The organism is Variovorax sp. 278MFTsu5.1, assembly GCF_048305045.1.
Taxonomy (GTDB): domain Bacteria; phylum Pseudomonadota; class Gammaproteobacteria; order Burkholderiales; family Burkholderiaceae_C; genus Variovorax; species Variovorax guangxiensis.
In genome coordinates this window covers 5,822,700-5,936,719 of sequence record NZ_CP157622.1, presented here as the reverse complement: position 1 = coordinate 5,936,719, position 114,020 = coordinate 5,822,700, and the positions used below count along the sequence as shown (strand labels likewise).

General features: G+C 67.9%; 100 protein-coding genes and 1 tRNA gene (1 of these 101 only partly in view). 63 read left to right on the top strand and 38 right to left on the bottom strand.

Translation table 11 applies throughout. The features are described from left to right. Window positions 1-276, top strand: the 3' portion of a protein-coding gene (locus ABL844_RS27615) for an Hpt domain-containing protein (protein WP_418129660.1). 5,964 nt of this gene lie to the left of the window's left edge; 276 of the gene's 6,240 nt are visible here — the last part of the coding sequence; its start codon lies off the left edge, out of view; the stop codon is at window positions 274-276. 74 nt (window positions 277-350) lie between these two features. Here the strand turns inward: ABL844_RS27615 and ABL844_RS27610 are convergent, their stop codons facing one another. Then, window positions 351-1,850, bottom strand: coding sequence for a cryptochrome/photolyase family protein (locus ABL844_RS27610; protein WP_418129659.1), 1,500 nt, complete (start codon window positions 1,848-1,850; stop codon window positions 351-353). Between ABL844_RS27610 and ABL844_RS27605 the strand changes: the two genes are divergently transcribed. The 6 genes from ABL844_RS27605 (at window position 1,851) to ABL844_RS27580 (ending at window position 6,799) form a co-directional block, all read left to right on the top strand. Next, window positions 1,851-2,450, top strand: coding sequence for a YqgE/AlgH family protein (locus ABL844_RS27605; RefSeq protein WP_301506141.1), 600 nt, complete (start codon window positions 1,851-1,853; stop codon window positions 2,448-2,450). It begins immediately after the preceding gene. Between the two features lie 124 nt (window positions 2,451-2,574). Next, on the top strand, window positions 2,575-3,006 hold the full coding sequence (gene ruvX / locus ABL844_RS27600) for a Holliday junction resolvase RuvX (RefSeq protein WP_418117947.1): 432 nt from the start codon (window positions 2,575-2,577) through the stop codon (window positions 3,004-3,006). Window positions 3,007-3,145: 139 nt separating this feature from the next. Beyond that, entirely contained in the window at window positions 3,146-3,646 is a 501-nt protein-coding gene (gene pyrR / locus ABL844_RS27595) for a bifunctional pyr operon transcriptional regulator/uracil phosphoribosyltransferase PyrR (protein ID WP_126023621.1), read from the top strand. Continuing rightward, window positions 3,647-4,609, top strand: coding sequence for an aspartate carbamoyltransferase catalytic subunit (locus ABL844_RS27590; protein WP_019656265.1), 963 nt, complete (start codon window positions 3,647-3,649; stop codon window positions 4,607-4,609). Window positions 4,610-4,748: 139 nt separating this feature from the next. Continuing rightward, a complete protein-coding gene (locus ABL844_RS27585) occupies window positions 4,749-6,035 on the top strand; it encodes a dihydroorotase (protein WP_418129658.1) in 1,287 nt (428 codons plus the stop codon). A 17-nt stretch (window positions 6,036-6,052) separates the two neighbouring features. Further along, window positions 6,053-6,799 carry a lysophospholipid acyltransferase family protein gene (locus ABL844_RS27580; protein WP_126023619.1) on the top strand — a complete coding sequence of 249 codons (747 nt, stop codon included), beginning with the start codon at window positions 6,053-6,055 and terminating at the stop codon, window positions 6,797-6,799. A gap of 77 nt (window positions 6,800-6,876) precedes the next feature. Here ABL844_RS27580 and ABL844_RS27575 read toward each other — a convergent pair whose 3' ends face one another. After that, on the bottom strand, window positions 6,877-7,674 hold the full coding sequence (locus ABL844_RS27575) for an IclR family transcriptional regulator (RefSeq protein ID WP_126023618.1): 798 nt from the start codon (window positions 7,672-7,674) through the stop codon (window positions 6,877-6,879). A 186-nt stretch (window positions 7,675-7,860) separates the two neighbouring features. On the opposite strand from ABL844_RS27575, the gene ABL844_RS27570 reads away from it, so the two are divergent. The 11 genes from ABL844_RS27570 (at window position 7,861) to ABL844_RS27520 (ending at window position 19,656) form a co-directional block, all read left to right on the top strand. After that, window positions 7,861-9,621 (top strand): FAD-dependent oxidoreductase, encoded by a 1,761-nt coding sequence (locus tag ABL844_RS27570; RefSeq protein ID WP_418129657.1) that lies wholly within the window; start codon window positions 7,861-7,863, stop codon window positions 9,619-9,621. 41 nt (window positions 9,622-9,662) lie between these two features. After that, entirely contained in the window at window positions 9,663-10,439 is a 777-nt protein-coding gene (locus ABL844_RS27565) for an SDR family NAD(P)-dependent oxidoreductase (protein ID WP_126023616.1), read from the top strand. 53 nt (window positions 10,440-10,492) lie between these two features. Continuing rightward, window positions 10,493-11,701, top strand: coding sequence for an ABC transporter substrate-binding protein (locus ABL844_RS27560; protein ID WP_369660790.1), 1,209 nt, complete (start codon window positions 10,493-10,495; stop codon window positions 11,699-11,701). A gap of 79 nt (window positions 11,702-11,780) precedes the next feature. Then, window positions 11,781-12,704, top strand: coding sequence for a branched-chain amino acid ABC transporter permease (locus ABL844_RS27555; RefSeq protein WP_418129656.1), 924 nt, complete (start codon window positions 11,781-11,783; stop codon window positions 12,702-12,704). Next, window positions 12,701-14,491, top strand: a complete 1,791-nt coding sequence (locus tag ABL844_RS27550) for an ABC transporter permease subunit (RefSeq protein WP_418129655.1) — start codon at window positions 12,701-12,703, stop codon at window positions 14,489-14,491. The genes ABL844_RS27555 and ABL844_RS27550 overlap by 4 nt, the downstream gene beginning before the upstream one ends. 20 nt (window positions 14,492-14,511) lie before the next feature. Next, window positions 14,512-15,222 carry an ABC transporter ATP-binding protein gene (locus tag ABL844_RS27545; protein WP_126023612.1) on the top strand — a complete coding sequence of 237 codons (711 nt, stop codon included), beginning with the start codon at window positions 14,512-14,514 and terminating at the stop codon, window positions 15,220-15,222. Window positions 15,223-15,251: 29 nt separating this feature from the next. Next, window positions 15,252-16,220, top strand: a complete 969-nt coding sequence (locus tag ABL844_RS27540) for an MBL fold metallo-hydrolase (RefSeq protein ID WP_019656255.1) — start codon at window positions 15,252-15,254, stop codon at window positions 16,218-16,220. Window positions 16,221-16,388: 168 nt separating this feature from the next. Beyond that, a complete protein-coding gene (locus ABL844_RS27535) occupies window positions 16,389-17,342 on the top strand; it encodes a DMT family transporter (RefSeq protein WP_418129654.1) in 954 nt (317 codons plus the stop codon). Window positions 17,343-17,354: 12 nt separating this feature from the next. After that, complete coding sequence (locus tag ABL844_RS27530) at window positions 17,355-18,545, top strand: NADH:flavin oxidoreductase/NADH oxidase (protein WP_418129653.1); 1,191 nt, start codon at window positions 17,355-17,357, stop codon at window positions 18,543-18,545. After that, window positions 18,542-19,243, top strand: a complete 702-nt coding sequence (locus ABL844_RS27525; protein ID WP_418117939.1) for an EthD domain-containing protein — start codon at window positions 18,542-18,544, stop codon at window positions 19,241-19,243. Before ABL844_RS27530 ends, ABL844_RS27525 begins: the two co-directional genes overlap by 4 nt. A gap of 89 nt (window positions 19,244-19,332) precedes the next feature. Next, entirely contained in the window at window positions 19,333-19,656 is a 324-nt protein-coding gene (locus tag ABL844_RS27520; protein WP_418129652.1) for a hypothetical protein, read from the top strand. Between the two features lie 216 nt (window positions 19,657-19,872). Here the strand turns inward: ABL844_RS27520 and ABL844_RS27515 are convergent, their stop codons facing one another. The 3 genes from ABL844_RS27515 to ABL844_RS27505 form a co-directional block, all read right to left on the bottom strand. After that, entirely contained in the window at window positions 19,873-22,692 is a 2,820-nt protein-coding gene (locus ABL844_RS27515) for a hypothetical protein (protein ID WP_418129651.1), read from the bottom strand. 234 nt (window positions 22,693-22,926) lie between these two features. Then, complete coding sequence (locus tag ABL844_RS27510) at window positions 22,927-24,591, bottom strand: methyl-accepting chemotaxis protein (RefSeq protein ID WP_418122748.1); 1,665 nt, start codon at window positions 24,589-24,591, stop codon at window positions 22,927-22,929. Between the two features lie 122 nt (window positions 24,592-24,713). Continuing rightward, window positions 24,714-24,788 (bottom strand) — tRNA-Arg (locus ABL844_RS27505). 253 nt (window positions 24,789-25,041) lie between these two features. Between ABL844_RS27505 and ABL844_RS27500 the strand changes: the two genes are divergently transcribed. The 4 genes from ABL844_RS27500 to ABL844_RS27485 all read left to right on the top strand — a co-directional run bounded on the left by ABL844_RS27500 (window position 25,042) and on the right by ABL844_RS27485 (window position 29,112). Continuing rightward, window positions 25,042-26,073: a Bug family tripartite tricarboxylate transporter substrate binding protein gene (locus ABL844_RS27500; protein ID WP_126023605.1), complete on the top strand. Its 1,032-nt coding sequence runs from the start codon at window positions 25,042-25,044 to the stop codon at window positions 26,071-26,073. A gap of 106 nt (window positions 26,074-26,179) precedes the next feature. Beyond that, a complete protein-coding gene (locus tag ABL844_RS27495) occupies window positions 26,180-26,701 on the top strand; it encodes a tripartite tricarboxylate transporter TctB family protein (RefSeq protein ID WP_126023604.1) in 522 nt (173 codons plus the stop codon). Between the two features lie 25 nt (window positions 26,702-26,726). Beyond that, window positions 26,727-28,259 (top strand): tripartite tricarboxylate transporter permease, encoded by a 1,533-nt coding sequence (locus ABL844_RS27490; RefSeq protein ID WP_126023603.1) that lies wholly within the window; start codon window positions 26,727-26,729, stop codon window positions 28,257-28,259. Window positions 28,260-28,275: 16 nt separating this feature from the next. Then, window positions 28,276-29,112 carry a cytidylate kinase family protein gene (locus ABL844_RS27485; RefSeq protein WP_126023602.1) on the top strand — a complete coding sequence of 279 codons (837 nt, stop codon included), beginning with the start codon at window positions 28,276-28,278 and terminating at the stop codon, window positions 29,110-29,112. 169 nt (window positions 29,113-29,281) lie between these two features. Here the strand turns inward: ABL844_RS27485 and ABL844_RS27480 are convergent, their stop codons facing one another. Next, on the bottom strand, window positions 29,282-29,890 hold the full coding sequence (locus ABL844_RS27480) for a Crp/Fnr family transcriptional regulator (protein ID WP_126023601.1): 609 nt from the start codon (window positions 29,888-29,890) through the stop codon (window positions 29,282-29,284). 151 nt (window positions 29,891-30,041) lie between these two features. Between ABL844_RS27480 and oxc the strand changes: the two genes are divergently transcribed. The 11 genes from oxc to ABL844_RS27425 all read left to right on the top strand — a co-directional run bounded on the left by oxc (window position 30,042) and on the right by ABL844_RS27425 (window position 42,213). Then, window positions 30,042-31,871, top strand: a complete 1,830-nt coding sequence (gene oxc / locus ABL844_RS27475; RefSeq protein ID WP_418122747.1) for an oxalyl-CoA decarboxylase — start codon at window positions 30,042-30,044, stop codon at window positions 31,869-31,871. Window positions 31,872-31,904: 33 nt separating this feature from the next. After that, window positions 31,905-33,176 carry a formyl-CoA transferase gene (frc, locus tag ABL844_RS27470; RefSeq protein WP_184640800.1) on the top strand — a complete coding sequence of 424 codons (1,272 nt, stop codon included), beginning with the start codon at window positions 31,905-31,907 and terminating at the stop codon, window positions 33,174-33,176. A 158-nt stretch (window positions 33,177-33,334) separates the two neighbouring features. Next, window positions 33,335-33,781, top strand: coding sequence for a PAS domain-containing protein (locus ABL844_RS27465; RefSeq protein WP_126023598.1), 447 nt, complete (start codon window positions 33,335-33,337; stop codon window positions 33,779-33,781). Next, window positions 33,778-35,025, top strand: a complete 1,248-nt coding sequence (gene frc / locus ABL844_RS27460) for a formyl-CoA transferase (protein ID WP_126023597.1) — start codon at window positions 33,778-33,780, stop codon at window positions 35,023-35,025. Before ABL844_RS27465 ends, frc (ABL844_RS27460) begins: the two co-directional genes overlap by 4 nt. 275 nt (window positions 35,026-35,300) lie before the next feature. Then, the gene (locus ABL844_RS27455; protein WP_369660798.1) at window positions 35,301-35,618 is read left to right on the top strand and encodes a hypothetical protein; all 318 of its coding nucleotides are present in this window, start codon (window positions 35,301-35,303) and stop codon (window positions 35,616-35,618) included. Between the two features lie 32 nt (window positions 35,619-35,650). After that, the gene (gene sucC, locus ABL844_RS27450; protein WP_418129650.1) at window positions 35,651-36,829 is read left to right on the top strand and encodes an ADP-forming succinate--CoA ligase subunit beta; all 1,179 of its coding nucleotides are present in this window, start codon (window positions 35,651-35,653) and stop codon (window positions 36,827-36,829) included. 40 nt (window positions 36,830-36,869) lie between these two features. Further along, on the top strand, window positions 36,870-37,769 hold the full coding sequence (gene sucD, locus ABL844_RS27445; protein WP_126023594.1) for a succinate--CoA ligase subunit alpha: 900 nt from the start codon (window positions 36,870-36,872) through the stop codon (window positions 37,767-37,769). Window positions 37,770-37,823: 54 nt separating this feature from the next. Beyond that, complete coding sequence (locus tag ABL844_RS27440) at window positions 37,824-38,603, top strand: fumarylacetoacetate hydrolase family protein (protein ID WP_369660801.1); 780 nt, start codon at window positions 37,824-37,826, stop codon at window positions 38,601-38,603. Between the two features lie 49 nt (window positions 38,604-38,652). Continuing rightward, window positions 38,653-39,666: a 2-dehydropantoate 2-reductase gene (locus ABL844_RS27435; protein WP_418129649.1), complete on the top strand. Its 1,014-nt coding sequence runs from the start codon at window positions 38,653-38,655 to the stop codon at window positions 39,664-39,666. 154 nt (window positions 39,667-39,820) lie between these two features. Continuing rightward, on the top strand, window positions 39,821-41,239 hold the full coding sequence (pyk, locus tag ABL844_RS27430; protein ID WP_418129648.1) for a pyruvate kinase: 1,419 nt from the start codon (window positions 39,821-39,823) through the stop codon (window positions 41,237-41,239). A gap of 26 nt (window positions 41,240-41,265) precedes the next feature. After that, on the top strand, window positions 41,266-42,213 hold the full coding sequence (locus ABL844_RS27425; RefSeq protein WP_126023590.1) for a LysR family transcriptional regulator: 948 nt from the start codon (window positions 41,266-41,268) through the stop codon (window positions 42,211-42,213). Between the two features lie 48 nt (window positions 42,214-42,261). Here the strand turns inward: ABL844_RS27425 and ABL844_RS27420 are convergent, their stop codons facing one another. Further along, the gene (locus tag ABL844_RS27420; RefSeq protein WP_165909669.1) at window positions 42,262-42,426 is read right to left on the bottom strand and encodes a hypothetical protein; all 165 of its coding nucleotides are present in this window, start codon (window positions 42,424-42,426) and stop codon (window positions 42,262-42,264) included. 689 nt (window positions 42,427-43,115) lie between these two features. Here ABL844_RS27420 and oxlT point away from each other — a divergent pair. From oxlT to ABL844_RS27385, 7 genes are all read left to right on the top strand, one after another. After that, window positions 43,116-44,396 carry an oxalate/formate MFS antiporter gene (gene oxlT, locus ABL844_RS27415; protein WP_418120524.1) on the top strand — a complete coding sequence of 427 codons (1,281 nt, stop codon included), beginning with the start codon at window positions 43,116-43,118 and terminating at the stop codon, window positions 44,394-44,396. 126 nt (window positions 44,397-44,522) lie between these two features. After that, window positions 44,523-45,011, top strand: a complete 489-nt coding sequence (locus ABL844_RS27410) for a gamma carbonic anhydrase family protein (RefSeq protein ID WP_418129647.1) — start codon at window positions 44,523-44,525, stop codon at window positions 45,009-45,011. Window positions 45,012-45,271: 260 nt separating this feature from the next. Beyond that, on the top strand, window positions 45,272-45,772 hold the full coding sequence (locus ABL844_RS27405) for a formate dehydrogenase subunit gamma (protein WP_418129646.1): 501 nt from the start codon (window positions 45,272-45,274) through the stop codon (window positions 45,770-45,772). Beyond that, window positions 45,769-47,328, top strand: a complete 1,560-nt coding sequence (locus ABL844_RS27400; protein ID WP_184640790.1) for a formate dehydrogenase beta subunit — start codon at window positions 45,769-45,771, stop codon at window positions 47,326-47,328. Before ABL844_RS27405 ends, ABL844_RS27400 begins: the two co-directional genes overlap by 4 nt. Window positions 47,329-47,508: 180 nt before the next feature. Beyond that, window positions 47,509-50,379: a formate dehydrogenase subunit alpha gene (gene fdhF, locus ABL844_RS27395; protein WP_418129645.1), complete on the top strand. Its 2,871-nt coding sequence runs from the start codon at window positions 47,509-47,511 to the stop codon at window positions 50,377-50,379. Window positions 50,380-50,398: 19 nt separating this feature from the next. Further along, window positions 50,399-51,223 (top strand): formate dehydrogenase accessory sulfurtransferase FdhD, encoded by an 825-nt coding sequence (fdhD, locus tag ABL844_RS27390; protein ID WP_418131963.1) that lies wholly within the window; start codon window positions 50,399-50,401, stop codon window positions 51,221-51,223. Between the two features lie 40 nt (window positions 51,224-51,263). Continuing rightward, on the top strand, window positions 51,264-51,512 hold the full coding sequence (locus ABL844_RS27385; protein WP_126023583.1) for a formate dehydrogenase subunit delta: 249 nt from the start codon (window positions 51,264-51,266) through the stop codon (window positions 51,510-51,512). On the opposite strand, the gene ABL844_RS27380 is transcribed toward ABL844_RS27385, so the two are convergent. From ABL844_RS27380 to ABL844_RS27350, 7 genes are all read right to left on the bottom strand, one after another. Continuing rightward, window positions 51,457-51,771: a hypothetical protein gene (locus ABL844_RS27380; RefSeq protein WP_418129644.1), complete on the bottom strand. Its 315-nt coding sequence runs from the start codon at window positions 51,769-51,771 to the stop codon at window positions 51,457-51,459. The two genes, ABL844_RS27385 and ABL844_RS27380, sit on opposite strands and share 56 nt — an antisense overlap. A 235-nt stretch (window positions 51,772-52,006) precedes the next feature. Next, window positions 52,007-56,041, bottom strand: coding sequence for a translocation/assembly module TamB domain-containing protein (locus ABL844_RS27375; RefSeq protein ID WP_418129643.1), 4,035 nt, complete (start codon window positions 56,039-56,041; stop codon window positions 52,007-52,009). A 42-nt stretch (window positions 56,042-56,083) separates the two neighbouring features. Then, window positions 56,084-58,033, bottom strand: coding sequence for an autotransporter assembly complex protein TamA (locus ABL844_RS27370; protein ID WP_418129642.1), 1,950 nt, complete (start codon window positions 58,031-58,033; stop codon window positions 56,084-56,086). A gap of 63 nt (window positions 58,034-58,096) precedes the next feature. Next, window positions 58,097-59,284 (bottom strand): vWA domain-containing protein, encoded by a 1,188-nt coding sequence (locus ABL844_RS27365; protein WP_418129641.1) that lies wholly within the window; start codon window positions 59,282-59,284, stop codon window positions 58,097-58,099. Between the two features lie 21 nt (window positions 59,285-59,305). After that, a complete protein-coding gene (locus ABL844_RS27360) occupies window positions 59,306-59,893 on the bottom strand; it encodes a GNAT family N-acetyltransferase (RefSeq protein WP_184640785.1) in 588 nt (195 codons plus the stop codon). A gap of 34 nt (window positions 59,894-59,927) precedes the next feature. Continuing rightward, on the bottom strand, window positions 59,928-60,173 hold the full coding sequence (locus ABL844_RS27355) for a hypothetical protein (RefSeq protein ID WP_369660812.1): 246 nt from the start codon (window positions 60,171-60,173) through the stop codon (window positions 59,928-59,930). Window positions 60,174-60,177: 4 nt separating this feature from the next. Then, window positions 60,178-61,032 carry an AAA family ATPase gene (locus ABL844_RS27350; RefSeq protein ID WP_126023576.1) on the bottom strand — a complete coding sequence of 285 codons (855 nt, stop codon included), beginning with the start codon at window positions 61,030-61,032 and terminating at the stop codon, window positions 60,178-60,180. A gap of 160 nt (window positions 61,033-61,192) precedes the next feature. Here ABL844_RS27350 and ABL844_RS27345 point away from each other — a divergent pair, with 160 nt between their 5' ends. Further along, the gene (locus ABL844_RS27345) at window positions 61,193-61,885 is read left to right on the top strand and encodes a c-type cytochrome (protein WP_126023575.1); all 693 of its coding nucleotides are present in this window, start codon (window positions 61,193-61,195) and stop codon (window positions 61,883-61,885) included. Window positions 61,886-61,967: 82 nt separating this feature from the next. Here ABL844_RS27345 and pcaG read toward each other — a convergent pair whose 3' ends face one another. Together pcaG and pcaH are read right to left on the bottom strand one after the other, a co-directional pair. Continuing rightward, window positions 61,968-62,570 (bottom strand): protocatechuate 3,4-dioxygenase subunit alpha, encoded by a 603-nt coding sequence (gene pcaG / locus ABL844_RS27340; RefSeq protein WP_206169539.1) that lies wholly within the window; start codon window positions 62,568-62,570, stop codon window positions 61,968-61,970. Between the two features lie 21 nt (window positions 62,571-62,591). After that, a complete protein-coding gene (gene pcaH / locus ABL844_RS27335; protein WP_184640953.1) occupies window positions 62,592-63,305 on the bottom strand; it encodes a protocatechuate 3,4-dioxygenase subunit beta in 714 nt (237 codons plus the stop codon). A gap of 110 nt (window positions 63,306-63,415) precedes the next feature. On the opposite strand from pcaH, the gene ABL844_RS27330 reads away from it, so the two are divergent. Continuing rightward, entirely contained in the window at window positions 63,416-64,408 is a 993-nt protein-coding gene (locus ABL844_RS27330; RefSeq protein ID WP_418129640.1) for a LysR substrate-binding domain-containing protein, read from the top strand. Here the strand turns inward: ABL844_RS27330 and ABL844_RS27325 are convergent. Beyond that, window positions 64,405-64,839, bottom strand: coding sequence for a DUF1841 family protein (locus ABL844_RS27325; RefSeq protein WP_019656213.1), 435 nt, complete (start codon window positions 64,837-64,839; stop codon window positions 64,405-64,407). The two genes, ABL844_RS27330 and ABL844_RS27325, sit on opposite strands and share 4 nt — an antisense overlap. A gap of 304 nt (window positions 64,840-65,143) precedes the next feature. Here ABL844_RS27325 and ABL844_RS27320 point away from each other — a divergent pair, with 304 nt between their 5' ends. The 7 genes from ABL844_RS27320 to ABL844_RS27290 all read left to right on the top strand — a co-directional run bounded on the left by ABL844_RS27320 (window position 65,144) and on the right by ABL844_RS27290 (window position 78,388). Next, a complete protein-coding gene (locus tag ABL844_RS27320) occupies window positions 65,144-69,397 on the top strand; it encodes a hypothetical protein (protein WP_418129639.1) in 4,254 nt (1,417 codons plus the stop codon). Between the two features lie 104 nt (window positions 69,398-69,501). Continuing rightward, window positions 69,502-70,005 carry a peptidoglycan-associated lipoprotein Pal gene (gene pal, locus ABL844_RS27315; RefSeq protein ID WP_126023572.1) on the top strand — a complete coding sequence of 168 codons (504 nt, stop codon included), beginning with the start codon at window positions 69,502-69,504 and terminating at the stop codon, window positions 70,003-70,005. 112 nt (window positions 70,006-70,117) lie between these two features. Then, window positions 70,118-73,204 carry a glutamate ligase domain-containing protein gene (locus ABL844_RS27310; RefSeq protein ID WP_418129638.1) on the top strand — a complete coding sequence of 1,029 codons (3,087 nt, stop codon included), beginning with the start codon at window positions 70,118-70,120 and terminating at the stop codon, window positions 73,202-73,204. Next, window positions 73,201-73,497 (top strand): hypothetical protein, encoded by a 297-nt coding sequence (locus ABL844_RS27305; protein ID WP_418129637.1) that lies wholly within the window; start codon window positions 73,201-73,203, stop codon window positions 73,495-73,497. The genes ABL844_RS27310 and ABL844_RS27305 overlap by 4 nt, the downstream gene beginning before the upstream one ends. A gap of 102 nt (window positions 73,498-73,599) precedes the next feature. Continuing rightward, window positions 73,600-75,423 (top strand): peptidase domain-containing ABC transporter, encoded by a 1,824-nt coding sequence (locus tag ABL844_RS27300; RefSeq protein ID WP_418129636.1) that lies wholly within the window; start codon window positions 73,600-73,602, stop codon window positions 75,421-75,423. 50 nt (window positions 75,424-75,473) lie between these two features. Next, window positions 75,474-76,790: an HlyD family type I secretion periplasmic adaptor subunit gene (locus tag ABL844_RS27295; RefSeq protein ID WP_126023568.1), complete on the top strand. Its 1,317-nt coding sequence runs from the start codon at window positions 75,474-75,476 to the stop codon at window positions 76,788-76,790. After that, a complete protein-coding gene (locus tag ABL844_RS27290) occupies window positions 76,787-78,388 on the top strand; it encodes a TolC family protein (protein WP_184640779.1) in 1,602 nt (533 codons plus the stop codon). Before ABL844_RS27295 ends, ABL844_RS27290 begins: the two co-directional genes overlap by 4 nt. Before the next feature lie 127 nt (window positions 78,389-78,515). On the opposite strand, the gene ABL844_RS27285 is transcribed toward ABL844_RS27290, so the two are convergent. The 16 genes from ABL844_RS27285 to ABL844_RS27210 all read right to left on the bottom strand — a co-directional run bounded on the left by ABL844_RS27285 (window position 78,516) and on the right by ABL844_RS27210 (window position 95,454). Continuing rightward, the gene (locus ABL844_RS27285; protein WP_418122730.1) at window positions 78,516-79,943 is read right to left on the bottom strand and encodes a sigma 54-interacting transcriptional regulator; all 1,428 of its coding nucleotides are present in this window, start codon (window positions 79,941-79,943) and stop codon (window positions 78,516-78,518) included. Window positions 79,944-79,988: 45 nt separating this feature from the next. Continuing rightward, entirely contained in the window at window positions 79,989-82,145 is a 2,157-nt protein-coding gene (locus ABL844_RS27280; RefSeq protein WP_418129635.1) for a TadG family pilus assembly protein, read from the bottom strand. Next, complete coding sequence (locus ABL844_RS27275) at window positions 82,142-82,588, bottom strand: TadE/TadG family type IV pilus assembly protein (RefSeq protein ID WP_418122727.1); 447 nt, start codon at window positions 82,586-82,588, stop codon at window positions 82,142-82,144. The genes ABL844_RS27280 and ABL844_RS27275 overlap by 4 nt, the downstream gene beginning before the upstream one ends. A 59-nt stretch (window positions 82,589-82,647) precedes the next feature. Beyond that, window positions 82,648-83,127: a TadE/TadG family type IV pilus assembly protein gene (locus ABL844_RS27270; protein WP_418122725.1), complete on the bottom strand. Its 480-nt coding sequence runs from the start codon at window positions 83,125-83,127 to the stop codon at window positions 82,648-82,650. 37 nt (window positions 83,128-83,164) lie between these two features. Beyond that, window positions 83,165-83,635: a DUF3613 domain-containing protein gene (locus ABL844_RS27265; protein ID WP_418129634.1), complete on the bottom strand. Its 471-nt coding sequence runs from the start codon at window positions 83,633-83,635 to the stop codon at window positions 83,165-83,167. Continuing rightward, window positions 83,632-84,615, bottom strand: coding sequence for a tetratricopeptide repeat protein (locus ABL844_RS27260; RefSeq protein ID WP_418129633.1), 984 nt, complete (start codon window positions 84,613-84,615; stop codon window positions 83,632-83,634). Before ABL844_RS27260 ends, ABL844_RS27265 begins: the two co-directional genes overlap by 4 nt. Beyond that, window positions 84,612-85,583 carry a type II secretion system F family protein gene (locus ABL844_RS27255; RefSeq protein WP_418122720.1) on the bottom strand — a complete coding sequence of 324 codons (972 nt, stop codon included), beginning with the start codon at window positions 85,581-85,583 and terminating at the stop codon, window positions 84,612-84,614. Before ABL844_RS27255 ends, ABL844_RS27260 begins: the two co-directional genes overlap by 4 nt. Next, entirely contained in the window at window positions 85,580-86,584 is a 1,005-nt protein-coding gene (locus ABL844_RS27250) for a type II secretion system F family protein (RefSeq protein ID WP_418129632.1), read from the bottom strand. Before ABL844_RS27250 ends, ABL844_RS27255 begins: the two co-directional genes overlap by 4 nt. Then, the gene (locus ABL844_RS27245; protein ID WP_418129631.1) at window positions 86,577-87,899 is read right to left on the bottom strand and encodes a CpaF family protein; all 1,323 of its coding nucleotides are present in this window, start codon (window positions 87,897-87,899) and stop codon (window positions 86,577-86,579) included. The genes ABL844_RS27250 and ABL844_RS27245 overlap by 8 nt, the downstream gene beginning before the upstream one ends. A 4-nt stretch (window positions 87,900-87,903) precedes the next feature. Next, window positions 87,904-89,187 carry an AAA family ATPase gene (locus ABL844_RS27240; RefSeq protein WP_418129630.1) on the bottom strand — a complete coding sequence of 428 codons (1,284 nt, stop codon included), beginning with the start codon at window positions 89,185-89,187 and terminating at the stop codon, window positions 87,904-87,906. Window positions 89,188-89,233: 46 nt separating this feature from the next. Next, window positions 89,234-90,622 (bottom strand): type II and III secretion system protein family protein, encoded by a 1,389-nt coding sequence (locus tag ABL844_RS27235; RefSeq protein WP_418129629.1) that lies wholly within the window; start codon window positions 90,620-90,622, stop codon window positions 89,234-89,236. Between the two features lie 41 nt (window positions 90,623-90,663). Next, complete coding sequence (gene cpaB, locus ABL844_RS27230; protein ID WP_418129628.1) at window positions 90,664-91,662, bottom strand: Flp pilus assembly protein CpaB; 999 nt, start codon at window positions 91,660-91,662, stop codon at window positions 90,664-90,666. A gap of 81 nt (window positions 91,663-91,743) precedes the next feature. Continuing rightward, window positions 91,744-92,226: an A24 family peptidase gene (locus tag ABL844_RS27225; RefSeq protein WP_418129627.1), complete on the bottom strand. Its 483-nt coding sequence runs from the start codon at window positions 92,224-92,226 to the stop codon at window positions 91,744-91,746. A gap of 24 nt (window positions 92,227-92,250) precedes the next feature. Next, complete coding sequence (locus ABL844_RS27220; protein ID WP_418122714.1) at window positions 92,251-92,436, bottom strand: Flp family type IVb pilin; 186 nt, start codon at window positions 92,434-92,436, stop codon at window positions 92,251-92,253. A gap of 424 nt (window positions 92,437-92,860) precedes the next feature. Continuing rightward, complete coding sequence (locus ABL844_RS27215; protein ID WP_418129626.1) at window positions 92,861-94,390, bottom strand: L,D-transpeptidase family protein; 1,530 nt, start codon at window positions 94,388-94,390, stop codon at window positions 92,861-92,863. Beyond that, window positions 94,357-95,454: a tetratricopeptide repeat protein gene (locus tag ABL844_RS27210; RefSeq protein WP_418129625.1), complete on the bottom strand. Its 1,098-nt coding sequence runs from the start codon at window positions 95,452-95,454 to the stop codon at window positions 94,357-94,359. Before ABL844_RS27210 ends, ABL844_RS27215 begins: the two co-directional genes overlap by 34 nt. 159 nt (window positions 95,455-95,613) lie before the next feature. On the opposite strand from ABL844_RS27210, the gene ABL844_RS27205 reads away from it, so the two are divergent. The 10 genes from ABL844_RS27205 (at window position 95,614) to ABL844_RS27160 (ending at window position 105,884) form a co-directional block, all read left to right on the top strand. Beyond that, entirely contained in the window at window positions 95,614-96,576 is a 963-nt protein-coding gene (locus ABL844_RS27205; RefSeq protein WP_418129624.1) for a LysR family transcriptional regulator, read from the top strand. Between the two features lie 254 nt (window positions 96,577-96,830). After that, entirely contained in the window at window positions 96,831-97,355 is a 525-nt protein-coding gene (locus ABL844_RS27200; protein WP_369660832.1) for a hydroxyquinol 1,2-dioxygenase, read from the top strand. Window positions 97,356-97,493: 138 nt separating this feature from the next. Further along, window positions 97,494-98,501: a hydroxyquinol 1,2-dioxygenase gene (locus ABL844_RS27195; protein ID WP_418129623.1), complete on the top strand. Its 1,008-nt coding sequence runs from the start codon at window positions 97,494-97,496 to the stop codon at window positions 98,499-98,501. Between the two features lie 157 nt (window positions 98,502-98,658). After that, window positions 98,659-100,122, top strand: coding sequence for an aldehyde dehydrogenase family protein (locus tag ABL844_RS27190; RefSeq protein WP_418131962.1), 1,464 nt, complete (start codon window positions 98,659-98,661; stop codon window positions 100,120-100,122). Between the two features lie 50 nt (window positions 100,123-100,172). Continuing rightward, window positions 100,173-101,426 (top strand): ABC transporter substrate-binding protein, encoded by a 1,254-nt coding sequence (locus ABL844_RS27185; protein ID WP_418129622.1) that lies wholly within the window; start codon window positions 100,173-100,175, stop codon window positions 101,424-101,426. A gap of 13 nt (window positions 101,427-101,439) precedes the next feature. Further along, entirely contained in the window at window positions 101,440-102,159 is a 720-nt protein-coding gene (locus ABL844_RS27180) for an ABC transporter ATP-binding protein (RefSeq protein ID WP_184640762.1), read from the top strand. Continuing rightward, entirely contained in the window at window positions 102,156-102,875 is a 720-nt protein-coding gene (locus ABL844_RS27175; RefSeq protein ID WP_184640761.1) for an ABC transporter ATP-binding protein, read from the top strand. The genes ABL844_RS27180 and ABL844_RS27175 overlap by 4 nt, the downstream gene beginning before the upstream one ends. Further along, the gene (locus ABL844_RS27170; protein WP_418129621.1) at window positions 102,868-103,731 is read left to right on the top strand and encodes a branched-chain amino acid ABC transporter permease; all 864 of its coding nucleotides are present in this window, start codon (window positions 102,868-102,870) and stop codon (window positions 103,729-103,731) included. Before ABL844_RS27175 ends, ABL844_RS27170 begins: the two co-directional genes overlap by 8 nt. After that, window positions 103,728-104,744: a branched-chain amino acid ABC transporter permease gene (locus tag ABL844_RS27165; protein WP_418129620.1), complete on the top strand. Its 1,017-nt coding sequence runs from the start codon at window positions 103,728-103,730 to the stop codon at window positions 104,742-104,744. The genes ABL844_RS27170 and ABL844_RS27165 overlap by 4 nt, the downstream gene beginning before the upstream one ends. 126 nt (window positions 104,745-104,870) lie before the next feature. Then, a complete protein-coding gene (locus ABL844_RS27160; RefSeq protein WP_126025630.1) occupies window positions 104,871-105,884 on the top strand; it encodes a Bug family tripartite tricarboxylate transporter substrate binding protein in 1,014 nt (337 codons plus the stop codon). A 30-nt stretch (window positions 105,885-105,914) separates the two neighbouring features. Here the strand turns inward: ABL844_RS27160 and ABL844_RS27155 are convergent, their stop codons facing one another. Further along, a complete protein-coding gene (locus tag ABL844_RS27155) occupies window positions 105,915-107,387 on the bottom strand; it encodes an esterase-like activity of phytase family protein (protein ID WP_418129619.1) in 1,473 nt (490 codons plus the stop codon). Between the two features lie 152 nt (window positions 107,388-107,539). Next, complete coding sequence (locus tag ABL844_RS27150; RefSeq protein WP_126025628.1) at window positions 107,540-108,325, bottom strand: IclR family transcriptional regulator domain-containing protein; 786 nt, start codon at window positions 108,323-108,325, stop codon at window positions 107,540-107,542. 138 nt (window positions 108,326-108,463) lie between these two features. Between ABL844_RS27150 and ABL844_RS27145 the strand changes: the two genes are divergently transcribed. The 4 genes from ABL844_RS27145 (at window position 108,464) to ABL844_RS27130 (ending at window position 112,325) form a co-directional block, all read left to right on the top strand. Beyond that, a complete protein-coding gene (locus ABL844_RS27145) occupies window positions 108,464-109,165 on the top strand; it encodes a 3-oxoacid CoA-transferase subunit A (protein ID WP_418129618.1) in 702 nt (233 codons plus the stop codon). Beyond that, window positions 109,162-109,815, top strand: coding sequence for a 3-oxoacid CoA-transferase subunit B (locus ABL844_RS27140; RefSeq protein WP_126025627.1), 654 nt, complete (start codon window positions 109,162-109,164; stop codon window positions 109,813-109,815). The genes ABL844_RS27145 and ABL844_RS27140 overlap by 4 nt, the downstream gene beginning before the upstream one ends. Window positions 109,816-109,972: 157 nt before the next feature. Then, a complete protein-coding gene (gene pcaF / locus ABL844_RS27135) occupies window positions 109,973-111,178 on the top strand; it encodes a 3-oxoadipyl-CoA thiolase (RefSeq protein ID WP_418129617.1) in 1,206 nt (401 codons plus the stop codon). A 139-nt stretch (window positions 111,179-111,317) separates the two neighbouring features. Next, window positions 111,318-112,325 carry a Bug family tripartite tricarboxylate transporter substrate binding protein gene (locus tag ABL844_RS27130; RefSeq protein ID WP_418117862.1) on the top strand — a complete coding sequence of 336 codons (1,008 nt, stop codon included), beginning with the start codon at window positions 111,318-111,320 and terminating at the stop codon, window positions 112,323-112,325. Between the two features lie 3 nt (window positions 112,326-112,328). Here the strand turns inward: ABL844_RS27130 and ABL844_RS27125 are convergent, their stop codons facing one another. The 3 genes from ABL844_RS27125 to ABL844_RS27115 all read right to left on the bottom strand — a co-directional run bounded on the left by ABL844_RS27125 (window position 112,329) and on the right by ABL844_RS27115 (window position 113,981). After that, complete coding sequence (locus ABL844_RS27125) at window positions 112,329-112,739, bottom strand: ribbon-helix-helix domain-containing protein (protein ID WP_369660838.1); 411 nt, start codon at window positions 112,737-112,739, stop codon at window positions 112,329-112,331. Between the two features lie 75 nt (window positions 112,740-112,814). Continuing rightward, the gene (locus tag ABL844_RS27120) at window positions 112,815-113,393 is read right to left on the bottom strand and encodes a DJ-1/PfpI family protein (RefSeq protein ID WP_126025623.1); all 579 of its coding nucleotides are present in this window, start codon (window positions 113,391-113,393) and stop codon (window positions 112,815-112,817) included. Between the two features lie 129 nt (window positions 113,394-113,522). Further along, window positions 113,523-113,981, bottom strand: a complete 459-nt coding sequence (locus tag ABL844_RS27115) for a hypothetical protein (RefSeq protein WP_418129616.1) — start codon at window positions 113,979-113,981, stop codon at window positions 113,523-113,525. Window positions 113,982-114,020 lie beyond the last annotated feature (39 nt).

The window sequence follows — 114,020 nt, the reverse complement described above, 5'->3', positions numbered from 1 at the left end:
CTCGAACGGTTGCAGCAGGAACGCCCGGCGGTGGTGCTGTCGGACATCGAGATGCCGCGCATGGACGGCTTCGACCTGGCCCGCAACATCCGCGCCGACGCGGCCCTGGCCGAGCTGCCGATCATCATGATCACCTCGCGCATCGCCGAGAAGCACCGCGACTACGCGCGCACGCTGGGCGTGAACCACTACCTCGGCAAGCCGTACTCGGAAGAGGAGCTGCTGCGCCTGGTGCGGGCGTACACGAGCGAACCGGCGCTGGCGGCTGCCGCCTGACGCGCCGCGCTCCATCAAAGAAAAGGGCCTTCTCGAAGGCCCTTTTCTTTTTCCGGTTCTTTCTATTTCTATTTCTACTTCTGCAGCGCCTTCGCCCGCGCCACCCCGTAGCGCTGCAGCGTCTTCTCGCGCGCCTCGGCGTGGTCGACCACCGGCTTCGGGTAGGTCTCGCCGAGCTTGATGCCGGCGGCCTCCAGCTCCACCGGCGAGGCCAGCCACGGCGCATGGATCGCCGTGTTCGACAGCCCCGCCAGCTGCGGCAGGTAGCGGCGGATGAACTTGCCCTCGGGGTCGAAGCGCTCGCTCTGCGTGACCGGGTTGAAGATGCGGAAGTAGGGCTGGGCGTCGCAGCCGCTGGAGCTGGCCCACTGCCAGCCGCCGTTGTTCGAGGCCAGCTCGAAGTCGTTCAGGTGCAGCGCGAAGTAGGCCTCGCCGCGGCGCCAGTCCAGCCCCAGGTCCTTGCACAGGAAGCTCGCGGCCACCATGCGCAGGCGGTTGTGCATGTAGCCGCTCTGGTTGATCTGCAGCATGGCGGCGTCCACCAGCGGATAGCCGGTGCGGCCGTTGCACCAGGCGTCGAAGAGCTGGTCGGCGTGCTTGCCGTGGTGCCACTGAATCTTGTCGTACTCGGGGCGGAAGCTCTTCGACTCGCCGCCCTGGTGCACGTGCGGGAAGTGCGCCAGGATCTGGAAGTAGAAGTCGCGCCAGATGAGCTCGCTCAGCCAGGTCGCCGCACCCGTGTTGCCCTGCAGCGAGAGCTGGTGCGACACGCTGGCCAGCTGCCGGATCGACACCGTGCCGAAGCGCAGGTGGATGCCCATGTAGCTGGGGCCGCGCACTGCGGGGAAGTTGCGCGCCTCGTCGTAGCGGTCGATGCGCTCGAAGAAGTCCTCGAAGAGCTTGCCGGCGCCGCTGGTGCCGGTGGGGATCTCCAGCGCCGACAGGTTGGTCTTCTCGAAGCCGATCTCGTGCAGCGTGGGCACCGGATCGCCCCAGCCCTGGGGCGAGGGGGCGAGCGCATCGGCGTGGTTGCGCACCGGGTACGACTTCAGGAAGAAGGCGTCGAGCTTGGCCAGCCAGGCCCGCTTGTAGGGCGTGAACACCGTGTAGGGCTGGCCGGTCTTGGTCATGACCTCGTCGCGGTCGAAGACGGTCGAGTCCTTGTAGGTGTGGAAGGTCACGCCGGCATTGGCCAGCGCGCCGAAGACCTTGGCGTCGCGCTCCAGCGCGTCGGGCTCGTCGTCGCGGTTGGCGAAGACCGCCTGCACCTCCAGCTCGCGGGCCAGTGCCGGGATCTCCTGCGCCGCCACCGCGTGCCGCACGATCAGCCCGCCGCCCAGCGCGCGCAATTCGGCCTCGAGCTCCACCAGCGATTCGCGGATGAATTCGACCCGGCGGTCGGCCGTGGGAAGGGCGTCCAGGATCGCCTTGTCGAACACGAAGACGCACAGCACCTGACGGCAGGCCCGCAGCGCCCGGTAGAGGGCGGCGTTGTCGTCCACGCGGAGGTCGCGGCGGAACCACATGAGCCCTTTGGGATAGGTCTTGTCGACGGCCAGTAAAATCGGAGGCATATGGCCGCCGATTCTGCCCCGATGAACCTCACGCATCACTTTTTGATAGCGATGCCCGGGATGGAAGACAAAACTTTCAACCGCAGCGTCGTGTACCTCTGCGAACACAGCGAGCGCGGCGCGCTCGGCCTGGTGATCAACAAGCCCAGCGACATCAACCTCAAGGTGCTGTTCGAGAAGATCGAGCTGCACCTGGCCCGCCCGGAGCTGGGCGAGGCCCCCGTATTCCAGGGCGGCCCGGTGCAGACCGAGCGCGGCTTCGTGCTGCACGAGCCGGTCTTCGCTCAGGCCGAGAAGCCCGAGGAATCCGTCTACGCCTCGACCATGACCATCCCCGGCGGGCTCGAGATGACCACTTCCAAGGACGTGCTGGAGGCCCTGGCCACCGGCGCGGGTCCGCGCAAGGTGCTGGTTTCCCTGGGCTATGCGGCCTGGGGCGAAGGGCAGCTCGAATCCGAGCTGGCCGAGAACAGCTGGCTCACCGTGGGCGCCGACCCGGCCGTGATCTTCGACACCCCGATCGAGCAGCGCTACGACAAGGCGCTGATGCTGCTGGGCCTGGAGGCCTGGAAGCTCTCTCCCGACGCCGGACACGCATGATGAACTCGGCTCACCCCCAGGCTGCGCGCACTTCGTGTCGCTTCGCCAACCCCCTTCCGGGGGCGGGCCGGCCGCTTCGGGCGGCCGTGCGCGGCGGCCCCCTGTCCCTGTGACTGGACCGGCGATGTCTGACAGTGCCCAGCCCCCGGCACCTGCAGTTGTTCCCGCCCATTTCCAGAGCTTCCTGGCCTTCGATTTCGGCCTGAAGCGCACGGGCGTGGCCAGCGGCAACCGGCTGCTGCGCACCGCCACGCCCCAGCCGACCATCAAGGCCGAGGGCGACGCGCGTTTCGCGCAGGTCGAGGCGCGCATCAAGGAATGGCAGCCCGACGCGCTGGTGATCGGCGTGCCCTGGCACCCCGACGGCGCCGCGCACGAGAACACCCGCCGCGCGCAGAAGTTCGCGCGCCAGCTGCGCGGCCGTTTCAATCTCCAGGTGTTCGAGGTCGACGAGCGCTACAGCACCACCGAGGCCTTGTCGTCAGGCGCCCGCGATGCCGACGCGGCATCGGCCTGCATCATCCTGGAGCAATTCCTCAGGAGTCTCCAGGAATGAGGCTCTCCCCCAGGCTTCGCGCACTTCGTGTCGCTTCGCCAACCCCCTCGCCGGGGGCAGCACCGGTGGCCCGGCAAAGCCGGTTCCACGGTGTTCCCCGAACTTTCCGTTTCCCTTGCCTTGCCGTGGAGCAATCATCGTGAGTTCTGTCGTTCCTGACGCCGAGGCGTTGTATCTCGACCTGCTGGCCGGCGTGAAGCCGCTAATGCGCCCCGAAACGAAGCTGGTCGGCATCACCTCCGGCGGCGCCTGGCTGGTCGAGCGGCTGCAGAAGGACCTGGGCCTGCCCGGCGCGCCCGGCATCATTTCGTCGGCGATGCATCGCGACGACTTCTCGCGCCGCGGCCTCTCGGCCAGCGTGCAGACCGCGCTGCCCTTCGACGTGAACGGCGCCGACGTGCTGCTGCTCGACGACGTGCTCTACACCGGCCGCACCATCCGCGCGGTGCTCAACGAGCTGTTCGACTTCGGCCGTCCGGCCAGCGTGCGCCTCGCGGTGCTGGTGGATCGCGGCGGCCGCGAGCTGCCCGTGGCCGCCGACTTCGCCGCCACTACGCTGGCACTGCCCGACACGCAACTGCTCGCCCTCGCACGCGCCAACGACGGTGCCTTCAGCCTCAAGGTGGAGGAGAACAAGTAAATGCTCTACAAGCGAAATCCCCAGCTCAACAAGAACGGCGAGCTGATCCACCTGCTGTCGATCGAGGGCCTGCCCAAGGACATCGTCACGCACATCCTCGACACGGCCGCCAACTTCACGAGCGTGAGCGACCGCGAGGTGAAGAAGGTGCCGCTCCTGCGCGGCAAGAGCGTGTTCAACCTGTTCTTCGAGAACAGCACCCGCACGCGCACCACCTTCGAGATCGCGGCCAAGCGCCTCTCCGCCGACGTCATCAACCTCGACATCGCGCGCTCCTCGGCCACCAAGGGCGAGTCGCTGCTGGACACCATCGCCAACCTGAGCGCCATGGCGGCCGACCTGTTCGTCGTGCGCCACAGCGAGTCGGGCGCGCCCTACCTGATCGCGCAGCACGTCGCGCCGCACGTGCACGTGGTGAATGCCGGCGACGGCCGCCACGCGCACCCGACGCAGGGGCTGCTCGACATGTACACGATCCGCCACTACAAGAAAGACTTCTCGAACCTCACGGTCGCCATCGTCGGCGACGTGCTGCATTCGCGCGTGGCGCGCTCCGACATCCACGCGCTCACCACGCTGGGCTGCGCCGAAGTGCGCGTGGTCGGCCCCAAGACGCTGGTGCCCGGCGACATGGCCGGCATGGGCGTGCGCGTGTGCCACACGCTCGAAGAGGGCATCAAGGACTGCGACGTGGTCATCATGCTGCGCCTGCAGAACGAACGCATGAGCGGCGCGCTGCTGCCCTCGTCGCAGGAGTTCTTCAAGACCTTCGGCCTCACGCAGGAAAAGCTGCAGCTGGCCAAGCCCGACGCCATCGTGATGCATCCGGGCCCCATCAACCGCGGCGTGGAGATCGACTCCGCCGTGGTCGACGGCAAGCAGAGCGTGATCCTTCCGCAGGTCACTTTCGGTATCGCGGTCCGGATGGCGGTAATGAGCATCGTCGCAGGTAACGAAGCATAGAAATGTTGCTCGCCCCCAGTCTTCGCGCACTTCGTGTCGCTTCGCCAACCCCCTGCCGGGGGCAACACCAGTGGCCCGGCGAAGCCGGTTCCACGGTGTTTCCCGAAAAGGCCATGACTGTCACTGGAAGTACAGACGCATGAACATCCACATCGCCAACGGCCGCGTCGTCGACCCCGCGTCGGGCATCGACAAGCAGGCCGACATCGCCATCGCCGACGGAAAGATCGCCGGCATCGGCGGCAGCATTCCGGCAGGCTTCAAGGCCGAACGCACCATCGACGCCACAGGCTGCATCGTCGCGCCGGGCCTCGTCGACCTCGCCGCGCGGCTGCGCGAGCCCGGCTATGAGCATGAAGGCATGCTCGAAAGCGAAATGGCCGCGGCCATCGCGGGCGGCGTGACCAGCCTCGTGTGCCCGCCCGACACCGACCCGGTGCTCGACGAGCCGGGCCTGGTCGAGATGCTCAAGTTCCGCGCCGAGAAGCTGCAGGCCGCGCGCCTCTTCCCGCTGGGGGCGCTCACGCGCGGCCTGGCCGGCGGCGTGCTGACCGAGATGGCCGAGCTCACCGAGGCCGGCTGCATCGGCTTCGGCCAGGCCGACGTGCCGCTGGGCGACACGCAGGTGCTGCAGCGCGCGCTCTCCTACGCCAGCACTTTCGGCTACACCGTGTGGCTGCGCCCGCAGGACCGCGACCTCGGCAAGGGCGTCGCCGCCAGCGGCCCGCTGGCCACGCGGCTGGGCCTGGCGGGCGTGCCTGTGTCGGCCGAGACCATCGCCATCTTCACCATCGTCGAGCTGATGAAAGCAACCGGCGCACGCGTGCACCTGTGCCGCATCTCCAGCGCCCGCGGCGTGGAGCTGGTGCGCCAGGCCAAGGCGCAGGGGCTGCCGATCACCTGCGACGTCAGCATCAACTCGCTGCACCTGGCCGACACCGACATCGGCTACTTCGACAGCCGCGCCCGCCTGAACCCGCCGCTGCGCCAGCAGGGCGACCGCGACGCGCTCTCGGCCGCGCTGGCCGACGGCACCATCGACGCGCTGGTGTCCGACCACACGCCGGTGGAGGCCGACGCCAAGACGTTGCCCTTCGCCGAGAGCGAGGCGGGCGCCACCGGGCTCGAGCTGCTGCTGCCGCTGGCGCTGCGCTGGGGCGAGCGCAGCGGCGCGGGCATCGCGCGCGCCATCGAGGTCGTCACCGCTGCGCCCGCGCGCCTGCTGGGCGCCACCGATGCGGGCGCCGGCATCGGCCGCCTGCAGCAAGGCGGCGTGGCCGACCTGTGCATCGCCGATCCCGCGCTCGAATGGCAGGTGGAGCCCGGCGCGCTCAGGAGCCAGGGCAAGCACACGCCCTTTGCCGGCTACCCGCTGCAGGGCCGTGCGCGCCACACGCTGGTGGCCGGCCGCATCGTCCACGGTTGAGAGGGGCCCGGGCGCCGATGCTTCATTCGCTGAAAGCCTGCTGGCGCTTGGCGCGCGCGGTGGCGCACGCGGCCTCGGGCTGGTGGACGATCCGCTTCACCTTCCCGAAGCTCACGCAGGCCGAGCGCAACGCGCGCGTGCAGGCGTGGTCGCGGCGCATGCTGGAGCTCATGGGCATCACGCTGGTGGTGCAGGGCACGCCGCCGCCCACGGGGCCGGTGCTGCTGATCTGCAATCACCTCTCGTGGCTGGACATCACGACCATCCATGCCGCGCGGCACGTGCGCTTCGTGTCGAAGTCGGACGTGAAGGGCTGGCCGCTGATCGGCACGCTGTCCAACGGCTCGGGCACGCTCTACATCGAGCGCGAACGCCGCCGCGACGCGCTGCGCGTGGTGCACCACATGACCGACGCGCTGCGCAACGGCGACCTGATCGGCGTGTTCCCCGAAGGCACGACCAGCGACGGCCGGGGCCTGCTGCCTTTCCACGCGAACCTGCTGCAGGCGTCGATCTCCTCGGGCGCGCCGGTGCTGCCCGCCGCGCTGCGCTTCGCCGACGCCGCCACCGGCGAGACCAGCCAGGCGCCGCGCTATATCGACGACGACAACCTCGTCGTCTCGCTGTGGAACACGCTGCGCGCGCCGCCGCTGCTGGCCATCGTGCGCTTCGGCGAGCCGCAGGACCCGCACGGCCGCGACCGGCGCGAATGGGCGCACTCGCTGCATGAAGACGTGCAGCAGCTGCGCCGCGAGACGCACTGACCGGCCGGAACCAAAAGAAAAAGGCGCTTCGTCGAAGCGCCTTTTTCTTTTGCCGGGAAGCCGGTGAAGACCCGCGATCAGGCCTGCTCGCCCGTAGGCACGAAGCCCAGCCGGCGCGAGATCTCCAGCGCGCAGGCCCTCAGCGGCACGGCCACGCGGCCGTCCCATTCGCGGTCGAAGGTTGCCTCGGGACCCATGGCGGTGATGCCCAGCACCAGGTTGTTGGTCGAGTCGAACACCGGCGCGCAGAAGGCGTCGATGCCCGGGATTGGCTGGCCCAGCGTGCGCGACATGCCGTGCAGGCGCGTCTCGACCAGCAGGGCCTCGATCTCGGCGCGCGACAGCTCGGCGGTGGCGCCGCGGCCGTCCGCGGGGCGGGTGCGCGCCAGGTCCTCCAGCATCATCTTCTCGACCACCTTGGGCGGCAGGTAGGCCGCGAAGAGCCGGCCCGTCGCGGTGTAGGCCAGCGACATGACGGTGCCGGTGCGCAGGTTCACGTGCAGCGGATGGATCGGCTCCTCCAGCCGCACCACCGTCGGCCCGAAGTTGCCCCAGACCGCCACCGCGATGCTCTGCTCGGTCTCCGAGGCGAGCTGCTCGATGAGTGGCGACGCCTCCTTGATCGGATCGAGCCGCTGCAGCTTGGCCAGCCCCAACTGCAGCGCCAGCGGGCCCAGCTCGTAGCGGCCCGCGCTGTCCTGCACCACGAAGCCGACCTTCAAAAAGCTGACGAGATAGGGGTGCGCCTTGCCGACGGGAACGCCCGCGGCCTTGCCCAGGTCGCGCAGCGCCATGGGCGCGACGTGGCGCCCGAGCGCCACCAGCAGTTGCGTTCCGATTTCGACGGACTGAATGCCACGTCTTGGCTTTTCCATGGGGCGCCCGGCGTGGGGAGTGAGAGTGGGGGCGAGTATAGCCATCAGGGTTTCTACTGATATTGTCGTATTCAATCGATGATGATTGAACATCTGATAGTAACGAAGAGACTTGACCATATCAACGTCGCTGCCTAAACTGCGCCGCAACTTAGGTCTTACACAAACACGCGAACAGGCAGAGACATGGAACAGAACACTTTCGAATGCGACGTGCTCGTCGTCGGCAGCGGCGCATCGGGCATGGCCACAGCGGTCACGGCGGCTTCGCAGGGGCTGAAGGTGCTGGTGGTCGAGAAGGAACCGCGCTTCGGCGGCACCACCGCGCGCTCGGGCGGCTGGCTGTGGATTCCGGGCACGCGCCTGGCCACGGAGCAGGGCATCCACGAGCCCGAGGGCGCCGCGCTCGAATACATGAAGCACGAGGCCACCACGCACTTCGACGCCGCGCGCGTCGGCGCCTTCCTGGAGATGGGCCCCAAGGCCATCGACTTCTTCACGCGCAACACCTGCGTGCAGTTCGACATGCCGGCCGTCTTCCCCGACTACCACGCCGAGGCGCCGGGCGGCCAGCAGGGCGGCCGCTCGATGGTCACGCGCCCGTTCGACGGCCGCGAGCTCGGCAAGCGTATCAAGCAGCTGGCGCCGCCGCTGCCCGAACTCACCGTGTTCGGGATGATGTTGGGCTCGGGCCCCGAGATCAAACACTTCATGCGGGCCTTCAAGTCGCCGACCTCGTTCTGGTACGTGACCAAGCGCCTGAGCCGCCACTTCCTCGACGTGCTGCGCCACGGCCGCGGCATGACGCTGACCAACGGCAATGCGCTGGCCGGCCGCCTGGCCAAGGCCGCGATGGACAAGAACATCCCCGTGTGGCTCTCGTCGCCGGTGAAGAAGCTGGTGGTCGAGTACGACGGCGTCTCCGGCGCGGTGGTGCAGCACGAAGGCCAGAACGTGCGCGTGGTCGCGAAGCGCGGCGTGGTGCTGGCCTGCGGCGGCTTCCCCTACGACGTGGAACGCCGCAAGCAACTCTTTCCGCATGCGCCCACCGGCCGCGAGCACTACTCGCCATCGCCTTCCACCAACACCGGCGACGGCCTGCGCCTGGCCGAGGCCGTGGGCGGCCGCGTCGACGGCACCATCCCGCATGCCGCGGCGTGGGTGCCCGCGTCGGTCACCACGCGCCCCGACGGCAGCAAGGGCGTGATGCCGCACTTCATCGACCGCGCCAAGCCCGGCGTGATCGCTGTCACCACCAAGGGCCGCCGCTTCACCAACGAAGGCAACTCGTACCACGACTTCGTGCAGGCGATGGTCAAGGCCTGCGAGGGCGAGCCCGAGGTCACGGCCTGGCTGTTGTGCGACCACAAGGCGCTGCGCGACTACGGCCTGGGCTGCGTCGCGCCCGCGCCGCTGCCCATCGGGCGGCACCTGAAGAGCGGCTACCTCAAGCGTGGCGCCACCGTCGGCGAGCTGGCCAAGGAACTCGGCATCGCGCCCGCCACGCTCGAAGCCACCGTGCAGGAGTTCAACAAGGGCGCGCGCACCGGCGACGACCCCGCCTTCGGCAAGGGCAGCAAGGCCTACAACCGCTACCAGGGTGACGCCAACATCACGCCCAACCCCTGCGTCGCGCCGCTGGAGAACGGTCCCTACTACGCCATCAAGCTGGTGATCGGCGACATCGGCACTTTCGCCGGCCTCGTCACCGACGAGAAGACCCGCGTGCTCGACGCCAACCGCCAGCCGATCAAGGGCCTCTACGCGGTGGGCAACGACGCCGCCAGCGTCATGGGCGGCAACTACCCCGGCGCCGGCATCACCCTCGGCCCGGCGCTGACCTTCGGCTATGTCGCCGGCCTGCAGGTCGCGCAGGCCGAAGCCAAGGCCACGGCGCAGCTGAAGGTGGAGCAGCGCGAGGCCGTGCCGGTCAGCCGCGCCGCCTGAGCGTCATACACCCACACATATATAGAGAGAAGGAGACACCGATGGCCTTTCCATCCACCGTCGCACCCCGCCTGCTCGAAGGCCGCCTGGCCTTCATTACCGGCGCGGGCCAGGGCAACGGCCGCGCGCTCGCGCTGGGCCTGGCGCAAGCCGGCGCGCGCGTGGTCGTCACCGACATGAACGACGCCACCGTGCGCGAGACCGCGCAGCTGGTGCGCGACGCGGGCGGCGAGGCCTGGTCCTTCGTGCTCGACGTGACTGCGCCCGAAGCCTGCCAGGCATTGGCCGAGCGCGTGGGCAAGGAGATCGGCAACGTCGACCTGCTGGTCAACAACGCCGGCATCATCATCCGCGAGAACACCAGCAGCCCCAACGCCGCTGCCAACTGGAAGAAGACCATCGACGTGAACGTGCACGGCACCTTCAACACCACGCTGGCCTTCATCCCGGTGCTCAAGCAGACGAAGGGCTCGATCATCAACATCGCCTCCATTGCCGCGTACGCGGGGCAGGGCGCGAGCCTGGGCTACTCGCCGTCGAAGGGCGCGATCAAGATGCTCACGCAGTCGCTCGCGCAGGAACTCGCGCCCGCTGGCGTGCGCGTCAACGCGCTGGCCCCCGGCGTGATCGAGACACCCATGACCGCCGCCACCCGCGAGAACCCGCAGCGCCTGGAGTCGTTCATGACGCGCATCCCCATGGGCCGCGTCGGCCAGACCGAAGACCTGGTGGGCCCGGTGATCTTCCTGGCCAGCGACATGTCGCGCTACGTCACCGGCATCGTGCTGCCGGTGGACGGCGGCTTCCTCGCCGTCTGAGCCCCCTTTTGTTTTTTTCCGCTTCCCCGTCCGTCAACCTCAGGAGACAAAAAATGAAAACCATCCGTCTGTACAAGACGCTGCTCGCCGCGGCCGCGTTCGCCGCCTTCACGGCCGGCGCTACCGGTGCCATGGCGCAGGACATCAAGGTCGGCTACAACGGCGACCTCTCCGCGTCGCCCTCGGCCCAGAGCGGCCAGGCCGCGGTGCTGGGCATGGAGGCGGCCATCGCCGACATCAACGCCGCAGGCGGCGTGCTCGGCAAGAAGCTGGCGCTGGTCACGCGCGACGACGTCTCGGCGCCGCCGAAGTCGATCCAGAACATGAGCGACCTGATCGACAACGAGAAGGTGGTCGCCGTCTTCGGCCCCACCAACTCGGGCAACGCGATGGCGTGGAAGCACATCGCCAACCAGAAGAAGATCCCCGTGCTGGGCAACGTGGGCTCGGGCACCGACATCACCAAGCCGATGAGCCCCGGCGCCGACAACTACATGTTCCGCGTCTCGATGGTCGACCGCGAGCAGGTCGCCGCGCTGATGGCCTACGTGAAGAAGAACACCGCAGGCTCCAAGGTGGTAGGCCTGATGGCCGAGACCACCGGCTACGGCCAGGGCGGCCTGAAGGACATGGAGGAGATCGCCAAGCTGCAGGACATCAAGATCGCCGCCACCGAGCGCTTCGGCGTCGGCGACACCGACATGACCTCGCAGCTGAGCAAGATGAAGGCCGCCAACGTCGACACCGTGGTGGTGTGGGCGCAGGGCACGCCCATCGCGCAGCTGGTGCGCAGCATGGAGAAGATCAACTACTTCCCGCTGACGCTGACCTCCTGGGCCGCCGACAACATCACCTTCTACGACGCGGCCGGCAAGCAGCTCGCCGAGAAGCCGATCTTCATGCGCACCGTGAGCGAGACCCGCACGCCCGCGCAGCAGAAGCTCTTCGACCGCATCGGTGCCAAGCTGAAGGCGCCGGGCTCGTTCTCCTTCGCGCTGCACGGCTACGACTCCATGCAGCTGCTGGCGCAAGCCATGAAGCAGGCCAACAGCACCGACGGCGCAGCGGTGCGCGCGGCGCTCGAAGACCTGAAGACGCCGGTGCAGGGCGTGCTCAAGACCTACGACAAGCCCTTCAGCAAGACCAATCACGAAGCGCTAACCGCCAAGGACCTGGTCTGGATCCGCTGGAAGGACGGCAAGCTGATGCCCTACACCGACGCGCTGATCCAGGGCCTGAAGCCGGCCGACTTCAAGCAGTAAGCAAGACAGAAAAGAAGAGGCGAAGCGACCGGCGTGCCCGCGCGGCAGCCGGCGCCGTCTCGCAACGGAGATACACACCATGGTTGAAGCGCTCCTGCAGGCGCTCATCAGCGGGCTCGCCGTCGGCGGTGCCTATGCGCTGGTGGCGCTGGGATTCAGCATCACGTTCACGACCACCAAGACGCTGAACTTCTCGCACGGCGAGTTCGTCTCGGCCGGCGCCTTCATCGGCATGAGCGCCCTGTTCCTGGTACTGGGCAAGCCGCTGAGCTCCACCACCTTCGGCGACGCCGTGCCCGGCGCGGGCGCGCAGCTGTTCGCGCTGCTGGCCGCGCTCGGCGTGATGGGCCTGCTGGGCTGGCTGCTCTACGTGCTGGGCGTGCGGCCCTTCGCCGGCCGCCCCGGCATGGCCTGGGTGATGAGCACGCTGGGCTTCGGCGTGATCCTGCAGAGCGTGGGGCTTGCCATCTGGGGCCCGAAGCCGGTGGTGGTGCCCGCGCCGGTGGGCGACACAGTGATCCGCATGTTCGGTGTGGGCGTGCGCCCGCAGGAGTTGCTCACGCTGGGTGTGGCGGTGGTCGTGATGTTCGGCTTCGACCGCGTGATGAACCGCACCATGGTCGGCAAGGCGATGCGCGCGGTGGCGCAGAACGGCAACGTCGCCAGCCTGATGGGCATCAACACCAACGCGATGATGATCGGCGCCTTCGTCGTCAGCTCGGCGCTGGCGGGGCTCTCGGGCTTCCTGCTCGCGCCCATCGCGCAGGCATCGCTCTTCATGGGGCTGACCGTGGGCCTGAAGGGCTTTTCGGGCGCGATGATCGGCGGCCTGAGCAACCCGCGCGGCTGCGTGATCGGCGGCTTCCTGCTCGGCGTGCTCGAGTCGATGGTCAACCTGTGGCAGGCGCAGTGGCGCGAGGTGGCGGTGTTCGCGCTCGTCATCCTGGTGCTGGCCTTCCGCCCCACGGGCCTGTTCGGCCGCTCGACGGTGGAGAAGGTATGAAGCGCCTCGCCCATCCTCTCGCCGTGGTGCTGGTCGCGGCGGTGCTCTGCGGCATCGTCTCGATGTCGGGCAACGACTACTACCTGCGCATCGCCTTCATGATGTGCGTCTACTACCTCTGCGCCGCCGGCATGAACGTGCTGGTGGGCTACGCGGGGCAGAAATCGCTCGGCCAGGCCGGGCTGTTCGCGGCCGGCGCCTACGGCGTGGCGCTGCTGACCTCGCGCACAGACATGGACCCGTGGCTCGCGCTCGCGCTGGCCGCCGTCATCTCGGGCCTGTGCGGCGTGCTGATCGCGCTGCCCTCGCTGCGCGTGAAGGGGCCGTACCTCGCCATGGTCACGCTGGCCTTCGGCATCGTGGTGGAGAAGCTCGTGGGCGAATGGACCGACGTGTTCGGCGGCGCCCAGGGCATCTACGGCATCCGCCCGCTCACCTGGAAGGGCGCGCCGCTGGATACCACGCAGTGGGTCATCCTGGGCATCGTGCTGTGCGCGGCGCTGCACCTGCTGCTGCGCAACCTGCTCAACGGCCGCTTCGGCCGCGCGCTGCTGTCGCTGCAGGCGGACGAGATCGCCTCGTCTTCCGTGGGCGTGCGCGTGTACCGCGCCAAGGTCATGGCCTTCGTGGTCGCGGCCGTCACCTGCGGCATCGCGGGCGCGCTGGTGGCGCAGCAGAACCAGTACATCAACTCCGACTTCATCACCTTCCACCTGTCGATCTTCATCCTGCTGCTGGTGCTGTTCGGCGGCGCGGGCTCGATGTACGGGCCGCTGGTGGGCGCGGTGCTGCTCACGCTGACCGACGCGCTGCTGGCGCGCTGGCCCTCGGCGCAGCACTTCGTCTACGGCTTCCTGCTGCTGTTCGCGCTGTACGTGATGCCCGGCGGCGTGGTGGGCCTGTTCAACAAGTGGTTCATGAAATCGCGCCATCGCGGCGAGGGCGCTGGCGGCAACGGCGTTCCGGGGCAGATCGGCCCCGGCGGCGAAGGCGAGCTGCTGGTGGTGCAGGGCGTGACCAAGTCGTACGGCGGCGTGAAGCCGGCGCAGGACGTGTCCTTCCGCCTGCAGCGCGGCCACATCCATGCGCTGATCGGGCCGAACGGCGCGGGCAAGAGCACCATGATCAACATGCTCACCGGCGTGATCGAACCCGACGCGGGCTCGATCCGCTTCCTGGGCCGCAACATCGTGGGCGAGCCGGCTCATGCCATCTGCTGCATGGGCATGGGCCGCACCTTCCAGAACCTGCGCCTGTTCGCGGATCTCTCGGTGCTCGACAACGTCATGCTCGGCCGCCACAGCCGCATGAGCAACGGCTTCCTGTCGTCGCTGGTGGCCTGGCCCACCGCGAACCGGCAGGAGAAGGCGACGCGCGAGCGCGCGCTGCAGCTGCTCGACCTGGTCGACCTCGGCCACCTCGCGCACTGGCCCGCCGGCAGCCTGCCCTACGGCCTGCAGCGCCGCGTGGAGCTGGCGCGCGCGCTGGCCACCGAGCCGCAGCTGCTGCTGCTCGACGAACCGGCCGCCGGCCTCAACCCGCAGGAGACCGCCGAGCTCGGCGAGCTGCTGCTGCGCATCGGCAAGTGCGGCGTGTCGATCCTGATGGTGGAGCACCACATGGACCTGGTGATGTCCATCTCGGACCACGTGATCGTGCTCGACTACGGCATCAAGATCGCCGAGGGCAGGCCCGCCGAGGTTCAGGCCAACCCGCGCGTGGTCGAGGCCTACCTGGGCGTGGACGACGAAGAAGAAGAGGCACTGGCCACGGCCATGCCCGCCTGAGCAGAAAGACCGAAACCATCATGCTGAAAATCGAATCGGTGAAGGTCTCGTACGGCGCCATCGAGGCCGTCAAGGGCGTGAGCCTGGAAGTGCGCGCGGGCGAGGTCGTCACCATCATCGGCGCCAATGGCGCCGGCAAGAGCACGCTGCTCAAGAGCATCGTCGGCCTGGAGCCCGTGGCCGAGGGCCGCGTGCTCATCGACGGCAACGACTGCACCCACGTGCCCTCGCACAGGCGCGTGGGCCTGGGCGTGGCGCTGTCGCCCGAGGGGCGCGGCGTGTTCCCCGACCAGACGGTGCGCGAGAACCTGATGCTCGGCGCCTACTCGCGCCGCGGCGACAAGGCCTTCGTGGAGCGCGGCATCGAGCGCGAGTTCGCGCGCTTCCCGCGCCTGAAGGAGCGACAGCACCAGCCCTCAGGCACGCTCTCGGGCGGCGAGCAGCAGATGCTGGCCATCGCCCGCGCGCTCATGAGCGAGCCGCGCCTGCTGCTGCTCGACGAGCCCTCGCTGGGCCTGGCGCCGCTCATCATCAAGGACATCTTCGATGCCATCCGCCAGCTGCGCAGCTCGGGCCTGACGATCCTGCTGGTCGAGCAGATGGCCAAGCAGGCGCTGGGCGTGGCCGACCGCGCCTACGTGCTCGAAACCGGCTGCATCACGCTCGAAGGCTCCGGCCGCGAGCTGCTCGACAACCCCAAGGTGAAGTCCGCGTACCTCGGCACGCATTGACTCGCATCGCTCATTTCAAAGGAACTCCCATGACCACCAAGAAATTCGCCAGCCACGCCGACCTCGAGGAAAAGAAGGTCTCGTTCACCCGGCTTTCGGAGAACGCCTATGCCTACACCGCCGAGGGCGACCCGAACACCGGCATCTTCATCGGCGACGAGGCCGTGATGGTGGTCGACACCCAGGCCACGCCCGCGATGGCGCAGGACGTGATCCGCCGCATCCGCGAAGTGACGCCGCTGCCCATCAAGTACGTGCTGCTGTCGCACTACCACGCGGTGCGCGTGCTGGGTGCCTCGGCCTACTTCAAGGAGGGCGCCGAGCAGATCATCGCCAGCCGCGACACCTACGACCTGATCGTGGAGCGCGGCGAGCAGGACAAGGCCAGCGAGATCGGCCGCTTCCCGCGCCTGTTCCGCAATGTCGAGTCGGTGCCGCCGGGCCTGACCTGGCCCACCATGACCTTCGACGGCACCATGAGCGTGTGGCTGGGCAAGAAGCTCGAAGTCAAGATCGCGCAGGTGGGCCGCGGCCACACCAAGGGCGACACCATCGCCTACCTCGAAGACCAGAAGATCTGCTTCGCGGGCGACCTCGTCGAGTACCAGAGCACCGCCTACGCCGGCGACTGCTACTTCCGCGACTGGCCCGCCACGCTCGACCGCCTCGCGGGCTTCGGCTTCGAGAAGCTGGTGCCCGGCCGCGGCGCCGCGCTGGAGAACGCCGCCGACGTGCGCAAGGCCATCGCCTCCACGCGCGCCTTCATCTCCGACGTGTACACGCTGGTCAACAACGGCGTGGCGCAGGGCAAGACGCTGAACGCGATCTACAAGGAAACCGTAGCGGCGCTGCGCCCCACGTACGGCCACTGGGTGATCTTCGACCACTGCATGCCGTTCGACGTGACGCGCGCCTACGACGAGGCCACCGGTCACGTCCACCCGCGCATCTGGACCGCCGAGCGCGACATCGAAATGTGGAACGAGCTGGAAGGTTGACCACCCCAGGACTGTTGATCACCCCCAGCCTCGCCCACTTCGTGTGGCTCGGACACCCCCTCGCGGGGGCGCACCCTGCGGCCCGGCAGAGCCGGTTCCGCGGGAGCCCGCGAAGGGGCCTCGCTGCTCGGGCCGTGGCGTACGGTCGTCTCTTGCCGAACGATTGAAATGAACCAGCCTGCGCCGTCGTCATCTTCATCGACCTCTCCGGGCGCTACACCCCCCGCCGTGCAGGCCTGGCTGCTGCTGGGGATGCTCGTGTGGGGCGTGAACGTGTCGGCGGTGAAGGTGCTGACGGGCTTCTTCGAGGCGCTGCCGCTGGCGGCCTTGCGCATGGCGGTGGCGTGCGTGGCGCTGAGCGCGATCTTGCTGTGGCGGCGCGGCGGGGTGCCGGTGTTCGGCATGCGGCGTCTTGCGGCACTTGCCGGCTGCGGCTTCCTGATGGTGTACGCCAACCAGATCCTGTTCGCGCTGGGGTTGCAGCGTTCGACGGCCACCAACGGGGCGCTGATCATGGCGCTGAGTCCGCTGGTGTCGGCGCTGATGGCGGCGCTGGTGTTCCGCGAGGCGCTGACGGCGCGGCGGCTCTTCGGCGTGGCGCTGGGCTTCGCGGGCGTGGCCGCGGTCGTGCTCAGCCATCCGGGCGCGAGCCTGTCGCACGCGGGGTTGGGCGATTTGCTGCTGGCGCTGTCGGTGGTGAGCTTCGCGGTCGGCGGCGTAGGCGTGCAGCGCCTGGCGCGGCAGATCGATCCGCTCTCGATGAGCTGGGGCATCTACGTCATGGGCACCGCGATGCTGGTGCTGCACACGCTGCTGGGGCCCTCGCCGCTGGGCGCGGCGCAGCTGTTCCCGGGTGCGTGGCCGTGGGTGCTGGTGCTGTTCTCGGGCGTGGCCGCCACCGCCGCCGGCAACCTGATCTGGAACCGCGCCATCTCCGTCATCGGCGTGGCGCGCACCGCTGTCTTTCTCTATTGGGTGCCGGTGTTCGGCGTCGCGGTCGCGGCGCTGCTGCTGGGCGAGGTGCTGAGCTGGTGGCACCTGTTCGGCTTCGCCGCGGTGATGAGCGGCACGTGGCTGGGCACGCGGCCGGCAGCCGCCGCCGTGCCCAAGCCTGCACCCTGATTTCTTCCATCCATGTCCACCGACTCTCTCCCCCTGCTGTTCCAGCCCCTGCAACTGCGCGGCCTCGCATTGGCCAACCGCGTCGTGATTTCGCCGATGTGCCAGCACGCCGCCGAGCGCGGCCATGCCACGCCGTGGCACATGGTTCACCTCGGCAAGTTCGCGCTCGGCGGAGCGGGGCTGATCCTCACCGAGAGCACCGCGGTCGATCCGCGCGGTCGCATCGGCACCGCCGACCTCGGCCTGTGGAACGACAGCCAGATCGCGCCGCTGAAGGCAGTGGTCGATTTCGTGCATGCGCAGGGCAGCGCCATCGGCGTGCAGCTCGCGCATGCAGGCCGCAAGGCGGGCAGCGAGCCGCTGTGGGAGGGTGGCGCAGCACTCGGCGATGCGCGCATGGCCGCCGACGAGGAGCCGTGGGAGCGCCTGGGCCCGAGCGCGATCGCGGCGGGGCCGGGCTGGTCGGTGCCGCGCGCGCTCGATGCCGATGGCATCGCGGCGGTGGTGCAGCGCTTCGTCGATGCCACGGTGCGCGCAGACAAGGCGGGCTTCGACGTGGTCGAGCTGCATTTCGGGCACGGCTACCTCGTCGCCAGCTTCCTTTCACCCAACGCCAACCATCGCGACGATGCACTCGGCGGCAGCCGCGACAACCGCATGTGGCTCGCGCTGGAGATCGCGCAGCGCGTGCGTGCCGCGTGGCCGGCGGAGAAGCCGCTGTTCTGCCGCCTCTCGGCGGTCGACGGCACGCCCGATGGCTGGAACCTGGACGACTCGGTGGTGCTCGCGCGCGAGCTCAAGCGCTGCGGCGTCGACGTGATCGACTGTTCCTCGGGCGGCCTCACCGAGGAGACGCGCGCGCTGCCGGTGCCGCGCGGACTGGGCTTCCAGGTGCCGTTCTCCGCGCGCATCCGGCAGGAGGCGCAGGTGCCCACGCAGGCGGTCGGGATGATCGTCGACGCGCATCAGGCCGAGGCAGTGGTCGCCGCCGGGCAGGCCGATCTCGTCGCCCTGGGCCGCGAGGCCTTGCTCGACCCCTACTGGGCGCACCACGCGGCCGCGACGCTCGGTGCGGACCCCGGCTTCCAGCGCTGGCCGGTGCGCCACGGCGTGTGGCTGGCCAAGCGCGCGCCCGGCCTCGCGCGAGCGCGCGCCGAGGCCGAAGCCGCCTTGCAAATCAACGATAAGGAGACAAGCAGATGACCGAACCGACGCCCCTGCGCATGGGCCTGATCCGCAAGAAACCCGAATGGACCGACGAGGCCTTCCGCAGCCACTGGCGCGACAGGCACGGCCCGCTGGTGGCGCAGCTGCCCACGCTGCGCGGCTACCGGCAGAACCTCGTGCTCGACCGGCTGCAGCGCGGCATCGACTTCGCGCGCGGGCCGTGGGACTTCGACGGCTTCTCGCAGCTGGGCTTCGACGAGGCGAAGCAGGCCGACGCTGCCTTCAACCGCGGCGAGCTCGCCGCCGCCATCCGCGCCGACGAGGAACGCTTTCTGGGCGGCCTGCACATCGTGACCGTCGCGCAGACCGAGGTGATCGCGCCGCCGCCCAAGCCCGAGGGGCTGCTCAAGCGCATCTCGCTGCTGCGCCGGCCCGTCGAGCAGTCGGAAGAAGACTTCCGCCGCGAATGGAAGGTGCACGCCGACCACGTGCGCCGCATGCCCGGCGTGAGCGGCTACCGCCAGAACGTGGTGACCGCGCGCGAGTTCGTGAAGGGCACGCCCTGCGGCTACGCGGAGCTGCCGATCGACGGCATCGTCGAGCTGTGGTTCGAGAACCCCGGCACGCTCGATGCGGCCTTCGCATCGCCGCAAGGGCAGGTGACGATGGCGCATGCGCTCACCTTTCTTGCGGAGATCACGGCCTTCGTGGTGGAGGAGCACCGCGTGGTGTGAGGCCAATGAGGGCGGGCCGGGCATGGATGCGCTCGCCGCGCGGTGTCGCCGGCCATAACATCGGCGTTCGTCAAACCGGAGCGGCACGCATGGGGCGCACTCGCATCTTCTTCCTGGGCATCGCCATGGCCACGGCCGCATGCGCGGCGTCCGCCCAGACGCGCAAGCCGCTTCCGCCCGGCGTGGCGGGCGTGCTGCGCATCGACGCCGGCACCGACTACGTGTTTCTCGACCGCCCCACCACCGTCGGCGGCGTCTGCAAGGGATGGAAGGCGGTATCGATACAGGCGCCGGGACCGGCGGGCTCGGGCACCACCAACCTCATGTGCTGGAAGGAATCGAACGGCCAGCTGCTGACGGCGACCGAGCAGAAGGTGACGCCGCAGGTCGCGCCGATGAGCCTGATCCGCTGAGGAGCGGCGGCGTTCACGCACGCCCCCCAAAAAAAAGCGCCCCTCGAGGGAGCGCTTAACGACGCACGGATGCGTCGTGAGGAGGAACCGGGATCCACGGAACCTCCACATTGACCCTGCGCAGCGCCCGCCCATGCGGGACATTGCAAGGCAAGTGCGTGAGCGCCTGCCTACATCGGCACCCCGGGGCCGGCAGCGGGCGAGCGGGTGGCAGGCTCAGCCCAGCAGGCCGTGCAGGATGTTGGTGACCGGGTTCACCACGTGACTCACCGTCTGCTCGACCTGGCTGGTGATCGGCGCGACGACTTCGCCCACGCCGGAGGCCACTGCACCGGCCGCGCCTTCGGCCACGTGGGCCACTGTCTCGACCACCGGCGCCACGGTGCCGGAAGTGCCGGCCAGGATGTCGGTCGCCGGCGCCGCCGCGCTGGAGGCCGCATTCGCCGCCGGAGCAGCCGCTTCGCTGGTCGCCGACTGCAGCACGTTGGCCACCGGGCCGTCGTCGCCGCCGAGCGAGCCGAGCAGGCGGCCGACCAGGCCGTCTGCGCCCAGCACGCTGCCGACCAGGCCTTCGTCGCCGAGCAGGTTGTTCACGATGCCGTCTTCGCCGAGCACGCCACCCAGCAGGCCGCCGGTGTTGCCGCCGCCGGTCACTCCGCCGAGCAGGCCGCCGACGAGGCCGTCTTCACCGAGGAGACCACCGACCAAGCCACCGGCATCGCCGTTGGTGATGCCGCCGAGCAGGCCGCCGACGAGGCCGTCTTCACCGAGGAGGCCACCGACCAGGCCACCGGCATCGCCGTTGGTGACGCCGCCCAGCAGGCCGCCGACGAGACCGTCTTCGCTGAGCACGCCGCCCAGCAGGCCGCCGTCGCCCAGCACGCCGCCGAGGAGGCCGCCATCGCCACCGAGTACGCCGCCCAGCAGGCCGTCGTCACCCAGCACGCCACCGAGCAGGCCGCCATCGCCGCCGAGTACGCCGCCCAGCAGGCCGTCGTCGCCCAGCACGCCGCCCAGCAGGCCGCCATCACCCAGCACGCCGCCGAGCAGGCCACCATCGCCACCGAGCAGACCGCCCAGCGGGCCATCGGCACCGAGGAGGCCGTCGTCGCCAAGAACCCCGCCCAGCAGGCCGTCTCCTCCGAGGAGGCCGCCGATCAGGCCGTTGTCGCCCAGCACGCCGCTGAGCAGGCCGTCTTCGCCGCCGAGCAAGCCGCCGAGGGGTGTTGCGCCAAGCAGTCCGCCGGCCACGCCGTCGGGACCGAGCAGGCTGTCGACCAGCCCGTCGCCGCCCAGCAAGCCGCCGGTGAGGCCCTCGCTGCCGAGCAGGCCGGCGAGCGAGCCGTCGCCGCCGAGTACGCCTCCGAGCAGGCCGTCGTCGCCGCTCAGCAGGCCACCCAGAAGGCCGTCGTCACCCAGCACGCCGCCGAGCAGGCCGTCGTCGCCGCTCAGCAGGCCACCCAGAAGGCCGTCGTCACCCAGCACGCCGCCGAGGAGGCCGCCATCGCCACCCAGCACACCGCCGAGCAGGCCGTCGTCGCCGCTCAGCAGGCCACCCAGAAGGCCGTCGTCGCCCAGCACGCCGCCGAGGAGGCCGCCATCGCCGCCGAGTACGCCGCCCAGCAGCCCGCCAAGCAAGCCGCCGTCGCCAAGCAGTTGCCCGACCAATCCGTCTTCGCCGAGCACGCTGCCCACGAGGCTGCCTTCGCCGAGCAGGCCGTCGAGCACCTGGCTGACCACGCCTTCGTCGCCGACGATCTGGTCGACGAGGCCGTCGATGCCCAGGCCGGTGGTTACGCCGCCGAGCAGTCCGTCGCCACCGAGCAGGTTGTCGAGGATGTTGCCGAGCGCGTCGGTCAGGTAGTCGACCTGGCCGTTCAGCGAGCCGATGAGCGCGCCGGTGAGGCCGGCGCCCAGCAGGCCGTCGACCACGGGTGTGAGCACCCCGCCGAGGTCGGCGGTGATGCCGTCGACAGTGTCGTCCAGCGGGTCGAAGGCGTTCGGATCGTCGGGCCTGAATTCGTTGCCCGCGATGGGCGAGAGCACGTCGTCCACGAGGTCGGTGAGGCCGTCGACCGTGGGCATCAGCGACGAGAGCGTGGGCGCGGAGCTCGTGACCGCGGCACTGCGCGCGGCGGCGGCCGTACCGCCGCCTCCGCCGAGGCCGAGCAGGTTGTCGAGGGCTCCGACAAGATGGTCGGCGGCGCCGTCGCCTGGGTCGAGCAGGTGGTCGGCGTCCGCGTCGGCGTCGGCATCCGAGTCGGCGTCCGAGTCGGCGTCCGCATCGGAGTCCGCGTCCGAATCGGCATCGGCGTCCGAATCGGCGTCGGCGTCGGCGTCAGCGTCGGCATCCGCATCCGAGTCGCCGTCCGCATCCGCATCCGCGTCGGCATCGGCGTCCGCGTCTGCATCCGCATCGCTTTCGCCGATGCCCGGAACGAAGAAGGGGACCGCGCCGTCGCTGCCCCCGCCGCCGCCCAGTGCCGCCGCGAGCCCGGCGGCGCCCAGCGCGCCGAGCGCGAATTCGCCCAGCCCGATGCCGCTGCCGGCAGCGGTCTTCTTGCTCACCGCGAGCGCGGCGGCTTCGGCGTCGCTGTCGGGCGCGGTCACTTCCAGGTCGCCGGAGGCCACGTCCACGTTCACCTGCTCCAGGCCGCTCGCGAGCTTGGTCGAGCTGATGGTGGCGTCCGTGCCGCCCGTGAACACGCCGGCCAGGGGTGCCTTGTTGGTGGCCGATCCGGGAAATAGAACGTTGGCATGGCCGTCCTGCGGAACGATCACGCGGTCGCCGGCCATCAGCGTCTGGTTGCCGGACACCGGAATCGCCACGCCGTCGCGCATGACGACCGTGCCGGGCGTCGCATTCGACAGTGACCCGATGCCGGCCGGCGCCGCAGCCGGTGTTGCCGAGGCGGCGGTGGCCGCCCCCATGGGAGCGACCGGCCGGACCGTCGCCTGCGCGAGGATCACCGGCGTGGCGGCACTGCTGTCGGCGCCTCCGGCGATCGAAGAAATCGTTGTGTTGGCATCCGCCATGGCAGCCTCCTCGGTAGTGGGAGTGGCTGACGGGGCAACTTGTGTGCCGCTTTTTTGCGCAGGCGCCGGCGTGGGGCAAGGTGCGCGCAAACTGTTGATTTACATGGAGATTTTTGCCGGAGCCACGTCGCGATGAAAGCGCCGGGCGGACGCACTTCGGCACTTGTTACGTAGCGCTGTTACCTTGTCAGTACGTAACGAAGGCCGGGGCGCAAGCAGCCGCCGGGCCGCGGATCAGGCCGCGGGCCGCAGCCGCGGCGACACCGGGATGTCGCGGGAGAAGTCGCGGCGCGGTGCCGAGGGCAGTGCGTCGCGCGTTACGTCGCAGGGCAGCACGAACTGGCTGATGAGCGTGCCCAGGTTGCGGGCCTGGTCGCGCAGGCTTTCCGATACGGCGGCCGATTCCTCGACCATGGCCGCGTTCTTCTGCGTCATTTCGTCCAGCCGGGCGACGGCGGCGTCGATCTGGGCGATGTCCTGCACCTGCGACTGCGTCGCCATCGTGATGGCGCCGACCGTGTCGGCGACCTGGCCGATGGAAGCGACGATGCGCCCCATGGTGCGGCCAGCGTCGTCGGCGAGCGCGGTGCCCGACTCGATGCGCTGCACCGAGTTCTCGATCAGGCCCTTGATCTCGCGGGCAGCCGCGGCCGATCGCGTGGCCAGCTGCCGCACCTCAGACGCGACCACCGCGAAGCCGCGTCCCGCGTCGCCGGCCCGCGCAGCCTCGACCGCGGCATTGAGCGCCAGGATGTTCGTCTGGAAGGCGATGGCGTCGATCACGCCGGTTATGTCGGCCACCCTGTGCGATTCGCGCCGGATGTCCTGCATGGTGCTCACCACCTGGGACACCGCCTCGCCGCCCTGCGCTGCGACCGTGGCGGCGGCCCCGGCCATGCGTTCGGCCTCGCCGGCGGCCGTGCTCGATTGCTGCGCGTTGTGCATGACCTGCCCGAGCGCCGCCGCCGTCTGCTGCAGGCTGGCCGCGGCGCCTTCGGTGCGTGCCGAGAGTTCCGAGTTGCCGTGCGCGATCTCGGCGGCCGCCGTGCGCACGTTCTGCACCGACTCGCGCACGCGCTGCACCAGCTCGCGCAGTGCGCCCTGCATGGCGCCCAGCGCCTGCAGCATCTGGCCCGCCTCGTCGCGGGAGTGGCCCTCGATGTCCTGGCGCAGGTCGAGGGTGGCCACGCGTCCGGCTGTGTCGCTCGCGAGCCTGATCGGCCTGCCAATGCTGCGCATCAGCCCCAGCGCCAGCACACCGCCCAGCAGCAGCGCGGCCACGCTGAACAGCACCAGCGCAATGCGCGCGGAGGCGCTCAGCTCGGCGACGTGCTCGCCTGCCACGTCGATGGCCAGCCGCTGCGATTGCGCGAGCCTGGAAACGGCGGCCAGCAGCGCGGCCGAACTGGGCTGGAAGCGCTGCGCGTACACGTTGCGGATGCGCTCGGTGAGGCCCGAGTCGCGCGCGGCGATCAGTTCCTTGACGGCGCCCGCGAAGTCCCTGGCGGCGGCGTCGGCCTGCGCGAGCAATGCGCGGTCGGCCTCGTCGTGCAGTCGCTGGTCGAGCTGTTTGATCAGTTCGTCGTAACTGGCGGCGGTTGCGCGGATGTCCGCCGCAAGAATCTCGCCGACCTCGGGTTCGGAGCTCAGCGCCATCGCCTTGTAGCGCTCGGCATTGATCGCCTGCAGGCGGTAGGCGTCGGCCACGATGCGCTCCGACACGCCGCGCTGCTGGATGGCTTCGCGCGTGGCCTCGTCGACCTTGGCGAGCGAACGAATGCCGATGCCGGAGCCCGCGAGGGTCAGCAGCAGGACGGCCGAGAAGGTGAACAGGAGGCGGCGACCGAGGATGTTGCGGGAGCCGGAGGAGGGGAGGAGAAGGTGGGCGTCTGATGTCACGCGCGGATTAGACCGAGGGCGTGTGACTGGTCGTTGACCCGGACCCGCGTGTGGGCGGGGCTTGCGCCGGGCCTGCCTGGGGTCTTGAAAAGCCGTTGCGATTCAACGACTTGGCGATCTGGTGGTGCCTTCGACAGGAATCGAACCTGTATCTGAGTCTTAGGAGGACCCCGTTCTATCCATTGAACTACGAAGACCGGATGGGGATGCACGAAGCGGCGAGCTGCGGTGCGCCCGCGATTTTATAGGGTTCGCGATGACAGCCCCGGCCGGGGCCGCGCCCGGCCCCTCGCGCATCGCCAGCGCGGGCTTACCCCGATACGAAATCTGCAAAAAGTTGACCGCGATCAAGCCGCCTCGAATCGCTGGCGCGCACCATCGTGCCCGTTCGCATCTCTGCTCAGATTCAAGAACAAAAAAGAGCGAAATCACTACACAGGAGACAACCTGATGAAGAAGATCGCCTTGAATGTTCTGAGCCGCGCGACTGCCGTTCTTGCCACGACAACCGCCGCGATGGCGCTGGCGACCGGTGCCGCGCCTGCCTTCGCATGGGAACCCACCAAGCCGGTGGAGTTCGTGATTCCCGCCGGCACCGGCGGGGGCGCCGACCAGATGGGGCGGCTGCTGCAGGGCATCGTCATCAAATACAAGCTGATGAAGGAGCCGCTGATCGTCGTCAACAAGTCCGGCGGCGCGGGCGCCGAGGGCTTCCTGGCGGTGAAGGAGGCAAAGGGCGATCCGCACAAGATCGTCATCTCGCTGTCGAACCTGTTCACCACGCCGATGGCCACGGGCGTGCCCTTCAACTGGAAGGACATGACGCCGGTCGCGATGCTGGCGCTCGACCAGTTCGTGCTGTGGACCAACGCCTCCGAGCCCTACAAGAGCGCGGGCGAGTACGTCGCGGCGGTGAAGACCGCGGGGCCGAACAAGTTCAAGATGGCCGGCACCGGCTCGAAGCAGGAAGACCAGATCATCACGGTCGCGCTCGAGAAGGCCACTGGCACCAAATTCATCTACGTGCCGTTCAAGGGCGGCGGCGAGGTGGCGGTGCAGCTGGTGGGCGGGCACGTGCAGTCGACGGTGAACAACCCGATCGAGGCGGTGGCGCAATGGCGCGCGGGCAAGCTGCGCGCGCTGTGCGTGTTCGACGACGAGCGCATGCCCTTCAAGGCCAAGGTCACCGACACACAGTCGTGGAACGACATCCCCACCTGCAAGGAAGCGGGCGTGCCGACCAGGTACACGATGCTGCGCGGCATCTTCATGCCGCCCGGCGTCACGCCCGACCAGCTCGCCTTCTACAAGGACCTGCTGACCAAGGTGGCGGCCACGCCGGAGTGGAAGGAGTACATGGAGAAGGGCGCCTTCAACCCGACCTTCATGACCGGCGACGCCTTCGCGAAGTGGCTCGCCGAGGCCGAGACCACGCACCGCACGCTGATGTCCGACGCGGGCTTCCTCGCGAGCAACAAGTAGGCGGGCAGACCGCCGACGACCGACTGCCGCGCCCCGCGGCAGCGGGCGCGTGCGCCGCGGGCGCACGCCGATTCCTCCTTTTTCAAACAACCACGATGGGGGCTCCATGGAGCACGACGAATCATCCGGGGGCCCGGCGCGCACGGGCATCTCCACCCACCTCGTAGAAGCGGCGGTGGCCGTGGCGCTGCTGGTCATCGGCCTGGTGGTGGTCTTCGAGGCGCGCAAGCTCGGCGCTGGCTGGACCACCGACGGCCCCGGCGCGGGCTACTTCCCGTTCTTCATCGGCGTGATCATCACGATCTCGGGCGCCGGCATCCTCTACCAGTCGCTGCTTGGCAAGAACCGCAACACTGCGGTCTTCGTCGACTCGGTGCAGCTCAGGCGCGTGCTGTCGGTGCTCGTGCCCGCCACGGTCTACGTGCTGGCGATTTCCTTCCTCGGCATCTACGTGGCGTCGGCGATCTACATCGCGCTCTTCATGATGGTGCTGGGCAAGTACGCGTGGTTCAAGAGCGTGTTCGCCGCGCTGGCCGTGAACGCGCTCTTCTTCTGCATGTTCGAGGTCTGGTTCAAGGTGCCGCTGTTCAAGGGCGCGCTCGATCCGCTTCGATTCCTCGGCTACTGAACCCGAACCAAGGAGCACAAGCGAAATGGAAGAAATCAGTGCCCTGATGCAGGGCTTCTACGTGATCCTCTCGCCGATGAACATCGGCCTGATGTTCCTCGGCATCATCCTCGGCGTGCTGATCGGCGTGCTGCCGGGGCTCGGCGGCGCCAATGGCGTGGCGATCCTGCTGCCGCTCACCTTCACGATGTCGCCGACCTCGGCCATCATCATGCTGTCGTGCATCTACTGGGGAGCGCTCTTCGGCGGGGCCATCACCTCGATCCTGTTCAACATACCGGGCGAGCCATGGTCGGTGGCCACCACCTTCGACGGCTACCCGATGGCGCAGAACGGGCAGGCGGGCGCGGCGCTCACCACCGCGTTCACGTCCTCCTTCGTGGGCGCGTTCCTCGCGGTGGTGATGATCACCTTCCTCGCGCCGCTGGTCGCGAAGTTCGCGCTCAAGTTCGGCTCGCCCGAGTTCTTCGCGGTGTACCTGCTGACCTTCTGCAGCTTCGTCGGCATGGGCAAGGGCTCGCCCTTCAAGATCCTCGCGTCGATGGCGCTGGGCTTCGCGCTCGCCAGCGTGGGCATGGACACCGTCACCGGCCAGCTGCGCCTGACCTTCGGCCAGCCCGAGCTGATGCGCGGCTTCGACTTCCTGATCGCGGTGATCGGCCTGTTCGGTATCGGCGAGATCCTGCTGTCGATGGAAGAGGGCCTGAAGTTCTCCGGCAAGAGCGCCAAGATCGATCCGAAGGTGGTGTGGCAGACCTGGAAGCAGCTGCCCAGGTACTGGATGACCTCCATCCGCAGCTCGCTCATCGGCATCTGGATGGGCATCACGCCCGGCGGTGCCACGCCGGCTTCCTTCATGGCCTACGGCCTCGCCAAGAAGATGTCGAAGAAGGGCGCGAAGTTCGGCACCGGCGAGACCGAGGGCGTGGTCGCGCCCGAGACCGCCGCGCACGCCGCCGGCACCAGCGCGCTGCTGCCGATGCTGGCGCTGGGCATTCCCGGCTCGCCCACCGCCGCGGTGCTGCTGGGCGGCCTGCTGATCTGGGGCCTGCAGCCCGGGCCGCTGCTCTTCGTGGAGCAGAAGGACTTCGTCTGGGGCCTCATCGCCAGCATGTACCTAGGCAACATCGTCGGGCTGATCGTGGTGCTGAGCACCGTGCCGCTCTTCGCATCGATCCTGCGCATTCCGTTCTCGATCATCGCGCCGGTGATCATCGTGATCTGCGCCATCGGCGCCTACACCGTGCACAACGCGATGCTTGACATCTGGTTCATGCTCGGCTTCGGCGTGCTGGGCTATCTCTTCAAGAAGCTCGACTTCCCGCTCGCGCCGCTGGTGCTGGCGCTGGTGCTCGGCGACAAGGCGGAAGACTCCTTCCGCCAGGCCATGCTGGTGTCGCAGGGCGACGTGATGGTGATGTTCTCCAACCCGCTGGTGGGCACCATCACCACGCTGGCGCTGGTGCTGCTGTTCTGGCCGCTGATCTCCAAGGCGCTGGCCTTCGTCAGGAAGCCGAAGAAGGCCGACGAGTTCGCCGTCGAACGGCCGGTGGATTGACGAAGGAGGCCAGCACATGCCAGTGATCGCACTGACCCAGGAGATGGGTTCCCTCGCGAAGGATGTTTCGCTGAAACTCGCCGAGACGCTGGGCCTCGCCGTGATGCGCCACGAGGTCATCGAGCACGTCGCGGACCGCATGCAGGTCTCCACCAGCCTCATCGGCCGGCTGCGCAGCGGCAAGGCAGGCCTGGTGGAGCGCCTCACCACCGACCGGCGCAGCGTGGCGCTCTACACCGCCGAAGAACTCTTCGCGCTGGCCGACCGCGGCAACGTGGTGCTGCGCGGCTGGGGCGCCACCTGCCTGCTGCGGCCGGTGCCGCACGTGGCGTGCGTGCGCATCACGCGCTCGATGAAGAAGCGCGTCGAGTGGCTGATGGGCGACCTCGAGACCGACGACGCCGAGTTCGCCGAAGCCGAGATCCGCCGCAGCGACCAGGCGCACGCCGCCCGCATGCACGCGCAGTTCGGCGTGACCTGGGGCGACCCGGTGCTCTACGACCTGGTGCTCAACACCGACCGGCTGTCGGTGGAAAGCTGCGTGGAGCAGATCAGGCTGATGGTGAACCGCCCCGAGTTCGCGGAGACACCGGCCTCGCGTGCGCTGCTTGCCAACATGGCGCTGGAGGCGCGCGTGCGCGCGGCGCTGAAGGAGCACGAGGCGACGCGGGACATCAACGTGACGATCACCGCGAATCATGGCGAACTGCTGCTGCGCGGAATCGTGCTGAATTCCGACGAGCGGGCGCAGGCCGAGGCTGTCGCGGCTGAGGTCTCGGGCGTGAGCGGCGTGCACAACCAGCTGAGGCTGATGGCCAGCACGCGGCGCTTTGCTTCGGCGAAGCAGACCTGAGCGCCGGGCTCTGTATTCGGTCTTGCTCCCTCTCCCGTGTGCGGGAGAGGGCTGGGGTGAGGGAAGGGCGCTGGAACTTACCAATGGTGCTGCGATGGAAGCCGCCGCACCCTCACCTCACCCTGACCCTCTCCCGCAAGCGGGAGAGGGAACCAATGCCAAGACAGACTCAGATCTTCCCGCGCTTGCGCAGCCGGCTAAGGGTTTCCGCCGAGAGATTCAGATACGAAGCCAGTTCCTTGCTCGGAATCCGGTCTTCCAGCTCCGGGTGCTTGCGCATGAAGCGGTGCACGCGCCCGGCCGCGTCGAGCAGGTGCAGCGTGATCGTGTGCGCCATGATCTCGCTCATGCCGCGCATCACGAGGAACTCGAACAGTTCCTTGGTCTCGGGATGCCTGTTCAAGAAGGCGATCCACTCCTTCAGCGGCAGGCTCGCCACCCGCGCCTTGGTCACGCAGACGATGCCGTAGGGCGTGGGCGTGCCCAGCCGCAGCGCGGCGTAGCTCGTCTCCATGTCGTTCTCGTCGGCGAAGCGCAGGATCATTTCCTTGCCCTCCGGGTTGCTCACCACCCGCTTGAGGATGCCGTCGAGGATGAAGTACTGCTCCATCTCCCGCACGCCCTGGTGCAGCAGGAACTCGCCCTTGTTGCCGTCCACGATGACCAGGTGCGCCTCGAGCTCCGCGCGGTCGGCTTCGCTCAGGTCCTTGAGAAGCACGTTCTGCCGCAGCTGGGCGCGAATGATGTTCTTCTCCGGATGGTTTTCCAACGTCGTCATGGTCACCGTCTTGCTCGATTTCGCTGCCGGCGCCGGTCATCGGGGCCGGCGCCGTTTTCGGGAAAGTTGACCGAGGTCAACGGCCGAAAGTTTGGCCCGAATCATAGTCGCGGCTCGGGCCTCGGCCATTCACCCATGCAGAAGGAGAGACATGTCTTCAGTCAGAACAGAGAAAGAGGCGACCACCACGCTGAGCGAAGCCCTCAAGTCCGCGAAAACCCGTGACGCCGACGGCGACGCGGTGGTGCGCGCGCTCAAGAGCGTGACGGAAGACAACGCGCCCGAGGGCGAGACCATCGACGGCTTCCACCTCGTCATCGATGCCCTCAAGCTCAACGGCATCGACACCATCTTCGGCCTGCCCGGCATCCCGATCACCGACCTCACGCGCATGGCCCAGGCCGAAGGGCTGCGCGTGATCTCCTTCCGCCACGAGCAGCACGCCGGCAACGCGGCGGCGGCAGCCGGCTTCCTCACGCAGAAGCCCGGCATCTGCCTGACCGTGTCGGCGCCCGGCTTCCTCAACGGCCTGACCGCGCTTGCCAACGCCACCACCAACTGCTTCCCGATGATCCTCATCAGCGGCTCCAGCGAGCGCGAGATCGTCGACCTGCAGCAGGGCGACTACGAGGAGATGGACCAGCTGGCCATCGCCAAGCCGCTGTGCAAGGCCGCCTTCCGCGTGCTGCACGCGCAGGACATCGGCGTGGGCATCGCGCGCGCCATCCGCGCCGCGCTCTCGGGCCGTCCGGGCGGCGTCTACCTCGACCTGCCGGCCAAGCTCTTCGCGCAGACCATGGAAGCGGCCGCCGGCAAGGCCTCGCTCATCAAGGTGGTGGACGCCGCGCCGCGCCAGATCCCCGCTGCCGACGCGGTGAACCGCGCCCTCGAGCTGCTCAAGGGCGCCAAGCGTCCGCTGATCCTGCTCGGCAAGGGTGCCGCCTACGCGCAGGCCGACGCCGACATCCGCGCGCTGGTCGAGAAGACGGGTATTCCCTACCTGCCGATGTCCATGGCCAAGGGCCTGCTGCCCGACACGCACGCGCAGTCGGCATCGGCCGCGCGCTCCTACGTGCTGCAGGAAGCCGACGTGGTGGTGCTGATCGGCGCGCGCCTGAACTGGCTGCTCTCGCACGGCAAGGGCAAGACTTGGGCTCAAGAGAAGGGCGCCAAGCGCTTCATCCAGATCGACATCGCCCCGACCGAGATCGACAGCAATGTCGCCATCGAGGCGCCGGTGATCGGCGACATCGGCTCCTGCGTGGCCGCGCTGCTGGCTGGCATCGACGCCAAGTGGGCCAAGCCGCCGGCCGAATGGACCGGCGCCATCGCCGAGCGCAAGGACAAGAACCTGTCGAAGATGGCCGCCACGCTGGCCGCGCGGCCCTCGCCGATGAACTTCCACAGCGCGCTGAGCGTGATCCGCGACCAGGTGAAGGCGCGGCCCGACGCCATCGTCGTCAACGAGGGCGCCAACACGCTGGACTTCGCGCGCAGCATCGTCGACATGTACGAGCCGCGCAAGCGCCTGGACGTGGGCACCTGGGGGATCATGGGCATCGGCATGGGCTTCTCCGTGGCCGCGGCCGTGGTCACGGGCAAGCCGGTGATCGCCATCGAGGGCGACAGCGCCTTCGGCTTCAGCGGCATGGAGGTGGAAACCATCTGCCGCTACAACCTGCCGGTCTGCGTGATCGTCTTCAACAACAACGGCGTCTACCGCGGCACCGACGTGAACCCCAGCGGCACGAGCGACGTGGCGCCCACCGTGTTCGTCAAGAACGCGCGCTACGACAAGCTGATGGAAGCCTTCGGCGGCGTGGGCGTGAACGCCACCACCGCCGACGAGCTGCAGAAGGCCCTGGCCGAGGCCGTCGCCTCGGGCCGCCCGACCCTCATCAACGCCGTCATCGACGAGACGGCGGGCACCGAGAGCGGCCGCATCACGAGCCTGAACCCCGCCACGGCGAAGAAGAAGTAACCCGCGTTCCGTTTCATTCAAGGAGATATCCCAATGAGCAACAAGCCCCTCAACGGCATCAAGATCATCGACTTCACGCACGTGCAGGCCGGTCCCGCATGCACGCAGATGCTGGCCTGGTTCGGCGCCGACGTGATCAAGGTGGAGCGTCCCGGCGCGGGCGACGTGACGCGCTCGCAGCTGCGCGACATCCCCGACGTCGACGCGCTCTACTTCACCATGCTCAACAGCAACAAGCGTTCGATCACGCTGGACACGAAGAAGCCCGAGGGCAAGGCCGTGCTGGAGAAGCTGATCCGCGAATCCGACGTGCTGGTGGAAAACTTCGGCCCCGGCGCGCTCGACCGCATGGGCTTCACCTGGGAGCGCATCCAGGAGCTCAACCCCAAGATGATCGTCGCCTCGGTCAAGGGCTTCAGCGAAGGCCACCACTACGAGGACCTGAAGGTGTACGAGAACGTGGCGCAGTGCGCCGGCGGCGCTGCCTCCACCACCGGCTGGTGGAAGGGCGGCAATTCCGTGCCGACCATCTCGGCTGCGGCGCTGGGCGACTCCAACACCGGCATGCACCTGGCCATCGGCATCCTGACGGCCATCATCGGCCGCCAGCAGACCGGCAAGGGCCAGAAGGTGGCCTGCTCGATGCAGGACGCCGTGCTCAACCTGTGCCGCGTGAAGATGCGCGACCAGCAGCGCCTGGACAGCGTGGGCTACCTCGAGGAATACCCGCAGTACCCGCACGAGATGGGTGCGTTCGCCGACAAGGTCGTGCCGCGCGGCGGCAATGCCGGCGGCGGCGGCCAGCCCGGCTGGATCCTGAAGTGCAAGGGCTGGCAGACCGACCCCAACGCGTACATCTACTTCACGGTGCAGGGCCACGCCTGGGAGCCGATCTGCGAGGCGCTGGGCAAGCCCGAGTGGAAGACCGACCCCGACTACATGACGGCCAAGGCCCGCCAGCCGCACATCGAGCAGATCTTCGCCACCATCGAGGACTTCATCAAGGACAAGACCAAGTTCGAGGCGGTGGACATCTTCCGCAAGTACGACATTCCGTGCGCCCCGGTGCTCTCGATGAAGGAACTGCTGCACGACGAGTCGCTGCGCAAGAGCGGCTCGATCGTCGAAGTCCCGCACAAGGAGCGCGGCAGCTACTGGACCATCGGCAGCCCGATCAAGTTCTCTGACCTCAAGCCCGAAGTCACCGCGTCGCCCCTGCTGGGCGAGCACACCGACGAAGTGCTGGCGGAGCTCGGCTACAGCCAGGATCAGATCGCCGGCCTGCACGCCGCCAAGGCGGTGTAGAAGCCCACCCCCAGGCTTGCCCACTTCGTGTGGCAGCGCCAACCCCCTCCAGGGGGCGACACCTGCGGCCCGGCGGAGCCGGTTCCGAGGTGTCCCTGGAACTGGGGGAGGCTGCTGCGGGAGCCTGGCCTGGATTGAACGAAGCGCCGGAGGTTCACATGCAAGCGAATGTCGATTTCAAGCAGCTCGTCGAAGGCGCCGGCGATGCGATCATGGTGTGCGACGCGCAGGGCGCGATCACGCTGTGGAACCGCGCCGCCGAACGCATCTTCGGCTTCAGCGAGGCCGAGGCACTCGGCCAGTCTCTCGACCTGATCATTCCGCAGAGGCAGCGCCAGCGGCACTGGGACGGCTACCACAAGACCATGGAAACCGGCGTCACCAAGTACGGCGCCGACCTGCTGCGCGTTCCCGCGCTGCACAAGGACGGTCGCACCCTTTCGATCGCCTTCACGGTTTCGATGCTGTTCTCCGCCGATCACCAAGTCACGGGCATCGTCGCCATCGTGCGCGACGAGACAGCCCGCTTCGCCGAGGAGCGCAAACTCCGCGCCCGTCTGGTAGAAGTCGAAGCCACGATGATCAGAGAAGGAGACAGTCAATGAGCCAAGCACTCGAGGGCGTGCGCATCCTCGACTTCACCCACGTGCAGTCGGGCCCCACCTGCACCCAGCTTCTGGCCTGGTTCGGCGCCGACGTGATCAAGGTCGAGCGCGCCGGCGAAGGCGACGCCACGCGCGGCCAGCTGCGCGACATTCCCGGCGCGGACAGCCTCTACTTCACGATGCTGAACCACAACAAGCGCTCGATCACGCTGGATACCAAGAACCCCAAGGGCAAGGAGGTTCTCGACAGCCTCATCAAGACCTGCGACGTGCTGGTCGAGAACTTCGCGCCCGGCGCGCTCGACCGCATGGGCATCACATGGGCCCACATCCAGAAGCTCAACCCGCGCATGATCGTCGCCTCGGTCAAGGGCTTCGGCCCCGGCAAGTACGAGCACTGCAAGGTCTACGAGAACGTGGCCCAGTGCGCGGGCGGCGCGGCCTCCACCACCGGCTTCGAGGACGGCCCGCCGCTCGTGACCGGCGCGCAGATCGGCGACAGCGGCACCGGCCTGCACCTGGCGCTGGGCATTCTCGCGGCGCTCTTCCAGCGCAACAGCACCGGGCGTGGCCAGCAGGTGCTCGCGCCGATGCAGGACGCGGTGCTCAACCTGTGCCGCGTGAAGATGCGCGACCAGCAGCGGCTGGAGCGCACCGGCACCATGCACGAGTACCCGCAGTACCCCGACGGCAAGTTCGGCGACGCAGTGCCGCGCGCGGGCAACGCATCGGGCGGCGGCCAGCCCGGCTCCATCCTCAAGTGCAAGGGCTGGGAGACCGACCCCAACGCCTACATCTACTTCATCACGCAGGCGGCCGTGTGGCCGGCGGTGTGCAAGGTCATCGGCGAGGAAGGCTGGATCACCGACGAGGCCTACGCCACGCCGGCGGCGCGATTGCTGCACCTGAAGCCGATCTTCGCGCGCATCGAGCAGTGGACCATGACCAAGACCAAGTTCGAGGCCATGGACATCCTCAACGAGTACGACATTCCGTGCGGACCGATCCTCTCGATGAAGGAGATCGCCGCGGACGAGTCGCTGCGCGAGACCGGCACCATCGTCGAGGTCGACCACCCGGTGCGCGGCAAATACCTGACGGTGGGCAACCCCATCAAGATGTCCGACAGCCCGACGGTGGTGACGCGCTCGCCGCTGCTCGGCGAACACACCGAGGAAGTGCTCAGGCAACTCGGTTACGACGCGGACGCCCTGGCGACCCTGCGGGCCGAACGCGTGATCTGAGGCCCGGCGGCGCGGGCCGCCGCCTCTTGCCGTTTTCCTTTTTCCTGGCGCGCTGCCTGTTCGCGGGTAACGCGGAGGGCGCCTGCGCGCCCGGATTCGAATCAATTGCCGGTTGTCGATCTGGCTGGAATTTCGGAATTTCCACCCATAACCTGCAATGAATGGTTTTTATAAATTCATTTGATTTTTATTTATCGTCCATCGCTTCTACATTTTGAACTCGCCGGAATTGCCCATCTTATTCATCGATCCGGCATTCATTCAAGGAGAAGATCATGGAAAACCAGTCACCCATCCAATACTGGCGCGACGAGATCGAGCGCAATGCCTACAACGCCGCCTTCTTCGAGCTGGGGCTGCGCTGGCACTGGGACGGCGAGACCTATGACCGCCTGATGGGCCTGGGCGAGGACGCCAATACGCGCATCGGCCATTACCTGAAGACCGAGCAGCCGCACCTGCTGAAGGCCTACGACGCGGAATTCCTCGCCGTGGCCATCGAGCAGAAGAAGGAAATCCACCGCAAGCGCGAAATGGCTTCGTCGAGCTATTTCAATTGGGCTGAAAGCCACGGCGTCGAGCTTGGCGCCTGAATTCCAATTAACGATTCCGTGCAATTGCGGCCATGAACATCCACGAATACCAGGGCAAGGAAGTGCTGCGCCAATACGGCGTGGCAACGCCTCGCGGCTTCGTCTGCCGCTCGCCCGACGAGGCCGCCGAGGCCGCCAGCCGCATCGGCGGGCGCGCCTGGGTGGTCAAGGCGCAAATCCACGCGGGCGGCCGCGGCCAGGGCGGCGGCGTGAAGCCGGCCTGGTCGGTGGACGAGGTGCGGCGCCACGCCGGCCAGATGCTCGGCATGACGCTGCAGACGCCGCAAACCGGCCCCGAGGGCCGCGTGGTGAAGCAACTGCTGGTGGAAGAAAGCGTGGAGATCGACAAGGAGCTCTACCTGGGCTTCGTGGTCGACCGCAATTCGCAGCGCGTGGCGCTGATGGCTTCGAGCGAAGGCGGCATGGACATCGAGGAAGTGGCCGCGCGCACGCCCGAGAAGATCCACCGGCTCTTCATCAACCCCGACACCGGCCTCGGCGTGGCCGAGGCGGACGGCATCGCGCGACGCATCGGCATTGCCGACCGCGCGGTGGTGCAGGCGCGCGTGCTGATGCAGAACCTCTGGCAGGCCTTCGACGGCAGCGACGCCTCGCTGGCCGAGATCAACCCGCTGGTACTCACCCGCGACGGCCGCGTGATCGCACTCGACGCCAAGTTCGACTTCGACGACAACGCGCTCTTCCGCCAGCCCGACATCGTCGCGATGCGCGACCTCGACGAGGAAGACCCGGTGGAGATCGAGGCCTCGGACGCCGGGCTCTCGTACATCGCGCTCTACGGCGACATCGGCTGCCTGGTCAACGGTGCGGGCCTCGCGATGGCGACGATGGACGCCATCAAGCTCTACGGCGGCGAGCCCGCCAACTTCCTCGACGTGGGCGGCGGCGCGACGGCCGACAAGGTGGCCGAGGCCGTGCGGCTGATGCTGCGCAACCCGAGGCTCAAGGCCGTGCTGGTCAACATCTTCGGCGGGATCATGAAGTGCGACGTGATCGCGCACGGCGTGGTCGACGCGGTGCGCGAGACCGGCCTCAAGGTGCCGCTGATCGTGCGCATGAAAGGCACCAACGAGGACCTGGGCCGGACCATCCTCGCGCAGTCGGGCCTGTCGATCATCAACGCCGACGACATGGCCGAGGCCGCGCAGCGCGCCATCGGCGCGGCCAGCAACTGGGAGCGCCCGCGATGAACCGCTCCTGTTTCCAGCAACAGCCGATGGAGATTGCCGCATGTCCATCCTGATCGACAAGCACACCCGCGTCATCACGCAGGGCATCACCGGCAGGACGGGCCAGTTCCACACGCAGGCCTGCCTCGAATACGGCAACGGCAGGCACTGCTTCGTGGCGGGCGTGAATCCGATGAAGGGCGGCCAGTCGATGGCGGGCATCCCGATCTTCGGCACGGTGAAGGAAGCCAAGGCCGAGACCGGCGCGACGGTCTCGGTGATCTACGTGCCGCCGGCCTTCGCGGCCGCCGCCATCGATGAGGCCGTCGATGCCGAACTCGACCTCGTCATCTGCATCACCGAGGGCATTCCGGTGCGCGACATGATCCGCACGCGCCACCGCATGCAGGGCCGCAAGACGCTGCTGCTGGGGCCCAACTGCCCGGGGCTCATCACGCCCGGCGAGATCAAGATCGGCATCATGCCCGGCCACATCCACCAGCGCGGGCGCATCGGCGTCGTCTCGCGCTCCGGCACGCTGACCTACGAGGCCGCGAGCCAGCTGGCGAGCTTCGGCATCGGGCAGTCGACGGTGGTGGGCATCGGCGGCGACCCGGTCGGCGGGCTGCGGCACATCGACGTGCTGAAGATGTTCAACGACGACCCGCGCACCGACGCCGTGATCATGGTCGGCGAGATCGGCGGCGACGCCGAGGAGCAATGCGCGCGCTGGATACGCGACCACATGACCAAGCCCGTGGTCGGCTTCATCGCCGGCGCCAGCGCACCGCCCGGCAAGCGCATGGGCCATGCGGGCGCCATCGTCTCCGGAGGCCGCGGCACGGCGCAGGAAAAGCTCGCGGTGATGAAGGAGTGCGGCATCCACGTCACGCGCAATCCGGCGGACATGGGGAAGCTGCTCGCCTCGCTCGTGGTGCCCGACTACCTCCCGTTCGACTGACCGATCGAACGGCGGCGGACCCGAATCCTCAACATCCAGAAAGACGACAACAACATGGAACAGCAGCAGATGAAGAAATGGGTCCGCTTCGAGCACGCGGGCGGCATCGGCTTCGGCACGCTCGAGGGCGACGCCGTGCACGAGCGGCAGGGCGACATGTTCGGCAGCTCCGAGCCCACGGGCCGCGTGTTCGCGCTCGCGGGGCTGCAGCTGCTCACGCCCACCGAGCCGACCAAGGTGATCGCGCTGTGGAACAACTTCCACGCGCTGGGCGCCAAGCTGAGCCTGCCGGTGCCGGCCGAGCCGCTGTACCTGCTGAAGACGCCCAACTCGTACCTCGCGCCCGGCGCGCCCATCCGCAAGCCGCTGTGCGACGGCAAGGTGGTGTTCGAGGGCGAGCTCGGCATCGTCATCGGCAAGACCGCCACCGCCGTCTCCGAAGCCGACGCGCTCGACCACGTGTTCGGTTACACCTGCGCCAACGACGTCACCGTGGCCGACATCCTCAACCGCGACGCGTCCTTCGCGCAGTGGGTGCGCGCCAAGGGCTTCGACACCTTCTGCCCCATGGGCCCGGTGGTGGCCACCGGCCTCGATCCCGCCACGCTCACCGTGACCACCACGCTCAACGGCGAGCAGCGCCAGAACTACCCGATCAGCGACATGCGCTTTTCGGTGCAGCAGCTCGTGAGCCTCATCTCGCAGGACATGACGCTGCATCGCGGCGACGTGATCCTCTGCGGCACCTCGATCGGCGTCGGCTCCATGAAGCCCGGCAGCCTCGTCGAGATCGAGATCGGCGGCATCGGAAAGCTCAGCAACCGCTTCGGCTGAACGCAGCCGAAGGGTCGCGCAAGGAATTCAACTCTTGGGGATCGACGACATGAAGATTGCAATCATCGGCGCAGGCGCCATCGGCGGACTGGTCGGCGCGAAACTCGCGCTGGCCGGCGAGGACGTCACGTTCATCGTGCGGGGCGCCAACCTCGAAGCCATAGGCCGCAACGGCATCAGGCTGGTCTCGGCCGAAGGCGAGGAACAGGTGGCGCGCAACGTGAAGGCCACCGACCGCTACGACGAGGCGGGCCCGCAGGACATCGTGGTGCTCGCGATGAAGGCCCACCAGGTCGAGGCCGTGGCCAACGACGTGCCGAAGCTCTTCGGGCCGGACACGGTGGTCGTGACCATGCAGAACGGCATCCCGTACTGGTACTTCCACAAGCATGGCGGCACGCTCGAAGGCACGCCGGTGCGCAGCGTCGACCCATCGGGAACGCTCGCGGCGAAGATCCCAGCGCAGCGGGTGATCGGCTGCGTGGTGTATCCGGCCTCGGAGCTCATCGCGCCCGGCGTGGTCAGGCACATCGAGGGCGACCGCTTCCCGGTGGGCGAGCTCGACGGCTCGGCCAGCGAGCGCGTCGCGCGCGTGTCGGCCTGCTTCACCGGCGCGGGTTTCAAGGCGCCGGTGCTCGACAACATCCGCGCCGAGATCTGGCTCAAGCTGTGGGGCAACCTCACCTTCAACCCGATCAGCAGCCTAGCGCATTCCACGCTCGTGGACATCTGCCAGTATCCGCCTTCGCGCGAGCTCGCCGCGGCAATGATGCGCGAGGCCCAGGCCGTCGCGCACAAGCTCGGCATCGAGTTCCGCGTGACGCTGGAAAAGCGCATCGCGGGCGCGGAGAAGGTCGGCAAGCACAAGACCTCGATGCTGCAGGACGTGGAAGCGGGCCGCGCGCCCGAGATTGACGCGCTGGTCGGCGCCGTGGTCGAGCTGGCACGGCTCACCGAAACGCCGACGCCGCACATCGACACCGTCTACAGCCTTGTGAAGCTGCTCGCGCGCACCATGGAAGACCAGCGTGGCCGGGTGAAGCTCGACGAGATCGCGGCATGAGCGGACGGTGTTTCTCCCTCTCCCCTCGGGGAGAGGGCAGGGGTGAGAGTGACGGCCCTCGCACAAGCCCTGCCTCGACCAGCGCCGCCAGCCCTCACCCCAACCCTCTCCCCGAGGGGAGAGGGAGCCATGCCCTCGGTACCGGAGGCGTTCGATGAGACGCACGCGCAGCGCCAAGATCGTCGCAACCCTCGGCCCGGCCACCACCGACGAGCAGGCCATCCGCGCGCTGTTCGGGCGCGGCGTGGACGTGTTCCGGCTGAACCTGAGCCACGGCACGCAGCACGACCATGCGCGCCGCATCGAGACCATCCGCCGGCTCGAGAAGGAGCACGGCCGGCCCATCGGCATCCTGCTCGACCTGCAGGGGCCCAAGCTGAGGCTGGGCACCTTCGAGGGCGGACGCGCGCATCTCGACGCGGGCGCGCGTTTCCGGCTCGACATGAACCAGGCCAGTGGCAATGCACGCCGTGCGCCGCTGCCGCACCCGGAAATCTTCGCCGCGCTGCACAACGGCACCGAGCTGCTGCTCGACGACGGCAAGCTGCGCCTGCGCGTGGACAGCCATGGCCCCGACTTCGCCGAAACCACGGTGCTGGTCGGCGGGGACATCTCCGACCGCAAGGGCGTCAACGTGCCCAGCGTGCTGCTGCCGATCTCTCCGCTCACGCCCAAGGACCGCGACGACCTGGCCTTCGGGCTCTCGATGGGCGTGGACTGGGTCGCGCTCTCCTTCGTGCAGCGGCCCGAGGACATCGAGGAGGCGCGCGCCATCATCGGCTCGCGTGCCTGGATCATGGCCAAGCTGGAGAAGCCCGCTGCCATCGAGCACCTGGATGCCATCGTCGCGCTGTGCGACGGCATCATGGTGGCGCGCGGCGACCTCGGCGTGGAGCTGCCGCCCGAGCAGGTGCCGGAGCTTCAGCGGCTGATCGTGCGTTCATGCCGCAAGCGCGGCAAGCCCGTGGTGGTGGCGACGCAGATGCTCGAATCGATGATCGTCTCGCCGGTACCCACGCGCGCCGAGGTGTCGGACGTGGCGACCGCCGTGTACGACGGCGTCGACGCGGTGATGCTCTCGGCCGAGTCGGCCTCGGGCAAGTACCCTCTGGAGGCGGTCGCGATGATGGACCGCATCATCGCGCGCGTGGAGGCCGATCCGTCGTACCGCACGGGCATCGACGCCACGCACGATGCGGCGCTTTCCACCACGGCCGACGCGGTGTGCGCCTCGATGCGCCAGGTGGCCTCGCTGCTCGCGCCGGCCGCCACCGTGACCTACACGTCGTCGGGCTTCACGAGCCTTCGCGCGGCGCGCGAGCGCCCGGCGGTGCCCATCCTGAGCCTCACGCCCGACGTGGCCGCAGCGCGGCGCATGGCGATGGTCTGGGGCGTGCACGCGGTGCTGGTCGACGACGTGCACGACGTGGCGGAGATGATCGACTGCGCATGCCGCACGGCGCGCACCGAGGGCTTCGCGAAGGAGGGGGACGACGTGGTGGTGGTGGCGGGCCTGCCCTTCGGGCAGTCGGGCACCACCAACCTGCTGCACGTCGCCCGAATACCGCGCTGAGCGCCCCCAGCTTCGAAGGCCCTGCGATGAAACACGCGACCCTGCGCCAGATGAAGGTCTTCGAGGCGGTGGCGCGGCTGCTGAGCTTCTCGCGCGCGGCCGAGGAACTGCACCTCACGCAGCCCGCCGTCTCCACGCAGGTGCGCAAGCTCGAGGAGCATGCGGACAACGCGCTCTTCGAGCAGTTCGGCAAGAAGATCTACCTCACGCCCGCGGGCACCGAGCTGCTGCAGATCAGCCGCGCGATCATCCAGCAGTTCGAGGCGGCCGAGCACGCGATGATGCAGTTCAAGGGCGTCTCGGGCGGCAAGCTCAACGTGGGCGTGATCAGCGCGGGCGACTACTTCTTTCCGCGCCTGCTGGTCGAGTTCGCGAGCCGCCACCAGGGCGTGACGCTGAACTTCACGGTCCACAACCGCGCGGAGCTGCTGACCCACATCGCGGAGAACCTTACGGATCTCGCGATCATGGTGCGCCCGCCCACCGACCTGGACACCGTCAACCAGCCCTTTGCGCCGCACCCTTACGTGATCGTCGCGGCGCCCGGTCATCCGCTGGCGCGAGAGAGAAACATCCCGCGGGCGCGGCTGATGCGCGAGCCCTTCGTGGTACGCGAGAAGGCGTCCGACACCTGGCACTCGATGGAGGACGGCTTCGGCGGCGACCTGAGCGGCATCAACGTCGCGATGGAGATACGCAGCACCGAGACCATCAAGCAGGCGGTGATCGCGGGCATGGGCGTGAGTTTCGTGTCGGCCCACACCGTGAGCCAGGAGCTGCGCGCCGGCAGCCTCTGCGTGCTCGACGTGCAGGGATTTCCGCTGATGCTCAACTGGTACGTGGTGCATCGCCGCAGCAAGCGGCTGCCGCCGGTGGCGCAGGCCTTCAAGGAGTTCCTGCTGAGCGACGGGCCCGCGCTGATCGCGCAGATCGTCCCGTTCGAAGGCCCCAAGGAAAAAGAGCGCGGCGAGTGACTCGCGCGCGCTCCTTGCGGGGATTGCCTGGCTGCTGCGTGCGGCGGATCAGCGTTGCACGAACGACGAGCGACGCTGCATCAGCGCGGCGCGAGCGGCCTTGTAGAAGATCACGATGGGCATCACCGCGAACAGCTCGCGCATGACGTTGCCGGCGGCCGAGGAAGAAGACGGGGCACGCAGCGCGTTGGAATTCAGGGTCGTGTGGCTCATTTGATGGCTCCAAAAAAAGAATCTGAAACTGAATCGGAAAGACCGAAGGGATTACCCTGAATTTTAGGGTTTACCCTAGACGAGGGCAAACGCGATTTTTGCGTTTCTTGACCTGGGTCAATTTTTTCCCTGTCGGACAGGGTCCCGTCATGGGGTGAAAGTTCCCCCTGCCAGAGCCGATCGGAAGAGCATCGGCCGCGCGCGACGCGCATCGCGAAGCCATCGAGGGACATCCCAAGAGCCGATGCGTGCATCGAAAAATGGCGCGCAACCATCACGCGCGAATCATCGAAATTCCTCCATCCATTTCTGTTCCTTGATGCGATGCGCGAGAGGCCGTTCGACACGCATCGCAGCGGCCTCTCGTGCGCATCGCGCGCGGTGCGATTTCCAGAGAGGAATCAGTGCCTCGTGCTAGGGATACCTCGGGGGTTCGCCGAGGGCGCGATTCGTGTGAACTTGACTGAGGTCAAGAGTTTTTGAGTCGCTCGGTCCGACAGTCATTCACGCGCAGAAAACTGGTGATTCCAATGCCGTGTATCGATGTCAACGAAGCCTCGTCGCCCGTCGATGCGCACAGTTCGCTCGACTGATTGCTCTGCTCTGGCAGCCCGTCGGATTTCAACGAAAACACCAAGGACAACTCCATGACTCGGCCCACCTCCACGATCGCAGGTTCCAACGCCGCGATGTACCCCCCGTCCGAAACCTATGGCGCCAACGCGACCCGATCCGAGGCGTACCGATGGGGCCAATTGCTCATAGGCATCGTCTGCATGGCGATGATCGCCAACCTGCAGTACGGCTGGACGCTCTTCGTCAATCCGATCGCCGACAAGCACGGCTGGAGCCGCGCCGCGATCCAGGTCGCCTTCACCATCTTCGTGCTCACCGAAACCTGGCTGGTGCCCATCGAGGGCTACCTCGTCGACCGCTTCGGACCACGTCCCGTGGTGCTGGTGGGCGGCGTGCTCTGCGGCGTGGGCTGGGTGCTCAACTCGTTCGCCGACTCGCTGGCGCTGCTGTACGTGGCGGCGGCCATCGGCGGCATCGGCGCGGGCGCGGTCTACGGCACCTGCGTGGGCAATGCGCTCAAGTGGTTCCCCGACCGGCGCGGCCTCGCGGCGGGCATGACCGCCGCGGGCTTCGGTGCGGGCTCTGCGCTCACGATCATCCCGATCTCCGCGATGATCAAGTCGAGCGGCTATGAGGCAGCCTTTCTCTATTTTGGAATCGGGCAGGGACTCATCGTGTTCCTGCTCGCATGGCTCCTGACCCGCGCGCCCGACCACGCCAAGGCTTCCAACAACCGCGCCGTGCAGCAGTCGCGCCGCGACTACGCGCCCTCCGAGGTGCTGCGCTCGCCGGTGTTCTGGGTGATGTACGCGATGTTCGTGATGGTGGCGGCCGGCGGCCTGATGGCCACCGCGCAGCTCGCGCCCATCGCCAAGGACTTCAAGATCATCGACGTGCCGGTCAACATCATGGGCCTGGTGCTGCCCGCGCTGACCTTCGCACTGGCCATCGACCGCGTGCTCAACGGCCTCACGCGGCCATTCTTCGGATGGGTGTCGGACAAGATCGGCCGCGAGCAGACCATGTTCATCGCCTTCGCGATCGAGTCGGTCGGCATCCTGATGCTCTACCACTACGGCCAGAACCCGCTGCTGTTCGTGATCCTCACGGGCATCGTGTTCTTCGCATGGGGCGAGATCTACAGCCTGTTCCCCTCGACCTGCGCCGACACCTTCGGCTCCAAGTACGCGGCCTCGAACGCCGGCATGCTCTATACCGCCAAGGGCACGGCCTCGCTGCTGGTGCCCCTGTCGAGCGTGCTGGCCGCCTCCACAGGCAGCTGGCAGGCCGTCTTCATCGCGGCCAGCGCGGTCAATGCGCTCGCGGCGCTGATGGCCTGGTTCGTGCTGCGCCCGATGCGCCGCAAGCACATCGAGGCCAGCCGTACCGAATAGCACCGAATAGAACACCTGCACACCACCGAAGGCGGCAGCGCCGGTACCATCCGGGCATCCGCCTTTCCCCCGCGGCCCCGCCATGAAGATGGCGGGGCCTTTTGCCGATGAACAGGAGCCTTTGCAGTGACGATCTACCGACTTGACGCGCATGAACCGGTCATCGACGCCAGCGCCCGAGTGGCCGAGAGCGCCAGCGTGATCGGCCAGGTCGTGCTGGTGGCCGGCTGCAGCATCGGCGCGCACTCGGTGCTGCGCGGCGACAACGAGCCCATCACCGTCGGCCGCGGCAGCCAGGTGGAGGCGGGCGTGATGCTGCACGCCGACCCCGGCTTCCCGCTCACCATCGGCGCCGAGGTGATGGTCGGCCCGCACGTGATGCTGCACGGTTGCACCGTGGGCGACGGCGCCGTCGTCGGCGAGAACACCGTCGCGCTCAACGGCTCGGTGGTGGGCCGCGGATGCATCGTCGAGCCCGGTTCGCTGCTCACCGAAGGCAAGGTTTTTCCCGACCGTTCGCGCATCGCGGGCCGCCCCGCGAAGGTCACCGGCGAGGTGGGCGACGAAGAAGCCGAAGCGCAGCTGCGCAGGGCGCGCGAAGCCTCCGCCCGATAGGGTTTTTCAGGCAGTTCTCCCGGTCCTTGCGAAACCCTGCGCGCCCGCAGGGTTTGTGTGCATTGGCACCGTGCTTGTTTCGGCGGAAATTGACTTGTGTCAAGGCCCCCGACGCCCGATTCATCGACATTGATCCCCAAGCGGACGACCACGGGATTCGCGTCGAATTCGCGACGTCGAACCCGTGACGAACCACGATGAAAACAGCTCCGCCTGCAAGGCCTCGAAGGCTTCACGCAGCGGAGCAGATCGGACGGACCATGAGACAAGAACAGGTTCAGCAGGCGCAGCAGGGGCACGAGGCGAGCGAACTCGCCGCCGTGCAGCGCATCCTGCATGCGCACGAGAACGAACCCGGCGCGCTGCTGCCGATACTGCACGACGTGCAGGACGCGCTCGGCTACATCCCCGCCCACGCGGTGCCGGTGATCGCCGAGGCGCAGAACCTCTCGCGCGCCGAGGTGCACGGCGTCGTCACCTACTACCACCACTTCCGCAGCGCGCCCGCGGGCCGCCATGTGATCCAGATCTGTCGCGCCGAGGCCTGCCAGTCGATGGGCGCCGATGCGCTGCTGGCCCATGCGGAACTTCGTCTGGGCTGCAGCGCGCACGGCACCACGAAGGACGGCGCGTTCACGCTGGAGCCGGCCTTCTGCCTCGGCCTGTGCGCCTCCTCGCCTGCGATGACGCTGGACGACCAGCCGCATGCGCGCATGACGCCCCGCACGTTCGATGCGCTGGTCGCGCAGGTCAACCCATGAGCACCATCACCGTCTACGTTCCGCGCGACTCGGCCGCGCTCGCCGCCGGCGCAGACCGCGTGGCCCGCTGCATCGCGAAGGAGGCAGCGGCGCGCGGCCTGATGCTGGAGATCGTGCGCAACGGCTCGCGCGGCATGTTCTGGCTCGAGCCGCTGGTGGAGGTGAACACGCCCGCCGGCCGCATCGCCTACGGCCCGGTGACGCCCGACGACGTGGCGGGGCTGTTCGACGCGGGCTTCATCACCGGCGGCAGGCATCCGCTGGCGCTCGGCCCGACCGAGGAGATCCCTTACCTGAAGAAGCAGGAGCGCCTGACCTTCTCGCGCATGGGCATCACCGACCCGGTGTCGCTCACCGACTACCAGGCCTACGAGGGTTTCGCCGGCCTGCGCCGCGCGCTGGCGCTCGCGCCCGAGGACATCGTGCAGCAGGTGCTCGACTCCGGCCTGCGCGGACGCGGCGGCGCGGCCTTTCCCGCAGGTATCAAATGGAAGACGGTGCTGGGCACGGCTGCCGCGCAGAAGTACATCGTCTGCAATGCCGACGAAGGCGACTCGGGCACGTACTCCGATCGCATGACCATGGAGGGCGACCCCTTCATGCTCATCGAGGGCATGACCATCGCGGGCCTCGCCACCGGCGCGACGCAGGGCTACATCTACGTGCGCTCGGAGTACCCGCATGCGATCGCCACGCTGAACGAGGCGATCCGCATCGCGGAGGCGGCGGGCTTCCTCGGCGACAACATCCTGCGTTCGGGCAAGCGCTTCTCGCTCGCGGTGCGCAAGGGCGCGGGCTCGTACGTGTGCGGCGAGGAGACGGCGCTGCTCGAAAGCCTGGAAGGCAAGCGCGGCATCGTGCGCGCCAAGCCGCCGCTGCCGGCCATCGAGGGGCTGTTCGGCAAGCCCACGCTCATCAACAACGTCATCACGCTGGCCAGCGTGCCGCTGATCCTGGCGCGCGGCGCGGCCTTCTACCGCGACTACGGCGTGGGCCGCTCGCGTGGCACGCTGCCGATGCAGCTGGCGGGCAACATCAAGTACGGCGGCCTGGTCGAGAAGGCCTTCGGCGTCACGTTGCGCGAGCTGCTGTACGACTACGGCGGCGGCTCGGCCTCGGGCCGGCCCATCAAGGCGGTGCAGGTCGGCGGTCCGCTGGGCGCCTACCTGCCCGAATCGAAGTGGGACCTGCCGCTGGACTACGAGGCCTACGCGGCCGTGGGCGGCACCGTGGGCCATGGCGGCATCGTGGTGCACGACGACACGGCTGACCTCTCGAAGCTCGCGCGCTACGCCATGGAGTTCTGTGCGCTCGAATCCTGCGGCAAGTGCACGCCCTGCCGCATCGGCTCGACCCGCGGCGTGGAGGTCATCGACAAGATCCGCGGCAACCAGAACCGCCCGCAGCAGGTGATGCTGCTGCGCGACCTGTGCGACACGATGGTCCACGGCTCGTTGTGCGCCATGGGCGGCATGACGCCATTCCCGGTGCTCTCGGCGCTCGACCATTTCCCGCAGGACTTCGGCATCGAAGCTCCCGATAGAAAGGCCGCCTGACATGACGCATCCGGATACGGACAGCCGAATGCAGAAGGAATACAAAAACTACGCAGAAATCGCAGAAGAGACAAACACCATTTTGGGTTTTCCTTTTGCGACTTCTGCGAGATCTTCGCGACTTCTGCGTTCGGATATCCGCTCCCGCATTTGCCTCAGGCCTCAGTGAAAGCCCCCAACATGTTGAACCATCTCAAGGACATCGACTACGGCACCCCCAAGCGCGAATCGGAGCGCGAGGTGACGCTGGAGATCGACGGCAACGAAGTCACGGTGCCCGCGGGCACTTCGCTGATGCGCGCGGCGGTGGACGCGGGCATCCAGGTGCCAAAGCTCTGCGCCACCGACAGCCTGGAGCCCTTCGGCTCGTGCCGGTTGTGCCTGGTCGAGATCGAGGGCCGCCGGGGCTTCCCGGCCTCGTGCACCACGCCCGCCGAAGCCGGCATGAAGGTGCGCACGCAGACGCCCAGGCTGCAGGAGCTGCGCAAGGGCGTGATGGAGCTCTACATCTCCGACCATCCGCTCGACTGCCTCACCTGCTCGGCCAACGGCAACTGCGAGCTGCAGGACATGGCGGGCGTGACCGGCCTGCGCAACGTGCGCTACGGCTTCGACGGCGCCAACCACCTCAAGAGCGAGAAGGACGAGTCGAACCCGTACTTCAGCTACGACCCTTCCAAGTGCATCGTGTGCAACCGCTGCGTGCGCGCCTGCGAGGAAACGCAGGGCACCTTCGCGCTGACCATCAGCGGCCGCGGCTTCGAGTCGCGCGTGTCGCCGGGCCAGGACGAGGCCTTCATGGATTCGGAGTGCGTGAGCTGCGGCGCCTGCGTCGAGGCCTGCCCCACCGCCACGCTGCAGGAGAAGTCGGTGATCTGGCTCGGCCAGCCCGAGCACAGCGTGATCACCACCTGCGCCTACTGCGGCGTGGGCTGCTCGTTCAAGGCCGAGATGAAGGGCAACGAGGTGGTGCGCATGGTGCCGTGGAAGGACGGCAAGGCCAACGAGGGCCACTCCTGCGTGAAGGGCCGCTTCGCCTGGGGTTATGCCACGCACCAGGACCGCATGCTCAAGCCGATGATCCGCAAGAACATCAGCGACCCGTGGCAGGAGGTGAGCTGGGAGACCGCGCTCGGCTATGCGGCCAGCGAGTTCAAGCGCCTGCAGGCCAAGTACGGCCGCGACTCCATCGGCGGCATCACTTCCTCGCGCTGCACCAACGAGGAGACCTACCTCGTGCAGAAGCTGGTGCGCGCCGCCTTCGGCAACAACAACGTCGACACCTGCGCGCGCGTGTGCCATTCGCCCACGGGCTACGGCCTGAAGCAGACGCTGGGCGAGTCGGCGGGCACGCAGACCTTCGCCTCTGTGGACAAGGCCGACGTGATCATGGTGATCGGCGCCAACCCGACCGACGGGCATCCGGTGTTCGCCTCGCGCATGAAGAAGCGGCTGCGCCAGGGCGCGAAGCTGATCGTGGTCGACCCGCGCCGCATCGACATCGTGAAGTCGCCGCACATCCAGGCTGCGCATCACCTGCAGCTGCGCCCCGGCACCAACGTGGCGGTGGTCACCGCGCTGGCGCACGTCATCGTGACCGAAGGGCTGATGGCCGAAGAGTTCGTGGCCGAGCGCTGCGACACGGCCTCGTTCAAGGAATGGAAGTCGTACGTCGAGCGCCCCGAGCAGTCGCCCGAGGCCACCGAGGCGGTCACCGGCGTGCCTGCCGCCGAGATGCGCGCGGCCGCGCGGCTCTTCGCGACGGGCGGCAACGCCGCCATCTACTACGGCCTGGGCGTGACCGAGCACAGCCAGGGCTCGACGACCGTGATGGGCATCGCCAACCTCGCGATGGTCACCGGCAACGTCGGCCGCGAGGGCGTGGGCGTGAACCCGCTGCGCGGCCAGAACAACGTGCAGGGCTCCTGCGACATGGGCTCCTTCCCGCACGAGCTGCCGGGCTACCGCCATGTGTCGGACAGCACCACGCGCTCCGCGTTCGAGGCCGCCTGGGGCGTGCCGATCGACCCCGAGCCGGGCCTGCGCATTCCCAACATGTTCGATGCCGCCATCGGCGGCAGCTTCAAGGGCCTCTACTGCGAGGGCGAGGACATCGTGCAGTCCGACCCGAACACCCAGCACGTGGCCGCCGCGATGATGGCCATGGAATGCGTGGTGGTGCAGGACATCTTCCTCAACGAGACCGCCAAGTACGCGCACGTGTTCCTGCCGGGCTCCTCCTTCCTGGAGAAGGACGGCACCTTCACCAACGCCGAGCGCCGGATCTCGCGCGTGCGCAAGGTGATGCCGCCGAAGGCGGGCTATGCCGACTGGGAAGTGACGGTGAAGCTCGCGCAGGCCCTGGGTTATCCGATGGACTACCAGAGCCCGGAAGAGATCATGGACGAGATCGCCGCGCTCACGCCCACCTTCCACGGCGTGAGCTACAAGCGCCTCGACGAGCTCGGCAGCATCCAGTGGCCTTGCAACGAGAACGCGCCCGACGGCACGCCCACCATGCACATCGACCGCTTCGTGCGCGGCAAGGGCAAGTTCATCGTCACGCAGTACGTGGCGACCGACGAGAAGGTCACGCGCAGGTTCCCGCTGCTGCTGACCACCGGGCGCATCCTCTCGCAGTACAACGTGGGCGCGCAGACGCGGCGCACCGAGAACAACCAGTGGCACAGCGAGGACCGGCTGGAGATCCATCCTCACGACGCCGAGGAACGCGGCGTGAAGGAAGGCGACTGGGTCGGCATCCAGAGCCGCGCGGGCGAGACGGTGCTGCGCGCCACGGTGTCGGAGCGCGTGCAGCCGGGCGTTGTCTACACCACCTTCCACTTCCCCGAGTCGGGCGCGAACGTGATCACCACCGACAACTCCGACTGGGCCACCAACTGCCCCGAGTACAAGGTCACGGCGGTGCAGGTGGCGCCGGTGATGCAGCCTTCGGCCTGGCAGCAGGAGTACAGCCGCTTCAACCGGACGCAGCACGACCTGCTCGCCGCTGCCTCGCACCAGAGCAACGAGACGGTGCCGGCCAAGTGAGGATGCATCGCGCATGACCATGCAGGCCGCAGACACGGTCCGCTTCTGCGAAGGCGCGCAGCTGCTGCCCGTGCACGGCGTGCGCGGCGGCCGGCCCTTCGACGTGCAGGACTGGGTGGCCGAGGAGGTGCCCGTCGCGCTCGAATACAACGGCATCTCGCATGCGGTGATGCTCGCTACGCCGCTCGACCTGGAAGACTTCGCGCTCGGCTTCTCGCTGAGCGAGGGCATCCTCGACGAGGCGCACGAGCTCTATTCGGTGGAGGCCGAGCAGTCGGCGCTGGGCTTCACGGTGCACATGCAGGTGTCGAGCGCCGCATTCGCGCGCCTCAGGCAGCGCCGCCGCTCGATGGCCGGGCGCACCGGCTGCGGCCTGTGCGGCACCGAAAGCCTGACGCAAGTGTCGCGCGAGATTCCCGTGCTGCGCGACGATGCCGCCGTGCGCTTCGAGCGCGAGGCCATCGGCCGGGCGATGTCGCAGCTGCCTTCGCAGCAGACCTTGCAGGAAGCCACCGGCGCGGTGCACGCGGCGGCGTGGTGTTCGCCCGAGGGCGAGGTGATGTGGCTGCGCGAGGACGTGGGCCGCCACAACGCGCTCGACAAGCTGGTGGGCGCGCTCGCGGCCAACGACGTCGATGCGTCCGGCGGCTTCATCGCCGTCACCAGCCGCGCGAGCTTCGAGATGGTGCAGAAGGCCGCGATGGCCGGCGCGCCGCTGCTGGCCGCCGTGTCGGCGCCGACCTCGTTCGCGGTGACCACGGCGCAGCGCGCGGGGCTCACGCTGGTGGGCTTCGTGCGGCAGGAAGATCTTGGCGTGTACAGCCACCCTCAGCGGCTGCGCTGAGCCGTTCCCTTTTTCAACGCTACAACTTTCCGGAAACCAAATGGAGCACGATCAATCGGCGCAACTCGTGAAGATGGCCAACCAGATCGGCAGCTTCTTCCAGGCGCAGTCGCCCAGCGACGCGGGCGCGGCCACGCAGGCCATTGCCGCGCACCTGAAGTCGTTCTGGGCACCGAGCATGCGCATCCAGCTGCTGCGCGATTTCGATGCGGGCAAGACGCCGCAGTTGATGCCTATCGTGGCATCGGCGCTTCGCAGCCATCGGGCGACGCTGCTGCCTGCGCCATGAGCAGGGACTCGTAGTAGAGGCACAGCGGCATCGCGATGAACACCATGCCCGCGACGTAGATCACGAGGCTGGTGACGGGAAAGTGCATGCCGTCCCAGTAGGGGACGGACGCCACGAGCGCGAGGCCCGCGATCAGCGCGATCGTGCCGCGCAATGCGCCTCGCGTGAGGGCGATGCGCGAGAGCCCCGGCGGGGCGGATGTCCGAGAGCCATCTGGAAAGTTCCGAAGGCTCTCGCCCTTGTCTCCAACTCTTTTCATCGTGGTCGCTCCTCGGTGAAGGCGAGGGACGGTTCTTATCACGCGCGCAAGACGCGGGTCAAGGCCGAAGTCGGGAGCGGGCCGGGGGAAGGGATCGGACAGCCGAACGCAGAAGAAATACAAAAGCTACGCAGAGGCCGCAGAAGAGACAGAAAACCATTTTCTGGTTTTCCTTTTGCGACTTTCGCGCAACCTTCGCGACCTCTGCGTTCGGCTGCCCGATCCCGATTCCGCTTCAGTCGTACTTGACCGTGTAGATCAGGTCGAGGCCGCTCGTCTGTCCGGCCTGGCCGCGCAGGGTGAGGCGCGTCGTCAGGTCGTAGAAGATGAAGAGGGTGCCGAAGGTGCCGCCGATGCTGCGCTCGTAGGTGATGTAGAAGTCCTTCGACAGGCGCTTGCCCAGCGTCACTGCCGATTCGCGCAGGTCGCCGCCGTCGCCCGGGCCCTTGAAGCCGAGTTCGTCGAGGCCGAAGCGGCTCGCGAGGCTGCCGCCGGTGGAGGCGCCGCCGATCTTGCCGAGCAGCGACAGCGCGGCCTGCTGCAGCAGCGCCGATTCGCCGCCGCTGGTGGCCGAGGCGCGGCCCAGCACGACCCATGAGAGCGTCTCGGCATCGGACAGCGCCGGCTCCGAATACAGCTTCACGCGCGGCGACTGCGCGGTGCCGGTGATCTGCACGCCCGCGCGCTGCGAGAGGTTGGGGCGGATCGCGAGGATGTCGAGCGCCGGGTTGTCGAAGGGGCCGTTGAAGCGCGCGATGCCGGTCTCCACGTCGAGCTGCTGGCCGTAGGCGCGGTACTGGCCCTTCACCGTCTTCACCTCGCCGGTGATGCGCGGCGGCGCATCGAGCCGGGTGCTGCGGATCTCAAGGTTGCCTTCGAGGCGCGTGGTGATGCCGCGGCCCTGCACCGCGAAGTCGTCGCCCAGGTCGAACTCGACGGTGATGTCCGGCGGCTTGGCGGTCTGCGGCTTCGCGGCCTGTGCGTCGGCGCGGGCGGCCTCGCGCTTCGCCGCCTCGGCGGCCTCGCGGTCCTTGGCGGCGGAGCGCACGACGACGTCGCTGCCCAGGCTGGGCGCGGTCTCGTCGGGCAGGATGATGACGGCGCGGTCGGTCCTGAGCTTGCCGCGCACGGTGAACTGGCCGTTGTCCAGCCGCGCCTGCAGGTCGCCCGAAAGCGTGACCTGCCGGTCGGTGCGCACCAGCACGCGCAGTGCGCGCAGCTGGCCCTGCAGCGCCATGCGGATGCCGGAGGCCGAGCCACTGGCCGGGCCCCAGGCGAGCTCGCCGCTGGCTGAGAGCGTGCCGCCGTCGGTGCGGGCCTCGCTGGCGGCGGTGCTGCGGTTGCCGCTCTGGCCGCCGATGCGCGCCGAACTGCCGGCGCCGCCCTTGAGCGTGAATTCGGTGATCTCGATGCGCTCGCCGGTGAGCGTGGCGCGCAGCCGGCCGTCGCGCAGATCCAGCCCTTCCACCGGCGCGCGCAGCGCGAGCTTGTCGGCGCCCAGCGTGCCGTTCCAGCGCGGCGCGGCGCGGTTGCCCGAGAGCGTGGCGTTGGCGTCCAGCGTGCCCGCAATGCGCCAGCCCGGAGGCGCGAGCATGGACCACACGCCCAGGTTCGGCAGCATGGCCTTGATGGTGCCGCCCAGCGGCGCGTCGGGCGCCCACTGCCAGCCGCCGGCGCGCTGCTGCACGCGGGTGTTGATGTCGGCGTCGATCTTGCCGGCGCGTTCGCTGTCCCACGCGAGAACGGCGCGCACCGCGTCGCCGTCGGCATCCAGGCGCAGCTCGGCCTGGCGCAGGCCGGCCGGCGTGCTGGGCGCGTCGCCGCTGGCCGAGGCGGAATTCATCGTGCGCTCGCTCGCGGTGCCCGTGCCGGTGCTGGTGATGCGCGTGACCAGTGCGGCCTCGCCGGCCTGCACGCGGATGTCGCCGCTCTGGCGTGCGAGGCGGGCCTTGGCGTGCAGCGTGTCGCCCGCGTCGATGTCCCAGTCGCCGTTGAACATCAGGTCGCCGCTGATGCCGTATTCGCCGAGCGCGGTATTGGCGCCGAGCGCGCTGGCCCAGGCCATCGGCAGGCCCTGCAGCTGGCCCTTGGACTGCACGCGGAACACTCGGTTGGGCGCCGCGCCGCTCTGGCTGAAGCGCAGCGGCTGCCAGTCGATGCGCACCGTGCCCGGTACGGGGCCTCGCAGCGTGGCCGAGGCGGCGGAGGCTTCCACGTCGAGGCGCGGCGCATTGCCGCTCGCGGTCCGGATGGTCGCGGTGACTTCGCGGCCCAGCTCCAGCACCCATGGCGCGCCGGGGCGGGCGCTGTCCTGCGCCTGCAGCTTCAGGCTGGCCAGCGCCGCGCGCCACTGGCCGGCACCGGCGATGCCGCCGCTCGCGCGGGTGTCGATGTCGAACTTCTGCGTGCCGGTGGCGGCCTCGCCCTTCAGCGCGAGCGTGGCCTGCGCGAGGCTGCCGGCCAGATCGGCCTGCAGGTTGCGCAGCTGGATGTCGGTGTTCGTTGCGCCGGGCTGCTCGGAGGGCAGTGTGAGGTCGAGGCGCGGCACCGAGAGTGCGGCCTTCAGGCTCGGTTCGGCGACGCCGCGCGGAGCGGGTGCGTCGGGGCTCTCGAGCCGGCGCTGGATGGTGCGCCAGCCGCCCTGCCAGCTGGCGTCGAGCTTCGCGGAGCCCTTGGCGCCGGCGTTGCCGAACACGCGGGACATCCCCGGCAGGCCCTGCACCCAGCGCTGCACGGTGTCGGCGTCGTCGATGGCGGCCTTGATCTCGCCACTGCCCGAATCGGGCGCGATGCGGCCTTCGACCTGCGCGCTGCCGCCGGGCAGGGCGAGGGCCAGCTTGCCGCTGGCGGCCTGCTCGGCCACGCGCACCTGCAGGCGGCCGTCGACGCTGGCGCGCTGCGCATCGATGCGCAGCGTGCGCAGGTCGAGCACCTGGTCCTTCCACTGGCCCTGGGCCAGCGCGCGGTCGAGCGCGAAGCCGGGCAGGGCCTTGCTGCCCGCGCCGCCGCCCTCGGCGCGCAGGCTGGCGTCGAAGGCGATGGTGCTGTCCTTCTGCTCGGCCTTGATCTGTCCGCTGACCGGTGCGCCAGAAAGCTCGCTGTGCAGCGCCGCGGGCCTCACGCCGCGCACGGTGGCCTGCGCCTGCCAGGGCGAGGGCGCCGGGCTCCACTTGCCGGCCGCGTCGATGCGCCCGCCGCCCGCGCGCACGGTGGCTTCGGAAATGGTCCAGCTGGTGCCGTCGAAGCCGACCCTGGCCAGCAGCTGTTCGAGCGGCAGCTTCTCCTTGTCCCACGGACCGGGCAGGGCGTTGCGGATGTCGGCCGAGGCCTTCCAGGCTGCGGGGCCGGTGTCGGCATCGGGCTGCAGCTCGACGGTGCCGGTGAGCCGCGTTTCGGGCGCGCCGGGCCACAGGCTCGATGCGTCGAGGTTGCGCAGGTCGGCCTTCGCGTCGATCACCGGCTGGGGCAGCCAGGGCGCGATCTGCGCCTGCAGGCTGGCCTCCATGGGGGCGTCGGCGTTCTCCTCGGCGGGCTTCAGCTCGGCTGCCACCTGCAGCCGCGCGCCGGTGCCGGCGAGCGTGCCCTTGACGGTGGCGGCGGCCAGCACGTCGATGTCGTGGTCCTCGGCCACCGGCGCCTTCACGCGGCCGTCGAGCGCGGCGTCGATGGCCATCGGCGCGGGGCCCTGCAGCTTCACGCGGGCGCTGTAGTGGCCGCCGGCGATGTCCACGCCCTTGACCTCCAGCGCGTGTTCGGCGGCCTTGTAGCTGTAGCTGCCCGACAGATTGAGTGCCTGCAGCACGGGCGGGCCGGCCCAGCGCAGCTCGTCGATGCGGAAGGGCAGATCGACTTCCACAGGCAGCGCGAGCTGCTCGAGCGGCTCGGTGGGCTTGTCGCTGGGCGCACCGCGCTTCTCGATCAGCACCTGCTTCGCGTGCACTTCGCCGAGTTGCACCTTGCGCTGGAACAGCGGCGCGAACTGCCAGCCGATGGTGGCGTCGTTGACCTCCACGGCGATGCTGTCGCTCTGGTACTTGAGCCAGCCGATGTGGCCGCCGGTGCGCAGCGAGCCGCTCACGTCGCGGCTTTCGAGCGTCTGGCCGGCTGGCAGGCGCTGCGCCGCCTGCGCGAGCGCGAAGGCGAGCGAGGTGTCCGAGCCCAGCCACCACCATGCGCCGGCGACCAGCAGCACCACGGCCAGCAACAGGCCGGCGACGGTCCAGGCCAGGGCGCGCATCGCACGCCGCGCGCGCGAGCGGCGAGGGGGCATTCGTGGAGTCTGGACGTCGGTCTGCATCTGGCTCGCGTCGCGTCAGAAGGTGAAGCCGAGCCGGAAGTGCAGGCGGAACTTCTTCGAGTCGACGCCGTAGGCCAGGTCGGCCTGCACCGGCCCGACCGGGCTGCGCCAGCGCGCGCCCACGCCCACGCCCACCTTGGGCTTGAGCTCGCCCGGCTTGTCGGCCACGGCGCCGGCGTCGACGAACACCACGCTCTCCCATTCGGTGAGCTTGTTGTTGTAGACGAAGGGGCGCTGCCACTCCACGCTGGCCACGCCGAGGTAACGGCCGGCGACGGTGGTGCCGTCGGGGCGCACGGTGCCGATCTGCTTGTAGCTGTAGCCGCGCACGGTGGTGTCGCCGCCGGTCAGGAACATCAGCGTGGAGGGGATCTGCGCGCTCTCTTTCGCCGACACCGCGCCGGCCTCCACGCGCAGCTGCAGGCGGCTACGGCGCGCGCGCAGCTCCTTGTCCTCGGCCGAGCCCAGCGGCAGCACGCCGAGCCAGCGCGCGTAGGTGCGCGTGAAGGGCACCTGCTCGCCGGTGAGCGTGTAGCCGGCAGCCACCTCCAGCGCGAGGCCGTAGCCGCGCGAGGGGACGGAGTTGTCGTCGAAGTAGCGCCCGGTCCAGCCCCAGTTGGCCGTCACGGCCGAGGCCGAGGGCGGCGCGTTGGTGCCGCGGTTCTGCGCGTAGTCGTACTGCAGGAAATAGCTGCGGTCGATGTGGTCGCCCGACTTGCTGCGCCCGCCGCGCAGCCGGCCGCTGTCGACCACGTAGCTGCCCGATTGCTCGCTCTTGAGCTCCGCGCCCGCGAACCAGCGCCAGCCGCGGTCGTCGGGAATGGCCTTCAGCTCGGTGGACAGCGACTTGATGTCGTTGTCCACCGACAGCCGCGAGACGGCGCGCCAGCCCAGCAGCGGCACCTGGTTGTGGATGTGGTCGATCGACAGGCGCGGGCCGTTGTCGGTGGTGAAGCCCACGCCCAGCACCACCTTCTGCAGCGGCGCCTCGCGCAGCTGCGCGATGACGGGCGCGGCCAGCGGGTTGCCGCCGTCGGTGTCGAGCGTGAGGAACACAGAGTCGTAGTAGCCGCTGCTGGCCAGGCGCTGCTGGGCGTCGAGCAGCTTCTGCTGGTCGTAGTCCTGGCCGCTGGGCAGGCGCGCGATGCGGCGCGCGCCGTCGGGGTCGTAGCGCTGGATGCCGCGCAGCACCAGCGGCCCGAACTTGTAGGCCGGGCCCGACTGGTAGGTGACGCTCAGGCGGGCCTCGCTGCGGTCGGCATCGACCTCGGCGCGGCTGATCGCGATGCTGCCCGTGGGAAAGCGCTTCGCCGTGAGGCTGCGCAGCGCGGTGGTCTTCGCGTCGTCCCAGGCCTGCTGGGTGAAGGGCTGGCCGGCGCGCAGGGCCCAGGCGGTGCGGATGGTGTCGCGCTGCGACTCGGCGGCCGGGTCGTCGGCGATGGGGCCGGCGTAGCTGATCTGCACGTTGCTCACCTTGGTGAGCTCGCCGGGCGAGACGTTGATGACGATCTCGCGCGGGGCCTTTTCGCCCTGCGGCGTCTCGTTGAGTTCGAGCGTCAGCGTGGGCGTGAAGTAGCCGAGCGTGGCGAGCAGTTCACGGGCGTTGGCCTCTGCGGCCACCATGAGGCGGGAGATCTCGGTGGCGCCGAGGTCGTCGAGCTCGCGGTAGCGCTGGATTTCGAGATGCAGCTTGAGGTAGTCGCGCACGGCTTCGGGGCCGCGCACGTCGACGGTGAAGGCGTCGCGCTTGTCACCGGCCTTCCTGCCGCCGTCTTCCTTCTCGTCCTTGTCGGCACCGGTGGTGCCGGCACCCGCTGCGCCGCTGCGCACGAGGCCGGCCATGGGTTTGTTTTCTTCGGCGGATTCCTTTTTCGGCAGCAGGCTGCAGCCTTGCAAGAGCAGGACGCCGCACAAAAACAAAGCCGGCCACCACGCCGGCGAAGAAACAGGAACCGCCCTGACCATGGGCGGATTCTGACAGCAAGCCCGGCCGGTTCCTGAAGGCCCCGCCGGATCGGCGGCATCGTCCTACTTGGACAGCATGCGCATCGCCTCCTCGAGCCCGCGCAGGGTGAGGGGGTACATGCGGTTGGACATCAGTTGCTGCATCACCGCGATGCTCTGGCGGTACTGCCACACGCCCTGCGGCTCGGGGTTGATCCACGCGAACTTCGGGAAGGCGTGCGTGAGGCGCTGTATCCACTCGGCGCCGGCTTCCTCGTTGTTGTATTCGACGCTGCCGCCGGGCTGCAGGATCTCGTAGGGGCTCATGGTCGCGTCGCCGACGAAGATGAGCTTGTAGTCCTTGTTGTACTTGCGCAGGATGTCCCAGGTGGCGAACTTCTCGGAGAAGCGGCGCTTGTTGTTCTTCCACATGAAGTCGTACACGCAGTTGTGGAAGTAGAAGAACTCCAGGTGCTTGAACTCGGTCTTCACGGCCGAGAACAGCTCCTCCACGCGCTGGATGTGCTCGTCCATCGTGCCGCCCACGTCCATCAGCAGCAGCACCTTGACGTTGTTGTGGCGCTCCGGCCGCATCTTGATGTCGAGGAAACCGGCGTTGGCGGCGGTCGAGTGGATGGTGTCGTCGAGGTCCAGTTCCTCGTCATGGCCCTCGCGCGCGAACTTGCGCAGCCGGCGCAGCGCGACCTTGATGTTGCGCGTGCCCAGTTCCTGCGTGTCGTCGTAGTCCTTGTAGGCGCGCTGGTCCCACACCTTCACGGCGCTGCGGTTCTTGCCCGCCCCGCCGATGCGGATGCCTTGCGGGTTGTAGCCGCTGTTGCCGAAGGGCGAGGTGCCGCCGGTGCCGATCCACTTGCTGCCGCCCTCGTGGCGCTCCTTCTGCTCCTCGAAGCGCTTCTTGAGCGTTTCCATGAGTTCGTCCCAGCCCATCTTCTCGATCTTGGCCTTCTCTTCCGCCGTGAACTCGCGCTCCAGCGTCTTGCGCAGCCAGTCGAGCGGCACTTCCTTGGTGAAGTCGGTCAGCATCTCCACGCCCTTGAAGTAGGCGGCGAAGGCGCGGTCGAACTTGTCGTAGTGCTTCTCGTCCTTCACCAGCGCGGTGCGCGAGAGGTAGTAGAAGTCGTCGATGCCGTAGGCGCCGTCGGAGTTGGGGCCCACCACGTCGGCCTGCAGGGCCTCCAGCAGCGTGAGGTATTCCTTGACCGACACCGGCAGCTTGGCCGAGCGCAGGGTGTAGAAGAAGTCGATGAGCATGGGGTGCTCCTTGTGTTTCTTTCAGCCGCGCGGCTTGTCGAGCAGGTACAGCAGCTGCGCCTTCACCTCGGGCCACTCGCCCGCGCGCAGGCTGTACATGACGGTGTCGCGGATGGTGCCGTCGCGGCGCATCGCGTTGCCGCGGATCACGCCGTCTTTCCTGGCGCCCAGCCGCTCGATGGCACGCTGCGATGCGAAGTTGAAGTTGTCGGTGCGCCAGCCCACCACGTTGCAGCCCAGTGCGTCGAAGGCATGCGCGAGCAGCAGCAGCTTGCAGGTGGTGTTGACGTGCGTGCGCTGGCAGCGCACGGCGTACCACGTGTAGCCGATTTCCACGCGCTTCACCGCGCTCAGGATGTCGTGGTAGCTGGTGGAGCCGAGTACGGTGCCGGTGGCCTCGTCGGTCACGGCGAAGGCGAAGCGGTCGGCGGTCTTGAGCGCGGTCTCGATGTAGGCGCGGGTGTTCTCCGGCTCGGGCACGGAGGTGACGCGCAGCTTCCACAGCTCGCCGTCGGCGGCCGCGGCGCGAAGGCCCTCTTCGTGGTCAAGCGACAGCGGCACCAGCGCGATGCCGCGTGCCTTCAGCGTGACAGGTTCGACGAAAGCCATCTCTTCTTCTCCCACTCTCCGGTCGTGTCCTTCTTCAGCCGCGCGGGTCGCCGTACTTGCCTGTGTACCAGACACGCGCGGCCTGTGCGCCTGCGCCGCCGCCCAGGCCGATCAGCGCGATGCCGATGAGCTCCCGCTTGTTGTATTCGCCGCTGCCGAAAGCGTCGAAACCCAGCAGCAGCCCGAGCCCGCGGCCCAGCATCGCGCCCACCATGAAGAGCACCGCCTGAGCGATGCCCAGCTTCATCAGCTGTCTGGTGGAGTGTTTCTGGCCGCTCATGGGTTCAGCGGTTGTTGCGCTGCATGAAGACGAGCTTCTCGAAGAGCGTCACGTCCTGCTCGTTCTTGAGCAGGGCGCCCACCAGCGGCGGCACGGCGACCTTGTCGTCCTTGCTCTGCAGCGCTTCGAGAGGGATGTCCTCGGCCACCAGCAGCTTGAGCCAGTCGAGCAGCTCGGAGGTGGAGGGCTTCTTCTTCAGGCCGGGCAGGTTGCGCACGTCGTAGAAAGTCTTCATCGCGGCCGCGAGCAGCTCCTGCTTGAGGCCGGGGAAGTGCACGGCGACGATGTGCTTCATCGTCTCGGCGTCGGGGAACTTGATGTAGTGGAAGAAGCAGCGGCGCAGGAAGGCGTCGGGCAGTTCCTTCTCGTTGTTGGAGGTGATGAACACCACCGGCCGGTGCTTGGCGCGGATGAGTTCGCGCGTCTCGTAGCAGTAGAACTCCATGCGGTCGATTTCGCGCAGCAGGTCGTTCGGGAATTCGATGTCGGCCTTGTCGATCTCGTCGATCAGCAGCGCCACCGGCTGGTCGGCGGTGAAGGCCTGCCAGAGCACGCCCTTGACGATGTAGTTGTTGATGTCGCTCACGCGCTCGCCGCCGTCGAGGTCCTTCAGTTGCGAGTCGCGCAGGCGGCTCACGGCGTCGTATTCATAGAGGCCCTGCTGCGCCTTGGTGGTCGATTTGATGTGCCACTGCAGCAGCGGCAGTCCGAGCGATTGGGCCACTTCCTCGGCCAGCATGGTCTTGCCCGTGCCGGGTTCGCCCTTGACGAGCAGCGGGCGCTTGAGCGTGATGGCCGCGTTGACGGCGAGCATCAGGTCCTGAGTGGCGACGTAGTTGTCTGAGCCCTGGAATTTCATGAGTGCGATGGGTGGAGCGAAGGCTGGGGTGGAGAAAAGAACACACCCGATGTGCGTCGTGCAGCCTCAGGGTTGGCCTGCACAGGGTTCCAGGGGACCCCTGCATATAATCGAATGTTGATCCGAAAAACTGTACTCTCCACGAGATTGTGCGCGCAAAATGAACAAGTTGTTGACCACGATGTTTGCCCTTGCTGTCGCTTCCGTGACGGTCTCGGCTGAAGCCCAACAAGTCACTGGCAAGGCCCAGGACGGAGCAAAGAAGGTACAGATGTGCGTGGGCTGCCACGGCATCATCGGCTACCAGGCCAGCTTCCCGGAGATTCACAAGGTGCCGATGATCGCTGGCCAGAGCGCCACGTACATCACGGCAGCGCTCACCGCGTACAAGGGCGGCGACCGCAAGCATCCCACCATGCGCGCCATCGCGGACACGCTCACCGACCAGGACATCGCCGACGTCGCCGCCTACTACAGCCAGCTCGGCCTGAAGGACGGCAGCGCACCTCCCGCCACGCTGGCCAAGCCCACGCCGGCCAACGTGGAGGCCCTCATCACCCGCAACGCCGACAACAGCTGCACCAAGTGCCACGGCGCCAACTTCAACACGCCCAACGACGGCACCGTGCCCAAGCTGGCCGGCCAGCATGCCGACTACCTCTTCGTCGCGCTCAAGTCGTACCGCGTGAAGAACAACTCGCACCTGGGCCGTTCGAACGCTGTGATGGGCCAGCAGGTCGAGGAGAAGAAGTTCACCAACGCCGAACTCAAGACGCTGGCCAGCTACATCAGCTCGCTGCCGGGCGAGCTGAAGACGGTGCCCGAGTCGCGCATCCACCACGGCGCCGAATAAGCAGGCCGAGCGCTTCCAGAAACAAAAAGCCCGCGTCAGCGGGCTTTTTTGTGTCCGGGATTTCCCTGAGAGATCAGGTGGATCAGACGTCGAAGAACGCCGTCTCGTCGGCACCCTGCATGCGGATGTCGAAGCGGTAGGTGACGGCGCCGCCTTGCTCTACGCGCTCGGCGATCAGCGTGTGGCGGCGGTCGGCCGGCACGCTCTGCAGCACCGCGTCCTTCGCGTTGGCTTCGGCCTCGTCGCTGAAGTAGATGCGCGTGAAGGCATGCAGCAGCAGGCCGCGCATCAGCACGATCGCGTTGATGTGCGGTGCCTCGCCGGGCGACTCGGCGCCGGGCTTGACGGTGTGGAACACGAAGCGGTTGCCCTCGTGCGTGCCGGTGCCGACGCGGCCGAAGGCGCGAAAGCCCATGGCGCGCGCCTCTTCGGGCGTCTGCGGATAGCGGCCTTCGCCGTCGGGCTGGCTGATCTCGACCATCGCGTCGTTGATCGGGTTGCCGTCGCCGTCGAGCACGCGGCCTTCGAGGCGGATGCGCTGGCCCTTGGCGCTGTCGAGCGCGAGGACGGCGTCGAAGGGCTGGTCGAAGTCGTAGCCGTATTGCGTGGCGGTGAGGCCGTAGGCGAAGTAGGGGCCCACGGTCTGCGAGGGGGTCTGGCCGAAGTCGGCTTCCAGTGCGGTCATCAGCATGGTGTGTCTCCTGGCTCAGCGGTTCTCGAAAGGCGTCTCGTCGGCGCCGCGCAGCACGATGTCGAACTGGTAGCCCAGTGCGTAGCCGTCCTCGGTGATGTCGAGGCTGAAGTCGGCGATCAGGCGGTTGCGGTAGCGCTCGGGGGTGCCGGTGATCATCGGGTCGTACTGGTGCAGCGGGTCGCCGGGGAAGTACATCTGCGTGACCAGGCGGCTCGCGAAGCTCTGGCCGAACAGCGACAGGTGGATGTGCTGCGGACGCCAGGCATTGGGGTGGTTGCCCCAGGGGTAGGCGCCGGGCTTGATGGTGAGGAAGCGGTAGCGGCCTTCGCTGTCGGTCAGGCAGCGGCCGGCGCCGAGGAAGTTGGGGTCCAGCGGCGCGTCGTGCTGGTCGACCTTGTGCACGTAGCGGCCGGCGGCGTTGGCCTGCCACAGCTCGACCAGCGTGTTGGCCACCGGGCGGCGGCGCTCGTCGAGCACCTGGCCGGTGAGGATCATGCGTTCGCCCAGCGGCTCGCCGTTCTTGCGCGCATTGCGCGTGAGGTCGTGGTCGAACTCGCCGATGCTGTCGTGGCCGTACACCGGCTGCTGCAGTTCGCCGAGCGAGGCCTTCAGCGGAATCAGCGGCTTCTGCGGGCCGCGCTTCACGGTGGACTTGTAGCCGGGGTAGATGTAGCTGGGGTGGGCATCCCAGTCGCGCGGCGTGAGGATGGGCGAGGGGCCCTGGATCTTGGTCAACGTTGTCTCCTGTCGTGGGACGAATCCGGAAGCCGCCACTTTAGAAGCGGCATCCGATGATGTAAATTGAAGATTGCTGCGTTTTCAATAACCATCAGGAATTGAAAGACCCCCTCACCGATCTTCGCCAGGACTTCGTGCGCAACGTGCAGTTGCGGCACTTGCGCTGCCTCGTCACGGTGGCGCAGGAACGCCACCTCGCGCGCGCCGCCGGGCGGCTGGCGTTGAGCCAGCCGGCGGTGTCGAAGACGTTGTCCGAGCTCGAGGCCATTGCCGGCACGCGGCTGGTCGAGCGCAGCAACGCCGGGCGGCGCGGCGTGCAGGGCCTCACGGCTGCCGGCGAACAGCTGCTCGCGCACGCGCTGCGCGTGCTGGAGGCGCTGGACGCCAGTGCGCAGGCCGTGGCGCCGGCGGCGGGAGAGCGCATCGAGCGGCTGCGCATCGGCGCGCTGCCCAGCGTGGCGCCGGCCCTGCTGCCGCAGGCGCTGGCGCGGCTGCGCGACAGCCGCCCCTCGGTGCAGATCGTGGTGAAGAGCGCTGCCAACGCCGCGCTGCTCGACGAGCTGCGCGCCGGCGAGCTCGACCTGGTGGTGGGCCGCATGAGCGATCCGCGCCTGATGGGCGGCCTGAGCTTCGAGCTGCTGCACACCGAGGCGCTGGTCTTCGCGGTGCGCGCGGGCCATCCGCTGGCGCACAAGGCGGTGTCGGTGCAGGCGGTGCTGGCCTATCCGCTCGTGGTGTACGGCGAAGGCACGATCCCGCGCCACAACACCGAGAGCTTTCTTTCGGCGCGCGGTCTCGTGCTGCCGGCCAACACGCTGCAGACGCTCGACGTGGCGGTGGCGCGCGCGCTGGTGGCGGTGTCCGATGCGGTGTGGATCACGCCGCTGGGCGCCGCGCGCGGCGAACTGGACGATGGGCGCCTCGTGCGGCTGCGCATCGAGACGGCCGGCACGGAAGAGCCGGTCGGACTGCTGCAGCGCAGCGATGCCGAGCCCTCGGCCCTGCGAGCCGCCATGGCCGCGCTGCTGCGCGAGGCGGCGAAGCAGCAGGGGAGCGTGCCTCCCGCGGCAAAGCGCAAGCGTGGCGGCTAGTCCTTCGTCGCCCGGCGCTGCACGCAGGCCACATAACCCTCGCCATCCGGCGGCCGGCCGGCGCGCTGGCTCTCCCACATCATCTGCCCAAGGCACTCCATCGCCTCGTGATGCGCATGCAGCAGCGAGCCGCGCCGAGCCGCCAGCAGCTCGACCGCCTGGCGGATGCCGCGCGGCTGGTCGATGGAGCACTGCTCGCTGATCGACAGGTGCATCGACAGATGAAGGAACGGGTTCTCGCGTCCGTTCGAGCCGTCGTACACGCGCGCCACCGCCGCGTCGGCGTCGGCCAGGTCTTCGTGGTACTCGGGGTGCTGGTCGATCCAGCCGGCGGCGATGGTCTCGAGCGCTTCCATCGGCAGGCCCTGGCGGTGCTTGGCGTAGACGTCGCAGAAGAAGCGGCGCACGTCTTCCTGGGAGGGGTTGAACATATATCTATATAGAGGTGGCGAAAAGATGAGAGGGAGGGGCCGGCGCGAACTGCTTTTTCGGCGGCTTCGCGGTGCCTCGGATGTGTCGGACGTTCCGGGTACGCGGCGTTACTTCGTAACGTAACGAATCGCCGATTGACCTCCTTACGAGCTGTTTCCACACCCCGCCGGAGGCCCTGCAAAAAGAAAATTTTCCATACGAATCAACGAGTTGCGGTGTTCGAGGCAGCTTCGGCATGGCGCCTCGCAAAAGCGGCACGCTAGTTGCCCCTGAGTAGGCATCTTTTGTCACAGAGGCTGCCCAATGACCGCTCAACAAGCATCGACCAACTCGACCGAGGGACTTGCCGCCGCTGGCGCTGCCCCTGTGGTTCTCGCCCAGGCCACCGTCACTCCGCTGGGTACTCCCGGCGTGGTGAGCCCGGCCGCTCCTGCCGCAGCTGCCGCCCCGGCCAGCATCGGCACATTATCGAACGCCACGCCCGGCGTCACCGTCATGCGCGACGGTGTCAGCATTCCCGTCGATGGCAATCAGACACTGATGGCCGGCGACCGCGTGCTCGTCCCGCAGGACGGCCACGCCAATGTCCTCTTCCCCGGATCGGCCACCAACAAGGCCCCGCTCGCAGGTGTGTTCACCGGCGGCACCGACGCCACCATCGGCTCGACCAAGCTGCCCGGCGGCCTCGAACAGGTGAACGTGGATGTCGCCTCGGGCGACCTGCAGGTGACCCCGCCCGATAGCGACGCCGACGCCGCTGCACTGGCCGTCACCAAGAAGCTCGCTGCCGGCAGTGGCATCGGGCTGGGCGAATTCGCACTCGGCGCCCTGGGCGCCGCGGCGCTGGGCGCTGCCCTGAGCGGCGGTGGCGGCGGCAGCGACAGCGTCGTTCCGCTGCTCGTCGGCTCGGGCAACCCGAACAACCCCGGTGAATCCGACGCGGACGCCGACTCGGATGCGGACGCCGATGCCGATGCGGATGCGGACGGTGACGCCGATGCGGACGCCGATGCCGATGCCGATGCCGACGCTGACGCTGACGCTGACGCTGACGCTGACGCTGACGCTGACGCTGACGCTGACGCTGACGCTGACGCTGACGCTGACGCTGACGCTGACGCTGACGCCGACGCTGACGCCGACGCTGACGCTGACGCCGACGCCGACGCCGACGCCGACGCTGACGCTGACGCTGACGCCGATGCCGATGCCGATGCCGATGCCGATGCCGATGCCGATGCCGATGCCGATGCCGATGCCGATGCCGATGCCGACGCTGACGCTGATGCGGACGCCGATGCGGATGCGGATGCCGACGCTGATGCGGACGCCGATGCTGATGCTGATGCGGACGCCGATGCGGATGCCGATGCGGATGCCGATGCCGATGCCGACGCAGACGCCCTCCTCAACCCCGGCGACAGCCTCGTCAACCACGTCACCGACAGCCTTGGCGGCGCACTCGGCCTGGGCGACTCGCTCACCCCGGTCACCAACGCGGTCGATGGCGTGACCGACACGCTCGACGACGTGCTGGCTCCGCTGCTGGGCAGCGAGTTCACGCCGAACGACCCCAACCAGTTCGACCCGATCGACAACACCGTGAGCGGCGTCACCGACCTGCTGGGCGACTCGCTGAGCCCCACGCTCGACAACCTGCTGGGCCAGGGTGCGACCGGCGCCATCCTCGGCACGGTGGCGGGCCAGGTCGACTACCTGACCGACGCGCTGGACAACGGCCTGACCAACCTCATCGGCGACCACGGCATCATCAGCGGCCTGACCGACGCGCTCGGCCTCGGCGGCCTCACCGACCAGCTCGTGGGCAACGACGGCCTGCTGGGCGGCACGCTCGACAACGTGCTGGGCGAAGGCAGCCTCGTGAACGGCCTGCTGGCCGAAGACGGCCTGGTCGGTGGCCTGCTCGGCGAGGACGGCGTCGTCGGCGGCCTGCTCGGTGAAGACAGCGCCCTGGGCGGCGTGCTCGGCAACGTGCTGGGCAGCGACGGCGTCGTGGGCGGCCTGCTCGGCGACGGCGCCGTGGGCAGCCTGACCGGCGGCCTGCTGGGCGACGACGGCCTGCTGGGCGGCCTGCTCGGCGACGGCAGCGCGGTGGGCGGCCTGCTCGGCAACGACGGCCTCGTCGGCGGCCTGGTGGGCGGCGAAGGCACCCTGGCCAACGTGCTGGGCAGCGGTGGCCTCACCGGCGAACTGCTGGGCCACGGCGGCCTGGTCGACAGCCTGCTGGGCCAGGACGGCGCCATCTCCGGCATCCTCGCCGACAGCCCGCTGGGCGGCCTGCTCGGTGGCGAAGGCGGCCTGCTTGGTGGCGCGCTCGACGGCGTGCTTGGCGACGATGGCCTGGTCGGCGGCCTGCTGGGTGACGACGGCCTCGTGGGTGGCCTGCTCGGCAACGACGGTCTCCTCGGCGGCGTGGTGGGCAGCGACGGCCTGCTGGGCGGCGTGCTCGGCAATGACGGCCTGCTCGGCGGCGTGCTGGGTGATGACGGCCTCGCCGGTGGCCTGCTCGGTGGCGATGGCCTGCTGGGCGATGACGGCCTGGTCGGCGGCCTGCTGGGCGGCGACGGCCTCGTGGGTGGCCTGCTCGGCGACGACGGTCTTGTCGGCGGCCTGCTCGGTGACGACGGCCTGCTGGGCGGCGTGCTCGGCGACGGCGGCATCGCCGGCGGCCTGTTCGGGCCTGGCGGCCTGGTCGGCGGCGTGCTGGGCGAAGAGGGCCCGGTCGGTGGCCTGCTCGGTGAAGACGGCATCGTCGGCGGCCTGCTCGGCGGTCTGCTGGACGGCGTCGGCGGTGGCGGCACCCCCGGTACCGGCGCGGCGCTGCTCGACCCGGCCGACGGCGTGCTCGGCAACCTGGTCGACGGCCTGGGCCAAGGCGCGCTGGGCGGGCTCGGCCTGACCAATGTTCTCGGACCGGTGGTAGGCGTCGCCGACGGCCTGACCGACACGGTCGACGGCCTGCTGGGCCCGGTGCTCGGCACCAGCTTCTCGGAAAACGATCCCAACGTGCTCGACCCGGTCGACGGCCTCGTCGGCCAGGTGGCGAGCGGTGCCTCCGGCCTGCTGAGCCCGCTGACCGACCAGCTGCTCGGCACGAACACGACGGCCGCGCTGCTGAACGGCGTCACGGCGCAAGTCGACTACCTGACCGACGGCGTGGCCAACGTCCTGTCCGGCGACGGCCTGCTGGGTGGCGTGCTGGGCGGCGACGGTGGCCTGCTCGGCGGTGTGCTGGGTGACGACGGCCTGCTGGGCGGCGTGCTCGGTGGGGACGGCGGTCTGCTCGGTGGCGTCCTCGGCGACGACGGCCTGGTCGGCGGCCTGCTGGGTGGCCTGACCGGCGGCGACGCCGGCGGCCTGCTCGACGGCGTCCTCGGCGACAACGGCGTGGTCGGTGGTCTGCTGGGTGGCCTGACCGGTGGCGACGCTGGTGGCCTGCTCGACGGTGTGCTTGGTGACGACGGCCTTGTCGGCGGTCTGCTGGGTGGTCTGACCGGCGGCGATGCTGGCGGTCTGCTGGATGGCGTGCTCGGCAGCGACGGCCTGGTCGGCGGCCTGCTCGGTTCCGTGACCGGCGGTGACGCTGGCGGCTTGCTGGATGGCGTGCTCGGCAGCGACGGCCTGGTCGGCGGCCTGCTCGGTTCCGTGACCGGCGGCGACGCTGGCGGCCTGCTGGACGGCGTGCTCGGCAGCGACGGCCTGGTCGGCGGCCTGCTCGGTTCCGTGACCGGCGGCGACGCTGGCGGCCTGCTGGACGGCGTGCTCGGCAGCGACGGCCTCGTCGGTGGCCTGCTCGGCACCGTGACCGGTGGCGACGCTGGCGGCCTGCTGGATGGCGTACTCGGCAGCGACGGCCTCGTCGGCGGCCTGCTCGGTTCCGTGACCGGTGGCGACGCTGGCGGCCTGCTGGATGGCGTACTCGGCAGCGACGGCCTCGTCGGCGGCCTGCTCGGTTCCGTGACCGGCGGCGACGCTGGCGGCCTGCTGGATGGCGTACTCGGCAGCGACGGCCTGGTCGGCGGCCTGCTCGGTTCCGTGACCGGCGGCGACGCAGGCGGCCTGCTGGATGGCGTGCTCGGCAGCGACGGCCTGGTCGGCGGCCTGCTCGGTTCCGTGACCGGTGGCGACACGGGCGGCCTGCTGGATGGCGTGCTCGGCAACGACGGCCTCGTCGGCAGCCTCCTGGGCCAGGACGGCCTGGTGGGCAGCCTGCTCGGCGGCCTGACCGGTGGCGACGGCCCGGTGGCGAACATCCTGCAGCCGGTGAGCGAAGTCGCTGGCGGCGTGACCGATGCCGTCTCGCCGATCGTCTCGAATGCGACCAGCGCGGCGCACGACGTGACGGCGCCGGTGACCGACATCCTGTCTGGCGCCACGACGGCGGCTGCCCCGGTGACGGATGCCGTCAGCAACGTGACGAGCGGCGTCGAACATGCCGTCACCCCGCTGGTGACGGAAGTCGTGACGCCGATCACCAGCCTGGTGGAGCACACGGTTTCGCCGGTGACGAACATCCTCCACGGCCTGCTGGGCTGATCGGCGGACACCGGAAGAAAGAACACAAGAAGGAAGAGGGGCGAGGGAGCTTGCCGCAGCACCAGGGACAGGCCGCCACCGGCCTGTCCCGCGAAAGGACCGATATGAAGAAGAATTTCCAGACAGTGGCCATCGTCGCGCTCGGCGCAGTCCTCGTGGGCTGCGCGGCCCCCAAGACCGGCCGTGACGATGCGACCTACTACTACTCGAACAAGGCTGCGACCGCGGTGCCGAAGGTGGAGCCGGCACCGCCGCCACCGGTGCAGAACGGACCGGCCGGCGTGCCGAAGATCGTCTATTTCGACTTCGACAAATACAACATCAGGCCCGCCGACCGGAACGTCGTGGAAGCTCACGCCAGCTTCATGCGCAACCGGCCGCAGAGCAGGGTCGTGATCGAAGGCCACACCGACCAGCGCGGCGGCCGCGAATACAACCTGGCTCTGGGCCAGCGCCGCGCCGACGCGGTGCAGCGCGCGCTCACGCAGCTGGGCGTGCCCGCCGAGCGCATCGAGGCCATCAGCTGGGGCCTGGAGAAACCGGCATCGCTCGAGACCACCGAGGAGGGCTATCAGCTCAATCGCCGAGCCGAATTCAGCTATCGCTGAAGCCGGGTCACCGCGATGACCTCGGTGGTGGCAGTCCCCGGACCACGCACAAGTCACCAGAGCGAAAGCAGATGACGGGCGTGGCCGGTTTCCCGCATCCGAACGGGGCCGAATGATGTCCTTCCCAGACCAGCTCCACGCCTGCCACGAACGCCTCGCGTCGGTGTGCGCGGCGCTGCCTGCGCCTTACCCGGCGTTCACGCTGTTCTTCTCGGTCAGCGACGGCGCGCAGCGCGCGCACGTGGTGCACGCGCGGGCCGCCGACTTCGAGACCGCGTGGCGCGAAGGCGCCGGCCACGTCGAGCGCTGGGTGCGCGAGCGCGGCATCGTCTCGCCGTGGCTGCGCATCGACTGGGTCGAGGGCGCGAGCCCTATGGACTGGGCCCAGTTCAAGACGCAGCTCACGGCCGTCAAGCGCAACTACTTCCGCCTCGGCCTGGCCTTCGACAAGGATTTCACGCTCGCCTTCACCGAGCAGGAACTCAATGCCAACGCCATGCTGTGCGGCGACTCGACCATCGCGCACTCGGTGGTGAACGCGCGCAACTTCGAGGTCTACGGGCAGGCGCGCTTCGAGTGCTCGCCGCCGCTGGACATGCCCTCGGACCAGCCCGTCTACCTGCTGGCGACCGTGGGCGTGTTCTGCCAGCCCGACGGCGTGGTGCACAAGCTCGTGGGCACGGGGCTCGACGCGGGCCGCAGGCAGCTGCCGGCGCTCAATCCGCAGTCGGTGATGGATTTGGTGCGCAGCGGCTCGTCGTACCTGGCGCGCCAGGTGCAGAGCGACGGCCTCTTCGTGTACGGCTACTTCCCGTGCTTCGACCGCCGCATTCCCACCTACGACGCGATGCGCCACGCGAGCGCGGTCTACGCGATGCTCGAGTCGTGGGAGCTCACGCGCGACGAGACGCTGCGCGCGGCCATCGACCGGGCGCTGGACCATCTCACCATCTCGCTGATCCGCGAGTACACGCTGCTCGACGGGCGCGCGGTGGCCTTCCTGGTCGACACCGGCGGCGAGATCAAGCTCGGCGGCAACGCGGCCTGCGTGCTCGCGCTGGTGAAGTACTGCGAGCTGATGGACACGCGTCGCTGGCTGCCGCTGCTGGAGAAGCTCGCGCTGGGCATCGCCTCGATGCAGGATGCGGCCACCGGCCGCTTCAACCACGTGCTGCACGCGGCCGACCTCACGGTCAAGCAGGCCTCGCGCATCATCTACTACGACGGCGAGGCGGCCTTCGCGCTCATGCGCCTTTACTCGCTCACGCGCGAGCCGCAGTGGCTGGCGGTGGTGGAGAAGGCCTTCGACCATTTCATCGCCAGCCAGCACTGGCAGGCGCATGATCACTGGCTCAGCTGCTGCGTGTGCGAACTCACGCACTGGAGCCCGCAGGAGAAGTATTTCCGCTTCGGCCTGCAGAACGTGGCGGGGTATCTCGACTTCGTGCTCGACCGGAAGACCACCTTCCCGACGCTGCTCGAACTCATGCTGGCCGCGCAGCAGATGCTCCAGCGGCTCGAAGGCATGCCCGCGATGCGGCACCTTCTGGACGAACTCGACACCGAGAAGTTCTACCGCGCGCTCGACTACCGCGCGCACTACCTGCTCAACGGCTTCTTCTGGCCCGAGATGGCGATGTACTTCCGCCGGCCCTCGGCGGTGGTGGGCTCGTTCTTCATCCGCCATCACTCGTTCCGCGTGCGCATCGACGACGTGGAGCAGTACCTCTCGGGCTTCGCCGCCTACCACCGCTACCTGGTGGAGCGCCGCGCGGCGCCCGGTGCGGCGGGCACGGGCTCCGGTGGCGGACGCGACGACGGCGCCGTGTGGACCGCCAGCGAGATGGCGCGCGTGACCGGCGGCGAGTGGATCGTCAAGCCCGAGGACGGCTGGCGCGCCGCGGGCGTGGCGCAGCGCTCCTTCATGCGCAAGGGCCGCGTGGTGTTCGACCACCAGACGCGGCCTTCCAGGACGCCGCTGGCCGCCGTCACGCTCAAGGGCGTGCTGCAGCCGGCCGCCGCGGTGCTGTGCTCCGACCCCAAGCCGCACCTCGACAAGCGCGTGCCCGTGCTCAAGGTGCAGAACGTGCTGCAGGCGGTGCTGGAGCTCGGCGACCATGCGCGCGCCGAGTTCACCGGCCGCGTGTGCGGCGTGCTCGGCAGTGGCGCGGGCAGCAGTACCGTGGCCGCGATGCTGGCCGGCGCGCTCACAGTGTGGGGCGAGGTCGGCCAGCCCGAGGGCAACGTGAGCCTGCCTTCGGGCATCGCGTGGAACATGACCTGCATGCCCAGGCACGCCGCCTACTGGGTGCTGGAGATGGGCACCTCGCACATGCCGGCGTCGGCCCAGTTGGTGCGGCCTTCGCTCGTCGTGGTGACGGGGCTTTCCGCCGCGTCGCAGAAGCACCGCGGCCCGAGCGAGGCCGCCGCGCGCATGGACAGCCGGATCTTCCAGGCCATGGCGCCGGGCGATTCGGTGGTGCTCAACCGCGACATGCCCGAGTTCGCCACCTTCGCCGAAGCGGCGATGGCGCAGCAGCTGCAGATCGTGACCTGCGGCGAGCACCGCGACGCCGACGTGCGCCTGCTGGCCTTCGACCACGGCGAGGTGCAGGCGCTGGTGGCGGGCGAGCCCTTCCAGCTGCGGCTGAACGCGCCGGGCCGGCACATGGGCGCGAGCGCCATCGCCGCGCTCGCCGCGCTGCAGGCCATGCGCCTGCCGCTGGCCGCTGCGGTCGAGCCCTTCGCGCATTTCGAGCCGCCGGGCGGACGCGGCGCGCTGCACACCATCCACATCGGCGGCGGCAGCTTCAAGCTGATCGACGAGACCTACGACGCCAACCCGAGCTCGATGCGCGCGGCGCTGGAGCTGCTGTCGCAGGCACCCTGCGAGCCGGCGCGGCGCGTGGCGATCCTCGGCGACATGCAGGAGCTCGGCCCCGCCGCGCAACGCCATCACCTCGACCTCGAGGCCGAGCTCCTCGCATCGCAGCCCGACCGCGTGCTGCTGTGCGGCCCGCTGATGCGCGCGCTGCATGCGCGCATCCGCACCAAGGTCCGCTCGCACTGGTTCGTCGATGTATCCGATCTGTCGACAGCGCTCGGCGGGCTGCTTCAGCCCGGCGACTGGGTGCTGGCGAAGAGTTCCGCGGGCGTGGGCCTTTCGCGCCTCGCCCGGGTTTTGAAAGCACTGCCATGAGATTGAACGCACTTCTGCACTCGGCCTTCGGATACGAGGCTCCGGTCAAGCGACAGCCGGTCGCGCGCCACTGGTGGCTGGGCTGGCTGCAGCTGCTGTGCGCATGGGTGCTTTGCATGCTGCTGTGCGCCAACATCGCGCTGGTGTTCGCGCAGGATCTGTCGTCGGGGCGAAAAGGGGAGGTCAGCGCAGGGAGGCCGGCCGGTTGCGCGGTAACGGGAAGCGCCGCGCAACCGGTGCCGGTTCACGGGATCAGGGCCGATGTGGCGAAGGGGCAGAGGTTGCCGTGCTGATGTGTGTTTGAAGCGCACCGCGAGTGAATATTTGCCTTGTAACAGCTGGGTAACAGTTGATAATGAGGCAGGCGTCACTGCACGACGGACCGGCTCTTTACAATGATCAAGTTCCTCCTGCCCAGCCAACTGGTTGCCGAGACCCCGGACGAGCCCGGCGCCAGTCCCTACGCGGGTGCGTTGAACGCCGCGTTCCGCGCGGCCTACCCGCTGGTGAAAAGCGCGGCATGGCGCTCGCTGCCCATCAGCCTGTTCGGGCTGCTGCCTTCCATCTTCCTGCTGCAGGTTTATGACCGCGTGCTCTCGCGCAGCGGCACTTCCACGCTCGCCGCGCTGGTCAGCGGCATCCTGTTCTTCCTGTGCATCGAATTCTGGCTGCGCACGCGCCGCTCGCGCCTGCTGCGCAACGCGGGCGCCATCGTCGACCACGGCGTCTCGGGCGCGCTGCTGAACTCGATGCTGGGCCGCCCGCTGCGCGCGCTGGAAGCGCGGCCGGCGTCGGTGTGGCACCTGTACTTCCGCGACGTGGCCTCGGTGCGCGGCACCATCACCGGCGGGCTGGCGCAATCCATCTTCGACCTGCCCATGGCCGTCTTCGCGCTGGTGGTCATCGGCATCGTCGCGCTGCCGGTGCTGCCGGTGGTGGTGCTGTTCCTCGGCATCATGTCCTTCCTGGCGTGGTGGTGGGCCGACGAGGTGCGTTCCGGCCGCGTGGAGGAAGTGCAGCGCGGGCGCGGCCTGGAACGCGTGACCGCCGAGATCTGCAACGCGCGCGAGACGCTCAAGGCCCAGGCCAACGACGGCCCCACCATCGAGATGTGGCGCCAGACCTACAACGCCTGGCTCGGCGAGAGCTTCAGCAAGAACGGCCAGATCGAGACCGCGCGCGACGGCACCACCGTGCTGCTCACCGTCTTCTCGGTCGTCGTCGTGACCGTGGGCGCCGTCTCGGTGATGGAGCAGTGGATGACGGTGGGCGGTCTGGTCGCATCGAACATGCTGGCGCTGAAGGCGCTGCAGCCGGTGGCCGGGCTGGTGTCGAACTGGCGCTCGCTGGCCACCGCCAAGGAAGCCGCCAAGCGGCTGGAGACCGTGCTGCGCGAGCCGGTCGAGAAGCCGCCCACGGGCATGACGCTGCCCCAACCGCTGGGCCGCATCACGCTGAAGGACGTGAGCTTCAGCTTCACCGAGACCGCGCAGCAGCCGGTGCTGGAGAACGTCGACCTCGACATCGGCCCAGGCGGCCTGCACGTGATCGTCGGGCGCAACGGCGCGGGCAAGTCCACGCTGGTGAAGCTGCTGTCGGGCCTGTACACGCCCACGCGCGGCATCGTGAGCATCGGCGAGTACGACCTCTCGCAGTTCGGCCGCGAGGAGCTCTCGCGCTGGATCAGCTATCTCTCGCAGGAGGTCTACTGGTTCGGCGGATCGATGATCGACGTGATGCGCCGCAACGCGCCGGGCCAGAGCGACGAGCAGATCGTCGCAGCCTGCAAGCTCTCGGGCGCGCACGACTTCATCTCGCGGCTGCCCGACGGCTACCGCACCATGATCGGCGAAGGCGGCACCGGCGTGTCGGTGGGCGAGCGGCGCAAGCTCGCGCTGGCCATGAGCTTCCTGCGCAAGCCTTCGGTGCTGGTGCTCGACGAGCCCAGCAACGACCTCGATTTCCAGAGCGAGCGCAACCTGCTCGCCACGCTGCTTGCGGTGGCCAAGGTTCGCACCGTGGTGGTGGTCACGCACTCGCTCCGCATCGTCTCGGCCGCCAACGTGGTCTACCACGTCACCGGCATGGGCAACGTGGAACAGGGCACGGCGGCGGTGATGGTGCCGAAGCTGTTCGGCGTGAAGAAGCCGCTGGTGGCGCTGGGCGACGCGGAGGACGGCGCGGCGGGAGCCTCCCCGGCTTCCCGCTCGATGGCGTGATCGACTGGCGATGTGATGAGTGACGAACGAAGAGTGATCGGGGACGCGACTTGAAATCAGACCTGCCGCAGATTCTTCAGGACGAGAACGAGAAGCGCGCGGCCCAGACCTCGCCGCAGGGAAGGCGGCGACAGTGGATCATCGGCGGTGCCATCGCCGTGCTCGCGCTGGTCGGCCTCGGCTTTCCGATGGAGACCGTGGTGGTCGCGCCAGGCCGCGTGATCCCTTCGGACCGCGTGAAATCCATCCAGCATCTGGAAGGCGGCATCGTCAGCAACGTGCTGGTGAAGGAGGGCGAGAAGGTCAAGCAGGGCCAGTCGCTGGTCGAGATCGACCTGGGCGGCAGCGGCCTCAACCTCGAGGAGCTCACCGCCCGCTACGCCGCCACGCAGGCCACGCGCGTACGGCTCATGGCCGAGAGCCGTGGCCAGCCGCTCACGCGGCAGTCTTTCGCGACCGACATCGACGAGGGCGTGTTCGAAGGCGAGACCGGCGCCTACCAGGCGCGCGCGCTCGAGCAGCGCGGCGTGATGGCCGGCGCGGTGTCGGGCCTGGAGCAGGCGCGCAGCAAGAAGCTGGAGCAGGAGGCCAAGGTCAAGGGCCTGAGCGACCGGCTCGCGCTGATGCAGAAGGAGCTGGAAATTTCCGAACAGCTGCTCAGCGAGAAGCTGGTGGGCCAGGTCGAAGTGCTGGAGAAGCGCCGCCAGGCCGAGAGCGTGCGCAGCGAACTCGCGGTGGCGCGCCAGGGCGTGGTTTCCGCCAACGCCTCCATCACCGAGGCGCAGGCCAAGATGGCGGAGGCCGAGGGGCGCTTCCGCCGCCGCGCGTCGGACGAACTGGCCACCGTCGAGCGCCAGTTCGCGAGCCTGAGCGAAGACCTGGCGCGTGCGCGCACGCAGCGCTCGCGCACCGTGGTGAAGGCGCCTTCCGACGGCATCGTGAAGGGGCTGCGCAACTCCAGCCCGGGGTGGGTGGTGAAGCCGGGCGAATCGATTCTCGAAGTGGTGCCCGACGAGGACGAGATCATGGTCGAGGCGCGGCTCAACCCCAACGACCGCGGCTTCATCGAAGTGGGCCAGGAGGCGCGCGTGAAGATCACCGCCTACGACTACCTGCGCTACGGCGCGGTCGACGGCAAGGTCAGGCTGGTGGCGGCCGACGCCGACCGCGACCCCGCCATCTCCAACGGCGCGCCCTACTACCGGCTGCTCATCAGCATGTCGCAGTCGCACGTGGGCCGCGTCGAGAACCGCATCACCGCCGGCATGGAGTCCGAGGTGGACCTGCGCGTGGGCACCGACCCGTTCATCTGGTACATCCTGCGACCTGTTCTCAAGCTTCGCCGCGAAGCTTTCCGCGAACCATGAAGTACCGCAAACCGGTCGATCTGCGCCGCGTTGGCACCGGCGCCGTCTGCGCGGCGCTGTGCGCGGGCTTCGCGCTGCCGCCTGCGTACGCCCAGGAGCAGCAACAGCCGCTGCCGGAGCACCTGCTGCAGCAGCAGGAGATGGAAAGCGCCGCCAGGCTCACGGTCGCGCGCAGGCTGTCGCCGCCTTCGCTCGGCGCCGCCAGCTACGCGCAGCAGGTGAAGCAGGCGCTGATCGCGCTGTCGCAGGACTACCCCGAAGTGCAGACCATGCAGGCGGCCGCCAACACCAGCAGCTACGGCGTGGACGCCGCCAAGCAGGCGCGCTATCCGAAGTTCAAGGTCGGCACCTCATCGGGCAACTACAACAGCGGCGCGGCCAACGCCAAGACGCAGAGCTACACGGTGCTGACAGCCGAAGCCCGCGTGAGCCTGATCGACGGCGGCGCCATGAGCGCCGCCCAGCGCGCCGCCGAAGCCGGCAACCAGGCCGACGACGAGGCCGTCGTCACCACCTCGCAGAAGGTGGTGCTGGACGCGCTCACCGCCTACCTGCAGGTGCAGCGCTTCGACCTCAAGAAGCAGATCGCGCACAAGGCCACCGAGGTGGTGGCCGAACTCTCGAAGGCCGAGGCCCGCCGCGTGGCGCTGGGCGTGAGCGGCGACAACGACCTGAACATGGCGGCCTCGCGCCGCGCGCTGGTGGCCGCGCGCGAGTCCGACTTCGAGGCGCAGCGCGACGAGGCGATGGCCAAGTTCCGCAACTACTTCAAGTTCTCGCCGAACGCCGAATCGCTGCCGGTGCTCGCGGCGCCGGTGCAGTGGCGCATCGGCTCGCAGGAAGAGGCGCTGCGCCGTGCCGAGTCGCGCAGCACCGAGATCGCCGAGGCGCTGGGCCGCATCGAGCGGGCGAGGGCGCTTGCCGACCAGCAGGATGCGAGCCTCTACCCCACGCTCGACGCCGTGCTCGTGAAGAGCCGCGACCCACGCGGCGTTTCTCCGCAGGACCCGACGCGCGCCGCCTTCGAACTCAACTGGAACTTCGGCAACGGCTTCGACCGCCAGTTGCGCATGAAGTCGGCGCTGGCCGAAGTCGCCAACCAGGAGGCCAAGCTCGAGGGCGTGAAGCTCAACCTGTTCGAGCTCACGTCGGCCTCGTGGTCGCGCACCGTCTCGGGCCGCGAGCGCGAGAAGCAGCTGATGGAAGCCGTCAGCACCGCCGGCCAGGCCTTCCGCGGCCGCCGCCGCCTGATGGAGTTCGGCCGCGAGACCCTGCCCAAGGTGCTCGACGCCCAGCTCGACTACTACACGCTGCTGTTCGACTACGTCGACGGCGTCTTCGACCTGCGCATCTCCGAGCTGCGCCTGGCGCGCACCACCGGCGAACTGCGCATCGACCCCAACGGCCCCAACAACTGGATCGACCGCCTCTTCGGCGCGCCTAGCCGCCAGGTGCTGACCGAAGACGGGCTGCTTGCGAAGCTGTGCATCTCGAGCAATACGGCCTGCGCGAGCGAGCCGGTGGTGGCCGAACGCGCGACGGGAGCAGCCGGCGCGCCGCCTGCGCTACGCAGAGCACAACGTCTCTCGATCCCATAAACACGAGGCAAGCGAAGCGAAGCCAATTCGGGAACACCGCGGAACCGGCTCTGCCGGGCCGCAGGTGTTGCCCCCGGAAGGGGGTTGGCGAAGCGGACACGAAGTGCCGCGCAGCCTGGGGGAGAGCCTATTGTTCTTCCGGAATGCCCGGTTCGCCGTCGAGGATCTGGTACTTGCGCATTTTTTCCCACAGCACCTTGCGGCTGATGCCCAGGTGCTGCGCCGTGTCCTGGCGCTTCCAGTCGTTGATCTCCAGCGCCGCGATGATGCGGTTGCGCTCGCTGCTGTTCCAGCCCTTGCGGTCGGCGCTGCCGTCGATCGCGCCGAGGCCGCCGCCATTGCCGTTCATGCCGTTGCCGGCCGATGCAGCCGGTGCCGGCGTTCCGCGCGTGAGCGCGATGGCGCGCTGGATCAGGTTCTGGTCCCAGCCGTGCAGCTGCCGAGCGATCACGCCCACGCGCTCCGCGAGATTGCGCAGCTGCCGCACGTTGCCGGGGAAGTAGGTCTCGGCAACAGCATCGCTGAGCCAGTGCGGTGTCTCGCCGAGCGCTTCGAGTTCGTCGCCGAGCACGTTGCTCAGCAGTGCCTTGAAGATCGCGATCTTGTCGATCTCGCCGCGCTCCTCGAGGCTGGGCACGTGCAGCTCGATCACCGCGAGGCGGTAGAACAGGTCGGCGCGGAACTCGCCGCTGGCCACCATCTCGCGCAGGTTGCGGTTGGTGGCCGCCACCAGCCGGAAGTCCACCCGCACCGGCGCCGTCGCGCCCAGCCGCGTGACCGCGTTGTCTTCCAGCACGCGCAGCAGCTTCACCTGCTGGTAGCGCGGCAGGTCGCCGATCTCGTCGAGGAACAGCGTGCCGCCCGTGGCCTGCTCGAAGTAGCCGCGATGCGCATGCACCGCGCCCGTGAAAGAACCCTTGGTGTGGCCGAAGAAGAGCGACTCGAAAAGACCGTCGGGAATCGCGCCGCAGTTCACCGCCACGAACGCGCCCTTGCCGTAGCGCTGGTGGCCCAGGTGCAGCTGCTGCGCGATGCGCTCCTTGCCCACGCCGGTTTCGCCGCGCACCAGCACGCTGTGGTCGCAGTCGGCGAACGCGCCCACTTCGGCCAGCAGCGCCTTCATCGCATCGGAATGCGCCACCAGCACGTCGGGCGCCTGTGGCGCCACCTCGCGCGCACGCAGCTGGCGCACCAGCTTCGCGACCATCGTGCGCAACTCGGCGCAGGTGAAGTCGTAGGGCAGCACGTGCAGGTACTCGGGCGGATAGGTGCGCGAGTCGCGCTCGCGCGAGCCGGCCGCCACCCAGATCACCGGCATGCCCTGCAGCAGCTCCGTCGCATGCGCCAGCCCTCCGCCGTCGATGACCGTCACGCTGATGATCGCCACCGAAGGCCGCAGCGCAGCCCCCTGCTCCGGATGCGGCGTCGGCATGCCGTCGGCCCGGATGACCTCCACGTCGAAGCTCGCCATGCACCGCGCGATGCGGTCGAGGATGTCTGCCTTGCCTTCCCAGACAAAGAGGTCGAGTTCGTCGAAATTGGCGGGGGAGGTCATGAACGCTTGAATTGGTCGACGCTTAGGTCTGCAGATTGGGGCAACTCAATAGACGAGCGATGGTGCGGCATTGCAATCCAGAGTACGGAGATTGACGTCTACTTGACCCAGGTGAAGTCCGAGGACGTTCTGCAGTAGAGGAGTGAGTATTTGGGTGCCTAGGGCGTCAAGAATCGGCTGCAACAGTTGAAGCAAGAAGCCAACTAGGGAGGTAACTGCATTCGGTGTCGACCCGCTTCCGCTGCTGGACGAATTCTTCAAGCTGTCCGCGATCTTGCTGATGCATCCGGCATCCGAGCCATAGCCGCCGAGTAGGCCTCCTCCTGTGCATGTATTGCCTAGGAGGCCACCAAGGATGCCGTTTAGTACGTCTCCTACATTGTTGAGAAGGCCACCCACCAAATTGAGGATTCCAGAAATAAGACCGGCGACATCCAGTGTCAGCAGCTGGTTCAAGATGCTCACTGTATCTGTGCCCAAGTTGCCGAGAAAACCGCCGAGACCGTTGGCCGCTGTTGTGATCCTGTTGTTGACCGTTGTCAGTCGTGCTTTTCGGCAAGCACTGTCGTTCGCACCGCAAGGAGGTTTTCCCCAAAGATCCGTCGCCATGGCCTGGCGCTGTGCATCGGTCAGGGGCGCTGATTGGCTCAGTGAATTTGCCAAGAGTGATGCCAGCAAGGCATTGGTGATATTCGAAACGGTCGTTCCAATTAGCAGATCGTTGCCCAGCGTGCCGGTCTCGGACTGTGCCAATATCACGGCGGAGTTCGGCGGAAGTGGCAACGCATCGATCTTGAGTTGAGTGTTGAGCGAAACCAAATTGATGCCAAGGAGCCCCACGTTCAGCAACTGCTCGTTCTGAAGATTGGTTTCGCAGCTGGCGCTGGTTGAGAAAATCTCATCTTCCTTCGCGGGATCAGCTCCCGGCTTACCTACGCAGACCTTGAGAATCGATGCTTGCACGTCGATGCGTGCACGATCGACGCCTGCTGGTGTTCTCAACTCGGGCGTGCACATCTGCGTGAGAGTTCCCTTGCCGTTGATTGCGTCAATCATGATCGGCAGTTTCAGCCGTACAAGGCTGCCCACGATGGGGAGATTGCCTGTATCGATCTGGACATAGGTTCTTAGTTGCCCGGTGTACGCAGTCGCTCCGACACCGCCTACGGCGATTGAGGGCGGCTCGATCAGTGCAACCCGGGACTTGATGAGATTTGCTGCGCTCAAGTCGTTGATCGCGATGGCGTGTTTTTGCGTGGCAATACCGATACCGGTAGAAAGAATATCGAGTGCATTGATCCCCACATCCAATGCTGCGCCCGCCGGGCCATCGGGTGCTGTGATTTGTAGCAGGGATCCCAGGGGAACAGTCAATCCTGAGAGGCCCAGCTTGGCCTGGATGGCGTTTAGCAACAGGATGTTGCTTGCCAGCAAGTCGTTGTCAGCACCTGCCGCTTGTACCGTTGCGTCTAATAACTGGGCGAGCGTGACGGTCTTTGCGTTGAGAAGTGCATTCAACTCCCCTACGGTGATGTCTGCATTGACTGGTATTCCCAGTTTTTCCAACAAGCCAGTCGGTGTCACTTTCAGTTGGGCAAGACCGTCATAGCCAACCAATGAGCCGGATAGATTGAGGCCGATGCCTTTGAGCGCCCGTCCCAGCAGTGAATCGCCGCTGATCTCGACGAGCTTGGTGCCGATGGAAAATGAAGCAAGCGGAGCACTCAGTGCAGCCACGGCATTGACGCTGATGATGCGATTGCCGTCGAAGAAAGGCAGAAGTTTCACAGTCTCCTTCTGAAAGCTCACACGTACTGCATTCGGAGTGCCGGAGGTCGCGGGAGACTGGAAGCTGGTGGCCCTGTCCCAATAGCCGCATTGCACTTCACTTGCGACCAGCGAGAAACCAATAGGCATATTGCGTGCCGTATCGCTTGCCGAGGTGCCGTTTGCGTTCGATTGCGCCGCGGTACTCGCTGCGGTGCAGCCGCTGCGGATCTGCTGTGCACCCGCCAGCGCGGCAAGGTCCGCCGCCTTCTGGAATTCCCGCTTCATGAAGTACATGAAGCCGATCTCGGTACCGATCAGAGTGATGACGATCAAGCTCATCGCGATTGCCGTGTTGATGAGGACCGAACCACGGATTCGCTTGTGGCGAGGGTGATTCTGAAATGCAGCGTTCATGTCGAAGATGCCCTTCAAGACGCTTGAAGCGCGGCGGTTGTCCGGCTTTGCAATTGATCGGGCATCCATTGCTCCACCAGTGGAATCGTGGGTAGTAGCTGGTTTGCGCTATAGGGGTACCTTACGGTGACTACATAGCGGATGTAGGCTCCCGGGCTGCTCGGAGTGCTGCGGGCCACGTCCACCGGAACGTTGGCGATGATCCAACTGCGTCGCGCTGCAATGCTGGTGTTGGCCGACGCGGGAACCACTATCGAGTTGGCAAGTGAGTCGTACACAGCATCCTTGACGCGCTGATCGCCTGCAGTTGGTGCTGGCGTAAGCAGGCCCACAGTCCGCGCCCCTTCTTCCGATGCTCGCGTGATCGACTGCTGCACATAAAACACCGCTCCGAAGGTCGCCAGTGCATACAGCACGCTGAACAGGATGACAAAGACCATCGCGAACTCGATGGCAGCCACGCCGCGCTGCATTCCACCGGCAGTCTGGCGCCTCTTGCCATTCGAATATCGACCAGCAGTCAAGGAACTCTCCCATCGAGGAGCATGTTTGCCTTGCCGACAATCTGGTCAGGCATTGCAAAGCTGGGGAAGGGTGGCAGCAATTGCTGCAGATTGTTGGCCGTGACGGTCACGATCATCTGGCATCGTGTATCCCAAGTAGTGCATGCGGGGTTTGCGCAGTTGTTCGTCAGCACCTCGCACACTGTTGCTTCGACGCCTGGAGCCACTTTGCTCGGCATCCAGCTGCTGCTGGACATTGCAGTCGCCGTGGCCTGATCCTTACGCTTATTCAGAGTGGGCTGGTAGCGCAACGCCGCGCGGGCACCATCTTCCGCAGCGTTCTGCAACCCCATGCGGAACGCGAACAGCATGCCGTAGGTGATGACGCCGTACAGCAGGGAAAAGGAGATCAGGAACACCATGGCGAACTCGACGGCGTACGCGCCTCGCTGGCCGTGTGCACGGTTGCGGTTGCGAAGTCGGAGGGAGCTGTCCATGGCGCGCCTACTGCGTCTGTGCTGGTTGCGTGGCCGCCTACTTCGGGATGGAGCTGGAGCCTGAGCCGCTGCCCGTCTGCTTGACGGTCGAGCTCATGCGCTCGGGAATGGGAAATTCGAAGCTCTTCAGGTAGCGTTCGTAGCTGCGCGTCGCGACATTGCCCGCAATAGGACGCGGCGTTGTGGAGGCGATCTCGCCGCCGCGCTGCCATGCGAACAGATCATGCGTGGCGTCGCCCACCTGAAGCGGTTCGTATATGACGTAGTCCTCCTCGTCCATCCCTTCCTGCCCCTGCGCGGGCGTCGGGTCGGGAGTGGCCGGGCCTGCGGTACCAGCGGCGGCCGGGGCCTTCGATTCCTGGACCTTCGCGGGTGTGGGCTGTGCTTGCTGCTGTGCCTTCACCGCGGGTCCGAAAGCCATCAGCACGGCTGCGATGCCGAACGCGGACAGCATGGCCAGACCGTTCGTAGCGACGGCGCGCGCCTGCTTTTTTTCTTCTCTTCTCATTGGGTGCCTCGTGAGGTCGGGGTCGGCGAAATGGCGGCCGCGGCATCTACTGCAACGGGGTTGAGCTGGCTGGCCGTGCGGATGCCACCGTTGCTGGACCAGCGCGAGGCCTTGAGCATCAGCGGCTGTTGCTGCGTTGCCATACTGTCTTCGCGCGCCGGCTCGGTGGCGGCGGGAAGCGGGCGCACGATGGCAACGGAAGGCAGCGCGGCGCGGGCAGCTGCGAGAGGCGTCGTACCGCCCGCGCGCAGCTGCTGCGCTGCGTCGCGCACCGCCGCGCGTGCCGCGGCGGACATGCGGTTGGCTTCCATCAGCCTGTCGGCCTGTTCGCTCTGGCCCGTGACTTCGAGATACAGCGCGAGATTCGACTGTGCCTGGGCGCTGTCGGGGCGCAGCTGCAGCGCCTGCATCAGCGGCAACCGTGCTTCGTCGATCTGTCCGGCGCGCAGGTTGGCATAGCCCAGGTCGCTGAGCAGGGCTGCGTCGGTGGGCGTCAGTCGCTGGGCCTGCTTCAGCAGTTGCACGGCTTCGGCGAAGCTGCCGCGGGTGCCGGCCAGGAGGCCGAGGCCGCGGTAGCCGGCGCTTTCGAGCGGCGTGCCGACCAGGCGCTTGTAGGCCTGTTCGCTCGCGGCGGCCTGTCCGGTCTGGCGCAGGGCATCGGCGCGCATGCGGGTCGACTCGGGCGACACGCCCCATCGCTGTTCCAGTGCATCGATGTGCGCCAGCGAGGCGAACCACAGGCCTTCCTTCTGCATCTGCTCGACGAGCTTGAGATAGGTGGCTTTGGTGTCGACGGAGGCTCCTGCCTTGGTTTCGGCGGCCGCTTCGGCGGAGGCGCGCTGCTGCGCATCGGCAGCAGCGGCGTACTGGTCCTTGAGCGCGCCACATCCGGTGATTGCGACGGCGGCCACCACCGCGACGCCGCAGGCTAGCAGACGGCCGGCGCGGCCCGTGCGCCCGGGGAGATCGAGGGGTGTCATTTGCTGATGGCTCCCAGTGAACGGAATATTGCGATGAAGCCCGGTCCCGCGGTGACGATGACCAGTGCCGGCAGCAGCGTGGTCACCATGACGCCTGTCATCTTCACGGTGATCTTTCCGATGCGTTCCTTCATCTCGGAGCGGCGGCTTTCGCGCAACCGGTCGCTGTAGATGCGTAGCGGCTCCTGCACCGCGCCACCGTGTCTGTCGACCTGCACCAGCAGCGAGACGAGGCCGCGCATGTTCTCGTTCCTGTGCAGCGTTGCGAGGCGATGCAGGGAATGCTCGCGCGTGCGGCCCTGGCTGTACTGCGCGTTGGCAATGGCCAGCTCGAAGCCGAGCACCCGCAGCACATGGCGGAAGTCGGTCGCCATGATCTGCAGGCTCTGGTCCAGGCTCAGACCCACGCCTTGCAACAGCCGCAGCAAGTCGATGAACAGGGGCAGCTCCTGCGCCGCGCGCTCGCGCCGGCCGGCGGCAATGCGGCCGAGCACCCACTTGGGCGCCATGAAGCCGACGGCGGTCGCGGTGGCGAGGACGATGGTGACGGTGCTGCGCACATGCCCGCCGCTCCAGAAGACATAGGCCAGCAGCGGGAGCACGAAGGCAAGCGAGATCCGCGTGACCAGGAAGATGAGCTGCGACCGCTTCGAAGGAAAGCCGCACTGGTCGATGAGGTTGCGGTCTTCGTCCGCCACCAGCGCACGGCCGAGCTTCGAGTCCAGCCAGTGGAAGGGCAGGTCGAGTTCGGGCTTGGGAGGGGCGTCCTGATCCACGGCGAGTTCGACGGCGGACTTCGAGCCCGGATCGGCGGCTCCGGCCGCCTGCCTGATGGCCCGGCCGATGACCTGCCCGCTGCGCGTGCGGCGAAGCTCGGCCGCGATGAGCGCCGCGGCGCCCACCAGCAAGCCCAGCGCCAGCAGAACGATGCTGTAGATGGTCAGTTGGCTGGACGTGAGCGCCGTCATGCCAGCCTCGCCAGACGGTAGAGCAGCGCTGCACCCGTCAGCTGCAGGCCCACCGCGGAAAAGATCAGGATGCGGCCGGTGCCGTCGTTCCACATCCCCATGAAATAGCTGGGGTTAGTGAGGATCAGGAAGGCACCAACCGCCACCGGCAGCAGGCCCAGGATCCAGGCCGAAAGACGCGTCTCCGAAGACAGCGCGATCAGTTCCTGCTCGGCCTGCTCGCGGTCGCGCATGAAGTTGCTCACGCGTTCCAACAGCAGGTCGGCGCGGCCGCCGTATCGCACGCCCAGGCCTAGGATGGAGGCGAGCAGGTACATCTCCTCGATGCGCACGTTGTCCGCCGTCTGGTGCAGCGCGCGGTCGAGATCGACGCCCGCGCGCACCAGTGCCGCCGCGCGTTCCAGGTGGCCGCGCAACGGCGCCTGCGTGGTGGCGATCGCGAGCTGGAAAGCCGCCTGTGTGGAGTTGCCGATGGTGATCAGCCGCACCATGGCGTCGATGTAGCCGGGAAGCTGGTGGATCAGCTTGCGGCGGAACTTCTGCAGCTGCAGCCACAGTGCGAAGCTCGTCAGCAGCACCAGAAGGAACAGCACGCCCAGTGCCGCGAGCCATCCGATCAGCAAGCCTACGAGCACGACGATGCCGACGATGGCCGCGAGTGCGAAGGCGATGGTGCGTGGCTCGATCACGCCCACCATCCACCCGGGAATCACTCGTTCGACAAGGCTGATGCGCTCCGGCGCGACGGGGGCTGCGCCGGTGTCCAGCCATGGGTCGGTGGTGAGGCTGGAGGCAAGGCCGTCGCCCGGCATGTCGCGCAGCGGCATTGGAATCGGCGGAGCATCGGCTGCCGAAGCCGCCGCTGACGCCTGAATCTGCTGACTCAGGTGCCGCCCCGTCGCCTGCCGCCCCTGCCGGTTCTTCGCCCACTGCCACAGCAGCAGGCCAGCGGCCGCGAGCAGCAGCGCAATGCAGAACGCGACGAGCAGGCCTTCACGCACGGTTGTCTCCTCCATGCTGCGCCGCGCGCTGCAGCGACTGGCGGAAGCGCGTGATCTTCGGCGAGTGCGGCGCGATGCCCAGCGACACCCAGCGGTCACGCTCCTCGCCGTCGGGCGAGACGATCGGTTCGTAGCGGTACAGCTCCTGCATCGCCACCACGTTGTCGTTCACGCCCGTGACCTCGCTCAGCGAGATGATGCGGCGCTGCCCGTTCGAGAGGCGCCCGATCTGCACGATGAAGTCGATGGCGTTGGCGATCTGGCGGCGCAGGCTCACCTCGCTGCCCTGGTAGCCGGCGAAGCCCGCGAGCATTTCCAGGCGGTACAGGCATTCGCGCGGCGAGCTCGCGTGGATGGTGCCCATCGAGCCTTCGTGGCCGGTGTTCATGGCCTGCATCATCTCGATGACTTCGGCGCCGCGCACCTCGCCCACGATGATGCGGTCGGGCCGCATGCGCAGGCTGTTGCGCAGCAGGTCGCGGATCGACACCACGCCCTGGCCGTCGAAGCCGCCGGGGCGGCTCTCCAGCCGCACCACGTGGCTGGTGCCCAGCGAGAGCTCGGCCGTGTCCTCGATGGTGATCACGCGCTCGCGCGCCGGGATGAAGCTGGCCAGTGCGTTCAACAGCGAGGTCTTGCCCGAGCTGGTGCCGCCGCTCACGAGGATGTTGCAGCGCGCGCGCACCGCGATCTCCAGCAGCTGCGCCATGCCCGCGTCGAAGGTGCCGAGCTTCACCAGGTCGGCCGGCGTGAGCGGCTCCTTGCGGAACTTGCGGATCGAGACCGACAGGCCGTCGATGGCCAGCGGTTCGATGATGACGTTGATGCGCCCGCCGTCGGGCAGGCGCGCGTCGACCATCGGGTTCGACTCGTCGAGCCGGCGCCCCAGAGGCGCGAGGATGCGCCGCACGATCCGCATCACATGCTCCGAATCGGCGAAGCGCACCGTCTCGCGCTCCAGCACGCCGTGGCGCGACACGTACACGTTCTGGTAGCCGTTGATCAAAATGTCTTCCACGGCCGGGTCGTTGAGCAGGTCTTCCAGCGGACCGAAGCCGGCGAGCTCCTTGGTGAGCGCGTCGGAGATGAGCTGCATCTCGCGGTCGTTGATCGGCACGCGGCGCAGGCGCACGAAGCTGTCGACCTCCAGCTCGACGAACTGCTGGATCGACGCGCGCGACCAGCGGCCGAACTCGGCGCCCAGCTCCTCGATGCGGCTGAGCAGGTGGTCGTGCGTCCAGCTCTTGATGTCCTGGAACTGCTGGGAGTTGATGAACGCCTGGTCGTCGTCGGCGAATTCGATATCGGTGGACATGGGCTCAACCTTCGTGTGAACTCTTCCAGAGGCCGGTGACCTGCGACATGAGCGCAACCCAGCGTGGATCCTTGGCCGGGGGTTGGCCCGAGGCAGACATGTATTCCTGGTGCAGGCTGCGGGCGAGTCCGGTCACGGCCTGCGAGTAGGGGTCGCTGCGCGCGGTGCGCACCAGCATCTCGCCGCGGCTCGCGGCGGCGAGCAGCTGTGCGCTGCGCGAGGGCAGCACGTGCCGCAGCGGCAGTTCCAGCCGCTCGGCGATGTCCTTGGCCGTGAGGCCCACGTGGCTGTCGAACTTGTTCACCACCAGCGACAGGCGCTCGGTCTCGATGCCCCGCGTGCGCAACTCCTTGAGCATGTTGGCGGTGGAGACGATGCCGCCGATGCTCTGGTCGCACACCACCCAGGCCTGCTGCGCCTCGCGCACGGTCTGGGCCATGAAGTCGATGGTCGAGAAGCCGCCGAGGTCGGCGATCTGGAAGTCGAAGAAGTCCGCGAGGCGCTTGATCAGCGAGACCGAGTCGGCATGCGAGATCTCGCGCACCTGCGCCAGGCTCGTGGGCAGCGGCAGGATCGCCACGCCGCTGGTGTGGTGCGCGAGCGCGGTGTGCAGCAGCGTCTGGTCGAGGCGGCGCAGGTTGCGCACGCCGTCGACGAAGCTGAAGCCGCTTTGCGTGTCGAGGTAGAGCAGGCCGTCGCGTGCGGGCAGGCCCAGGTCGAGCAGGGCCACGCCATGGCGCGAGCTGCGGCCCGGCGGGCGCTGCGGCGCCTGCGTGAGCTGGTCGTTCAGCGCGAGAGACAGGCTGGTGGCCAGCGTGGTCACGCCGAGGCCCGCGCGCGCGCCCAGCAGTGCGAGCGTGCTGCCGCGCGTGCCGCCCTGGAGCGTGCTGCGCCGCTCGAGCAATGTGCGCAGCGTGACCACGGCGTCGGTAGGCGGCGCGGCCATGTCGATGAAGTCGTCCACGCCCGCGCGCAGCGCCGAGAGCATGGCGGCGGGCTCGGCGGAGACACCGGTGGCCAGCACCGGCAGAGTGGGCCAGTCGCGCTTCAGGCGCTGGTGGAGCTGGCTCGCGGTGGCGCCCTGGTCGGGCGAGAAGTCGATGAAGACCGCCACCGGCCCCAGCAGGGCGATGCGTTCGTCGATCGACTTCGTGTCCGGCGGCAGGACCACCACGGAGCCGAGGGTGCCGAGCGCGTCGGTCAGCCAGGTGATGTGGCCGCCATTGCTCGACGCGAAGAGATAGGTCTCGCTGCCTGTTTCTGGGATGCTGTCGCGTGGTGCGTTCATGGTGCCAGCCTGCGATGCATGTTCCGGGTCATCGATGTCGGGTCGGTCAGCGGGAGAAGCCGGGCACGGGCGTGTCGATCGCGCCGCCCAGGAAGTACGAGCGCCACACCGCGCCGTCGCGCTGCTCGGCGGTGCCGGGCAGGTAGGGCGTGAGGTCGGTGCCGCGCGCGATGGGCTTGACCAGGTGCGGAGTGACCAGGATCACCAGCTCCTTCTCCTTCATCTGGTAGTTGTTCTTGCTGAAGAAGGTGCCCAGGATCGGCAGGTCGCCCAGCAGTGGGACCTTGTCCGCATTCGAGGTGGTGGTGCGGCTTACGAGGCCGCCGATGATGAAGCTCTCGCCGTCGCCCAACTCCACCGTGGTATCGGCGCGGCGGGTGGTGATGGCGGGCACGGCGACGCCGTTGAGGCTCAGGGAATTGGTGTAGTCGAGGTCGCTGGCTTCAGGTGCCACCTTCAGCACGATGCGCTCGTTCGAGAGCACCGTGGGCGTGAGCGTGAGGCCGATGCCGAAGGGCTTGTATTCGATGCTCGTGGTGCCCAGGCCCTGCGGCACCGGAATTGGCAGCTCGCCGCCGGCCAGGAAGCTCGCGCTCTGTCCCGACAGCGCCACCAGCGTGGGCTCGGCCAGAACGCGCGCCATACCGTTGCCTTCGAGGAAGCCGACGTTCAGGCCGATGCCGGCCTTGCTGAAGTTGAAGAGAAGACTGAAGGCCTGCGAAAGCGGGTTGTTGTATTCGCCGCTGAGCTGTCCGTTGGAGGCGAAGGTCGCGGACGCCAGCGATGAGGGCGAGAAGACGCCGAAGCTGAACCCGCTCGAGTTGGGACGCGTGCTGAAGATGTTCAGGCCGGCCTGCTTGAGTACGCTCCGGTTGAACTCCACGACCTTCACTTCGACCTGAACGGTGCTGCTGCGCACGTTCACGACCGAGCGGTCGATCAGATCGGCCTTGTCGGCGGCGCTGGCCAACGCGGTGTCGCGCGCTTGCTGGTGGGCGGTCATGCTGTCCATCGATCCGGCCAACGTTGCCGTGCGTCGCCGCACCTCGATGACGTAGCTGGTTGCCGCCGCGCTGCCCTTTTCCCAGACCATCAGCGAGGTACGGCCCGCGGCCTTGCCGGTCACGATCAGCCGTGCCGCGGGCGAGCTCTGCGTCTTGCGCGTGATGGTGACGCCGGCCACCGCCTCGTCGCCGATGGCCATGCGGTCGATGCCCTTGTCGATCACCAGCTCCTGCTGGGTTCCCGCGCTCAGCACGATGGGACGTTGCGGTTGTGTGCGCGCCGGCTGCGCGTCGGCGGCAACCGTTACCGGGGACCAGACGGCTTGTGTCATCGCGCACAGGGCAATCAGGGACGGGCGCAGCAGCCGCGAGGAAGTGTTCATGAGGCTGCGAGTGGCACGTGTCGACTGCTCGCGAGGCGTGGTGTGCATGTGTTGTTTTCCTGGATGGCGGATTCCGGCTGGCTGCCTGCTCAGTAGCTCACGGTCTCGCTGCGTTCGCCGCGAATGACTTCGACCTGAAGCCCGCTTCGCGCGGGACCGGCCGCGCGCGGGGCACCGTTGGTGGCGGCGCGCACTTCGATGGCTTGCGGGCGGACACCCGGGCCCTTGCCGCCGGTGACGAGGTCTGCGGCGGTCAGGCCGGCCTGGGCGCGGTCGAGTCCTTCGAGAGGTGTGCGGCGCGGCTCGCCGGCCTTGGAAACGGACGGCTGCAGGGCGGTGGGCAACTCGGCGAAGAGCTTCGGATCGGGCTCCGACATGTCGGTCGGGTTGCGCAGGGCGAGCATCAGGCGGCCGCTGGCGTCGCCGATGGTCAGGCGGTTCACTTCGTCGACAGGCACGGCGAGAACGGCGGTGCGGGCCTGTTCGTTGCGCTGGGCCTGCTGTGCGGCTGCCTTGTCCGGCGACTTGGATTGCAGGCCGTCGACGGAGGCGCTGCCGAAAGCCAGCACGCGCTTGCGTGCGAGCAGCAGTCGCGCCTGGCTGCGATCCACGTCCTTGCCGTCCGACTTGAGCGTGATGAAAACATCCACGAAGTCACCGGGCTGGATCTTGTTGCCTACGCCCATGACCTCGTCGGCCTTGACCGCCACGGCACGCTCGCCTTCGTTGATGCGCAGCGCGAGACCGGAGACCAACTGGTTCTCCATCACCGGCGTGCCTTCGGCGAGGTCGAGCACCGGAACTCGGCCCGTCGCAACGTTCACGTCTTGGAAGGCGCCAACGGGATTGATCGTCAGCCGTTCCACGCGTAGCGCATCCGCGGGAATGGCCAGGCCGGCAGGCAGGGGCTTGGACGCCACCACGACGGGGTATGTAAGCGTCTGCTGGGTCTTGGCGGGAACGTTCGCCGGGTTGGCGGCTGTCGTCACTGGCACGGGCGCCTGCCGGCTCAGCATCCATGCATAGACGCCCAGCGCGATGGCCAGGAGTACCAGGATGGCTGCGATGATTTTGGAGAAATTGATCATGTGCGGCGGGCTGGAGGGTGAGGGCAAGCGATCATGAAAAATGGGAAATGAATGGCCTGCGGTGACAGAGGCGTATGGCTGCTAACTCTGTCGTCCCCAGAACATCCAGGCCACCGTGGCCAGTGCGAGGTAGGCCCCGTAAGGGATGAAGCGAGCCCGGCTTGGCGATCTGCCGCCAGCGGAGGGGGAGGGCGGGCCCGAAAGGATCAGGGCAAGCCGTGGGAAGAAGGGCCAGCGCTGCAGGGCGAGCCAGAGGGCTCCGTGCAATCCTGCGAACAGACTGGCGATGATCCAGATCGGCACCAAGGCGGACATGCCGACCCAAAGTCCGAGAGCACCAGCGAATTTCACGTCGCCTGCTCCCATGAGCCCCATTGCGTAGAAGAGCAAGAGGAAACCGAAGCCTGATGCGGCGCCTGCGAGTGCTGCTGTCCAGCCGATGCCGAAAGGCTGCGCCCCGAGGCCGAGGATTGCCAGAGCCAGGACAACTCCGGACAGGACCAGCCAGTTGGGAACACGGCGCTTTCGGAAGTCATATACGGCAACACAGAGCAGCCAGAACAAGCAGGTCAATGCCGGCACTTGTTTTTACTTGACGGTAGTCTTCAACTCACTGGTAATGTCCGTGAAGACCTTGGCCAGTCGGGCACCTAGACCATCTTCTCCTGCCAAAACTCCAACGATGGCAACGGAAATAAGCCCCGCAATAATTCCATATTCAATTGCGGTCGCGCCTTCTTCATCGCGCAAAAAACGAGCAATAGAGCTAAGCATGATTTCCCCTTTCAGGAAGTGTTAACAAAGGCTTGCGAGGTGGATGTTATACAGCGTAACTCCGTGTATCAACAAGGCAAACCCGCAAGACTTTCGTCAGAGTGTGCTAGCCGAAAGGGGTAAAGCAGGATAGCGGCCAGCCTCTCGCCAGCCCGAGCCAGGAGTGGCCTGGTCAACTGGTTAACGATTAGGAAACGAATTTTTCCCTCTGTAGGCCACATGGCGCCTCCCATGAAGGGGGGATGTGGCGTAACGCCGCAGGGAACGCTCGGAGCGGGGGTGTTACGGGAACAAACCCGTTACGCGTTACGTAGCATGGGGTCCGAAGCCCCAGATGTAACGGTCAAAAAAGGCCCAACTCGTGAGCAAAAAGTCACGAGTTTGAGGGGGTCGCCCCTTCGGCGGGAGGGTTTCGGGCCGGGCTTCAGCCCAGGATTTCTTCGTGGAAGAGCTTCCAGTCGGTACCCTGGCGTAACCAGTACTGGCGACGGGAACGTCCGCTCTTCTCGCCTTCGAACACTTCGCCGAAGGTAACGACCATGGTGTCGTCGCCGTCCTTCCAGTGAAGGTACGACATGTCCTTGAGCTGGACGCGCTTGCCCTGCGCATATTTCACTTCGTCGTCGACGACTGAAATTCCCTCATTGGATTTCTTGCTGCTGCGCTGGAAATCGGGCAAATAGAATTTCTTCAATTGCGCTTCATTTCCGCTGGCGCGGGCGTCTTTCCAGCCGTTGATAGCACTTGTAATTGACTGGGATTCTTTTTCTGCCTGCGGTTGCGAAATCCATTGCAGGCTGCGCGCGGTCACCACCGGGGTGGCGCCGATTTGCACTTTTCGCAATAGCTGCCTGAGGTCGGGGTTTGCCATGACCACGCAGCCGTCGCTCGCCAGCGGCGCCCGGGCGAACTGCTGCGGCGGCGTGCCGTGCAGCCAGATGCCGCCGCCGGTCTTGCCGCGCCGCACGTCGTACGGGTTGGGGTAGTTGATGGGCAGGGCACCCGCGCCGTAAAAGTCCTTCAGCGACTTCGGATCGAGGCTGCTGGTGATGTAGTACACGCCCAGCGGCGTGCGCGCATCGCCTTCGGTGACCTTGTCGGTGCCGGCCTTGCCGACCGAGATGTAGTAGTCGGCCGTGAGCTTCAGGCCCTTGTCCGAGTTCTCGAACAGGTACAGCCGCGAGCGCGATGCGTCCACGGCGATGGCGTAGCGGCTGCGGGTGGACAGCGCCAGGAACTGCGAGGGCACGGTGTTGGCCGGCGGGCGGTCGCGCAGGGCCTGCAGGCGGCGCTTCGATTCCTCGTGCAGTTCGGCCATGGCCGGGTTGCCGCGCATCTTCGCGATGCTGGCGGTGTCGGGCAGCGAGTTCGACGGCGGCAGCTGCGCCGCGAGCAGGTCGCCGTAGACGAGTTGCGCGAGCTGGAAGTTCGGATAGTCGCGCACCAGGTCGCGCGCCTTGGCCAGCGCGGGGCGGGTCTGGCCGCGGCCGAACATTTCGTAGACCGCGATCAGGCGGGCTTCGGCGTTGCTGGCTTCCTGGATGGCGCCTGCGGGTGCAGGCTTGCGCGTGGTCCTGGCGGCGGTCGCCGAAGTCGCGGCTGCTGCAACAACGGCGGTACCGGCCTTCCTGCTTTTGGCGCTGCGGGCTTCCTTCGCTTCCTTGACGGAAGAGGGGCGTCCGGCCGCACCGGCACGCGCCGTGGACCGTGCATTGGCAGCCGGGCCCTTCGCCCTGGTTTTTTCCTTGTGGACGCTGCCGCTTGTCTTGGCCGTCTTGCCGGCGGCGTTCGAAGCCAGCGCGACACCGGGCGCCGCGAACATCAGTGCGGAAACGGCGGCAAGCGCCGCGAGCAGTTGCTGCCCGCTGCGCAGACGAAAAGGGGGATGCTGAAGCCGGCCCTGCCGGACGATGTCTGCCACTAGCCGCCGACGCTTTCCTTGCGAATGTGCCATTGATTGCCCGAGCGCTGCATCTCCAGCGTCTTGCGGCTCGAAACATTGAGATTGTCCGCGCGGTAGATCTGGCGGAACCTGGCCGTCGCGTTCTGGCCGTCGACCTTGATCGCGAGGTTCTCGATGTTCACGCTGATGCTCGACTTGCCGACGATGCGCGCGCGGCGGTCTTCTTCCCAGTTCTTGCGGCTCTGGCCGCCGGCGGGCGTGAAGTCGGAGCCGTAGGCCGCGAGGTAGCGGTCCATGTCCTGGCTGGCCCAGGCCGAGGCCCAGGCGCGCACGGCCGATTCGACTTCGGCATTGGCGGCGGTGTTGGTCGCCGAGGCTGCCGGAGCGGGCGCGGGAGCCGGTGCAGCTTCCGGTGCCTTGGGTGCGGCGGCCACCGGTGCGGGAGCGGACGCGACCTTGGCGGGCGGCGGCGGAGCGACAGGTGCCGGAGCCGGCGCAGGCGCTGCCTTTGCAACCGGGGCCGGCGCGGGCGCGGCGGCGATCAGCGCGGTCGGCTTGGCGCCGGGCGGCGTCGGCGTGAAGAGCGTACGGATTACCGCCAGCTTGGGCTGCACGGCCGTGTTGTTCTGGTCGAGCTGCAGCGCCTTGCTGTAGGCCTGGCTCGCGAGCCGGGCGTACACGTCGCCGAGGTTCTCCTGGGCGGTGGCGTAGCTGGGGTTGGTGCGGATCGCGCTTTCCAGCGCGGCGCGGGCCTTGTCGAACTGGTTCTGGCTCGCGTAGATCACCGCGAGGTTGTTGTACGGCTCGGGCAGTTCGGGCGCGTCGAGCGTGAGTTGCGTGAAGGCGGCGATGGCTTCGTTGCGCTTGCCGGTGTCGAGCTGGATCACGCCCTTGAGGAAGCGCATCTGCGGATCACGCGGCTTGTCCTTCAGGAAGGCCTCGGCCTTCGCCATGGCCTCGTCGAGCTTGCCGGCCTGCATGAGCTTGTCGACTTCCTCATGCTCGATGGCGGCCAGCGCCGGAAGGGCGGCGCCACAGGTGGCCGCGGCCAGGAGCAGGGCGCGCACGGTGGGGGAGAAGCTGAAACGGGCGCGTGGCCTGGGGCTCTTGGGCATTGCGGACAAGACCTCGTAGGGGTGGGTGATGCGGCAGGGATTGTAAGTGGGGCGGGTAACCCCCCGATACAGGGATGACGGGGCTTTCGCGGCCTTTAGGCTTGCCCGCAACGCCGCCCGAAGCCCCCGCGCAGGGCGGCCCCGCAGTACAGTGCCGCCGTGGACCGCCTCCAAAGCATTGAAACTTTCGTTCGTGTCGCGCAGACCCAGAGCTTCGCCGAAGCCGCAAGGCAGCTGCGGGTGGCCAATTCGGTCGTCACCACGCGGGTCAAGCAGCTCGAGGAGTTCCTCGGCGCGCCGCTCTTCCATCGCAGCACGCGCGTGGTGCGGCTCAGCGACATGGGCCAGGCCTTCCTGCGCGACTGCACCGAGCTGGTGGCCCGCGCCGACAGCATCGTCGACCAGATGCGCGATGCGCGCGGTACGCCCTCTGGCACGCTGCGCGTGCATGCGCTGACCGGCATGGTGCTGGGACGCTTCGCCTCGCTGCTGCGCGAGTTCCAGTCGACCTACCCCGACATCCACCTGGAACTGATCGTGAGCGACGCGGTGGCCGACCCGGTGAAGGCGGGCGTCGACTGCGCGCTGCAGATCTTTCCCGCGGCCTCGCAGGAGTTGGTGGCCAGGCCGCTCTTCCCTGTGCGGCGGGTGCTGTGCGCCACGCCGGCGTACCTGAAGGCACACGGCACGCCGGCCACGCCGCGCGAACTGCACCGGCACAAGCTGGGCCTCTATTCGGGCTACCCCACGCGCGACCGCTGGACCTTCCACCACGGCGGCGAGCAGACCACCATCTACCTCGCCGCGGCGCTTCTGACCAACAGCGTGCACCTGCTGCGCGAATATGCGCTGGAGCATGCGGGCATCGTCTGCCTGCCCACGCTGGTGGCGGGTGACGCCATCGCACGCGGCGAACTCAGCGTGGTGCTGGCCGACCACCAGCTGTCGTCGTTCTCGCTGAGCGCGGTGTATGCCGGCACCTCGCGCAATGCGCTGAAGCTGCGCCTTTTCATCGAGCACATCGCCACCCGGTTTACGCGCGTTCCTCCGTGGGATGCGACGTTGATCGAGCGTGGCCTCATCCCGTCGGAGCTCATCGAGTTCAGCCGCACCAGCGGATGACCTAGGTACTCCCCCAGGCTTCGCGCACTTCGTGTCGCTGCGCCAACCCCCTCGCCGGGGGCGACGCCAGCGGCCCGGCGAAGCCGGTTCCGCGGCGTCTCGCGAACAAGTCCTATGACTCGCTCTTGGTGAGCAGGCCGAACCGGGGTAAACCCCAGCGATTATTCGGAAGCTCCGAATAATCCTCTTCCAAACTGGTCCCTACCGGTGCCGCCGCATGGCTCCTAGAGTTCGCTCACCCAAGGAGACAAGCCATGACAGCCGCCAAATCCACCGCCACCTACAAGACCCGCTTCGGATCCCTCAAGCACTTCGAGAAGGGCCACGTCGAGCCCATCGACGACGACGTGCGCCACTACGCCTTTTCGAACTGCTTCGAGATCGCGAGCCTCAGCAAGCCGTACGAGAAGGTCGTGTTCGGCCAGAACCAGATCTACGTGCTGGAGACGCTGCGCGCCGAAGGCGCCTCGCCCTGGTACACCTGCGCGCACGACGAGTTCGCGCTGGTGATGGACGGCGACGTCGAGGTGCACCTCGTGCAGCTCGACGAGAGCCAGGCGGTGGCCGACAAGGACAAGAACGGCGCCGTGCTAGTGAAGGGCGAGCCCAGGGGAAAGAAGATGGGCTGGATGAAGCTCTCGCGCGGCCACCAGGGGCTGCTGCCCAAGAACACCGCCTACCAGTTCCGCAATGCCGGCGAGCCGGGCGTGATCGTGCTGCAGAGCTGCAAGGGCGATCTCTCGATCGAGAAGTGGGCCGACATCTGCCAAGCACATTGACTCGCCCCCAGGCTTCGCGCACTTCGTGTCGCTACGCCAACCCCCTACCGGGGGCAACACCTGCGGCCCGGCAAAGCCGGTTCCGCGGTGTTCCACGAAGGATGCAGGCCACCTGTTCGACCAGACAAGGAAAACACCATGAACGCACCCGCAGAACTCGCCAAGGTGATCGCGTCGCAGCCCGACACCACGCTCGGCTACAAGGACTTCTCTCTCGGCAGCTTCAGCTTCCGCCGCGACGAGTATTTCGTGCACATCGGCTGGAAGACCCGCGACGGCCGACCCATGAGCCACACCATGGACGCCGGCAGCTACCTGCGCGCGCTGATGCGCGACGTGGCGTGGGGCTTCTTCTACGGCTGGGTCAACTTCGATGACGTGTTCGGCACCGTCAACCACTACGAGTCGGTCGACCTGTACGCCGGCAGCTTCAACGGCACCATGAAGGAAGCGGGCATCGACCTGCTGGAGAACTTCCCGACCGCGCAGATCCGCGCCACCTTCGAGGCCATGCTCGACGACTGGACGAACGAGAGCTTCGACCCCTTCGCCGCGCCGCAGGAAACCGGCTCGCCCTATGGCCGCAAGAACGGCAACAACACCGCCAAGATCACCAGGGCGCGCGAGCTCGCCAAGCGCTGCGTGGGCCTGAAGGGCGACCTCGACCTGCGCAGCGACGAGCGCGGCGCGCCGGTCAACCGCGCTTTTGCCGACGTGCCGCAGGGCCAGCCCGAGCTGCACCCCGAGCCCGGCTTCGAGAACGAGGTGCACGCCTTCAATCTCTTCGGCTTCCTGAGCCGCTCGCAGGTCACCTGGAACCCGAGCTTCACCTCGGTGGTGAAGCACAGCTACATGTGCCCGACCACCGAGGAGCACATCCTGCCGATCATCCACGGCAACGACCGCGTCGAGTGGTTCTTCCAGATGACCGACGAGATCCACTGGGACTGCGGCGACAAGAACACCGGCAGGCCCATGGCCCGCGTGATCATGAAGGCCGGCGACATGGCCGCCATGCCCGCCTACTGCCGCCACCAGGGCTTCAGCCCCAAGCGCTCGATGCTGCTGGTGTGGGAGAACGGCTCGCCCAGCCTGGTCTACGAGATCCAGAAGGGCGAGTCGCCGGAGATTCCGGTCCAGTTCTGAATGGCCCCCTCTCCCGCGAGCGGGAGAGGGCTGGGGTGAGGGTCGCCGCTGCGCCCTGAACGCCCCCTCACCCCGACCCTCTCCCCAAGGGGAGAGGGAGGAATGCAAAGACATGAACCCCAATGACATCGCCGCTTCGGCAGGCCTGCGCACGCCCATTCGCCGCCAGCTCTTCATCGACGGCCGCTTCGTCGACGCCGAGTCCGGCGAGACCCTCGCCACGCTGAACCCGCACGACAACACGCCCATCGTCGACGTGGCGCTCGCCGGCAAGGCCGACGTCGACAAGGCCGTGGCCGCGGCGAAGCGTGCCTTTCCCAAGTGGAGCCGCATGGCCGCCGCCGATCGCGGCCGCATCCTGCTGAAGCTGGCCGACCTCATCGAGGCCAATGCCGAGGAACTCGCGCGCCTCGAATCGCTGGACACCGGCCATCCGATCCGCGATTCGCGCCGCCTCGACGTGCCGCGCACCGCCGCGTGCTTCCGCTATTTCGGCGGCATGGCCGACAAGTTCCAGGGCGAGACCATCCCGGTGGAAGAGGGTTTCCTCAACTACACGCTGCGCGAGCCCGTCGGCATCGTCGGCCAGGTGGTGCCGTGGAACTTCCCGCTGATGTTCACCAGCTGGAAGATGGCGCCCGCGCTCGCGGCTGGCAACTGCATCGTGATGAAGCCGGCGGAGATCACGCCGCTGAGTTCGCTGCGCATCGCCGAGCTGATGGCCGAGGCCGGCCTGCCGCCCGGCGTGGTCAACATGCTGCCGGGGCTCGGCAGCGTGGCGGGCCAGTACATCGGCGAGCATCCGGAGATCGCGAAGATCGCCTTCACGGGCAGCACAGCCACCGGCCGGCGCATCGTGCAGGCCAGCGCCGGCAATCTGAAGAAGGTGCAGCTGGAACTCGGCGGCAAGGGGCCGAACATCGTCTTCGAGGACGCGAACCTGCAGGCGGCCGTCAACGGCAGCGCATGGGCCATCTTCCACAACCAGGGGCAGGCCTGCATCGCGGGCTCGCGGCTGATGCTGCACGAGAAGATCGCCGACGAATTCCTCGCGCAGTTCATTCCGCTCGCCAAGTCGATCCGCCTGGGCAACCCGCTGGACGACGCGACGGAGATGGGGCCGCTCACCAGCGCGCAGCACCGCGAGCGCGTGCTGAGCTATGTCGACGTGGCGCTGGGCGAAGGCGGTGAGTTGCTGGCGGGCGGCAGGTCGCCCGGAGGCGACCTGGCCAAAGGCTGCTACGTGGAACCCACCGTGATGCGAGCGAAGTCGTACAAGGACCGCGTCGCGCAGGAAGAAGTCTTCGGCCCGTTCGTCACCGTGCTCACTTTCAAGTCGGACGAGGAGGCGATGCAGATCGCCAACGGCACCGACTACGGCCTGGGCAGCGGCCTGTGGACCCGCGACCTGCAGCGCGCCCACAAGGTCGCGCGCGACTTGCACGCCGGCATGGTCTGGATCAACAGCTACAAGCGCGTGAACCCCGGCTCGCCCTTCGGCGGCGTCGGCCAGAGCGGCTACGGCCGCGAGATGGGCTTCGACGCGATGCGCGAGTACACGCAGGTCAAGAGCGTGTGGGTGAACGTCGACGCGCAGATTCCGCCGCACTTCGCGCGCTGACCCCCTGAAGCGGCGGAAAGAAGAAAACGACAGAAGAAACGGAGACAACCATGGCATTCAACCGCAGACAGTTCACGCAGGCCTCGGCCGCGCTGGTGGCATCGGGCGCGGCACCGCTGGTGTTCGCGGCCGACACGCTGAAGATCGGCTACGTGTCGCCGCAGACCGGGCCGCTCGCGCCTTTCGGCGAGGCCGACAAGTGGGTCATCGACCAGATGAAGGCGGCGTTCAAGGACGGCATCAGCGTCGGCGGAAAGAAGTACGCGGTGCAGATCGTGCTGAAGGACAGCCAGTCGAACCCCAACCGCGCGGGCGAGGTGGCGAACGACCTGATCCTGAAGGACAAGGTCGCGCTGGTGCTCACGGCCGGCACGCCGGAGACCGCCAATCCGGTGAGCGACGCCTGCGAACTCAACGAGGTGCCCTGCATCTCCAGCGTGGTGCCGTGGCAGCCGTGGTTCTTCGGCCGCAAGGGCGACCCGGCGAAAGGCTTCAACTGGACGTATCACATGTTCTGGGGCCTGGAGGACGTCATCGCCAATTTCACCAACGGCTGGAAGACGCTCGCCACCAACAAGAAGGTGGGTGGCCTGTTCCCGAACGACGGCGACGGCAACGCCTGGGGCGACAAGGAGCTGGGCTTTCCCAAGCCGCTCTCGCAGATGGGTTTCACGCTCACCGACCCGGGCCGCTTCCAGAACGGCACGCAGGACTTCAGCGCGCAGATCGCGGCCTTCAAGAAGGAGGGCGTGGAGATCGTCACGGGCGTGGTGATCCCGCCCGACGCCAAGACCTTCCTCACGCAGGCGCGGCAGCAGGGCTTCAAGCCCAAGGTCATCACGCTGGGCAAGGCGCTGCTGTTCCCCGGCGCGATCGAGGCGCTGGGCGACCTGGGCGACGGCCTCTCGACCGAGGTGTGGTGGAGCCCTTCGCACCCGTTCACCTCGAGCCTCACGCAGCAGAGCGCGAAAGCGCTGGCCGAGGCCTACGAGGCCGGCACGAAGAAGCAGTGGACCCAGCCCATCGGCTTCGCGCACGCGCTCTTCGAAGTCGCGGCGAATGCGCTGGGCCGTGCGAAGTCGCTGAAGGCTTCGGACGTGCGCGACGCGGTGGCATCGACCGCGATCAACTCGGTGGTCGGGCCGGTGAAGTGGGGCGGGCAGGGGCCGTTCAAGAATGTCAGCAAGACGCCGCTGGTGCTCGGCCAGTGGGGCAAGGGCAGCAAGTACAAGGTGGAGCTGACCATCGTGAACAACGAGGCGGCGACCAGCATTCCCACCGGCGGCAAGCTGCGGCCGCTGTGAACCCGGGAACGCCATGACGCTGCTGGCACTGCATGCCGTGAGCAAATCCTACGGCGCGCTCAAGGTCACCGACGACATCACGCTCGCGGTGGCCGAGGGCGAGACGCTGGGCATCCTCGGGCCCAACGGCGCGGGCAAGACCACGTTGTTCAACCTGATCTCGGGCGACGTGCGCGTCGACGCCGGGCGCGTGGAATATGCCGGCCGCGACGTGACGCGGCTGAAGCCGCACCAGCGCTGCCATGCCGGCATCGGCCGCAGCTACCAGGTGCCGCAGCCTTTCGGCAACATGAGCGTGTTCGAGAACCTCGTGACCGCCGCCTGCTTCGGCGGGCAGCAGACCGAGCGCGAGGCCTGGGGCACTGCGCACGAGGTGCTGGAACAGACGGGCCTGATGGCGCATGCGAACAAGCCGGCGGGCGGCCTGACCCTGCTCGACCGCAAGCGGCTGGAACTGGCGCGCGCGCTGGCGACACGGCCCAAGCTGCTGCTGCTCGACGAGATCGCGGGCGGCCTCACGGAGCCCGAGGCCGCGGTGCTGGTCGGCGAGCTCAAGCGCATCAAGGCGCGCGGCGTGACGATGATCTGGATCGAGCATGTCGTGCATGCGCTGCTGTCGCTGGCGGACCGGTTGTTCGTCATCAACTTCGGGCAGAAGCTCGCCGAAGGCCTGCCGCGCGCGGTGATGAACGACCCCGAGGTGCGGCGCGTGTACATGGGGATGGAGGCATGAGCGCGCTGCTCGACACCCGTGCGCTGAAGGCCTTCTACGGCGACGCGCAGGCCCTCTTCGGCATCGACTTCTCGCTGGAGCGCGGCGAGCTGGTGGCCATCATCGGCGCCAACGGCGCGGGCAAGTCGACCTTCCTCAAGAGCCTCACGGGCCTGGTGCGCTCGCCGCGCGACGCGATCCGCTTCAAGGGCGAGCCCATCGGCGGCCTGCCGCCGGGCGACATCGTGCGCCGCGGGCTCGCCATGGTTCCCGAGGGCCGCAGGCTCTTTCCGAGCCTCAGCGTCGAGGAGAACCTGCTGATGGGCGCAACGCCTTCGCGCAAGGGGCCGTGGAACCTGCAGCGGCTGTACGCGCTCTTTCCCATCCTCGCCGAGAAGCGCAACCAGCCGGGCACTTCGCTTTCGGGCGGGCAGCAGCAGATGGTCGCGCTCGGCCGCGCGCTGATGAGCAACCCCGAGGTGCTGCTGTGCGACGAACTCTCGCTGGGCCTCGCGCCCATCGTCATCCGCGAGATCTATGCAGCGATGCCGGCCATCACCGCGGAAGGCATGACCGTCGTCATCGTCGAGCAGGACGTGACCATGGCGCGGCAGGTCTCGCAGCGCGTCTACTGCTTCCAGGAAGGCCGCGTATCGCTCGAAGGCCGTTCCGCCGACCTCACGCGCGAGCAGATCTCGCAGGCCTACTTCGGCATCGCGGAGGCGGCCCATGCTTGAGACCCTCGTCCAGGGCGCGCTGCTCGGCGGCCTCTACACGCTCTTCGCGCTGGGGCAGTCGCTGATGTTCGGCGTGATGCGGCTCACCAACACGGCGCAGGGCGACTTCATCATCCTCGGCGCGTTCGCGGTCATCGCGGGCATGTCGCTGACGGGCGGCGAGGCGCCATGGCTGGTCGCGCTCGCGGTGCTGCCGGTTGCCTTCGGCTTCGGCTACCTGCTGCAGCGCTACGTACTCAACGGCACGCTCGGAAAAGATCCGCTTCCCTCGCTGGTCGTCACCTTCGGCCTGTCGATCGTGATCCAGAACCTGCTGCTGGAGCTGTTCTCGGCCGACCCGCGCGCGATCGAGACCGGCGGCCTCAGCACGCAGGGCGTCGCGCTGGGCGAGGCGATGTCGGTGGGCGTGCTGCCGCTCGTCGTGCTGGCCGTGGCGCTGACCGCGACGGGCGCGCTGCAATGGCTCTTCGCGCGCACGGCGCTGGGGCGTTCGTTCCGCGCGGTGTCGGACGACCGCGAGATCGCGGAGCTCATGGGGCTGAACGCGAAGAAGGTCTACGCGCTCGCGACCGCCATCGCCTTCGTGCTCATCGCCATCGCCGGAGCACTGCAGGGCATGCGCACGACGGTGTCGCCTTCGGACGGGCCGCTGCTGCTGCTCTTCGCCTTCGAGGCGGTGATCATCGGCGGCATGGGCTCCTTCTGGGGCACGCTGGCGGGCGCGATGATCCTGGGCATCACGCAGCAGATCGGCTTCAGGCTCGACCCGGGCTGGGGCATCTGGTTCGGGCACATCGTGTTCCTCGCCGTGCTGGTGCTGCGGCCGCAGGGACTCTTTCCAAGGACGCGCGGATGACGAACATGCCTCCTCCCATCGTCGCGGTCGAACGTGCGACGGCCGCGAGCCGCGCGGCGCTGATCGCCGGCATCGCCATCGTTCTCGTCGCGGCGAGCCTGCCGTTGTGGGGCGAGTCGAGCTGGATGCGCGAGTTCGTCGAGATCGCCTGCTACTTCATCTTCGCGATGATGTGGAACCTGCTCGCCGGCTACGGCGGCATGGTGAGCATCGGGCAGCAGGCCTTCTTCGGCTTCGGCGGCTACGTGATGCTGATGCTGGGCAATTTCGCGGGCGTGAATCCCTTCGTGGCGATCCCGCTGGGGGCGCTGGCGGCGGGGGTGGTGGCGGTGCCGGTGTCCTTCGTCGCGTTCCGGCTCTCGGGCGGCTACTTCGCCATCGGCACCTGGGTCATCGCGGAGGTGTTCAGGCTGAGCTTCGCCAACGCGTCGGCGGTGGGCGGCGGCTCGGGCACCACGCTGACCGCGCTGCGCGGCATCGACAAGGCGATGCGCGAGAGCACGACCTACTGGATGGCGCTGGCCTGCGTGGTCGCGGCGGTTGCGCTGGTGTACCTGTTCCTGCGCAGCAAGCGCGGGCTGGCGCTGCTGGCGATACGCGACAACGAAGTGGCCGCGGAGTCGCAGGGCATACCTGTGGCGCGCATGAAGCTCGCGGTGTACGTGGTCGCGGCCTTCGGCGCGGGGCTCGCGGGCGCGCTGTACTTCGTGGGCAACCTGCGCATCAGCCCTGATGCGGCATTCAGCGTCAACTGGACGGCCTTCGCCATCTTCATGGTGGTGATCGGCGGCATCGGGCGCATCGAGGGGCCGCTGGTGGGGGCGCTCATCTTCTGGGCGCTGAACAAGTTCCTGAGCGACTACGGCACCTGGTACCTGCTGGGGCTCGGGCTGCTCGCGATCCTCGTCACGCTGTTCTTCAAGCAGGGGCTGTGGGGATATGCGCAGCAGCGCTGGGGCTGGTCGCTGTTCCCCACGCAGCGAAAACTGCTTGGCACATCGGCGGTGCGCTAGTACTTTCCTACACGAGAGACCCTGACGGGAAGGCACTTCGGACTTGCGAAAAACATCGTCGTCCTGTAACGTTGTGTAAACACAATGTAAGCACGTTCCCGTTCTTCTCACTCTCCTGGAGTCATCTTGACGATCACCAAACGCCGCCTGCTCGAAGGCGGCGCGGCAGCCATTGCCGCTTCGCTGCTTGCGAAGACTTCGTGGGCTCAGCAGCAACGCAACAACAGCGCCGGCGAGGCTTCCTGGCCGACCAAGCCCCTTCACATCCTCGTGGGCTTTCCCGCTGGCGCATCGCCCGACCTCGCGGCGCGCGCCATCGCGGAGCCGCTGTCGAAGATCCTGCGCCAGCCGGTGATCGTCGAGAACAAGCCCGGCGCCAGCGGCAACACCGTGGCCGACCAGGTGGCGAAGGCCACCGACGATCACACCGTCGGAGCGCTGATCAACGGCAACCTGACCATCGCGAAGCTGCTCAACCCCGCGCTGACCTTCGACCCCGAGAAAGACTTCGCGCCGGTCGGCCTGATCGGCACCGCGCCGCTGGTGCTGGCGGTATCGGGCAGCGCCACGGGCAAGACATCGGCCGAGCAACTGCTGTGGGTGCGCAACCTCGGCAGCGGCGGCAAGTACGGCACGCCGGGCGTGGGCACGGTGGGCCACCTGGGCATGGAGCTCATCAAGAGCCGCGCGGCCATCACCGCGCAGCACAAGCCCTACACCGGCAATCCGCAGGTCATCGCGGGGCTGCTGGCCAACGAGATTCAGCTGGCGCTGCTGCCGCCGGGCCTCGCGCTGCCGCACATCAAATCGGGAAAGATCAAGGCCATCGGCGTGACCTCGCCCGAGCGCAGTCCGCTGGCGGGCGAACTGCCCACCATCCGCGACGCCGACGTGCGCGGCGCCGACCTGGAAATCTGGACCGCGCTGGCCGCGCCCGCGAGCATGAAGCCCGCGGCCGTCGCCAAGCTCAATGCAGCGCTGGTCGAAGTCATCAGCTCGCCTGACGTGAGCCAGGCGCTGCTGAAGACCGGCTGGCAGGCCCAGCCCGGTTCGCCCGACACGCTGGCCAAGCGCATGCGCGCCGACACCACGCGCCTGGGTGGCGTGATCATCATGAAGGGCATCCACTCGGAGGGCTGATGCCCTCCGGATTCCACACCGGGCTCGTCTTCAGGTCTTCGACGCGGCGCGCTTGAACAGCGGCTGCTCGAAGCGGATCGTGATGATCTCGGTGTCGTCCGGCTTGCCGGGCACGCGGCTGTCCTCGGTCGGGAAGTTGGTGTCGATGGCGACGGCGAGCGTGTAGTCGTCCACCACCTCGACGCTCTCGACCGAGTCGAAGGGCATGCTGAACTTGCCGTTCGCGACGTTGGCCAGCGGGCCGCCGATGTCGTCCGGGTCGGAGATGTTCAGCAGGTCGACCAGCAGCGTCTTCTTCAGCACGCCGTCGGCGTCCTTCACGTCGAGGTCGACCATGTAGAGGCGCTTGACCACGGCCTTCGAGCCGTAGAGGCTGTCGCGCTCGATCAGCACGAACCTGTTGCCGCCGATGTTGGTCATGTCGCCGATGACGATCTGGTTGTCCTTGGCGGGGCCGTCCTTCTTGTAGACCGGGTTCTTGCCGGTGTAGAGCATCGAGGCGGGATCGAACTCGAGGAAGTTCAGGTAACGCTCGTCATCGGCCACCGGGCGCAGCGACGCCAGCGAAGGCGCCGCTTCGGGCACCGCATAGAGGCGGGTCTTGTCGCCGTTGAAGGCGAGGCTCTCGAAGCCGCGGCTCGAAAGCGAAGTCACCGTGGCGCCTTCGTTCATCACCAGCGGGTTGGAGGGGCTGCGCAGGAAGGGATGCGGCACCGGGTCGCCCATCAGCGTGCCGTCCTTGTCGAAGTGAAGGATGTAGGGGCCGAATTCCTCGCCCACGAAGTATGTGCCGTCCTTCGCGCGGGCGATCGACTCCACGTCGAGATCGAAGCCCGTCAGCAGGCGGCCGCTGACGATGCGCGGATCCACCGGCTTGCCGCTGTCGACGAGGTTGTTGCCCGAGACCGTCTGGTAGTTGGCGAAGTCGGCGGTGATCTTCAGGTCGACGCCCTTGCCGTCCTTCAGGAAGCCCTTGGAATCGTTGAAGGCGACGTGGCTGTTGACTTTCACGGTGCCGGGCACCGTCGTGCCGTTGGATGCGGTGCGGAAGTCGATGCTGACGTTGTAGAAGCCGACCACGAAGTCGCCGGAGTTGCTCTTGCTGCCGTAGCCGTTGTCGGGCATGGCGGTCCAGGTGCCGTCGTCGTTCTTCAGCAGTGCCGAGAAACCTGGAAGCGGCTGGCCGTCGACGAAGGGCGGCGTTACGCCGAGCGCGGCGGTGATGAACTGGCCGGTGGTCGGGCCGGGCTGGCGGAACGACGCGGGCAGCGAGGCCCAGCCGGTGAGCTTGTGCGGCAGTCCCGCGGAAGGATCCGGCGACGGCTGGGGAGCAGGGGCCGGGGCGGGCGCCGGAGCAGGCGAAGGAGCGGGTATCCCCGCCACGGGCGGAAGGACGATGCCGCTTCCGCTGCCGCCACCCCCGCATGCGGCGAGGACTGCGGATGCGATGGCCGCGATTGCGATATGGCGCGGCAGGCTGAGCGAGATGAAGCGACTGGACATGATCGGGACCCTCCGGTGTTGTTGTGAGGGGTGCAATCTAGGAAGTCGATGTGACCTGTCCGTGAATGTCCTTTCGGCTTTCGCTCTCCGTCGTTCGCTTCCCGTCGTTCGTTTTGCGTCGTTCGGTCCTGTCCAGCGCGGATCGGCCTCGCTCAGAGCATCCGCGAGACCCGGTCCGCCGCTTCGCGCAGCGCGGGAAGCATGGTCTCCTGCATCGCCTTCGCGCTGGTGCGGTTCGCCTGGCCGCTGATGTTGAGTGCGGCCACCATGCGGCCCTGCCTGTCGACCACGGGTGCGGCCACCGAGATGAGGCCTTCCTCGAGTTCCTGGTTCACCAGGCACCACTGCTGCTTGCGCGCCTGCGCGACCTTGGCCATGAGCGCGTCGATGTCGGTCAGCGTGTGCTTGGTCAGCGCCTCGATGTTCGAGGCCTCGAGCCGCGCGCGCACCTCGTCGTCGTCGAGGTCGGCCAGCAGCAGCCGGCCCAGCGAGGTGCAGTAGGCCGGCAGGCGCGAGCCCACGCCCAGGTTGATGTGCATGATCTTCTTGGTCGGCACGCGCAGCACGTAGACGATGTCCGTCGCGTCGAGCACGGCGGCCGAGCAGGACTCCTGCACCTGCTGCACCAGCGCTTCCATCACCGGCTCGGCGCGGTTCCAGATCGGCATCGAGGACAGATACGCGAAGCCCAGGTCGAGGATGCGCGGCGTGAGCGTGAAGAGCTTGCCGTCGGTCACCACGTAGCCCAGCGTCTGCAGCGTGAGCAGGATGCGCCGTGCGCCCGCGCGCGTCAGCCCGCTGCCGGCGGCCACCTCGCTGAGCGTCTGGTGCGGTGCATTGGCGCTGAACGAGCGGATCACCTGCAGGCCCCGCGCGAAGGACTGCACGTAGCTGTCGCCGGGGGCCGGTGTTTCGGGTTGTGACGGGTGGGTTGCCATGGTTCGTCTTCCTCTCTAGAATTCATTATACGAACAAATGTTCTTTAGACGAACAAATCGGCAATTCGCAGAATCGGCCGGAGCGTTCAGGCAGGTTCTTTTCTTCGTTCTCTTTCTTCACTCCCGGAGACAGGCTTCATGATCAACAAGATCGCGCGCTCGGTCGCCGATGCCCTGGCTGGCATCCCCGACGGCGCCACGGTTCTCATCGGCGGTTTCGGCACCGCCGGCATTCCCAACGAACTCATCGAGGGCCTCGTCGAGCAGGGCGCCAAGGACCTCACCGTCGTCAACAACAACGCGGGCAACGGCGAGACCGGCCTCGCGGCGCTGCTCAAGGCCGGCCGCGTGCGCAAGATCATCTGCAGCTTCCCGCGCCAAGCCGACAGCCAGGTGTTCGACGGGCTCTACCGCAGCGGCAAGATCGAGCTCGAACTCGTGCCCCAGGGCAACCTTGCCGAGCGCATCCGCGCCGCCGGCGCCGGCATCGGTGCCTTCTTCTGCCCCACTGGCTACGGCACGCAGCTGGCGGGCAACCGCGAGACCCGCGAGATCGACGGCAAGCAGTACGTGCTCGAATACCCCATCCACGGCGACGTGGCGCTCATCAAGGCCGAGCGCGGCGACCGCTGGGGCAACCTGGTCTACCGCAAGGCGGCGCGCAACTTCGGCCCGGTGATGGCCATGGCCGCGAAGAAGACCATCGCCACCGTGCACGACGTCGCCGAGCTCGGCACCCTCGACCCCGAAACCATCGTCACCCCGGGAATCTTCGTGCACCAGGTGGTGCGCATCGAACGCGTCGCCACCCAGGCCGGCGGCTTCAAGAAGGCAGCATGACCATGAGCACGAACTACACCCGCCGCACCAAGGACCAGCTCGCCGCCCGCGTGGCGCAGGACATCTTCGACGGCGCCGTCGTCAACCTGGGCATCGGCCAGCCCACGCTGGTGGCCAACCACCTGCCCAAGGGCCGCGAAGTCATCCTGCAGAGCGAGAACGGCATCCTCGGCATGGGCCCCGCGCCCGAGGCCGGCGAGGAAGACTACGACCTCATCAACGCCGGCAAGCAGCCCGTCACGCTGCTGCCGGGCGGCTCCTTCTTCCACCACTCCGACAGCTTCGCGATGATGCGCGGCGGCCACCTCGACATCTGCGTGCTCGGCGCGTTCCAGGTGTCGGCCACCGGCGATCTCGCCAACTGGCACACCGGCGAGAAGGACGCCATTCCCGCCGTCGGCGGCGCGATGGACCTCGCCATCGGCGCCAAGCAGACCTGGGTCATGATGGACCTGCTCACCAAGCAGGGCGTGAGCAAGCTGGTCAAGGAATGCACCTATCCGCTGACCGGCATCGGCTGCGTCAAGCGCGTGTACTCCGACCTCGCCACGCTCGAATGCACCCCGCAGGGCCTGAAGCTCGTCGACCTGGTCGACGGCCTGAGCCGCGAGGAGCTCGAGAAGCTCGTGGGTCTGCCCATCGCCGCTTAAGGCGGACAGCCGAACGCAGAAGGAAGACAAAAACTACGCAGAAGTCGCAGAGAAGACCATGAAAGCCTTTTATGGTTTTCCTTCTGCGACCTTCGCGTAACCTTCGCGCCCTCTGCGTTCGGTACCCGAATTCAACTTTCCTCAAACAGAGACATCCATGACCAACCAAGCCTTCATCTGCGACGCCGTTCGCACCCCCTTCGGCCGCTACGGCGGCTCGCTCAGCAGCGTGCGCACCGACGACCTCGGCGCCGTGCCGCTGAAGGCGCTGATGGAGCGCAACAAGAACGTCGACTGGCAGGCCGTGAGCGACGTGCTCTATGGCTGCGCCAACCAGGCCGGCGAGGACAACCGCAACGTCGCGCGCATGTCGGCGCTGCTGGCGGGCCTGCCGATCGAACTCGGCGGCGCCACCATCAACCGCCTGTGCGGCTCGGGCCTCGACGCCGTGGGCACCGCGGCACGCGCCATCCGCGCCGGTGAAGCGGGCCTGATGATCGCCGGCGGCGTCGAAAGCATGAGCCGCGCGCCCTTCGTCATGCCCAAGGCCGAGAGCGCCTTCAGCCGCAACAACGCGGTGTACGACACCACCATCGGCTGGCGCTTCGTCAACAAGCTCATGAAGGCGCAGTACGGCGTCGACTCCATGCCCGAGACGGCGGAGAACGTGGCCACCGACTACAAGATCGAGCGCGAAGCGCAGGACCTGATGGCGCTGAACTCGCAGCTGCGCGCCGTGGCCTCGCAGAAGTCGGGCTTCTTCGACGCCGAGATCGTGCCCGTGACCGTGCCGCAGAAGAAGGGCGACGCGATCATCGTCAACAAGGACGAGCATCCGCGCGAAACCAGCCTCGAGTCGCTGGCCAAGCTCAAGGGCGTGGTGCGCCCCGACGGCACCGTCACCGCCGGCAATGCCAGCGGCGTGAACGACGGCGCCTGCGCGCTGCTGCTGGCCGACGAAGCCAGCGCCGCCAAGCATGGCCTCACGCCGCGCGCCCGCGTGGTCGGCATGGCCACCGCCGGCGTCGCGCCGCGCGTGATGGGCATCGGCCCCGCGCCCGCCACGCAGAAGGTGCTGGCGCTCACCGGCCTGAAGCTCGACCAGATCGACGTGATCGAACTCAACGAAGCCTTCGCCGCGCAGGGCCTGGCCGTGCTGCGCCTGCTGGGCCTGAAGGACGACGACGCGCGCGTCAACATCAACGGCGGCGCCATCGCGCTGGGCCACCCGCTGGGCGCCAGCGGCGCGCGCCTTGCCACCACCGCGGTCAACCAGCTGCACAAGGGCGGCGGCCGCTATGCGCTTTGCACCATGTGCATCGGCGTGGGTCAGGGCATCGCGGTGATCCTCGAGCGCGTCTGACGACAACAGCGCCGCCGATCGGGCGGCCACGCAACGAAAACAACCAGAGAAGCAAGAAGACAAGGCCATCGGCAGCCGCAGCAACAGCGGCCCGATGGCATTTTTTTAACCGAAGAGGATGAAAGAGAAGGATCAGAGGATGAACGACACGTCGACCAGGAAGACAACGCGCCGCGGCGCTGGCCTCGCAACGCTCGCACTGGCCGCAGCGGCGCTGCTGCCCACAACGGCCCTCGCACAGCAGTCCTTTCCCACCAAGCCGGTGCGCATCATCACGCCGTTCCCGGTGGGCGGCGGACCCGACGGCGTGGCGCGGCTGGTGGCCGACAAGCTCTCGCGCGCGTGGGGCCAGCCGGTGGTGGTCGAGAACCGCCCCGGTGGAAACGGCTTCATCGCCATCGACGCTTTCAAACGCGGCGCGAAGGACGGCCACGACATCATCGTGCTCGACAACGTTCACCTTGCCGCGTACCCGGCGCTCTTCAAGAAGCTGCCCTACGACACCGCCAAGGACTTCGACGCGCTGCTGCCGCTGTTCAAGACCTACTTCTTCTTCACCGTCGCCACCAACAGCAAGTACAAGACCATCGGCGACCTGATCGCCGACGCCAAGGCCAACCCCGGCAAGCTCGACTACGGCTCCTGGTCGGTCGGCAATCCGGTGCACCTGGGCTCGGAGCTCTTCGAGTCGGCCACCGGCACGCAGATGGAGCACATCGTCTACAAGGAGACCACGCAGCTCTACACCTCGGTCGCCACCGGCGAGCTGGCCTTCGCGCTGGGCAGCAGCGCCACCGCCGGCCCGCTGCAGCGCGCGAACAAGCTGCGCTTCCTGGCCGCTGCCGCGCCCCAGCGCGTGGCGGCCTTCCCCGACGTGCCGACGGTCGGCGAGTCGGGCGGCCCGAAGGGCTTCGAGGTCATCGGCTGGAACGCCATCGCCGTGCCGAAGGGCCTGCCCGCATCGGTCACCGAGAAGATCAAGCGCGACATCGAGAAGGGGCTGGCAGAGCCCGACGTGCTGGAGAAGTTCAAGAGCTTCGGCTACGAGCCCTTCCCGACCACGCGCCCGCAGTTCGACGAGTTCGTGGCGAGCGAGACGAAGCGTTTCACCGACGTGATCCGCAAGGCGAACGTCTCGCTGGACTGATCGCTAGGCCTGGCGCCGCGCTGCCACGTGCAGCGTGTGCACGCGCGCCTGGTCAGGCAGAGGGCTGCCCCAGCCCTCGGGCAGCTCGTGCAGCACCGCCTTGGCATCGAGCGAACGGATCGCCACCGAGTTGTCGGCGGGAATGCGCCCCTGCGCCAGCAGCGCCTCGTAGCGCAGGGCGCTCACCCGAAGGAACGAGGCGAAGTTGCCGACTTCGCCGCGCGCGGCCACCAGCTCGTCGTAGAGCCGCTCGATGAGCTGCACCACGACCATGCCGTCGCGCCGCGCGATTTCTTCCAGCACCTGCCAGAACAGGTTCTCCAGCCGGATGCTGGTGACGACGCCGTGCAGCCGCACCGAGCGCGTGCGCGCGTCATAGCTCTGCGGATCGGCACTGATGAAGACTTCGCACATGGTGGCTGTCTCCTTTGCTTGAAGGAAGGTGGCGACGCCGCACTGTAGCGCCGCGCCGCGCCGCCCGCCGGGAGTTCAATGCTCGATGCGCGTGCCCAGCACCACGAGGAACTGCGAGAGCCATGCCGGGTGCGCCGGCCATGCGGGCGCGGTGACCAGGTTGCGGTCGGTCACGGCCTGGTCGACCGGGATGCCCATGTACTCGGCGCCCGCAAGTTCCACCTCCACCTGGCAGGCCGGATAGGCCGACACCTTGCGGCCCTTGAGCAGGCCCGTGGCCGCGAGCAGCTGGGCGCCGTGGCACACCGCCGCCAGCGGCTTGTCGGCGGCCAGGAAGTGGCGCGCGATCTCAACCACGCGGGTGTTCATGCGCAGGTACTCCGGCGCGCGGCCGCCCGGAATGACCAGCGCGTCGTAGGCCTCAGGGCGGACGTCGGCGAAGTTGGCGTTCAGCGTGAAGCGGTGGCCCGGCTTTTCGCTGTAGGTCTGGGCACCCTCGAAATCGTGGATGGCGGTGTGGACCCAGTCGCCGGCCTTCTTGTCCGGCGCCACCGCATGCACCGTGTGGCCCACGGCCAGCAGGGCCTGGAAAGGCACCATGGTTTCGTAGTCTTCGGCGTAGTCGCCGCAGAGCATCAGGATCTTGCGCGCCATGTCTCTTGTCTCCTTCGGATGAGGTTGGAATGCGGCCCGGCGCACCGGGCGCGGGCCGTTTCCGGATTATTCGAAGGAGCAGGGCGCGGCGGGTAGCAGCCGGCTGTGACCGCGGCCGGCGCCGTGGCTTCAGATGATGGTCGCGCGCACGCCGCGTGCCACCGTGGGCGCGATGCCGGCGTAGAAAAAGCCCAGGTCGTCCTCGGGGCCGTTGGTGGCCCGTCCGCGCACCTTGCCCATCACGCACACGCCGACCTGCGATTCGCCCTCGCCGATGACGAGCACGAAGGGGTTGTCCTCGTCGCCGCGCAAATAGCGCCCGCCGAACTCTCGGCGCGCGACCTCGAAGACGTAGGCCGATGCGAGGAAGTGCAGATCGTCCGGCAGCGGCGCCTGCTGCTTGAAGAAGTCGTCGAGCACGCGGTCGACAAGCGCCAGCGAGGGGGCCGTGTAGTCGAGCCGGGAGCCGTCGATGGGCGCGCCGGGCTGCGAGAAGGCGCCGACGAAGTCCTTGGCCTGCGAGGCCATGCCTTCCTCGAGCGTCTCGGGCATGGCGGGTTTCTTCTTCAGGAAGTCGAACATTCCCATGGTTGCGGTTTTCCCTTCGTTCTTTCCGATGGAGACGGG

Excerpts from the sequence above, each read along its gene's own strand:
- ABL844_RS27610 (WP_418129659.1), bottom strand. The coding sequence starts at position 1,850 with ATGCCTCCGATTTTACTGGCCGTCGACAAGACCTATCCCAAAGGGCTC.
- ABL844_RS27605 (WP_301506141.1), top strand. The coding sequence starts at position 1,851 with ATGGCCGCCGATTCTGCCCCGATGAACCTCACGCATCACTTTTTGATA.
- ruvX (WP_418117947.1), top strand. The coding sequence starts at position 2,575 with ATGTCTGACAGTGCCCAGCCCCCGGCACCTGCAGTTGTTCCCGCCCAT.
- ABL844_RS27590 (WP_019656265.1), top strand. The coding sequence starts at position 3,647 with ATGCTCTACAAGCGAAATCCCCAGCTCAACAAGAACGGCGAGCTGATC.
- ABL844_RS27585 (WP_418129658.1), top strand. The coding sequence starts at position 4,749 with ATGAACATCCACATCGCCAACGGCCGCGTCGTCGACCCCGCGTCGGGC.
- ABL844_RS27580 (WP_126023619.1), top strand. The coding sequence starts at position 6,053 with ATGCTTCATTCGCTGAAAGCCTGCTGGCGCTTGGCGCGCGCGGTGGCG.
- ABL844_RS27575 (WP_126023618.1), bottom strand. The coding sequence starts at position 7,674 with ATGGAAAAGCCAAGACGTGGCATTCAGTCCGTCGAAATCGGAACGCAA.
- ABL844_RS27570 (WP_418129657.1), top strand. The coding sequence starts at position 7,861 with ATGGAACAGAACACTTTCGAATGCGACGTGCTCGTCGTCGGCAGCGGC.
- ABL844_RS27565 (WP_126023616.1), top strand. The coding sequence starts at position 9,663 with ATGGCCTTTCCATCCACCGTCGCACCCCGCCTGCTCGAAGGCCGCCTG.
- ABL844_RS27560 (WP_369660790.1), top strand. The coding sequence starts at position 10,493 with ATGAAAACCATCCGTCTGTACAAGACGCTGCTCGCCGCGGCCGCGTTC.
- ABL844_RS27555 (WP_418129656.1), top strand. The coding sequence starts at position 11,781 with ATGGTTGAAGCGCTCCTGCAGGCGCTCATCAGCGGGCTCGCCGTCGGC.
- ABL844_RS27550 (WP_418129655.1), top strand. The coding sequence starts at position 12,701 with ATGAAGCGCCTCGCCCATCCTCTCGCCGTGGTGCTGGTCGCGGCGGTG.
- ABL844_RS27545 (WP_126023612.1), top strand. The coding sequence starts at position 14,512 with ATGCTGAAAATCGAATCGGTGAAGGTCTCGTACGGCGCCATCGAGGCC.
- ABL844_RS27540 (WP_019656255.1), top strand. The coding sequence starts at position 15,252 with ATGACCACCAAGAAATTCGCCAGCCACGCCGACCTCGAGGAAAAGAAG.
- ABL844_RS27535 (WP_418129654.1), top strand. The coding sequence starts at position 16,389 with ATGAACCAGCCTGCGCCGTCGTCATCTTCATCGACCTCTCCGGGCGCT.
- ABL844_RS27530 (WP_418129653.1), top strand. The coding sequence starts at position 17,355 with ATGTCCACCGACTCTCTCCCCCTGCTGTTCCAGCCCCTGCAACTGCGC.
- ABL844_RS27525 (WP_418117939.1), top strand. The coding sequence starts at position 18,542 with ATGACCGAACCGACGCCCCTGCGCATGGGCCTGATCCGCAAGAAACCC.
- ABL844_RS27520 (WP_418129652.1), top strand. The coding sequence starts at position 19,333 with ATGGGGCGCACTCGCATCTTCTTCCTGGGCATCGCCATGGCCACGGCC.
- ABL844_RS27515 (WP_418129651.1), bottom strand. The coding sequence starts at position 22,692 with ATGGCGGATGCCAACACAACGATTTCTTCGATCGCCGGAGGCGCCGAC.
- ABL844_RS27500 (WP_126023605.1), top strand. The coding sequence starts at position 25,042 with ATGAAGAAGATCGCCTTGAATGTTCTGAGCCGCGCGACTGCCGTTCTT.
- ABL844_RS27495 (WP_126023604.1), top strand. The coding sequence starts at position 26,180 with ATGGAGCACGACGAATCATCCGGGGGCCCGGCGCGCACGGGCATCTCC.
- ABL844_RS27490 (WP_126023603.1), top strand. The coding sequence starts at position 26,727 with ATGGAAGAAATCAGTGCCCTGATGCAGGGCTTCTACGTGATCCTCTCG.
- ABL844_RS27485 (WP_126023602.1), top strand. The coding sequence starts at position 28,276 with ATGCCAGTGATCGCACTGACCCAGGAGATGGGTTCCCTCGCGAAGGAT.
- ABL844_RS27480 (WP_126023601.1), bottom strand. The coding sequence starts at position 29,890 with ATGACGACGTTGGAAAACCATCCGGAGAAGAACATCATTCGCGCCCAG.
- oxc (WP_418122747.1), top strand. The coding sequence starts at position 30,042 with ATGTCTTCAGTCAGAACAGAGAAAGAGGCGACCACCACGCTGAGCGAA.
- frc (WP_184640800.1), top strand. The coding sequence starts at position 31,905 with ATGAGCAACAAGCCCCTCAACGGCATCAAGATCATCGACTTCACGCAC.
- ABL844_RS27465 (WP_126023598.1), top strand. The coding sequence starts at position 33,335 with ATGCAAGCGAATGTCGATTTCAAGCAGCTCGTCGAAGGCGCCGGCGAT.
- frc (WP_126023597.1), top strand. The coding sequence starts at position 33,778 with ATGAGCCAAGCACTCGAGGGCGTGCGCATCCTCGACTTCACCCACGTG.
- ABL844_RS27455 (WP_369660798.1), top strand. The coding sequence starts at position 35,301 with ATGGAAAACCAGTCACCCATCCAATACTGGCGCGACGAGATCGAGCGC.
- sucC (WP_418129650.1), top strand. The coding sequence starts at position 35,651 with ATGAACATCCACGAATACCAGGGCAAGGAAGTGCTGCGCCAATACGGC.
- sucD (WP_126023594.1), top strand. The coding sequence starts at position 36,870 with ATGTCCATCCTGATCGACAAGCACACCCGCGTCATCACGCAGGGCATC.
- ABL844_RS27440 (WP_369660801.1), top strand. The coding sequence starts at position 37,824 with ATGGAACAGCAGCAGATGAAGAAATGGGTCCGCTTCGAGCACGCGGGC.
- ABL844_RS27435 (WP_418129649.1), top strand. The coding sequence starts at position 38,653 with ATGAAGATTGCAATCATCGGCGCAGGCGCCATCGGCGGACTGGTCGGC.
- pyk (WP_418129648.1), top strand. The coding sequence starts at position 39,821 with ATGAGACGCACGCGCAGCGCCAAGATCGTCGCAACCCTCGGCCCGGCC.
- ABL844_RS27425 (WP_126023590.1), top strand. The coding sequence starts at position 41,266 with ATGAAACACGCGACCCTGCGCCAGATGAAGGTCTTCGAGGCGGTGGCG.
- ABL844_RS27420 (WP_165909669.1), bottom strand. The coding sequence starts at position 42,426 with ATGAGCCACACGACCCTGAATTCCAACGCGCTGCGTGCCCCGTCTTCT.
- oxlT (WP_418120524.1), top strand. The coding sequence starts at position 43,116 with ATGTACCCCCCGTCCGAAACCTATGGCGCCAACGCGACCCGATCCGAG.
- ABL844_RS27405 (WP_418129646.1), top strand. The coding sequence starts at position 45,272 with ATGAGACAAGAACAGGTTCAGCAGGCGCAGCAGGGGCACGAGGCGAGC.
- ABL844_RS27400 (WP_184640790.1), top strand. The coding sequence starts at position 45,769 with ATGAGCACCATCACCGTCTACGTTCCGCGCGACTCGGCCGCGCTCGCC.
- fdhF (WP_418129645.1), top strand. The coding sequence starts at position 47,509 with ATGTTGAACCATCTCAAGGACATCGACTACGGCACCCCCAAGCGCGAA.
- fdhD (WP_418131963.1), top strand. The coding sequence starts at position 50,399 with ATGCAGGCCGCAGACACGGTCCGCTTCTGCGAAGGCGCGCAGCTGCTG.
- ABL844_RS27385 (WP_126023583.1), top strand. The coding sequence starts at position 51,264 with ATGGAGCACGATCAATCGGCGCAACTCGTGAAGATGGCCAACCAGATC.
- ABL844_RS27380 (WP_418129644.1), bottom strand. The coding sequence starts at position 51,771 with ATGAAAAGAGTTGGAGACAAGGGCGAGAGCCTTCGGAACTTTCCAGAT.
- ABL844_RS27375 (WP_418129643.1), bottom strand. The coding sequence starts at position 56,041 with ATGCCCCCTCGCCGCTCGCGCGCGCGGCGTGCGATGCGCGCCCTGGCC.
- ABL844_RS27370 (WP_418129642.1), bottom strand. The coding sequence starts at position 58,033 with ATGGTCAGGGCGGTTCCTGTTTCTTCGCCGGCGTGGTGGCCGGCTTTG.
- ABL844_RS27365 (WP_418129641.1), bottom strand. The coding sequence starts at position 59,284 with ATGCTCATCGACTTCTTCTACACCCTGCGCTCGGCCAAGCTGCCGGTG.
- ABL844_RS27360 (WP_184640785.1), bottom strand. The coding sequence starts at position 59,893 with ATGGCTTTCGTCGAACCTGTCACGCTGAAGGCACGCGGCATCGCGCTG.
- ABL844_RS27355 (WP_369660812.1), bottom strand. The coding sequence starts at position 60,173 with ATGAGCGGCCAGAAACACTCCACCAGACAGCTGATGAAGCTGGGCATC.
- ABL844_RS27350 (WP_126023576.1), bottom strand. The coding sequence starts at position 61,032 with ATGAAATTCCAGGGCTCAGACAACTACGTCGCCACTCAGGACCTGATG.
- ABL844_RS27345 (WP_126023575.1), top strand. The coding sequence starts at position 61,193 with ATGAACAAGTTGTTGACCACGATGTTTGCCCTTGCTGTCGCTTCCGTG.
- pcaG (WP_206169539.1), bottom strand. The coding sequence starts at position 62,570 with ATGACCGCACTGGAAGCCGACTTCGGCCAGACCCCCTCGCAGACCGTG.
- ABL844_RS27325 (WP_019656213.1), bottom strand. The coding sequence starts at position 64,839 with ATGTTCAACCCCTCCCAGGAAGACGTGCGCCGCTTCTTCTGCGACGTC.
- ABL844_RS27320 (WP_418129639.1), top strand. The coding sequence starts at position 65,144 with ATGACCGCTCAACAAGCATCGACCAACTCGACCGAGGGACTTGCCGCC.
- pal (WP_126023572.1), top strand. The coding sequence starts at position 69,502 with ATGAAGAAGAATTTCCAGACAGTGGCCATCGTCGCGCTCGGCGCAGTC.
- ABL844_RS27310 (WP_418129638.1), top strand. The coding sequence starts at position 70,118 with ATGATGTCCTTCCCAGACCAGCTCCACGCCTGCCACGAACGCCTCGCG.
- ABL844_RS27305 (WP_418129637.1), top strand. The coding sequence starts at position 73,201 with ATGAGATTGAACGCACTTCTGCACTCGGCCTTCGGATACGAGGCTCCG.
- ABL844_RS27300 (WP_418129636.1), top strand. The coding sequence starts at position 73,600 with ATGATCAAGTTCCTCCTGCCCAGCCAACTGGTTGCCGAGACCCCGGAC.
- ABL844_RS27290 (WP_184640779.1), top strand. The coding sequence starts at position 76,787 with ATGAAGTACCGCAAACCGGTCGATCTGCGCCGCGTTGGCACCGGCGCC.
- ABL844_RS27285 (WP_418122730.1), bottom strand. The coding sequence starts at position 79,943 with ATGACCTCCCCCGCCAATTTCGACGAACTCGACCTCTTTGTCTGGGAA.
- ABL844_RS27270 (WP_418122725.1), bottom strand. The coding sequence starts at position 83,127 with ATGGACAGCTCCCTCCGACTTCGCAACCGCAACCGTGCACACGGCCAG.
- ABL844_RS27265 (WP_418129634.1), bottom strand. The coding sequence starts at position 83,635 with ATGAGAAGAGAAGAAAAAAAGCAGGCGCGCGCCGTCGCTACGAACGGT.
- ABL844_RS27260 (WP_418129633.1), bottom strand. The coding sequence starts at position 84,615 with ATGACACCCCTCGATCTCCCCGGGCGCACGGGCCGCGCCGGCCGTCTG.
- ABL844_RS27255 (WP_418122720.1), bottom strand. The coding sequence starts at position 85,583 with ATGACGGCGCTCACGTCCAGCCAACTGACCATCTACAGCATCGTTCTG.
- ABL844_RS27245 (WP_418129631.1), bottom strand. The coding sequence starts at position 87,899 with ATGTCCACCGATATCGAATTCGCCGACGACGACCAGGCGTTCATCAAC.
- ABL844_RS27240 (WP_418129630.1), bottom strand. The coding sequence starts at position 89,187 with ATGAACGCACCACGCGACAGCATCCCAGAAACAGGCAGCGAGACCTAT.
- ABL844_RS27235 (WP_418129629.1), bottom strand. The coding sequence starts at position 90,622 with ATGCACACCACGCCTCGCGAGCAGTCGACACGTGCCACTCGCAGCCTC.
- cpaB (WP_418129628.1), bottom strand. The coding sequence starts at position 91,662 with ATGATCAATTTCTCCAAAATCATCGCAGCCATCCTGGTACTCCTGGCC.
- ABL844_RS27220 (WP_418122714.1), bottom strand. The coding sequence starts at position 92,436 with ATGCTTAGCTCTATTGCTCGTTTTTTGCGCGATGAAGAAGGCGCGACC.
- ABL844_RS27215 (WP_418129626.1), bottom strand. The coding sequence starts at position 94,390 with ATGGCACATTCGCAAGGAAAGCGTCGGCGGCTAGTGGCAGACATCGTC.
- ABL844_RS27210 (WP_418129625.1), bottom strand. The coding sequence starts at position 95,454 with ATGCCCAAGAGCCCCAGGCCACGCGCCCGTTTCAGCTTCTCCCCCACC.
- ABL844_RS27200 (WP_369660832.1), top strand. The coding sequence starts at position 96,831 with ATGACAGCCGCCAAATCCACCGCCACCTACAAGACCCGCTTCGGATCC.
- ABL844_RS27195 (WP_418129623.1), top strand. The coding sequence starts at position 97,494 with ATGAACGCACCCGCAGAACTCGCCAAGGTGATCGCGTCGCAGCCCGAC.
- ABL844_RS27185 (WP_418129622.1), top strand. The coding sequence starts at position 100,173 with ATGGCATTCAACCGCAGACAGTTCACGCAGGCCTCGGCCGCGCTGGTG.
- ABL844_RS27180 (WP_184640762.1), top strand. The coding sequence starts at position 101,440 with ATGACGCTGCTGGCACTGCATGCCGTGAGCAAATCCTACGGCGCGCTC.
- ABL844_RS27175 (WP_184640761.1), top strand. The coding sequence starts at position 102,156 with ATGAGCGCGCTGCTCGACACCCGTGCGCTGAAGGCCTTCTACGGCGAC.
- ABL844_RS27170 (WP_418129621.1), top strand. The coding sequence starts at position 102,868 with ATGCTTGAGACCCTCGTCCAGGGCGCGCTGCTCGGCGGCCTCTACACG.
- ABL844_RS27165 (WP_418129620.1), top strand. The coding sequence starts at position 103,728 with ATGACGAACATGCCTCCTCCCATCGTCGCGGTCGAACGTGCGACGGCC.
- ABL844_RS27155 (WP_418129619.1), bottom strand. The coding sequence starts at position 107,387 with ATGTCCAGTCGCTTCATCTCGCTCAGCCTGCCGCGCCATATCGCAATC.
- ABL844_RS27150 (WP_126025628.1), bottom strand. The coding sequence starts at position 108,325 with ATGGCAACCCACCCGTCACAACCCGAAACACCGGCCCCCGGCGACAGC.
- ABL844_RS27145 (WP_418129618.1), top strand. The coding sequence starts at position 108,464 with ATGATCAACAAGATCGCGCGCTCGGTCGCCGATGCCCTGGCTGGCATC.
- ABL844_RS27140 (WP_126025627.1), top strand. The coding sequence starts at position 109,162 with ATGACCATGAGCACGAACTACACCCGCCGCACCAAGGACCAGCTCGCC.
- pcaF (WP_418129617.1), top strand. The coding sequence starts at position 109,973 with ATGACCAACCAAGCCTTCATCTGCGACGCCGTTCGCACCCCCTTCGGC.
- ABL844_RS27130 (WP_418117862.1), top strand. The coding sequence starts at position 111,318 with ATGAACGACACGTCGACCAGGAAGACAACGCGCCGCGGCGCTGGCCTC.
- ABL844_RS27125 (WP_369660838.1), bottom strand. The coding sequence starts at position 112,739 with ATGTGCGAAGTCTTCATCAGTGCCGATCCGCAGAGCTATGACGCGCGC.
- ABL844_RS27120 (WP_126025623.1), bottom strand. The coding sequence starts at position 113,393 with ATGGCGCGCAAGATCCTGATGCTCTGCGGCGACTACGCCGAAGACTAC.
- ABL844_RS27115 (WP_418129616.1), bottom strand. The coding sequence starts at position 113,981 with ATGGGAATGTTCGACTTCCTGAAGAAGAAACCCGCCATGCCCGAGACG.